119 protein-coding genes and 3 tRNA genes (1 of these 122 only partly in view) are annotated in these 109,089 nt (G+C 62.7%); 65 read left to right on the top strand and 57 right to left on the bottom strand.

The window, feature by feature from the left end:
• On the bottom strand, positions 1-51 hold the 5' portion of the coding sequence (gene flgA, locus HU218_RS05260; protein ID WP_174873887.1) for a flagellar basal body P-ring formation chaperone FlgA. 663 nt of this gene lie to the left of the window's left edge; 51 of the gene's 714 nt are visible here — the first part of the coding sequence; the start codon lies at positions 49-51; its stop codon lies off the left edge, out of view.
• Positions 52-151: 100 nt separating this feature from the next.
• Here flgA and flgB point away from each other — a divergent pair, with 100 nt between their 5' ends.
• The 13 genes from flgB (at position 152) to HU218_RS05195 (ending at position 10,533) form a co-directional block, all read left to right on the top strand.
• A complete protein-coding gene (gene flgB, locus HU218_RS05255) occupies positions 152-520 on the top strand; it encodes a flagellar basal body rod protein FlgB (protein WP_174873886.1) in 369 nt (122 codons plus the stop codon).
• Positions 521-535: 15 nt separating this feature from the next.
• The gene (gene flgC / locus HU218_RS05250; protein ID WP_174873885.1) at positions 536-961 is read left to right on the top strand and encodes a flagellar basal body rod protein FlgC; all 426 of its coding nucleotides are present in this window, start codon (positions 536-538) and stop codon (positions 959-961) included.
• Between the two features lie 2 nt (positions 962-963).
• Positions 964-1,626, top strand: coding sequence for a flagellar hook capping FlgD N-terminal domain-containing protein (locus HU218_RS05245; protein ID WP_174873884.1), 663 nt, complete (start codon positions 964-966; stop codon positions 1,624-1,626).
• Positions 1,627-1,646: 20 nt separating this feature from the next.
• Positions 1,647-2,837: a flagellar hook protein FlgE gene (locus HU218_RS05240; protein ID WP_174873883.1), complete on the top strand. Its 1,191-nt coding sequence runs from the start codon at positions 1,647-1,649 to the stop codon at positions 2,835-2,837.
• A gap of 14 nt (positions 2,838-2,851) precedes the next feature.
• Positions 2,852-3,577 carry a flagellar basal-body rod protein FlgF gene (gene flgF / locus HU218_RS05235; protein ID WP_174873882.1) on the top strand — a complete coding sequence of 242 codons (726 nt, stop codon included), beginning with the start codon at positions 2,852-2,854 and terminating at the stop codon, positions 3,575-3,577.
• Between the two features lie 9 nt (positions 3,578-3,586).
• Positions 3,587-4,375 carry a flagellar basal-body rod protein FlgG gene (gene flgG / locus HU218_RS05230; protein WP_174873881.1) on the top strand — a complete coding sequence of 263 codons (789 nt, stop codon included), beginning with the start codon at positions 3,587-3,589 and terminating at the stop codon, positions 4,373-4,375.
• Complete coding sequence (flgH, locus tag HU218_RS05225; protein ID WP_174873880.1) at positions 4,372-5,025, top strand: flagellar basal body L-ring protein FlgH; 654 nt, start codon at positions 4,372-4,374, stop codon at positions 5,023-5,025. The genes flgG and flgH overlap by 4 nt, the downstream gene beginning before the upstream one ends.
• A gap of 40 nt (positions 5,026-5,065) precedes the next feature.
• Positions 5,066-6,172 (top strand): flagellar basal body P-ring protein FlgI, encoded by a 1,107-nt coding sequence (locus HU218_RS05220; RefSeq protein WP_174873879.1) that lies wholly within the window; start codon positions 5,066-5,068, stop codon positions 6,170-6,172.
• Position 6,173: 1 nt separating this feature from the next.
• On the top strand, positions 6,174-6,539 hold the full coding sequence (locus HU218_RS05215; protein ID WP_174873878.1) for a rod-binding protein: 366 nt from the start codon (positions 6,174-6,176) through the stop codon (positions 6,537-6,539).
• A 74-nt stretch (positions 6,540-6,613) separates the two neighbouring features.
• A complete protein-coding gene (gene flgK / locus HU218_RS05210) occupies positions 6,614-7,990 on the top strand; it encodes a flagellar hook-associated protein FlgK (protein WP_174873877.1) in 1,377 nt (458 codons plus the stop codon).
• A gap of 12 nt (positions 7,991-8,002) precedes the next feature.
• The gene (locus HU218_RS05205) at positions 8,003-8,917 is read left to right on the top strand and encodes a flagellin N-terminal helical domain-containing protein (protein ID WP_174873876.1); all 915 of its coding nucleotides are present in this window, start codon (positions 8,003-8,005) and stop codon (positions 8,915-8,917) included.
• An 18-nt stretch (positions 8,918-8,935) separates the two neighbouring features.
• Entirely contained in the window at positions 8,936-9,961 is a 1,026-nt protein-coding gene (locus HU218_RS05200; protein ID WP_174873875.1) for a hypothetical protein, read from the top strand.
• Complete coding sequence (locus HU218_RS05195) at positions 9,961-10,533, top strand: hypothetical protein (RefSeq protein ID WP_174873874.1); 573 nt, start codon at positions 9,961-9,963, stop codon at positions 10,531-10,533. The genes HU218_RS05200 and HU218_RS05195 overlap by 1 nt, the downstream gene beginning before the upstream one ends.
• Here the strand turns inward: HU218_RS05195 and cysB are convergent, their stop codons facing one another.
• On the bottom strand, positions 10,534-11,472 hold the full coding sequence (cysB, locus tag HU218_RS05190; protein ID WP_174873873.1) for an HTH-type transcriptional regulator CysB: 939 nt from the start codon (positions 11,470-11,472) through the stop codon (positions 10,534-10,536).
• A 110-nt stretch (positions 11,473-11,582) separates the two neighbouring features.
• Here cysB and HU218_RS05185 point away from each other — a divergent pair, with 110 nt between their 5' ends.
• The 8 genes from HU218_RS05185 (at position 11,583) to ispH (ending at position 20,736) form a co-directional block, all read left to right on the top strand.
• The gene (locus HU218_RS05185) at positions 11,583-12,287 is read left to right on the top strand and encodes a phosphoadenylyl-sulfate reductase (protein ID WP_174873872.1); all 705 of its coding nucleotides are present in this window, start codon (positions 11,583-11,585) and stop codon (positions 12,285-12,287) included.
• Between the two features lie 59 nt (positions 12,288-12,346).
• The gene (locus HU218_RS05180; RefSeq protein WP_174873871.1) at positions 12,347-14,005 is read left to right on the top strand and encodes a nitrite/sulfite reductase; all 1,659 of its coding nucleotides are present in this window, start codon (positions 12,347-12,349) and stop codon (positions 14,003-14,005) included.
• On the top strand, positions 13,989-14,483 hold the full coding sequence (locus HU218_RS05175) for a DUF934 domain-containing protein (RefSeq protein ID WP_174873870.1): 495 nt from the start codon (positions 13,989-13,991) through the stop codon (positions 14,481-14,483). The genes HU218_RS05180 and HU218_RS05175 overlap by 17 nt, the downstream gene beginning before the upstream one ends.
• Before the next feature lie 242 nt (positions 14,484-14,725).
• Positions 14,726-15,388 (top strand): OmpA family protein, encoded by a 663-nt coding sequence (locus HU218_RS05170; RefSeq protein ID WP_174873869.1) that lies wholly within the window; start codon positions 14,726-14,728, stop codon positions 15,386-15,388.
• Between the two features lie 124 nt (positions 15,389-15,512).
• Positions 15,513-16,448 carry a bifunctional riboflavin kinase/FAD synthetase gene (locus tag HU218_RS05165; RefSeq protein WP_174873868.1) on the top strand — a complete coding sequence of 312 codons (936 nt, stop codon included), beginning with the start codon at positions 15,513-15,515 and terminating at the stop codon, positions 16,446-16,448.
• Positions 16,445-19,228, top strand: coding sequence for an isoleucine--tRNA ligase (gene ileS, locus HU218_RS05160; protein ID WP_174873867.1), 2,784 nt, complete (start codon positions 16,445-16,447; stop codon positions 19,226-19,228). The genes HU218_RS05165 and ileS overlap by 4 nt, the downstream gene beginning before the upstream one ends.
• Positions 19,221-19,733 (top strand): signal peptidase II, encoded by a 513-nt coding sequence (lspA, locus tag HU218_RS05155; protein ID WP_174873866.1) that lies wholly within the window; start codon positions 19,221-19,223, stop codon positions 19,731-19,733. Before ileS ends, lspA begins: the two co-directional genes overlap by 8 nt.
• 52 nt (positions 19,734-19,785) lie before the next feature.
• Positions 19,786-20,736, top strand: coding sequence for a 4-hydroxy-3-methylbut-2-enyl diphosphate reductase (gene ispH, locus HU218_RS05150; RefSeq protein ID WP_174873865.1), 951 nt, complete (start codon positions 19,786-19,788; stop codon positions 20,734-20,736).
• Between the two features lie 73 nt (positions 20,737-20,809).
• On the opposite strand, the gene HU218_RS05145 is transcribed toward ispH, so the two are convergent.
• The 15 genes from HU218_RS05145 to HU218_RS05075 form a co-directional block, all read right to left on the bottom strand.
• Entirely contained in the window at positions 20,810-21,703 is an 894-nt protein-coding gene (locus HU218_RS05145; RefSeq protein WP_174873864.1) for a DMT family transporter, read from the bottom strand.
• A complete protein-coding gene (locus HU218_RS05140) occupies positions 21,700-23,175 on the bottom strand; it encodes an NAD(P)H-hydrate dehydratase (protein ID WP_174873863.1) in 1,476 nt (491 codons plus the stop codon). The genes HU218_RS05145 and HU218_RS05140 overlap by 4 nt, the downstream gene beginning before the upstream one ends.
• Positions 23,172-23,786, bottom strand: coding sequence for a flavin prenyltransferase UbiX (locus tag HU218_RS05135; protein WP_174873862.1), 615 nt, complete (start codon positions 23,784-23,786; stop codon positions 23,172-23,174). Before HU218_RS05135 ends, HU218_RS05140 begins: the two co-directional genes overlap by 4 nt.
• The gene (locus HU218_RS05130; protein WP_174873861.1) at positions 23,776-24,309 is read right to left on the bottom strand and encodes a Gx transporter family protein; all 534 of its coding nucleotides are present in this window, start codon (positions 24,307-24,309) and stop codon (positions 23,776-23,778) included. The genes HU218_RS05135 and HU218_RS05130 overlap by 11 nt, the downstream gene beginning before the upstream one ends.
• Complete coding sequence (locus HU218_RS05125; RefSeq protein WP_174873860.1) at positions 24,290-24,667, bottom strand: NusG domain II-containing protein; 378 nt, start codon at positions 24,665-24,667, stop codon at positions 24,290-24,292. Before HU218_RS05125 ends, HU218_RS05130 begins: the two co-directional genes overlap by 20 nt.
• Positions 24,664-25,521, bottom strand: a complete 858-nt coding sequence (gene rapZ / locus HU218_RS05120) for an RNase adapter RapZ (RefSeq protein WP_174873859.1) — start codon at positions 25,519-25,521, stop codon at positions 24,664-24,666. Before rapZ ends, HU218_RS05125 begins: the two co-directional genes overlap by 4 nt.
• Complete coding sequence (hprK, locus tag HU218_RS05115; RefSeq protein ID WP_174873858.1) at positions 25,502-26,458, bottom strand: HPr(Ser) kinase/phosphatase; 957 nt, start codon at positions 26,456-26,458, stop codon at positions 25,502-25,504. Before hprK ends, rapZ begins: the two co-directional genes overlap by 20 nt.
• Entirely contained in the window at positions 26,451-26,906 is a 456-nt protein-coding gene (locus HU218_RS05110) for a PTS sugar transporter subunit IIA (RefSeq protein ID WP_174873857.1), read from the bottom strand. Before HU218_RS05110 ends, hprK begins: the two co-directional genes overlap by 8 nt.
• Positions 26,907-27,036: 130 nt before the next feature.
• Positions 27,037-27,366 (bottom strand): ribosome hibernation-promoting factor, HPF/YfiA family, encoded by a 330-nt coding sequence (gene hpf, locus HU218_RS05105; protein ID WP_174873856.1) that lies wholly within the window; start codon positions 27,364-27,366, stop codon positions 27,037-27,039.
• A gap of 61 nt (positions 27,367-27,427) precedes the next feature.
• Positions 27,428-28,849, bottom strand: coding sequence for an RNA polymerase factor sigma-54 (locus HU218_RS05100; RefSeq protein ID WP_174873855.1), 1,422 nt, complete (start codon positions 28,847-28,849; stop codon positions 27,428-27,430).
• A 6-nt stretch (positions 28,850-28,855) separates the two neighbouring features.
• Positions 28,856-29,584 (bottom strand): LPS export ABC transporter ATP-binding protein, encoded by a 729-nt coding sequence (lptB, locus tag HU218_RS05095; RefSeq protein ID WP_174873854.1) that lies wholly within the window; start codon positions 29,582-29,584, stop codon positions 28,856-28,858.
• Positions 29,581-30,081, bottom strand: a complete 501-nt coding sequence (gene lptA / locus HU218_RS05090) for a lipopolysaccharide transport periplasmic protein LptA (RefSeq protein WP_246210724.1) — start codon at positions 30,079-30,081, stop codon at positions 29,581-29,583. Before lptA ends, lptB begins: the two co-directional genes overlap by 4 nt.
• Before the next feature lie 4 nt (positions 30,082-30,085).
• Entirely contained in the window at positions 30,086-30,652 is a 567-nt protein-coding gene (lptC, locus tag HU218_RS05085; RefSeq protein ID WP_174873852.1) for an LPS export ABC transporter periplasmic protein LptC, read from the bottom strand.
• On the bottom strand, positions 30,649-31,173 hold the full coding sequence (locus HU218_RS05080) for a KdsC family phosphatase (protein WP_174873851.1): 525 nt from the start codon (positions 31,171-31,173) through the stop codon (positions 30,649-30,651). Before HU218_RS05080 ends, lptC begins: the two co-directional genes overlap by 4 nt.
• Positions 31,174-31,181: 8 nt before the next feature.
• Positions 31,182-32,156: a KpsF/GutQ family sugar-phosphate isomerase gene (locus HU218_RS05075; protein ID WP_425509245.1), complete on the bottom strand. Its 975-nt coding sequence runs from the start codon at positions 32,154-32,156 to the stop codon at positions 31,182-31,184.
• A 99-nt stretch (positions 32,157-32,255) separates the two neighbouring features.
• Between HU218_RS05075 and HU218_RS05070 the strand changes: the two genes are divergently transcribed.
• Positions 32,256-34,226: a monovalent cation:proton antiporter family protein gene (locus tag HU218_RS05070; protein ID WP_174873849.1), complete on the top strand. Its 1,971-nt coding sequence runs from the start codon at positions 32,256-32,258 to the stop codon at positions 34,224-34,226.
• Positions 34,227-34,293: 67 nt separating this feature from the next.
• Here the strand turns inward: HU218_RS05070 and HU218_RS05065 are convergent, their stop codons facing one another.
• Entirely contained in the window at positions 34,294-36,483 is a 2,190-nt protein-coding gene (locus tag HU218_RS05065; RefSeq protein WP_174873848.1) for an AsmA family protein, read from the bottom strand.
• Positions 36,484-36,610: 127 nt separating this feature from the next.
• Positions 36,611-36,684 (bottom strand) — tRNA-Gly (locus tag HU218_RS05060).
• A gap of 278 nt (positions 36,685-36,962) precedes the next feature.
• Here HU218_RS05060 and HU218_RS05055 point away from each other — a divergent pair.
• The 10 genes from HU218_RS05055 (at position 36,963) to HU218_RS05010 (ending at position 44,297) form a co-directional block, all read left to right on the top strand.
• Positions 36,963-37,958 carry an asparaginase gene (locus HU218_RS05055; protein ID WP_174873847.1) on the top strand — a complete coding sequence of 332 codons (996 nt, stop codon included), beginning with the start codon at positions 36,963-36,965 and terminating at the stop codon, positions 37,956-37,958.
• A gap of 273 nt (positions 37,959-38,231) precedes the next feature.
• Entirely contained in the window at positions 38,232-38,789 is a 558-nt protein-coding gene (locus HU218_RS05050; protein ID WP_174873846.1) for an AAA family ATPase, read from the top strand.
• Between the two features lie 222 nt (positions 38,790-39,011).
• Entirely contained in the window at positions 39,012-39,230 is a 219-nt protein-coding gene (locus HU218_RS05045; RefSeq protein WP_174873845.1) for an RNA-binding S4 domain-containing protein, read from the top strand.
• Positions 39,227-39,430: an oxidoreductase-like domain-containing protein gene (locus tag HU218_RS05040; RefSeq protein WP_246210723.1), complete on the top strand. Its 204-nt coding sequence runs from the start codon at positions 39,227-39,229 to the stop codon at positions 39,428-39,430. The genes HU218_RS05045 and HU218_RS05040 overlap by 4 nt, the downstream gene beginning before the upstream one ends.
• Position 39,431: 1 nt before the next feature.
• Positions 39,432-40,310: a 3',5'-nucleoside bisphosphate phosphatase gene (locus HU218_RS05035; RefSeq protein WP_174873844.1), complete on the top strand. Its 879-nt coding sequence runs from the start codon at positions 39,432-39,434 to the stop codon at positions 40,308-40,310.
• 3 nt (positions 40,311-40,313) lie between these two features.
• Entirely contained in the window at positions 40,314-40,934 is a 621-nt protein-coding gene (locus tag HU218_RS05030; RefSeq protein ID WP_174873843.1) for an L-threonylcarbamoyladenylate synthase, read from the top strand.
• Positions 40,935-40,956: 22 nt separating this feature from the next.
• Positions 40,957-41,586: a site-2 protease family protein gene (locus HU218_RS05025; RefSeq protein WP_246210722.1), complete on the top strand. Its 630-nt coding sequence runs from the start codon at positions 40,957-40,959 to the stop codon at positions 41,584-41,586.
• A 27-nt stretch (positions 41,587-41,613) separates the two neighbouring features.
• Positions 41,614-42,810, top strand: coding sequence for a tryptophan--tRNA ligase (locus HU218_RS05020; protein WP_174873841.1), 1,197 nt, complete (start codon positions 41,614-41,616; stop codon positions 42,808-42,810).
• A 140-nt stretch (positions 42,811-42,950) separates the two neighbouring features.
• Positions 42,951-43,412, top strand: coding sequence for a GNAT family N-acetyltransferase (locus HU218_RS05015; RefSeq protein ID WP_174873840.1), 462 nt, complete (start codon positions 42,951-42,953; stop codon positions 43,410-43,412).
• 66 nt (positions 43,413-43,478) lie between these two features.
• Positions 43,479-44,297: a segregation and condensation protein A gene (locus HU218_RS05010; RefSeq protein ID WP_174873839.1), complete on the top strand. Its 819-nt coding sequence runs from the start codon at positions 43,479-43,481 to the stop codon at positions 44,295-44,297.
• A gap of 102 nt (positions 44,298-44,399) precedes the next feature.
• Here HU218_RS05010 and HU218_RS05005 read toward each other — a convergent pair whose 3' ends face one another.
• Positions 44,400-44,945, bottom strand: coding sequence for a DUF805 domain-containing protein (locus tag HU218_RS05005; protein WP_217450715.1), 546 nt, complete (start codon positions 44,943-44,945; stop codon positions 44,400-44,402).
• Positions 44,946-45,183: 238 nt separating this feature from the next.
• Between HU218_RS05005 and HU218_RS05000 the strand changes: the two genes are divergently transcribed.
• From HU218_RS05000 to greB, 4 genes are all read left to right on the top strand, one after another.
• Positions 45,184-45,504, top strand: coding sequence for a YnfA family protein (locus HU218_RS05000; protein WP_174873838.1), 321 nt, complete (start codon positions 45,184-45,186; stop codon positions 45,502-45,504).
• Positions 45,505-45,608: 104 nt separating this feature from the next.
• Positions 45,609-46,211 (top strand): SMC-Scp complex subunit ScpB, encoded by a 603-nt coding sequence (gene scpB / locus HU218_RS04995; RefSeq protein ID WP_174873837.1) that lies wholly within the window; start codon positions 45,609-45,611, stop codon positions 46,209-46,211.
• Positions 46,212-46,279: 68 nt separating this feature from the next.
• Positions 46,280-47,527, top strand: coding sequence for a pseudouridine synthase (locus HU218_RS04990; RefSeq protein WP_174873836.1), 1,248 nt, complete (start codon positions 46,280-46,282; stop codon positions 47,525-47,527).
• Between the two features lie 59 nt (positions 47,528-47,586).
• Positions 47,587-48,144: a transcription elongation factor GreB gene (gene greB / locus HU218_RS04985; RefSeq protein ID WP_174873835.1), complete on the top strand. Its 558-nt coding sequence runs from the start codon at positions 47,587-47,589 to the stop codon at positions 48,142-48,144.
• A 55-nt stretch (positions 48,145-48,199) separates the two neighbouring features.
• On the opposite strand, the gene HU218_RS04980 is transcribed toward greB, so the two are convergent.
• A complete protein-coding gene (locus tag HU218_RS04980; RefSeq protein ID WP_217450714.1) occupies positions 48,200-48,643 on the bottom strand; it encodes a MarR family winged helix-turn-helix transcriptional regulator in 444 nt (147 codons plus the stop codon).
• Between the two features lie 78 nt (positions 48,644-48,721).
• Between HU218_RS04980 and HU218_RS04975 the strand changes: the two genes are divergently transcribed.
• Positions 48,722-49,873 (top strand): aminotransferase-like domain-containing protein, encoded by a 1,152-nt coding sequence (locus HU218_RS04975; RefSeq protein ID WP_174873834.1) that lies wholly within the window; start codon positions 48,722-48,724, stop codon positions 49,871-49,873.
• A 90-nt stretch (positions 49,874-49,963) separates the two neighbouring features.
• Here HU218_RS04975 and HU218_RS04970 read toward each other — a convergent pair whose 3' ends face one another.
• Genes HU218_RS04970 through minC form a run of 4 tightly spaced genes read right to left on the bottom strand, consistent with a single transcriptional unit; the run spans position 49,964 to position 52,740 of the window.
• On the bottom strand, positions 49,964-50,902 hold the full coding sequence (locus tag HU218_RS04970; RefSeq protein ID WP_174873833.1) for a LysR substrate-binding domain-containing protein: 939 nt from the start codon (positions 50,900-50,902) through the stop codon (positions 49,964-49,966).
• Between the two features lie 4 nt (positions 50,903-50,906).
• On the bottom strand, positions 50,907-51,164 hold the full coding sequence (gene minE, locus HU218_RS04965; protein ID WP_088966615.1) for a cell division topological specificity factor MinE: 258 nt from the start codon (positions 51,162-51,164) through the stop codon (positions 50,907-50,909).
• 3 nt (positions 51,165-51,167) lie between these two features.
• Positions 51,168-51,980 (bottom strand): septum site-determining protein MinD, encoded by an 813-nt coding sequence (minD, locus tag HU218_RS04960; protein ID WP_174873832.1) that lies wholly within the window; start codon positions 51,978-51,980, stop codon positions 51,168-51,170.
• A 28-nt stretch (positions 51,981-52,008) separates the two neighbouring features.
• Positions 52,009-52,740: a septum site-determining protein MinC gene (gene minC / locus HU218_RS04955; RefSeq protein WP_174873831.1), complete on the bottom strand. Its 732-nt coding sequence runs from the start codon at positions 52,738-52,740 to the stop codon at positions 52,009-52,011.
• Positions 52,741-53,107: 367 nt separating this feature from the next.
• Here minC and HU218_RS04950 point away from each other — a divergent pair, with 367 nt between their 5' ends.
• Positions 53,108-53,677 (top strand): phasin family protein, encoded by a 570-nt coding sequence (locus HU218_RS04950; protein ID WP_174873830.1) that lies wholly within the window; start codon positions 53,108-53,110, stop codon positions 53,675-53,677.
• A gap of 27 nt (positions 53,678-53,704) precedes the next feature.
• Here the strand turns inward: HU218_RS04950 and HU218_RS04945 are convergent, their stop codons facing one another.
• Positions 53,705-54,406 carry a hypothetical protein gene (locus tag HU218_RS04945; protein WP_174873829.1) on the bottom strand — a complete coding sequence of 234 codons (702 nt, stop codon included), beginning with the start codon at positions 54,404-54,406 and terminating at the stop codon, positions 53,705-53,707.
• A gap of 6 nt (positions 54,407-54,412) precedes the next feature.
• A complete protein-coding gene (locus HU218_RS04940) occupies positions 54,413-55,303 on the bottom strand; it encodes a LysR family transcriptional regulator (protein WP_217450713.1) in 891 nt (296 codons plus the stop codon).
• A 219-nt stretch (positions 55,304-55,522) separates the two neighbouring features.
• On the opposite strand from HU218_RS04940, the gene HU218_RS04935 reads away from it, so the two are divergent.
• Positions 55,523-56,071: a flavodoxin family protein gene (locus tag HU218_RS04935; RefSeq protein WP_174873828.1), complete on the top strand. Its 549-nt coding sequence runs from the start codon at positions 55,523-55,525 to the stop codon at positions 56,069-56,071.
• 58 nt (positions 56,072-56,129) lie between these two features.
• Here the strand turns inward: HU218_RS04935 and ppa are convergent, their stop codons facing one another.
• The gene (gene ppa / locus HU218_RS04930) at positions 56,130-56,660 is read right to left on the bottom strand and encodes an inorganic diphosphatase (protein ID WP_174873827.1); all 531 of its coding nucleotides are present in this window, start codon (positions 56,658-56,660) and stop codon (positions 56,130-56,132) included.
• A 108-nt stretch (positions 56,661-56,768) separates the two neighbouring features.
• Between ppa and coq7 the strand changes: the two genes are divergently transcribed.
• Positions 56,769-57,389, top strand: coding sequence for a 2-polyprenyl-3-methyl-6-methoxy-1,4-benzoquinone monooxygenase (gene coq7, locus HU218_RS04925; protein WP_174873934.1), 621 nt, complete (start codon positions 56,769-56,771; stop codon positions 57,387-57,389).
• Positions 57,390-57,475: 86 nt separating this feature from the next.
• On the opposite strand, the gene HU218_RS04920 is transcribed toward coq7, so the two are convergent.
• From HU218_RS04920 to HU218_RS04900, 5 genes are all read right to left on the bottom strand, one after another.
• A complete protein-coding gene (locus tag HU218_RS04920; RefSeq protein WP_174873826.1) occupies positions 57,476-58,885 on the bottom strand; it encodes a sodium:proton antiporter in 1,410 nt (469 codons plus the stop codon).
• Between the two features lie 238 nt (positions 58,886-59,123).
• Positions 59,124-60,557, bottom strand: a complete 1,434-nt coding sequence (gene cysN, locus HU218_RS04915; protein ID WP_174873825.1) for a sulfate adenylyltransferase subunit CysN — start codon at positions 60,555-60,557, stop codon at positions 59,124-59,126.
• A gap of 81 nt (positions 60,558-60,638) precedes the next feature.
• Positions 60,639-61,565: a sulfate adenylyltransferase subunit CysD gene (gene cysD / locus HU218_RS04910; protein WP_174873824.1), complete on the bottom strand. Its 927-nt coding sequence runs from the start codon at positions 61,563-61,565 to the stop codon at positions 60,639-60,641.
• A gap of 244 nt (positions 61,566-61,809) precedes the next feature.
• A tRNA-Glu gene (locus HU218_RS04905) sits at positions 61,810-61,885 on the bottom strand.
• Positions 61,886-61,888: 3 nt separating this feature from the next.
• Positions 61,889-61,965 (bottom strand) — tRNA-Arg (locus HU218_RS04900).
• A gap of 169 nt (positions 61,966-62,134) precedes the next feature.
• Between HU218_RS04900 and HU218_RS04895 the strand changes: the two genes are divergently transcribed.
• Positions 62,135-62,542, top strand: coding sequence for an NUDIX hydrolase (locus tag HU218_RS04895; protein ID WP_174873823.1), 408 nt, complete (start codon positions 62,135-62,137; stop codon positions 62,540-62,542).
• A 36-nt stretch (positions 62,543-62,578) separates the two neighbouring features.
• Here the strand turns inward: HU218_RS04895 and HU218_RS04890 are convergent, their stop codons facing one another.
• The 7 genes from HU218_RS04890 to aceB all read right to left on the bottom strand — a co-directional run bounded on the left by HU218_RS04890 (position 62,579) and on the right by aceB (position 69,244).
• Entirely contained in the window at positions 62,579-62,791 is a 213-nt protein-coding gene (locus tag HU218_RS04890) for a helix-turn-helix domain-containing protein (RefSeq protein WP_174873822.1), read from the bottom strand.
• A 122-nt stretch (positions 62,792-62,913) separates the two neighbouring features.
• On the bottom strand, positions 62,914-63,528 hold the full coding sequence (locus HU218_RS04885) for a glutathione S-transferase (RefSeq protein WP_174873821.1): 615 nt from the start codon (positions 63,526-63,528) through the stop codon (positions 62,914-62,916).
• A 96-nt stretch (positions 63,529-63,624) separates the two neighbouring features.
• Entirely contained in the window at positions 63,625-64,311 is a 687-nt protein-coding gene (locus HU218_RS04880) for an SIMPL domain-containing protein (RefSeq protein WP_174873820.1), read from the bottom strand.
• 357 nt (positions 64,312-64,668) lie between these two features.
• Positions 64,669-65,463, bottom strand: a complete 795-nt coding sequence (locus HU218_RS04875; RefSeq protein WP_174873819.1) for an ABC transporter ATP-binding protein — start codon at positions 65,461-65,463, stop codon at positions 64,669-64,671.
• Positions 65,463-66,362: an ABC transporter permease gene (locus tag HU218_RS04870; protein WP_174873818.1), complete on the bottom strand. Its 900-nt coding sequence runs from the start codon at positions 66,360-66,362 to the stop codon at positions 65,463-65,465. Before HU218_RS04870 ends, HU218_RS04875 begins: the two co-directional genes overlap by 1 nt.
• A 92-nt stretch (positions 66,363-66,454) precedes the next feature.
• The gene (locus tag HU218_RS04865) at positions 66,455-67,423 is read right to left on the bottom strand and encodes an ABC transporter substrate-binding protein (RefSeq protein WP_174873817.1); all 969 of its coding nucleotides are present in this window, start codon (positions 67,421-67,423) and stop codon (positions 66,455-66,457) included.
• A gap of 225 nt (positions 67,424-67,648) precedes the next feature.
• The gene (aceB, locus tag HU218_RS04860; protein ID WP_174873816.1) at positions 67,649-69,244 is read right to left on the bottom strand and encodes a malate synthase A; all 1,596 of its coding nucleotides are present in this window, start codon (positions 69,242-69,244) and stop codon (positions 67,649-67,651) included.
• 487 nt (positions 69,245-69,731) lie between these two features.
• Here aceB and bcaP point away from each other — a divergent pair, with 487 nt between their 5' ends.
• Positions 69,732-71,126, top strand: a complete 1,395-nt coding sequence (gene bcaP / locus HU218_RS04855; protein ID WP_174873815.1) for a branched-chain amino acid transporter BcaP — start codon at positions 69,732-69,734, stop codon at positions 71,124-71,126.
• Between the two features lie 112 nt (positions 71,127-71,238).
• On the opposite strand, the gene aceA is transcribed toward bcaP, so the two are convergent.
• The gene (gene aceA / locus HU218_RS04850; RefSeq protein WP_174873814.1) at positions 71,239-72,537 is read right to left on the bottom strand and encodes an isocitrate lyase; all 1,299 of its coding nucleotides are present in this window, start codon (positions 72,535-72,537) and stop codon (positions 71,239-71,241) included.
• A gap of 420 nt (positions 72,538-72,957) precedes the next feature.
• Between aceA and grpE the strand changes: the two genes are divergently transcribed.
• The 9 genes from grpE to HU218_RS04805 all read left to right on the top strand — a co-directional run bounded on the left by grpE (position 72,958) and on the right by HU218_RS04805 (position 80,928).
• On the top strand, positions 72,958-73,500 hold the full coding sequence (gene grpE / locus HU218_RS04845; RefSeq protein WP_174873813.1) for a nucleotide exchange factor GrpE: 543 nt from the start codon (positions 72,958-72,960) through the stop codon (positions 73,498-73,500).
• A 122-nt stretch (positions 73,501-73,622) separates the two neighbouring features.
• On the top strand, positions 73,623-75,533 hold the full coding sequence (gene dnaK, locus HU218_RS04840; protein WP_174873812.1) for a molecular chaperone DnaK: 1,911 nt from the start codon (positions 73,623-73,625) through the stop codon (positions 75,531-75,533).
• A gap of 97 nt (positions 75,534-75,630) precedes the next feature.
• Entirely contained in the window at positions 75,631-76,749 is a 1,119-nt protein-coding gene (dnaJ, locus tag HU218_RS04835; protein ID WP_174873811.1) for a molecular chaperone DnaJ, read from the top strand.
• Positions 76,750-77,008: 259 nt separating this feature from the next.
• Positions 77,009-78,499 (top strand): alanine/glycine:cation symporter family protein, encoded by a 1,491-nt coding sequence (locus HU218_RS04830; protein ID WP_174873810.1) that lies wholly within the window; start codon positions 77,009-77,011, stop codon positions 78,497-78,499.
• 73 nt (positions 78,500-78,572) lie between these two features.
• A complete protein-coding gene (locus HU218_RS04825; RefSeq protein WP_174873809.1) occupies positions 78,573-78,767 on the top strand; it encodes a hypothetical protein in 195 nt (64 codons plus the stop codon).
• Between the two features lie 130 nt (positions 78,768-78,897).
• Positions 78,898-79,896, top strand: a complete 999-nt coding sequence (hemB, locus tag HU218_RS04820; protein WP_174873808.1) for a porphobilinogen synthase — start codon at positions 78,898-78,900, stop codon at positions 79,894-79,896.
• 268 nt (positions 79,897-80,164) lie between these two features.
• Positions 80,165-80,401 carry a hypothetical protein gene (locus HU218_RS04815; RefSeq protein WP_174873807.1) on the top strand — a complete coding sequence of 79 codons (237 nt, stop codon included), beginning with the start codon at positions 80,165-80,167 and terminating at the stop codon, positions 80,399-80,401.
• Between the two features lie 73 nt (positions 80,402-80,474).
• The gene (locus HU218_RS04810; protein WP_174873806.1) at positions 80,475-80,696 is read left to right on the top strand and encodes an acid-shock protein; all 222 of its coding nucleotides are present in this window, start codon (positions 80,475-80,477) and stop codon (positions 80,694-80,696) included.
• A gap of 31 nt (positions 80,697-80,727) precedes the next feature.
• A complete protein-coding gene (locus tag HU218_RS04805; RefSeq protein ID WP_174873805.1) occupies positions 80,728-80,928 on the top strand; it encodes a hypothetical protein in 201 nt (66 codons plus the stop codon).
• Positions 80,929-81,005: 77 nt separating this feature from the next.
• Here HU218_RS04805 and HU218_RS04800 read toward each other — a convergent pair whose 3' ends face one another.
• Complete coding sequence (locus HU218_RS04800; RefSeq protein ID WP_174873804.1) at positions 81,006-81,188, bottom strand: hypothetical protein; 183 nt, start codon at positions 81,186-81,188, stop codon at positions 81,006-81,008.
• A 184-nt stretch (positions 81,189-81,372) separates the two neighbouring features.
• Between HU218_RS04800 and HU218_RS04795 the strand changes: the two genes are divergently transcribed.
• On the top strand, positions 81,373-82,572 hold the full coding sequence (locus tag HU218_RS04795) for a glycine C-acetyltransferase (RefSeq protein WP_174873803.1): 1,200 nt from the start codon (positions 81,373-81,375) through the stop codon (positions 82,570-82,572).
• A 25-nt stretch (positions 82,573-82,597) separates the two neighbouring features.
• The gene (gene tdh / locus HU218_RS04790; protein WP_174873802.1) at positions 82,598-83,623 is read left to right on the top strand and encodes an L-threonine 3-dehydrogenase; all 1,026 of its coding nucleotides are present in this window, start codon (positions 82,598-82,600) and stop codon (positions 83,621-83,623) included.
• A 68-nt stretch (positions 83,624-83,691) separates the two neighbouring features.
• Here tdh and HU218_RS04785 read toward each other — a convergent pair whose 3' ends face one another.
• On the bottom strand, positions 83,692-84,660 hold the full coding sequence (locus HU218_RS04785) for a diguanylate cyclase (protein WP_174873801.1): 969 nt from the start codon (positions 84,658-84,660) through the stop codon (positions 83,692-83,694).
• 221 nt (positions 84,661-84,881) lie between these two features.
• Between HU218_RS04785 and glyQ the strand changes: the two genes are divergently transcribed.
• The 9 genes from glyQ (at position 84,882) to mpl (ending at position 93,957) form a co-directional block, all read left to right on the top strand.
• Positions 84,882-85,772 (top strand): glycine--tRNA ligase subunit alpha, encoded by an 891-nt coding sequence (gene glyQ / locus HU218_RS04780; protein WP_174873800.1) that lies wholly within the window; start codon positions 84,882-84,884, stop codon positions 85,770-85,772.
• A 4-nt stretch (positions 85,773-85,776) separates the two neighbouring features.
• Positions 85,777-86,244, top strand: coding sequence for a surface-adhesin E family protein (locus HU218_RS04775; protein WP_174873799.1), 468 nt, complete (start codon positions 85,777-85,779; stop codon positions 86,242-86,244).
• A complete protein-coding gene (glyS, locus tag HU218_RS04770) occupies positions 86,241-88,313 on the top strand; it encodes a glycine--tRNA ligase subunit beta (protein WP_174873798.1) in 2,073 nt (690 codons plus the stop codon). Before HU218_RS04775 ends, glyS begins: the two co-directional genes overlap by 4 nt.
• A gap of 96 nt (positions 88,314-88,409) precedes the next feature.
• Positions 88,410-88,952, top strand: a complete 543-nt coding sequence (gmhB, locus tag HU218_RS04765) for a D-glycero-beta-D-manno-heptose 1,7-bisphosphate 7-phosphatase (RefSeq protein WP_174873797.1) — start codon at positions 88,410-88,412, stop codon at positions 88,950-88,952.
• A gap of 5 nt (positions 88,953-88,957) precedes the next feature.
• Complete coding sequence (locus HU218_RS04760; protein WP_174873796.1) at positions 88,958-89,728, top strand: lysophospholipid acyltransferase family protein; 771 nt, start codon at positions 88,958-88,960, stop codon at positions 89,726-89,728.
• Positions 89,688-90,401, top strand: coding sequence for a M48 family metallopeptidase (locus tag HU218_RS04755; RefSeq protein WP_174873795.1), 714 nt, complete (start codon positions 89,688-89,690; stop codon positions 90,399-90,401). The genes HU218_RS04760 and HU218_RS04755 overlap by 41 nt, the downstream gene beginning before the upstream one ends.
• A gap of 104 nt (positions 90,402-90,505) precedes the next feature.
• Complete coding sequence (gene gloA, locus HU218_RS04750; RefSeq protein WP_174873794.1) at positions 90,506-90,895, top strand: lactoylglutathione lyase; 390 nt, start codon at positions 90,506-90,508, stop codon at positions 90,893-90,895.
• A 207-nt stretch (positions 90,896-91,102) separates the two neighbouring features.
• Complete coding sequence (locus HU218_RS04745; protein ID WP_174873793.1) at positions 91,103-92,497, top strand: sodium:proton antiporter; 1,395 nt, start codon at positions 91,103-91,105, stop codon at positions 92,495-92,497.
• A 77-nt stretch (positions 92,498-92,574) separates the two neighbouring features.
• Positions 92,575-93,957 (top strand): UDP-N-acetylmuramate:L-alanyl-gamma-D-glutamyl-meso-diaminopimelate ligase, encoded by a 1,383-nt coding sequence (gene mpl, locus HU218_RS04740; RefSeq protein ID WP_217450718.1) that lies wholly within the window; start codon positions 92,575-92,577, stop codon positions 93,955-93,957.
• A 65-nt stretch (positions 93,958-94,022) separates the two neighbouring features.
• Here mpl and HU218_RS04735 read toward each other — a convergent pair whose 3' ends face one another.
• The 11 genes from HU218_RS04735 to HU218_RS04685 form a co-directional block, all read right to left on the bottom strand.
• Positions 94,023-95,882, bottom strand: a complete 1,860-nt coding sequence (locus HU218_RS04735; RefSeq protein ID WP_174873791.1) for a sensor domain-containing diguanylate cyclase — start codon at positions 95,880-95,882, stop codon at positions 94,023-94,025.
• Positions 95,879-96,382, bottom strand: a complete 504-nt coding sequence (locus tag HU218_RS04730; RefSeq protein WP_174873790.1) for a PilZ domain-containing protein — start codon at positions 96,380-96,382, stop codon at positions 95,879-95,881. The genes HU218_RS04735 and HU218_RS04730 overlap by 4 nt, the downstream gene beginning before the upstream one ends.
• A gap of 11 nt (positions 96,383-96,393) precedes the next feature.
• Entirely contained in the window at positions 96,394-97,242 is an 849-nt protein-coding gene (gene serB / locus HU218_RS04725) for a phosphoserine phosphatase SerB (RefSeq protein ID WP_174873789.1), read from the bottom strand.
• Positions 97,243-97,308: 66 nt separating this feature from the next.
• Complete coding sequence (locus tag HU218_RS04720; protein ID WP_174873788.1) at positions 97,309-97,755, bottom strand: DoxX family protein; 447 nt, start codon at positions 97,753-97,755, stop codon at positions 97,309-97,311.
• Positions 97,752-98,504 carry an HvfC/BufC N-terminal domain-containing protein gene (locus HU218_RS04715; protein WP_174873787.1) on the bottom strand — a complete coding sequence of 251 codons (753 nt, stop codon included), beginning with the start codon at positions 98,502-98,504 and terminating at the stop codon, positions 97,752-97,754. The genes HU218_RS04720 and HU218_RS04715 overlap by 4 nt, the downstream gene beginning before the upstream one ends.
• Positions 98,501-99,340, bottom strand: a complete 840-nt coding sequence (gene bufB / locus HU218_RS04710) for an MNIO family bufferin maturase (RefSeq protein WP_174873786.1) — start codon at positions 99,338-99,340, stop codon at positions 98,501-98,503. Before bufB ends, HU218_RS04715 begins: the two co-directional genes overlap by 4 nt.
• 58 nt (positions 99,341-99,398) lie before the next feature.
• The gene (locus HU218_RS04705; protein WP_174873785.1) at positions 99,399-99,653 is read right to left on the bottom strand and encodes a BufA1 family periplasmic bufferin-type metallophore; all 255 of its coding nucleotides are present in this window, start codon (positions 99,651-99,653) and stop codon (positions 99,399-99,401) included.
• 211 nt (positions 99,654-99,864) lie between these two features.
• Positions 99,865-100,494: a 7-carboxy-7-deazaguanine synthase gene (queE, locus tag HU218_RS04700; protein WP_174873784.1), complete on the bottom strand. Its 630-nt coding sequence runs from the start codon at positions 100,492-100,494 to the stop codon at positions 99,865-99,867.
• Between the two features lie 10 nt (positions 100,495-100,504).
• The gene (locus HU218_RS17165; protein WP_174873783.1) at positions 100,505-101,521 is read right to left on the bottom strand and encodes a 6-pyruvoyl trahydropterin synthase family protein; all 1,017 of its coding nucleotides are present in this window, start codon (positions 101,519-101,521) and stop codon (positions 100,505-100,507) included.
• Positions 101,522-101,523: 2 nt separating this feature from the next.
• A complete protein-coding gene (queC, locus tag HU218_RS04690) occupies positions 101,524-102,219 on the bottom strand; it encodes a 7-cyano-7-deazaguanine synthase QueC (protein ID WP_174873782.1) in 696 nt (231 codons plus the stop codon).
• A 128-nt stretch (positions 102,220-102,347) separates the two neighbouring features.
• Entirely contained in the window at positions 102,348-103,259 is a 912-nt protein-coding gene (locus HU218_RS04685; protein ID WP_174873781.1) for a diacylglycerol/lipid kinase family protein, read from the bottom strand.
• A gap of 138 nt (positions 103,260-103,397) precedes the next feature.
• Here HU218_RS04685 and HU218_RS04680 point away from each other — a divergent pair, with 138 nt between their 5' ends.
• The 3 genes from HU218_RS04680 to HU218_RS04670 all read left to right on the top strand — a co-directional run bounded on the left by HU218_RS04680 (position 103,398) and on the right by HU218_RS04670 (position 105,581).
• The gene (locus HU218_RS04680; protein WP_174873780.1) at positions 103,398-104,162 is read left to right on the top strand and encodes a DeoR/GlpR family DNA-binding transcription regulator; all 765 of its coding nucleotides are present in this window, start codon (positions 103,398-103,400) and stop codon (positions 104,160-104,162) included.
• 16 nt (positions 104,163-104,178) lie between these two features.
• On the top strand, positions 104,179-104,763 hold the full coding sequence (locus tag HU218_RS04675; RefSeq protein WP_174873779.1) for a uracil-DNA glycosylase family protein: 585 nt from the start codon (positions 104,179-104,181) through the stop codon (positions 104,761-104,763).
• A 65-nt stretch (positions 104,764-104,828) separates the two neighbouring features.
• Positions 104,829-105,581 (top strand): substrate-binding periplasmic protein, encoded by a 753-nt coding sequence (locus HU218_RS04670; RefSeq protein ID WP_174873778.1) that lies wholly within the window; start codon positions 104,829-104,831, stop codon positions 105,579-105,581.
• Here the strand turns inward: HU218_RS04670 and glpD are convergent.
• From glpD to HU218_RS04655, 3 genes are all read right to left on the bottom strand, one after another.
• The gene (glpD, locus tag HU218_RS04665) at positions 105,578-107,101 is read right to left on the bottom strand and encodes a glycerol-3-phosphate dehydrogenase (protein WP_174873777.1); all 1,524 of its coding nucleotides are present in this window, start codon (positions 107,099-107,101) and stop codon (positions 105,578-105,580) included. The two genes, HU218_RS04670 and glpD, sit on opposite strands and share 4 nt — an antisense overlap.
• A 185-nt stretch (positions 107,102-107,286) precedes the next feature.
• Positions 107,287-107,991, bottom strand: coding sequence for an MIP/aquaporin family protein (locus tag HU218_RS04660; protein ID WP_174873776.1), 705 nt, complete (start codon positions 107,989-107,991; stop codon positions 107,287-107,289).
• A 115-nt stretch (positions 107,992-108,106) separates the two neighbouring features.
• A complete protein-coding gene (locus HU218_RS04655; RefSeq protein ID WP_281357119.1) occupies positions 108,107-109,021 on the bottom strand; it encodes an FGGY family carbohydrate kinase in 915 nt (304 codons plus the stop codon).
• Positions 109,022-109,089: the final 68 nt, after the last annotated feature.

Genomic DNA, 109,089 nt, shown 5'->3' with positions numbered 1-109,089 from the left:
GGCAGGCAGCAGGACAAGTGCGGTACGCAGGCAGTAGGCGAGTACGGACATGGTGGCAGGTGCGGGTCTGGCCGGATAGGTAGACCGCAAATTATACGGCTCCGGCATCGGTCGGGGAGGCGAAACAGCAGTAGGCAGTGAGGAAACACAGATGGGGATTAACTTCGAGCAGGCGCTGGGGCTGCATGCCGACGCGCTGAAACTGCGCGCCGAGCGCAGCAAGGTGCTGGTATCGAACATTGCCAACGTCAGCACCCCGGGCTACCAGGCGCGCGACATGGATTTTCGCGCCAGCATGGAACAACTGGCCAGCGGCGACGAGGACGGCATGCTGGCGCTGAGCGACGGCCCGTCGCTGGGCTACCGCCGCCCGAACCAGCCCAGCCAGGACGGCAACACCGTCGAGCTGGGAGTGGAGCAGGCCGCGTTTTCGCAGAACACCACCGATTTCCAGACCAGCCTTGCGTTTCTGAACATGAAACTCAAGGGGCTGGCCAAGGCCATCAACGGCACGTCCTGAGCATAGAGAGCAAGCATGAGTTTCCGTGATATCGCCCAGATTGCCGGTTCCGCCATGACCGCGCAGAGCATCCGTCTCAACACCATTGCCAGCAATCTGGCCAACGCGCAGAGCGCGGCGGGCAGCGAGCAGGCCACCTACCACGCGCGCAAGCCGGTGTTTGCCAGCGTGTTTCTGCCGGGCCAGGACTTTGCCGACCGCGGTTCCGCCGCCAAGGTGCAGGTGCTGGACGTGGTGGAAACCACCACCCCGCTGCGCAAGGCCTACGAGCCGGACAATCCGCTGGCCAATGCCGAGGGCATGGTGTTTTACCCGAATGTGAATCCGGTGGAAGAAATGACCGACATGCTGTCGGCCAGCCGCGCGTTTGAAACCAATGTGGAAGTGCTGTCGCGCGTGAAGGGCATGCAGCAGGACCTGTTGAAACTGGGAGAAGGTTAAGCATGCAAACCACATTGAACGGCAGCAGCCTCGGCAGCAGCGCCAGTACCGGCGACGCCATTCTGGGCGCCACCGACAGCGGCCAGCTGTCGGACATGTTCACCAAGCTGCTGGTGGCACAAATCCAGAACCAGGATCCGCTGTCGCCGACCGACCCCAGCCAGTTCGTCAGCCAGCTGACGCAGCTGAGCCAGGTGGAGGCGCTGAGCAAGATGGCCAGCCAGACCGGCACCGGCAACGGCATGTTGCAGAACCTGCAGACGCTGGCGCTGGGCAACCAGGTTGGCAGCAATGTGCTGGTACACACCGGCAGCGTGGAGCTGGCCGACCGGCCGCTGCACGGCGTGGTCAACCTGGATTACGCCACCAGCAAGCTGACGCTGAACCTGACCGGCATGGACGGCGCGGTGCATAGCGTGGCGCTGGGGCCGCAGAGCGCCGGCGAAATCGGTTTCGACATCGACCCGGTGGCGCTGGGTCTGCCGGCCGGCAGCTATGCCATCGCCGCCAGCACCGACAGCGGCGCTGGCCTGGCGGTGGAAATCGCCGGCACGCTCAGCAGCATGCGCATCGACAGCAATGGCAACGCCATTCTCAATGTTTCCGGTGTCGGCAAGGTCGACGCCTCGGCAATCACCCAATTCAACGGTCGTCCGGCCGTCTAGGCTGGCTGAAAGGAATCAGCATGAGCTTCGATATCGCACTGTCCGGCATCAACGCCATCAAGGACCAGCTCGACACCATCACCAACAATATTGCCAACTCCGGCACCTACGGCTTCAAGTCCAGCCGCACCAACTTTACTTCGGTGTATGCCGGCAGCCAGGCCAACGGCGTGGCGGCAGGCTCGATCACCCAGTCGATCACCAATGGCGGCAATATCCAGTCCACCGGCCGTGCGCTGGACGTGGCCATCACCGGCCGCGGTTTCTTCGTGACCCGCGATCCGGCCAACAGCAGCGTGCAGTACACCCGCGTCGGCATTTTCAACGTCGACAAGGACGGCTACCTGATTGCCTCCGGCAACCAGCGCGTGCAGGGCTATGCCACCGTGGCCGGTAGCAGCGTGCAGGGCGCGCTGGGCGACCTGAAGGTGCCGGTGGGGCAGATTGCCGCCAAGCAGACTTCCGCCGTGCAGTACGTGGCCAACCTGTCTGCCGACTGGAGCACCCCGGCCACCGTGCCGTTCAACGCTGCCGACCCGACCTCGTTCAACAGCTCGATGGTGTCCACGGTATATGACTCGCTGGGTGCTCAGCACACCGTGACCCAGTACTTCGTCAAGACCGGCGCCAACCAGGTCACCGCCAACTACACCTGCGACGGTGCGCCGGTGGCGGCGACCACTACGCTGAACTTCGATACCGCCGGCCAGCTGGTGTCGCCGGCGGCGCCGGTAGCGCTGAACCTGGGGACCCCGGCCGGTGCCGCGGCACTGACCGTCGACTTCAACTACGCCGGCACCACGCTGTTTGCAGGCCAGAGCACCACTTCGGTGAACAGCAGCGACGGCTATGCTTCCGGCACCCTGACCGGCGTGTCGCTGGCCGAGGACGGCACCCTGCTGGCGCAGTACAGCAACGGCCAGAAACAGGGCGTGGGCATGCTGGCGCTGGCCGCCTTCCCGGACGAAGGCGCGCTGACCCAGGTCAGCGGTACCGCGTGGGAGGCCTCCAATGCCTCCGGCACCGCCTTGCTGTCGTCGCCGGGCACCGGCCTTACCGGCAAGCTGGCTACCGGCGCGCTGGAACAGTCCAACGTCAATGTGACCTCGGAACTGGTCGGCCTGATGACCGCGCAGCGCAACTACCAGGCCAACAGCAAGGTGATCTCGGCCGAGAACCAGATGGTGCAGTCGCTGATGCAGGCGATGTAAGCGGAGCCGCGTAAATGGATGCCTTGATTTACACCGCGATGAGCGCGGCCGACCGCGCGCTGCATGCCCAACAGGTACACGCCAACAACCTGGCCAACGTGGAAACCGCCGGTTTCCGCGCCGACATGGAACAGGCGCAGGCGCAGCAGGTGGCCGGCTACGGTTACGACTCCCGTCACCTGGCGCTGCTGCAGGCCAATACCGTCAACACTGCCAGCGGCACACTGGTACAGACCGGCCGCGACCTCGACGTGGCGGTCAGCGGCCAGGGCTACTTTGCCGTCGCTTACGGCGGCGGCGAGGCCTACACCCGCGCCGGCACCTTCGCAGTGGATGGCGACGGCGCGCTGACGCTCAACGGCCGCGCGGTAATGGGCGATGGCGGCCCCATCGTGCTGCCGCCGTACCAGAGCGTGAGCTTCGGCCAGGACGGCATGATCAGCATCGTGCCGGCCGCCGGTGGCGAGCCGCAGACGGTGGACCGGCTGAAGCTGGTGAATCCGCCGGCGGCCAGCATGCAGAAAAACGAGGCCGGCCTGCTGGTGTCGCGCAGCGGCCAACGTCTGGACGCCGACGACAGCGTGCAGGTGAAGGGCGGCTATCTGGAGCGCAGTAATGTGTCGGCAGTGGAAGAGATGCTGCAGACCATGAGCCTGAACCGCGATTTCGAAATGCAGATGCGCCTGTTCAAGGCCGCGGACGGGATGGCCGACAGCGGCAACCGTCTGATTCGTTCCTAAGGAGTCAACATGAATCCAGCAATGTGGATCAGCAAGACCGGCATTCAGGCGGAAGACGCCCGCCTGCAGGCCATCGCCAACAACCTGGCCAACGTCAACACCGTCGGCTTCAAGCGCGACCGCATGGTGTTCGAGGACCTGTTCTACCAGGTGGACCAGCAGCCGGGCGCGCAGAACGGCGCCAACAGCAGCTCGCCCTCCGGCACCCAGCTGGGCAACGGTACCCGCCTGGTGGGCACCCAGAAAATCTTTACCACCGGCAATCTGCAGACCACCAGCCAGCCGCTGGACGTGGCCATTGTCGGCAACGGCTTCCTGCAGGTGGAAATGGCCAACGGCGAGACCGGTTACACCCGCGCCGGCCAGTTGCAGATCAACGCCGAAGGCCGGCTGGTGAACGCGCAGGGTCTGCCGATCCAGCCGGACATCACCATCCCGACCAACGCCACCGCCATCACCATCGGCGAGGACGGTACCGTGTCGGTGCAGCAGCCGGGCAATGCCGCCCCGAGCGAGGTGGGCAAGCTGCAGCTGGCCAACTTCGTCAATCCGACCGGCCTGTTGGCGCTGGGTGACAACCTGTACCAGGAAACCGCCGCCAGCGGCGCCCCGACCGTGGGCGCGCCGGGCGAGGGCGCCATCGGCAAGCTCAAGCAGGGCGCGCTGGAAGGCTCCAACGTGCAGGTGGTGGAGGAAATGGTGGACATGATCGCCGCGCAGCGCGTGTACGAGATGAACACCAAGGTGCTGTCCGCCTCCGACAATATGCTGCAGTACCTGGCGCAAGCGGTACGATGACGCGCGCGCTGTTTGCCCTCGCCATGCCGCTGCTGCTGGCGGCCTGCAGCGGTCTGCTGCCGCCGGCGCCGGACGGCAGTTACGATCCGCCGCCGGCACAGTTGGCCGCCGCGCGCGGCCAGGCCGGCGGCCTGTTCGCACCGGCCGGCGGCTGGTCGCTGGTGGCCGACCAGCGCGCCTACCGCGTCGGCGACGTGCTGACGGTGCTGCTGCAGGAAACCACCCAGGCCAGCAAGTCGGCCGGCACTACGCTCGACAAGAACAGCTCCACCTCGGTACAGCCGGCGGTGGTGCTGGGCAGTGCCGTCAAGCTGGATGCCTCGCTGGACGCGCAGCGCAAGTTCGACGGCAAGGGCACCAGCACGCAGCAGAACACGCTGCAGGGCGCGGTGACGGTGATCGTGCAGCAGGTGCAGGCCAATGGCCTGCTGCTGGTGAAGGGCGAGAAAAGCCTGACGCTGAACCAGGGCGAGGAAGTCATCCGTCTGTCCGGTTATGTGCGCGCCGGCGATATCGACAGCAGCAACCAGGTGTCGTCGCTGCGGGTGGCCAATGCCCGCATCCAGTATTTCGGCAAGGGCGCGCTGGCGGATTCCGGCAACCCGGGCTGGCTGACGCGCTTCTTCAACAGTCCGTGGATGCCGTTCTGATGTTGCGGCCAACCTTGTCTAGTGAGTGTGTGAACGCGTGATGAACTCTCGATTCCTGAACGGCGGCTGCCTGCTGCTGGCCTGCCTGCTGCTGGCACCGCTGCTGGCGGCGCAGCCGCTGCGCAATCTGGTCAGCGTGGAAGGTATCCGCGACAACCAGCTGATCGGTTACGGTCTGGTGGTGGGGCTGGCCGGCAGCGGTGACGGCAGCCAGGCCAAGTATGTCGGCCAGTCGCTGACCAACCTGCTGCAGCAGTTCGGCCTGAAGCTGCCGCCGGGTACCTCGCCGACCGCCAAGAACACCGCGGCGGTGATGGTGAGCGCGACCTTCCCCTCCGGTTACAGCAAGGGCCAGACCATCGATGTCACGGTGTCGTCGCTGGGCGATGCCAAGAGCCTGCGCGGCGGCACGCTGCTGCTGACCCCGCTGCGCGGGGTGGATGGCGAGGTGTACGCGCTGGCGCAGGGCAATCTGGTGGTGCCGGCGCTTGCCGCGCAGGGCAACAGCGGCTCCAGCGTCACCGTCAACCTGCCGACTGCCGGGCGTATTCCGCGCGGTGCCAGCATCGAGCGCGAGATCGCCACCGATTTCGACAGCAAGCCGACGGTGAAGCTCAGCCTGAAGCGGCCTAACTTCCAGACCGCCACCAATATCGTCAACGCGGTAAACCGCCAGTTCGGCCGCATCGCCAGCGCGCGCGATGCCACCTCGGTAGAAGTAGTGGCGCCGCAGGACCCGACACAGCGGGTGGCGTTTGTCGCCCGCCTCAACGCGATGAATGTCGAGGTGGGGGCGGAGGTCGGCAAGGTGATCTTCAACACCCGTACCGGCACGGTGGTGGTGGGCGAGGGGGTGCGCGTGCATCCGGCAGCGGTATCGCACGGCGTGCTGAAGGTGGTGATCTCCGAGGGCTACAACGTCAGCCAGCCCAATGCGCTGGCCGGCGGTAATACCACGGTGACGCCGTCTTCCAGCATCAAGGTGGAGCAGGGCGTGGGCCACATGTTCAAGTGGCCGGACGGCGTCAGCCTGCAGACCATCATCGACACCGTCAACAGTACCGGCGCCACGCCGGATGACATCATGGCCATTCTGCAGGCGCTGGACGAAGCCGGTGCCATCGATGGCGAACTGGTGGTGATCTGATATGCAGCCAAACGATTTGCGGCAGCTTGCCGCCCTGCCGCTGACCCCGGCGGCAGATGCCGCGCAGCCGGCGATCGCGGCGGCAGCCGTGCCAAGCGGTGCCACTGCGCCGGCCGATGCCGCCGAACACAAGCGGGTACAGGACGCGGCGGTGAAGTTCGAAGGCATGTTCATCCGCCAGCTGTTGCAGCAGATGCGCAAGAGCAACGAGGCGTTCAGCGACGAGGACAGCATCTTCAATAACCGTCGCGAGCGCGACATGCTGGATTTCGCCGATGGCCAGGTGGCCGACAGCCTGGCGACGCAGCGCGCGTTCGGCATTGCCGACATGCTGGTGAAGCAGTTGTTGCCTGGCGGCAAGGGCTGAACGCGGCACGGATTTAAGTTGTCGGCCGCTTTGGTCGCACTGCAGACAGACGCCCCCTGAATGGTAATTACCGTATGAGCATGATCAATATCGCGCTGACCGGCGCCGTGGCCGCCCAGGCCGCGCTGAATGCCAGCAGCCAGAACATCGCCAACGTCATGACACCCGGCTATACCCGCCAGGGGGTGCTGCTGACGTCGGTGGCCCCGCGCGAGGCCGGGGTCGGCACTGCCGGCAGCGGGGTGCAGGTCAGCGCCTTGCTGCGCTTTTCCGACAGTTACAAGAGCCAGCAATTGTGGGCGGCCAACTCGCAGCTGGGCAGCTTCGACACCATGCAGCCGTATATGACCCAGCTGGAGCAGGTGATGGGCAGCAGCACCGCCAGCATCAACGTCGGGCTGGATGGCTTCTTCAAGGCGCTGAACGCCGCCAGCGTGGACCCGTCGTCCAGCCCGCTGCGGCAGCAGGTGCTGACTTCCGCCGGTGCGCTGGCGCAGAGCTTCAACACCCTGTCGCAGGTGCTGGTGAACCAGCGCGTCTCGGTGGCGGCCCAGCGCAGCAGCATGGTGACGCAGATCAACGCCTACAGTGCCGCCATCGCCAAGTACAACGATGAAATCAGCGCCGCGCAGGCCACCGGCACCAGTGCGTCCGGGCTGATCGACCAGCGCGACCAGAGTATCGACCAGCTGGCCAAGCTGGTCGGCATCCAGGTGGTGGACCAGCCGGACGGTTCGCGCAATGTGTCGCTGCTGAACGGCGCGCCGCTGGTGGCCGGTCATCTGGCCGGGGTGTTGGCCGCACAGAACACCGTCAGCGGCAACCAGGTGCTGACGCTGCAGTTCGCCAAGGAAAGCTTCACCCTGCCGGACAGCCAGCTGGGCGGCGCGATGGGCGGCTTGGGGCAGATGGAACAGCAGGTGCTGCTGCCGCTGCAGCAGTCGCTGTCGGACATGGCCTCCGGCCTTGCTACGGCGGTGAACGCGCAGTTGGCCGCGGGCTTTACTCCCGCAGGTACCAGCGGCGGGCCGCTGTTCAGCTTTACCCCGGGCAACAGTAGCCCGCTGAGCGTAGTGCCGGGGCTGCAGGCGCAGGATCTGGCGTTTTCCGCCGACGCGACGGCGCCCGGCGACAGCAGCAATCTGCTGCAGATCATCGCCATCCGCAGCCAGAGCATGGCGGTCGGCAATCTGGGCAGCGTGACCCTGGGCGATGCCTATACCCAGCTGATGGGCAATCTCGGCACGCAGAGCCAGCAGAACCAGACCGCGCTGACCACCTCGCAGACGGTGCGCACCCAGGCCGAGGAGAGCTGGAAATCCACCAGCGGCGTCAGCCAGGACGAAGAAGCCACCAACCTGGTGCAGTTCCAGCAGATGTACCAGGCCAATATGAAAGTCATCGCCGTGGCCAACCAGCTGTTTGACAGCACGCTGGCCATGATGGGTTAAGGAGAGCTTTGCATGCGTATCGCCAGCACACAGTACAGCGCCACCATGAACCAGGCCCTGCAGCTTGCCAACAGCCACATGGCCGACCTGATGCAGCAGATGGCCACCGGCCAGCGCATCCTGAAGCCGTCGGACGAACCGGTGACCAGCGTGCGCCTGTCGCGGCTGGAGCGCGAAGATGCCGCGCTGAGCCAGTACCGCGACAATATCGGTGCGCTGCGTACCCGGCTGACCAAGAACGAGTCGCTGATGGAGGGCATGAACAAGGACATGCAGCAGGTGCGCGACTTGCTGGTGTGGGCGGCGGATAACGGCGGCAACAGCAATGCCGACGTGGCGGCGATGGCCAGCTCGCTGAGCGCGCTGCGCGACAGCCTGTACTACAGCGTCAACAGCCGTGATGACGAAGGGCATTATCTGTTTTCCGGTACCGCCAGCGACAAGGCGACCGTCACTTTCAACGCCGCTGGCGCCGCCGGTAGCCGCTACGCCTTTGGCGGCAATACCAATCCGCAGCTGGTGATGGTGGGCAACGGCGTGACCCAGGCGGCCAACGTCAGCCTGGACGAGATGGCTACCCTGCTCAACCAGCTGGACAGCACCATTGCCATCCTGCAGGCACCGGGGCTGGACATCAGCGCGCCGGCGACCCAGAGCAGCATCCGCGGCAGTCTGGACATGGTGGACAGCACCATGAGCTCGGTGACCGCCAAGATCGCGCAGCAGGGCGGGGCGCAGAATACCCTGCAGTCGCTGGACGACAGCCACGCCAACGTCAGCCTGTCCAACCAGCAGGCCGCTTTGACGCTGGGACAGCTGGATTACGGCAAGGCGGCGGTGGAGCTGAACGGTTACACCATCGCGGTACAGGCCACACAGAAGGTGTATGGCCGTGTCAGCCAGCTGTCGCTGTTCGACGCGCTATAAGGCGGGAGACGCTGCCAGATGAAGCTACAGCCTGCATTTACCGATACCGCAAGTGCGCTGTCCGGCAGTGCTGGCATTACTGCCGCCAGCGAACAGCCGAAGGCACGCGAGCTGCGCAACAGCGTGCTGGCGGCGGCGGCAAAACCGCCGCGCTCGGCGCCGCTGGGTAACGAGCGGGCGCTCAACGCCCAGGTGACGGCGGCGCAGCAGGCACTGGGCTTTCTCGACCAGATGGCCAGCCGCTTGCAGGCATTGAAGCAGGAGGCTGGCGCACGGCTGGCCGGCAAACCGGGCGATCCGGCGGTGCTGGCGCAGCGGCTGGAGGCGTTTTCCGCTGCCTGGGCGCGGCGTAGCCGCGAGACGGGGGCCAGCCTGGATAGCAAGCTGGGGCTGGTGGCGCCAGGCGCGGCGCGGCGGGAGTTCCGTCTGCGCGGGCTGGATATGCAGGCGCTGCAGCAGGGCGGTGCGGAAACGCTGACCTTCTATCCGGCTGGCGTGGGCAAGCCGGCGCAGCAGGTATTGCTGGATGGCGGCATGGCGCCGGAGCAGATCGTGCAGCGCTTCAACAAGGGTTTGGCCGCTGCCGGTATCTCCGCCAGTCTGGGCGAGGATGGCGAGCTGTCGCTGAGTGTGGCGGAGGCCGACTGGCAGGGACTGGTGGACAATCTGCAGCTGAAGGGCGACGGTATCCGTTTTCCTGGCGGGCAGGCGCATCGGGTGCGGGCGGAAAGCCGCGGCGATGCGATCGAGCCGGCCAACTGGCATGGCAACGATATTGCCGGCTTGCGCCGTACCCTGCAGCAGGTGGTGCGTGCCATCGAGCAGGTGGAGCAGGCGCGTGAGCGGGTGAAACTGGCGCTGGAGCGGGCCAACCGCATGATTGAAGAGGCGCGGGCCAGCGGTGCTGCCGAGTGGGCGCAGTCGTTCAGTGGCGATTTCAACCAGTTGCTGCAGCAAGGTGGTGGCTATGCACTACTGAGCAGCGTTGCGCCGGCGCTGATCGGTATCAGCCGCTACCGGGTGGTTTCCCTGCTGGCGCTGTGATGCGGTTGCGACTGCCGATGCCGGCGATGGTGGCCGGATTGCTGCTGGTGTTGTCGTGCCTGGCGGGGTGCTCGTCGGCACCGGACGAGGATGCCGCCATCCGGCGCATCAGCCAGTACGAGGATATTGCCGGGGTGGCGCGAGCCGACAACTTCCGGCTGTCGCGGACGGAGGCGATCGGCGACAAGCGCTACCTGCTGTATTTTGCCTACGAGGTGCGCGCGGAGAGCGATTTCGAGGCGGCGGTGCTGAAACTGGCCAAGCTGATCGACGCAAGCCCGGAGCGTTATTACCCGCCGCAACTGCACGGCAAGCTGGATCAGTTGTTGCAGGGCACGGCGGCGGCGTTGCTGGCGCCGGCGCGGCTGCCGCAGGGTTTCAGCCAGTATCTGCAGGCTGACAGCCATTCTTCCTACCAGGACAAACTGGCGTCATTGCAGCTGGCGCTGTATGCCGCCCGCGCCTACGGTTTCCGGCCGGATACCGAACGCGGCGAGCTGCTGCAAGAGCGCAATATGCGGGTGCCGTTCTACCGCTCTGCCTCCCGCGGCTGGCTGCCGGTGTACCGCTAGTTATTCTTCCTCGTCACCGTGGTGCAGGGCGGTATCCACCGCCTTGCGGGTCAGGTGCGGGGCGAACAGTTCCACGAAGGTATAGGCGTAGCCGCGCAGGTAGGCATCCTTGCGGATGCCGATCTTGGTGGTGGACGGCTCGAACAGGTGGCCGGCATCCAGTGCGGCCAACCCTTGATCCTGCTCCGGCTCGAACGCCATGCTGGCGATGATGCCGATGCCCAGTCCCAGCCGGACGTAGGTCTTGATCACGTCGGTGTCGATGGCGGTGAGCACCACGTTGGGGCTGAGGCCGGCGTTGTGGAACGACTGGTTGATCTTGGAGCGGCCGGCAAAGGCGAAATCGTAAGTGATGATCGGGTAGGCGGCGATGTCGCTCAGCGTCAGCGGACGCTCCAGTGCCAGCAGCGGGTGTCCCGTGGGCGCTACCACGCTACGGTTCCACTCGTAGCAGGGCAGCATCGCCAGTTCCTTGTACAGAGAGATACCTTCGGTGGCGATGGCGAGGTCGGCCTCGCCGGACACTACCATGTCGCAGATCTGCGTCGGGCTGCCCTGCTTGATCGACAGCCGTACCTTGGGGTAGCGCTGCACGAAGGCGGCAATCACCGCCGGCAGCGCATAGCGGGCCTGGGTATGGGTGGTGGCGATGGTCAGCGCGCCTTCGGCCTCGCGCGAGAACTCCTCGCCCACGCGCTTGAGGTTCTGCGCTTCGCGCAGGATGCGCTCGGAGATGCGCAGTACCTCCTTGCCCGGCTCTGATACCGCGACCACGCGCTTGCCGTTGCGGATGAACACCTGGATGCCGAGTTCGTCTTCCAGCAGGCGGATCTGTTTGGAAATGCCGGGCTGCGAGGTATGCAGCTTTTCTGCTGCCTCGGACACGTTCAATCCCTGTTTGGCGACTTCGACCAGATAACGCAATTGCTGGAGTTTCATCGGCGTTCCTTTAAAACCGTTAGTAATTAAATACTAACACAATATTCTTTTCGGATTTAAAGGCATTGGCTACCATCGCACACTCTACAAGTATGCCCTGGAGGCACCCGATGAGCCTTGCCGACAAGCTAGCCCACACCGAAGCGTTGCTGAAAGACATCGCCGCCAAGCATGGCAAGGTGGCGCTGGCTAACAGCTTCGGTGCCGAAGACATGGTCCTGACGCACCTGATCGTTACCCTGCAGCTGCCTATCGGCATTTTCAGCCTGGATACCGGGCGCCTGCCAGTGGAAACCTATACCCTGATGCAACAGGTGGGCGAGCGCTATCCGGCGTATCCTATCCGCGTGTTTTACCCGGATGCCGCGGCACTGGAGGATTACGTCAACCAGCATGGCATCAATGCCTTCTATAACAGCGTCGAGCTGCGCAAGTCCTGTTGCCACATCCGCAAGATCGAGCCGCTCAAGCGCGCGCTGTCCGGGCTGGAAGGCTGGATTACCGGCCTGCGCCGCCAGCAGTCGCTGACCCGTGTCGATCTGCCGGAAGCCGAATTCGATGCCGACAACGGGCTGATGAAGTACAACCCGCTGCTGGACTGGACCGAGAAAGAGGTGTGGGACTACATCCGCGCCAATGATGTGCCGTACAACAGCCTGCACGACAAACATGTGCCGTCTATTGGCTGTGCGCCTTGTACCCGCCCCATTGCCGTGGGCGAGGACATTCGTGCCGGCCGCTGGTGGTGGGAAAATCCGGACAGCAAGGAGTGTGGCCTGCATGTGAAGGCCAGTCCGTTGAAACGCCCCCAGTAACCCGGAATAACCAAAGGTTGGCCGCATCCGGCGGCCTGGCTGCTAAAGAGAGTTTCTGCATGTACAAGTACGATGAAGTGGATCACCGGCTGGTGCGCGAGCGGGTTGCCCAGTTCCGCGACCAGACCCGGCGTTTCCTGGCCGGAGAACTGAGCGAAGACGAGTTCCGTCCGCTGCGCCTGATGAATGGCCTGTATGTCCAGCGCCATGCACCGATGCTGCGCGTGGCCATCCCTTACGGCCATCTGAACAGCACCCAGCTGCGCAAGCTGGCGCACATCGCCCGCACCTACGACAAGGACTACGCGCACTTCACCACCCGCCAGAACATGCAGTTCAACTGGCCGGCGCTGGAAAACGTGCCGGACATCCTGGCAGAGCTGGCCGAAGTGGAAATGCATGCCATCCAGACCTCCGGCAACTGCGTGCGCAACACCACCACCGATGCTTTTGCCGGCGTGGCGGCGGACGAGCTGCTCGACCCGCGCCCGTATTGTGAAATCATCCGCCAGTGGAGCACGCTGCATCCGGAATTCGCCTATCTGCCGCGCAAGTTCAAGATCGCTGTTTCCGGCAGCCTGGAGGACCGTGCCGCTACCTGGGTACACGACATCGGGCTGCACGTGGTGCGCAACGAGGAGGGCGAAGTCGGCTTCCGCGTAATTGTCGGTGGCGGTCTGGGCCGGACCCCGATGGTGGGCAAGGTGGTGCGCGAGTTCCTGCCGACCCGTCATCTGCTGACTTACCTTGATGCCGTGCTGCGTGTCTACAACCGTTTTGGCCGCCGCGACAACAAGTACAAGGCGCGTATCAAGATCCTGGTGCAGGCGATGACGGTAGAGGCGTTTGCCGCCAAGGTAGAGGACGAATGGCTGCATCTGAAGGATGGCCCGTCTACGCTCAGCGAGGCTGATGTGGCCTACTATGCCGCTTTCTTTACTGATCCGAGCTACGAAACCCTTGCGGCCAACTCTGCCGAGTTTGTCGCGCAGCAGGCCAGCGAGCCGGCATTTGCCCGCTGGCTGGAACGCAATACCCACGCCCACAAGCAGCCGGGCTACCGCTCGGTGGTGCTGTCACTGAAGAAGACCGGTGTGCCGCCGGGGGATATCACCGCGGCGCAGATGGAGGTCGCCGCCGATCTGGCCGACCGCTACAGCTTTGGCGAACTGCGCGTGGCGCACGAGCAGAACCTGATCCTGGCCGATGTGAAGGAAAGCGATCTGTACCAGGTGTGGCTGCAGGCGAAACAGCATGGTTTCGCTACTCCGAACATCGGCCTGCTGACCGACATCGTCTGCTGCCCTGGTGGTGACTTCTGTTCGCTGGCCAATGCCCGCTCTATTCCGGTGGCCGAGGCCATCCAGCGCAAGTTCGACGATCTGGACTATCTGTTCGATCTCGGCGATATCGACTGCAACTTCTCCGGCTGCATGAATGCCTGTGGTCATCACCATATCGGCAACATCGGCATCCTTGGGGTCGATAAGAACGGCGAGGAGTGGTACCAGATCACGCTGGGCGGCAGCCAGGGCAACCAATCCGCTATCGGCAAGGTGATCGGGCCGTCGTTTGCCCAGGCCGATGTACCGTTGGCATTTGAAAAAATCATGCAGCTTTACCTTGAGCAACGTCTCGCAGGTGAGCGTTTTATCGAAACTGTGCGCCGTATCGGGCTGGTTCCGTTCAAGGAGCGTGTGTATGCAAAACTTGATTAAGCACGGCGTAGTGGTTGCCGATGACAATTGGCGTCTGCTACGCGATGAAGAGGCGGAGTTTGCCGCTGATGAAAATGTGATTTTGCCGTTGTCGCGCTTTTTGCAGGTGCAGGGTGGGGAACATTGCGGCGCCTTGGCTGTCTTGCTGGCTCCGGATAGCGACCCGCTGGTGCTGCAGCCACATCTGGCCAGCCTGACGCTGATCGCCATCGACTTCCCTGCGTTTGCCGATGGTCGTGGCTACAGTATTGCCCGTCTGCTGCGCGAGCGGCTGGCGTTCAAGGGCGAGCTGCGTGCGGTTGGTGATGTGTTGCGCGACCAGCTATCGTATATGGCACAGGTAGGCTTTGATTCTTTTGCTATCCGCGAGGATCGCTCGGCAGCGGAAGCGCTGGAAGGACTGGCCGATTTCAGCGAGCAGTATCAGGGCACGGTACTCCAGCCGGTTCCGTTGCTAAAACGGCGTGTCCCTAATTAACGTGTTGCATAGTGGCAACGAATCCGGGTGGTGTTGTCAAAACAATATGCCAAAGTGTTGCTTTTTTCATGATTGTTTAAAAATGCGACATTGACATGTGGTTTGCCGGTTTTCTATAGTCACGCAAGATGCGTTAATCAGACATGAGAGTGATAACCGGATTTGGCCTGTTATCTATAAAATGCGCTTTTTTAGAGAGCAGGCTGTCCCTTCGTGATGCTTGCCAACTTTGAGGATCTAACATGAAAAAATCGATCAAACTGAGCGCCCTGCTTGCTTCCCTGCTGGTTTCCACCGCGGCCCTGGCGGCACCAAACCAAGGTTATTCTGTTGATGGTCAAATGACCAATGTCATCAAGAACGCCTACGGCGAATGCTGGCGCCTGCCGACCACCTATGACAAGGCCCGTGACGGTCTGGTCGAGTGTGGTGATCGCGAAGCTGCCAAGCCGGTTGTCGCTGCAGTAGCTCCGGCTCCGGTTGCTCCGGCTGCGCCGAAGTACGTGACCAAGAACGTAAGCCTGTCTGCCGAAGGCCTGTTCGAATTCAACAGCGCCAAGATTGTTGAAGGCAACCAGCAACTGAACGACCTGGTTAATAGCCTGAAGTCCGACTCCATGCTGAAGTCTGTAGCCATCACTGGCCACACCGACTACCTGGGTTCCGCCAAGTACAACCAGGCACTGTCCGAAAAGCGTGCTAACGCTGTTAAAGACTACTTCGTTGCTGCCGGCATTTCCGCTGACAAAGTATCCGCTGTTGGCGTGGGCGAGTCCGAAGCCAAGCTGACTGCAGAATGCACTGCCAAGAAGTTCAAAAAGCGTGCAGACCTGATCGCTTGCCTGGCTGGCGACCGTCGTTTTGACGTGACTGTTGAAACTGCTAAGGAAGAAATGGCGAAGTAATCGGCTAAATCGCTGATCTTCATTGTAAAAGCCCCGGGAAACCGGGGCTTTTTGTTTGGGGGTTTTGCTGGCGTTGTCAGGGATGGCTGGTTAAAATCGACCTTTACCTTGTTTTTGTCTAACCATGCGTGCGTTTCTGGGAAATCCCTGCCGTTTTGACCTGCCGCCCTGTGCCTTGACCATAGGCAATTTCGATGGCGTGCATCTGGGGCACCAACGCATGCTGGCCCGCTTGCGCGACGAGGCCAATGTCCGCGGTTTGCCGACGGCGTTGCTGACTTTCGAGCCGCATCCGCGCGAGTTCTTTGCCAAAGGACAACCGCCGGCGCGTCTGGCTATCCTGCGTGACAAGCTGCAGTTTCTGGCGCAGGGCGGGCTGGTCGATTACGTATTCATTTACCGATTCAATCACGCTTTTTCACGGATGGCGGCGGAAGACTTTGTGCAGCAGGTTTTGCTGCAGGAGCTGAAAACCAGCTATGTGCTGATCGGTGATGATTTCCAGTTCGGTGCCGACCGCAAAGGCAATTTCGGCTTGCTGCAAAACTGCCGTGACTTTGTTACCGAGGCAATGCCATCGGTACTGGTGGCCGGCGAGCGCGCCTCCAGCACACTGGTGCGCGAGAGGTTGGCCGCCGGCGATCTGGACAGTGCCGCACGTCTGCTGGGGCGGCCCTATCAGGTTTCCGGCAAGGTGATGCACGGCCAGAAACTGGGACGAACCATTGGCTTTCCTACCGCCAATGTCCACCTGCCGCACCGCTTCCCGCCGCTGGAAGGGGTGTTTGTGGTGCAGGCGGACACACCGGCAGGGCGCTTAGGCGGGGTAGCCAGCCTTGGCAAGAATCCGACCGTGACCGACAGCCAGCATTACAAGCTGGAAGTCCATCTCTTCGATTTTCAGGGCGATGTGTACGGCCAACGTTTGACCGTGCACTTCCTGCACAAGCTGCGCGACGAAGCGCGCTATGACGATTTGAACGAGCTGGTGGCGCAGATTGAACGTGACGCTGCCAGCGCCAGAACCTATTTGAACAGTTTGCAACGAGATCAGGCATGAGCATCGACTATCGCAAGACCGTAAACCTGCTGGACACTCCGTTTCCCATGCGCGGTGACCTGGCCAAACGTGAACCGGGCTGGCTGAAAAGCTGGCAGGAACAGCAGCGTTACCAGAAGCTGCGCCAGATTGCGGCCGGTCGTCCCAAGTTCATCCTGCATGACGGCCCACCGTATGCCAACGGCGATATCCATATCGGTCATGCCGTCAACAAGATACTGAAGGACATCATCGTCCGCTCCAAGACGCAATCCGGCTTCGACGCACCGTACGTACCAGGCTGGGACTGTCATGGCCTGCCGATCGAGCTGATGGTGGAAAAGCTGCATGGCAAGGATATTCCGGCCGCCAAGTTCCGCGAACTGTGCCGCGAATACGCCAGCGAACAAATCGCGCGCCAGAAGAAGGACTTCATCCGTCTGGGCGTGCTGGGTGACTGGGACAACCCGTACCTGACCATGGCGTTCAAGACCGAGGCCGACATTGTGCGCACCCTCGGCAAGGTTTATGAAAACGGCTACCTGATGAAGGGCGAGAAGCCGGTGCACTGGTGTATCGAGTGCGGTTCCGCGCTGGCCGAGGCCGAGGTGGAGTACGAGGACAAGACCTCGCCGGCGATCGATGTCGGCTTCCGCGTGCTGGAAGGTGACAAGTTGGCCGCCGCCTTTGGTCTGGCCGCACCGGTTGAAGATGCCTTTGCCGTGATCTGGACCACCACGCCGTGGACGCTGCCGGCCAACCAGGCGGTAGCGGTGAGCGCCAGCCTGACTTACCAGCTGATCGACACCCCCAAGGGCAAGCTGATTCTGGTGAAGGAACTGGCCGAGTCGGCGCTGAAGCGCTACGGTTTCGAAGGCGCGCAGGTGCTGGGCGAAACGGTAGGCGAAAAGCTGGACATGATCCGTCTGCAGCACCCGTTCTACAGCCGTGAAGTACCGGTCATCTGCGGCGATCACGTCACCACCGATGCCGGTACCGGTCTGGTGCACACCGCGCCGGCGCACGGTCTGGAAGACTTCCAGGTCGGCCAGCAGTACGGTCTGCCGGTAGAAAATCCGGTTGCCGACAATGGCCGCTACAAATCCACCACCGAGCTGTTTGCCGGCCTGTCGGTGTGGGAAGCCAACCCGAAAGTCATCGAGACCCTGATCGAAAAAGGCACGCTGATTCAGCAGGACAAACTGCTGCACAGCTACCCGCATTGCTGGCGCCACAAGACGCCGATCATCTTCCGTGCCACTGCACAGTGGTTCATCGGCATGGATCAGGCGGGCAACGACAGTCAGGTGCTGCGCGAGCGCGCCAAGCAGGCCGTCGACAGCACCGAGTTCTTCCCGGCCTGGGGCCGCGCCCGTCTGGAGGCGATGATCGGCAACCGTCCGGACTGGTGCGTGTCACGCCAGCGTAACTGGGGCGTGCCGATGACCTTCTTCGTGCACAAGGAAAGCGGCGAACTGCATCCGGATTCCGCCGCGCTGCTGGAACAGGTGGCACTGCGCATCGAGCAGCAGGGTATCGAAGCCTGGTTCAGCCTGGATGCCGCCGAGCTGCTGGGCGACGATGCGGCCAACTACCGCAAGCTCAGCGACACGCTGGACGTATGGTTCGACTCCGGTTCCACCCACTTCGCGGTGCTGAAGCAGCGCCCGGAACTGGCGTGGCCGGCCGACCTGTACCTGGAAGGCTCCGACCAGCACCGTGGCTGGTTCCAGTCGTCGCTGCTCACCGGTTGCGCCACCATCGGCCGCGCGCCGTACCAGCAGCTGCTGACCCACGGTTTCGTGGTGGACGGCAAGGGCATGAAGATGTCCAAGTCCAAGGGCAATGTGGTGGCACCGCAGAAAGTCAACGACACCCTGGGTGCCGATATCCTGCGCCTGTGGGTGGCTTCCACCGATTACTCCGGCGAGCTGGCGATTTCCGACGAGATCCTCAAGCGCGTGACCGAGAGCTACCGCCGCCTGCGCAACACCATCCGCTTCCTGCTGGCCAACCTGTCGGACTTCGACCCGATGGAAAACGCCGTGCCGTACGAGCGTCTGAGCGAGATCGACCGCTACGCGCTGATGATGGCCAAGGAAATGCAGGAGAAGGTGACTGGCGAGCTGTACCCGCGCTACGCCTTCCACCACGCCATGCAGGAGATCGTGAACTACTGCTCGGAAGACCTCGGCGCCTTCTACCTGGACGTGCTGAAAGACCGCCTGTACACCACCAAGGCCGACAGCCACGCGCGCCGCAGCGCGCAGACCGCGCTGTACCACATCACCCGCAGCCTGCTGCTGCTGCTGTCGCCGGTGCTGTGCTTCACCGCCGATGAGGCCTGGCAGGTGCTGCTGGGCAGCGAGGAAGAAACCCCGCTGTTCCACGTCTGGCACGAGTTCCCGAACCCGACGCTTGGCGCAGAAGAAGCGCTGGTGGCCAAGTGGCAGGAGATCCGTGCTTTCCGTGCCGAGGTGAACAAAGAGATCGAGGCGCTGCGCAGTGCCGAGAAACTGGGCTCCTCGCTGCAGGCGGAACTGGACATCACCGCCGATGGCGAGCTGTACCAGCACCTGTTGAGCCTGGGCGATGACCTCAAGTTCGTGCTGATCGTGTCGCGTGTCAGCGTGCAGGCCGGCGAGCAGACTAGCATTACCGTGACGCCGTCCGAGCATGCCAAGTGCGAACGTTGCTGGCACTACCGTGCCGACATCGGCAGCCATGCTGCTCATGCGACCGTCTGCGGCCGTTGCGCGGACAATATCGACGGTGCGGGCGAGGCGCGAGTCCATGCTTAACGCGTGCTCTGCGGCGGCCGGAGGCTCGGCCGCCAAGCGCAGCCTGCGCTGGTTTGCCATCGCGCTGCTGGTGATCGTGCTGGATCAGCTGACCAAGATCTACTTCAACGGCAGCTACCAGTTCGGCGAGCAGCGCGAGGTGATCCCCGGTGTGCTCAACTTCACCCTGCTTTACAACCCGGGTGCGGCGTTCAGCTTTCTGGCGGCTGCCGGTGGCTGGCAGAAGTATTTCTTCACCCTGCTGGCCTTCGGTGTTTCCGGCTGGCTGGGCTGGAATATCCTGCGTGGCCGCTTTGCTTGCCTGATGAATCTGGCGGCTTCGTTCATCATCGGCGGTGCGCTGGGTAATGTGATCGACCGCCTGATCCACGGTCACGTGATCGATTTCATCCAGGTGCACTGGCAGCAGAGCTGGTACTACCCGGCGTTCAACGTGGCCGACAGCTTTATCTGCGTCGGCGCGGCGCTGATGGTGCTCGACAGTTTCCGCAAACCACAGCCGTGACCATGTTGGCCGCACGCGTTGCGGCCAACCTTATTCTTGCAAGGACATTCCGATGACGAAAACCATCATGCTGGCCAACCCGCGCGGCTTCTGCGCCGGTGTCGACCGTGCCATCGCCATCGTCGAGCGCGCGCTGGAACTGTACGGCGCGCCGATCTACGTGCGTCACGAGGTGGTGCACAACCGTTTCGTGGTGGAAAACCTGCGCGCCAAGGGCGCGGTGTTCATCGAAGAGCTGAAAGACGTGCCGGCAGGCAGCACGCTGATCTATTCCGCCCATGGTGTGCCGTTGTCGGTGCGGCAGGAGGCAGAGGCGCTGGGGCTGACGGTATACGATGCCACCTGTCCGCTGGTCACCAAGGTGCATGTGGAAGTGAAGCGCATGCATCAGGCCGGGATGGAGATCATCATGATCGGCCACGCCGGCCATCCGGAGGTGGAAGGCACCATGGGCCAGGTAGGAGACCACATGTACCTGGTGGAAACCGTGGACGACGTGGCGAAGCTGCAGGTAGAGAATCCGCTGGCGCTGTCCTATGTCAGCCAGACCACGCTGTCGGTGGACGAGACCCGCGACATCATCGCCGCGCTGAAGGCGCGTTTCCCGGCGATCCACAGCCCGAAGAAAGACGACATCTGCTACGCCACGCAGAACCGCCAGGACGCGGTGAAAGTGCTGGCCGACGAGTGCGACATCGTGGTGGTGGTCGGTTCGCCCAACAGTTCCAACTCCAATCGCCTGCGTGAAGTGGCGGCGCTGCGCGGCGTGGATGCCTATATGGTGGACAATGCCAGCCTGCTCAAGGCGGAATGGTTTGCCGGCAAACAGCGGGTTGGGGTCACCGCCGGCGCCAGCGCGCCGGAAGTGCTGGTGCAGGCGGTGATCGAGCAGATCAAGGCCTACGGTGCCGACAGTGTCAGCGAGCTGGACGGCGTGGAAGAGAGTATTACTTTCGCGCTGCCGCCGGGGCTGCGGGAAGCGAAGGGCGGCAACGCCGCCTGAGTGTCAGCCTTTGTTTGCCGCTGCGGCCAACCTTGACGCGTCAGGGTTGGCCGTTTGCTTTTGTTGGCCGCGCTTATGCGGTAGCCGTCTGCGTTACCGGCAGCTTTTGCAATAGCAGGCCGCCCAGAATCAGCGCCAACCCGGTCAGGGTGCTGGGCAGGATCGGTTCGCCGAGGAACAGATTGATCAGGAACAGCGACAGCATCGGCGACAGGAAGATCAGGTTGGCGATGCGTGCGGTGCTTTGCGTCAGCTTCATTGCCGACAGCCACAGCACAAAGGTAAAGCCCATTTCCAGCATGCCGACATAGCCGGCACCGGCGATGCCCTGCCAGGCGACCGGTTGCAGTTCGCCATTCAGCGCGCACCACAGCAAAGTCAGCGGCAGCGACAACAGGAAGTTGAGGGTCAGGCCGATGACCGGTTCGCGCTCGTCACGGGTGTTGAACAGCCAGTAGCCGGCCCACAACAGGGTGGACAACAGGGCAAAGCCGACCCCCGGCAGATTGCTGAACTGCAGTGCAAACGGCGCGCCGCGGGTGGCGATAGTCAGCACCCCGCTGTAGCACACCACTGCGGCCAACATGTCCTGCGCGCGCAGCCGTTGCCCCAGCACCGGCACCGCCAGCAGGGTCATGGTCAGCGCCCAGGTGTAGTTGAGCGCCTGTGCCTCCTGTGCCGGCAGCAAGGCATAGGCCTGGAACAGGATCAGGTAGTAGGCGGAGGGATTGACCGCGCCCAGCAGTAGCGATCGCTTCCAGTGCTGGCGCAATGCCGGCAGCAGTTCGCCGAGTCGCTGCTGCCAGCCGAGAATGGCCAGTAGCGACAGCAGGGAAAACACACTGGCGTACAGCAGCAGCTGTGCCGGACTCAGGTGTTGCAGGCTGATCTTGAAAGCGGTGGCGACGGTGGACCAGGCCAGCACGGCGGACAGGCCAAACAGGTAGGCTTTATTCTGCGACGTCAAAACAATGGCACTCCGGCAAGGCTGACGCGGCGATTCAGTTCCCGCGTCATCAGGGGTAACAGGGTAGTGGCGGTCAGGCCGATCGGCCCGCCAGCCTGTTCGGCGTAATGCTCGCCGGCGCTGGCATGAATATCGGCGGCGAGATGGGCGGCATCCAGTGGCGGCAGGCCTTGCGCCAGCAGCGCCACAATGGCGCCGGCGAGAATGTCGCCCTGGCCGGCCACCGCCAGCGACGGACTGCCGCGGCGCAACAGGCGGTAAGGTTGGCCGTACTGTGCCAGCAAGGTGCCGCAGCCCTTGAGCAGCACCACGCAGCCAAAGCGGCGCGACAGCTCGCGTACCGCGGCGACGCGGTCGGCCTGGATGCTGGCGGTATCGCAATCCAGCAGGCGGGCAGCTTCGCTGGGATGCGGAGTCAGGATGGTGGCGGCTCGGCGGCCGAGCAGCTGTTGCTGTAGCGCGTGATCGACCGCCAGCAGGTTCAGGCCATCGGCATCCAGCAGCAGCGGTCCCGGGTGCGCCAGCGCGCGGCTCAGGGCGGCATGAGCCAGATCGCTCAACCCCAGACCGGGGCCAAGCACCAGCTGGTGATTATCCGGAATCTGCAGATTGGCTTGCCACGGGCGCAGCATCAATTCCGGGCACAGCGGGTCCAGCATCAGGCCGGTATCCAGCGGATGGACGAATACCTTGCCGGCGCCCATCGCCAGCGCGGCACGGCCGGCCAGCAGCGCGGCGCCGGTCATGGCCGGTGCGCCGCCGATGATGCTGAGCACACCGTGGCTGCCCTTGTGCGAATCCCGCTTGCGGCGCAGCGGTGCCGCATCCGGCAGGGCCAGCGTACCGGCATGGGGCGGCCACAGCGTGGTGGGGCAGGCGAGGTCGTCAATGATGACCTCGCCGCAATGATCCGGGCCGGCGGCGGTGTACAGGCCGGGCTTGGGACACAGGAAGCTGAGTGTGACATCGGCGTGCAGGGCGGTGCCTAGCGGCTGGCCTGTACCGGCATCCAGCCCGCTGGGCATGTCGATGGCCAGTTTGCGGCAGGGCAATGCGTCCAGCGCTTGTACCAGCTGCAACCATTCGTCCTGTAATGGCCGGCTGAGTCCGACGCCGAACAGGCCATCTAGCAGCAGCTCCGGTATCTCTCGTGGCAAATCGCTCCGTAGCTGGCCACCCAGTGCCTGCCACTCGGCTAGCGCGCTCTGTACCGCGGCATTGCCGGCCGCCGGCAGCAGCACTTCCACGACATAGCCGGCGCGATGCAGGCGACAGGCGGCAAACAGCGCATCGCCGCCATTGTTGCCGGGGCCCGCGGCCACCAGAATGCGGCTGGCCAGCGGGTAGTGACGGCGTACCCAATTGGCAATGCTGTCGGCGGCCCGTTGCATCAGCGGCAAGCCATCGGCCTCGGCGGCCAGCTCCAGCTGGCGCAGTCCGGCCAGGTCCAGCAGCTCGGTTTGCGGGTTCATGCGCGCTCCTCGCCCCAGCGGGGCAGCAGTTGCTGCGGTACGCGCAGCTGGTCCAGGATGCGGGCGACCACGAAGTCGACCATGTCCTGCACTGTTTGCGGATGGGTGTAGAAGCCGGGCGAGGGCGGCAGGATGCAGACGCCGAGCCGTGCCAGCTTCAGCATGTTTTCCAGATGGATGGCCGACAGCGGTGCCTCGCGCGGTACCAGCACCAGTTTGCGGCCTTCCTTGATCATCACGTCGGCCGCGCGTTCGATCAGGTTGTCGCTAGTGCCGTGGGCGACAGCGGCCAGGGTGCCCATCGAGCACGGGCAGATCACCATGGCATCGGCCGGATTGGAGCCGGAGGCTGGCGGCGCGAACCACTCTTCGCGGCCAAACACGCGCAGCTGGCCGTCCGCCGGCTGGTAGCGTGCGGCCAACCATTGCTGCAGTTCGGCCGGACGCGAGGGCAGGGTGAGGTTCATCTCCTGCTGTGCCACGACCTGCGCCGCCTGTGAATACAGTACCCACACCTGTACACCGGCAGCCAGCAGGCAGTCGATCAGGCGCAGGCCGTAGGGCAGACCGGAAGCGCCGGTCAGGGCGACGGTGACGGTATCAGGTTTCATCCTTGGCGGACTCCAGCAGTTTCAGGGTAAACAGCCCGTTGATCAGACCGGTGATGACGGCCGCAGTGAGCAGTGGCGGCAGCAGCAGCCATAGTCCCTGGTGCGGTATCAGCCAGCCGCGGGCCAAGAGCAATTGTCCGCCAAGATGGCCGCAGGCCGCCAGCAGGCTGTAGCTGACCACGCTGAAGCTGCGCCGCGGTAGCCATCGTGTGCCTGCCAGCAACAGCAGACTGCCGCAACCACCGCTCAGGCTTAGCCAGAAGCCGGGAGTGAACAGGCTGCCCAGCAGCAAGCCGGCGCCGATAATGCGCAGCAGACTCACCCACACCGCGGCGCGCCAACCCAGGCTGGCCAGCGCATACAGCGTCACGATATTGGCAAGCCCCGGCTTGATACCGGGCAGCGGGCTGGGAAGCGCGGCATCCAGCAGAGCCAGCACGATCCCGCAGGCGGCAAGTCTGGCCAGCTGGTGATCGTGACTGCTGGCGAGCAGTTCGCGAGTGTCAGAATGCCAGTGTGTCATCTTGGTCCTGGCCGCCAATACTGATGGCGGTGCGGTTGGGCAGGCATAGTGCGGTTTCGCCGGCGCGGCTCAGCCAGCCTTGCCGTACGCAGTACTGGCGCGGGCTGGGGTCACTGGCGATGCGGGCGCGGCCGGCATGGACTTCCACCACGGTGATGCCCAGCGGGCCATGCAGCTCGAAACGGTGATCCAGCCGTAGCGGCCAGCGGCTTACCACCTTGCCATCGGCGCTGAGGATCAGCTCGCCGGCATTGCCTTGTTGCCACCATAGCCAGTGAAAGCTGGCGCCACAAGTGAGCAGCAACAGGGAAAGCAGCAGCCAGTCGCCAGCCAGCAAGCGCGGCCAGCGCAGGGTCATTTATGGCCGTCGCCGCTGCGGCCATCCAGTTGGCGGTGGCGCAACAGCACCTGTTCGTCGGCAAAGCCTGCGGCCAACTGTTCGGCGAGATATACCGAGCGGTGCTGGCCGCCGGTACAGCCGATGGCAACGGTAACGTAGCTGCGGTTGTCCTGTTTGAAACGCGGCAGCCAGCGCTGCAGAAAGCCGGCGATATCCTGCTGCATCTGCGCTACTTCCGCTTCTGCGGCAAAGAAATCGCAAATCGGCTGGTCGCGGCCGGTCAGCGGGCGCAACTTTTCGTCGTAATAGGGGTTGGGCAGGCAGCGCACGTCGAAGACGAAGTCGGCATCCAGCGGAATGCCGTGCTTGAAGCCGAAGGACTCGAACACCAGTGTCAGCCGGCTGCTGTCGGCTTCGGCCATCAGCTTGACATAGCTGCGCAGCGCGTTGGCCGACAGGTTGCTGGTATCGATGCGGTGACCCAGGTCCACCACGTGTTCCAGCATCTCGCGCTCCAAGCGGATGCATTCTTCCACCGTCAGGCCATTGCCGGACAAGGGGTGGCGGCGGCGGGTTTCCGAGAAGCGTTTCACCAGCACATCGGCCGTGGCTTCCAGATAGATTAGCCGTACATCGGAGACAAAACTTTTCAGTTCGCTGATGGCCTTGGGCAATGCGGCCAACGTCGGGGCAGAGCGGGTGTCGACGCTGATGGCGATATGCTTGTAGCCGAACTCGCTGTACAGCTTGAGCGCGTCCATCAGCATGGTGGCTGGCAGGTTATCCACACAGTAGTAACCGAGGTCTTCCAGCACGCGCAGTGCCACCGACTTGCCGGAGCCGGACAGTCCGCTAATCAGGATCAGTTGCATGTTCCTGGTCCCGTAGCAGGTTGGTATGACGGTCGATAAACTCGCGGGTACTGTCGATGCCGCGCAGTTGCAGGATGTAGTTACGCACCGCCGCCTCTACCAGTACCGCCAGGTTGCGGCCGGCGGCCACCGGCAGGATCACCTTGCGTACGGTGACGCCGAGGATGTCCTGGGTTTCCGACTGGATGTTGAGGCGATCCAGTGCCTGCATCGCCTGGTCGTTGGCCTTGATCAGCTGGATGATCAGCTTCAGCACTTTCTTCGGGCGCACCGCGGTTTCGCCGAAGATGGTGCGGATATTCAAAATGCCGAGGCCGCGGACTTCCAGGAAGTCGCGCAGCAGCGGCGGGCAGCGGCCTTCCAGCGTTTCCGGGCCGATGCGGTACAGCTCGACTGCATCGTCGGCTACCAGACCATGGCCGCGCGAGATCAGTTCCAGCGCCAGTTCGCTCTTGCCCATCGCAGAATCGCCCATGATCAGCACGCCGATTTCCAGCACATCCAGAAACACGCCGTGCATGACGGTGGAAACGGCCAGTGCGCGTGCCAGGTAGATACGCAGCACGTCCATCAGGTAGGGGCTTTCCAGCGGCGTACTCATCAGCGGTACGCCGTGGCTCTGGCAGTAATCCTGCAGCAGCTTCGGTATGGCCTGGCCGTTGGCGACGATGACCACGGCCATGGTCTTGTGGAACAGCTGGTCCAGCGCGGTGCGTGCCGCCGCTTGCTCCAGTTTGTCCAGGTATTCTGCCTCGGCCAGACCCAGCACCTGCACCCGGTTGGGGTGGATGAAGTTCAGGTGGCCGACCAGTGCCTGCGTCGGCCGCTGCTCGTCATTGGAAATCAGGTTGTCGGAGCCGGATTTGCCGGCGATCCAGCTCAGATTGAGTTTGTGCTGATTGTCCTGGAACAGGCGGCGGACGCTGACATTAGGCATGGTTGTCTTCGCAAAGCAGGGCGTGCAGGGTGAGGTTATCGGCGCAACACATTTTTTCGCGCAGACTGCGGCTGGAGAACAACTGCGCCAGTTCCGACAGTACTTGCAGATGCAGATCGGTGGCTTGCTCCGGTACCAGCAGCACGAATAGCAGGTTGACCGGTTTGCCATCCGGAGCTTCAAACGGAATCGGGGTTTTCAGGCGTACGAAGAAGCCGGTTGCCTCCTTCAGGCCCTTGATGCGGCCATGTGGAATGGCGACGCCCTGGCCGAGGCCGGTGGATCCCAGCTTCTCGCGGGCAAACAGGCTGTCGAACACATCGCTGCGCGCAATGCCGTAGCTGTTTTCAACCAGTAGGCCGACCTGTTCGAACAGGCGCTTTTTGCTGGATATCTCCAGGTCCGCCAGTACGTGCGACTGGGGGAGAATCTTGCCGATCAAGCTCATGATGTCTTTAGGGGCGGAAAAACGTCGGCCATTCTACGCCGAGAATGCCGTTTTCCATAGCAACCATGTATCTGGCGGGATTAAAAACGGGAGCCTGTGGCTCCCGTTGTTCTGTGTGCTGGTGACTTGATTACAGCGCAGCGTCGGCGGCATCAGCCTGCGGTGCGATACTGCGGTGTTCCCCTTGTTTTTCCTTGAATTTCAGTACCTGACGGTCCAGTTTGTCCATCAGGGCATCAATGGCGGCGTACATGTCGGAATCGCTTGCCTCGACATGGATATCCTTGCCGGCCAGATGCACATTGACCTCCGCTTTTTGTACCAGTTTATCCACGGACAGCGTCACGGTTACGCCGATAACATTATCGACATGGCGGGTGATGCGTTCCAGTTTGCTCTCGATGAACTCGCGCAGGGCTGGGGTAACTTCGAGGTGAAGACCGGTAATTTTGAGGTTCATACCCTGACTCCTTCTGTTGACGATACGGTCGGGCTGGCCGTACCGGGTTTTCGTAGCACTCTTATAGTGCTTTGCGAAGGTTAACTGGCGGTATCTGCATAGCTTCACGATACTTGGCTACAGTGCGTCTGGCAACCTGTATGCCTTGTGCCGTGAGGCGGTCGGCGATGGCGCTGTCCGACAGCGGTTTCTTGCTGTCTTCTGCATCGATAATCTGGCGGATATGCGCTTTGATTGCCGTGGCGGAGCACTCCCCGCCACTATCAGTTTCCAGCGCATTGCCGAAGAAATACTTGAGCTCGAACAGGCCTCGGCTGCATAGCAGGTATTTCTGGGTGGTTACCCTGGAAATCGTTGATTCATGCAATCCCAGCTCATCCGCGATATCTCGCAGGATCAGGGAGCGCATTGCCACTTCGCCGTGTTCAAAGAACGCCTGTTGCCTGTCAACGATAGCTTCCGACACTTTCAGGATGGTGTCAAATCGCTGCTGGATGTTTTTTACCAGCCAGCGAGCCTCCTGTAATTGGCCGCTGAGGTTGTGACTGCTGTCGCGTTGTTGCAGCATACCGGCATAAAGCTGGTTGACCTGCAGTTTGGGCAGCACGCCACGGTTGAGTTGGGCTACCCAGCGCCCGCCACGGCGGACGACATGGATGTCTGGCACCACGTAATGGGTTTCGCCCTGATCGAAGCCGCTGGTTGGCCGCGGACGTAGTGTGGAGATCAACTGGTGCGCGGCCCGCAGTTCAGTCTCGCCGACGTTCAGCAGCTTTTTCAGCCGGACGAAGTCACGGTTGCCCAGCAGGGCCAGATGGTCGCGAACCAGGGTGATCGCCAATTCGCGGGATGGCGTGGCAACCGCTAGTGCGGCCAACTGCAGTTGCAGGAACTCGGCCAGATGATGGCTGCCAATGCCGACCGGTTCGAATTGCAACAACAGCTTGCGCAGGTATTCCAGCTCGTCGGTATCGACATCCAGTTCCAGCGGCAGGCTGGCGGCAAATTCGTCCAGCGGTGTGGTCAGATAACCGTCTTCATCCAGTTCGTCGATCAGCAGCGTCAGCAGCGCGCTATCGCGGCGACTCAACGGCATTTCGCCGATTTGTGCCGCCAGGTGTTCGCGCAGGGTAGGGCGGCATGGCGTGTTGAGGATGGGGTCGAACTCGTCATCGTCATCACGGCTGCCGCTTCCGCCGCCACTGCCCCAGTCGCCCAGTTCCATCTCCTCGTGCTCGCGTGGCGCTTCTTCCGCCGGGGTGCTATCGCTTGCTGTTTCGCTACTGGCAACGATTTCCGCCGGCTGTTCGCTGTCTACCTGGTTGTCGCCGTCGGCGCGTTCCAGTAGCGGGTTTTCCAGCAGGTAGCGCTCCAGCTCGGTAGACAGGTCGAGAGTAGACATTTGCAGCAGTTTGATAGATTGCTGCAATTGCGGGGTCAGGGTCAGTTGCTGGCTGACTTTAAGCTGCAGGGTCTGTTTCATGCCGCTTTACAGGTGGAAATGCTCGCCAAGGTAAACCTGCCGCACCTGTTCGTTGCTGACCAGTTCGGCGGGTAGGCCGGAAGCCAGCACCCGGCCCTCGGAGATGATGTAGGCGCGATCGCAGATACGCAGGGTTTCCCGCACATTGTGGTCGGTAATCAGTACGCCGATGCCGCGTTCCTTGAGAAAGGAGATGATCTTCTGGATGTCGATCACCGCAATCGGGTCCACGCCGGCAAACGGCTCATCCAGCAGGATGAAGCGCGGGCGCATGGCCAGCACGCGGGCGATTTCCACCCGGCGGCGTTCGCCGCCCGACAACGCCATGGCATTGCTGTCGCGCAGGTGGTCGATATTCAGGTCATCCAGCAGCAGCTGTAGTTCGTTCTCGAGCTGTTCGCCCTTGTAGCCGGCCACTTCCAGCACCGCCATGATGTTTTCTTCCACCGTCATCTTGCGGAAGATGGAGGCTTCCTGCGGCAGATAGCCCAGCCCCAGACGTGCCCGCTTGTGGATGGGCAGGTGGGTGATGATTTCGCCATTCAGGGTGATGTCGCCGGCATCGGCAGCGATCAGGCCGACCACCATGTAAAAACTGGTGGTTTTGCCGGCACCGTTAGGGCCGAGCAGGCCGATGACTTCGCCACTGGCGATGTCCATCGACACATCCTGTACCACGGTGCGTTTCTTGAAGGTCTTTTTCAGGTGCTGGATGGTCAGGCGGTTTTGCGTCATGGCTTGTCCTGCGGCTTGGGCTGGGTGATCACGGTGACGCGGCCCTTGTTGCCGTTGCTGCCGCTCGGACTGCTGCCCCTAACCTGGTAGATTTCGGTGACCGTGTTGTAGGTAATCTGCTCGCCGGGCACCAGGTCGTCGCCACGTTTCACGCGCGCCTTGCCGGTCAGTACTACCTGATTGGTCATGCTGGTGTAGTCGACACGGTTGGCCTGGCCTTCAATGTATTCGTTCTTGCCGTCCAGCTTCTGGCGGAACTGGGCCTGGTTGCCAAAGGCCTGCAGTACCTGGTTACCTTGCACATCGCGGGTGACGATGGTCTTGTCGGCACGCATGCTGAGCGTGCCCTGGGTGGCAACCACGTTGCCTTCCAGAATGTTGATTCCCTGTTTCTGGTCCAGCGAGCCGCGGTCGGCAGCCAGTTCGATGGGTTTGCTGCTGTCGGCCTTTTCGGCGTAAACGTTGGCCGCAGCACAGCACAGGACCAGTGCAAGCATCAGGCTATGGCGCATAATGCATCCTTACTTGGGACAGCAGTTTCAGCTGCCCGGCTTGGTGATTGTAGATAAAGCCTACCGCCTTGATCTGCGAGGAGCCGTAATCCATGACGACCGGCGCGTTATTGCTGGCAGTCTGGGTGCGGTTGTCCAAGCGCAGTGACGGTGTCTGCAGATGCATTGCCGCCTTGTCGGCCTGTGCTACGCGCAGCAGGTGTACTCGACCGAAAAATTCGGCGACATCCTGCTGCTTGTTATAGCGGCCATTGTCGGCAGTGATGTGGTAATCGGGCTGGCCCTGGTTGTATTGCTCCAGTTCCGGTTCGGTGAAGTACACCGTGCTGGCCTTGGGCAGTTTCCACATCTGGGTGGCGGTCAGTTGCTGCCACGGGCGGCCTTGCTCATCGAAGCGTTTGGCATTGATCTCTTCGATGGTGTATTCCGGTTTGTCCGGGTTGAGCGCATGCGGGGCCGGTTGTTGCCACTGGGTCAGAATGTTGAGCCAGGATGCGATCAACCCCATGCCTAACAACAGGCTCAGCGGGAACAGTTTGCCGGCGCGACTTTTCATGCCAGGTAGGCCGCCATCAGGCGCTCGTAATTACCTTGCGCCTGCAGGATCAGCTCGCACAATTCACGCACGGCGCCGTTGCCTCCCTGGCAGCCGGTGACGAAGTGGGCGTGCTGACGCACGAAGCTGGGCGCATCGGGCACCGCCACGGCAAAACCGACGCGGGACATCACCGGCAGGTCGACGACATCATCACCGATATAGGCACACTGCCCGGCCTGCAGACCGGTCTTGGCCAGTAGCTCGGCAAACACACCGCGCTTGTCATGGACACCTTCGTAGTAATGGTCGATGCCGAGGCCGCGGGCGCGGTGGGCGACACCGGGCGCGGCGCGACCGGTAATGATGGCCAGCTGTACGCCGGTGGACTGCAGCATTTTCAGGCCGTGACCATCCAGCGTATTGAAGGCTTTCAGCTCTTCGCCGCTGGCGGTAATGAAAATGCGGCCGTCAGTCAGCACGCCATCCACGTCCATGATCAGCAGTTTGACCTGTCTTGCCAGTTCGGTAATCGGTTGCATGCCGTGTCCTATACCACGCCTGCCTTGAGCAGGTCGTGCATGTTGAGTGCGCCAGCCAGGCGCCCCTGCTGGTCGACTACCAGCAGGCCGTTGATCTTGCGCTGTTCCATTTCCTTGACGGCTTCTACCGCCAGCAGGTTGGCCGCAATGGTACGCGGGTTGGCGGTCATTACGTCGTCGATGCGCAGGCCGCCCAGATCCAGCGTGCGGTCCAGCGTGCGGCGCAGGTCGCCATCGGTAAAGATGCCGAGCAGGCTGCCGGCGGCATCCACTACCGCTGTCATGCCCAAACCCTTGCGCGTCATTTCCAGCAGCGCGTCTTTCAGCGACGTGCCGCTGCGAACACTGGGCAGGGCGTCGCCGCTATGCATCAGGTCGCTGATGTGGACCAGCAGGCGTCGTCCCAGGCTGCCGCCCGGGTGCGACAGCGCAAAGTCTTCAGGCTTGAAATTGCGTGCATCCAGCAGGGTCACGGCCAGTGCATCGCCCAGCGCCAGCGCGGCAGTGGTACTGGTGGTGGGTGCCAGTCCCAGGGTGCAGGCTTCTTTTTCCACCGCGGCATCCAGATGCACGGTGGATTCACGCGCCAGTGTCGATTGTGGACGACCGGTCAGCGAGATGATGGGAATGCCCTTGCGTTTCACTGCCGGCAGCAGGGCGATGACCTCGGCACTTTCGCCGGAGTTCGACAGTGCCAGCATGATGTCGCGTTCGGTGATCATGCCCAGGTCGCCATGCGCGGCTTCTGCCGGGTGCATGAAGAACGACGGCGTGCCGGTGCTGGCCAGCGTGGCGGCAATCTTGTTGCCGATATGGCCGGACTTGCCGATGCCGGTCACCACCACGCGGCCCTGGCACTGCAGTACCAGTTCCACCGCAGCAAGAAACTCATCGCCCAGCCGGTTGGACAGGGCGATGATGGCGTCGGCTTCGGTGTGCAACACCTCGCGTGCCAGCGCAAGACGCTGTTGTTTGAGCGCAATATCCATAGATGGTAATTATATCAGTTTATAATCGGGCACTAATCCCGCAGGTGCAATTTTTGCTTGGGCGCGAAAAAGCGCCAGGAGTTTCCGGACACGATGCATTCCCTTTTCCCCGTTGTGATGGTGCTGCTGGTGGCGGTGTTGGCCGTGACCGCTTGCCGAAAATTCCGTGTCCCCGCGATGCTGGGCTACCTGGTGGTCGGCTTTCTGGCCGGCCCCGGCGTGATGCATCTGGTGCCGGAAGGCCCGGAAACCGAGTTCCTCGGCGAGATCGGCATCGTGTTCATGATGTTCTCCATTGGCCTGGAATTCTCGCTGGCCAAGCTCAAGGCCATGCGGCACCTGGTTTTCGGCCTTGGGCTGGCGCAGGTGCTGCTGACCATGTTGCTGGTGGGGGGCGTAATCGGCTTCATGAGTGGCAGTGCGCTGAGCGGTTTTGCCGTGGCGGCGGCGCTGGCCATGTCGTCCACCGCCATCGTCAGCAAACTGCTGTCCGAACGCCTCGAGCTGCCACAGCCGCACGGGCAGCTGGCGATGGGCGTGCTGTTGTTCCAGGACATCGCCGTGGTGCCGCTGCTGATTCTGTTGCCGGCTTTTGCGGCCAACTCTGACAGTCTGTGGCAGGACCTCGGACTGGCGCTGCTGAAAGTGGTGCTGGTGCTCAGCCTGCTGCTGGTGTTCGGGCAAAAATTGATGCGGCGCTGGTTCCATCTGGTGGCACGGCAGCGTTCCGGCGAGCTGTTCATGATCAACGTGCTGCTGGTGACGCTGGGCGTGGCGCTGATTACCCAGCTGGCCGGGCTGTCTCTGGCGCTGGGGGCGTTCGTCGCCGGCATGCTGATCTCGGAAACCGAGTACCGTTTCCAAGTGGAAGAGGATATCAAACCGTTCCGCGACATCCTGCTGGGCTTCTTCTTTATTACTGTCGGCATGCGGCTGGACCTGCATCTGCTGTTTGCCGAGTCCGGCAGCATCCTGCTGATGCTGTTGCTGCTGATTCCGCTGAAGCTGCTGGTGGTCTGGCTGCTGGCGCGCGTGTTCGGCCAGCGTAACAAGGATGCGCTCAAGGCCGCGCTGGCGCTGGCGCAGGGCGGAGAATTCGGCTTCGTGCTGCTGTCCTTGTCCGGCAATCTCAAGCTGTTGCCGCCAGTGATGGCACAGGCGGCCATCGCCGGCATCCTGCTGTCCATGCTGCTGGCGCCGTTCCTGATCCAGAACGCCGACAGGATCGTCAAGCGGCTGATCAAGCAGGACTGGACCATGCAGTCGCTGGATCTGCACCAGATCCTGGTGCAAAGCATGCTGAAGAACGAGCACGTCATCGTCTGCGGCTATGGCCGTAGCGGCCAGTACCTGGCGCGGCTGCTGGAAAGCGAGGATATCCCGTTCTTCGCGCTGGACCTGGACCCGGAGCGGGTGCGCGAAGCCGGCGAGGCCGGCGACTCGGTGGTGTTCGGCGATGCCGGCAAGCGCGAGGTTCTGATGGCGGCAGGAGTGATGCGTGCCAAGGCGGTGGTGATCACCTTTGCAGACACCCATGCTTCCGAGCGCATCATCGACGTGGTGCGGCAGCTGCGCCGCGATCTGCCGGTGATCGTGCGTACCATCGATGATTCCGACATGGCGCAACTGCGCGCCGCCGGTGCCGACGAAGTGGTGTCCGAGGTGATGGAAGGCAGTCTGATGCTGGCCTCGCACGCGCTGATGGTACTGGGAGTGCCGCTCAACCGCGTATTGCGCCGCATCCGTACCGTGCGCGAGCAGCGCTACGACCTGTTCAAGGGCTTCTTCCGTGGCGCCTCAGACGAGGTGGATGGCATCGAGGATGCGCAGCTGGAGCGCCTGCTGAGTGTGCAGCTGTTGCCGGGAGCCAGCGCCATCGGCATGCATATGGGTAATTTGCCGCTGGCCGAGCTGGGCGTGCAGATCAAGGCGCTGCGGCGCGGCAGCACCCGGTACACCGAGCTGACCCGGGACTTCGAGCTGGAAGAGGACGATGTGCTGGTGTTGCTGGGGCGGCCGGCGCCGCTGATGCAAGCCGAAAGCCTGCTGTTGCAGGGCGCCTGACACCAGCAGTAAAACAGAACGGCCAGTCTGCGCTGCAGGCTGGCCGTTTGGTTTTGTCAGCGATGTTTTATTTCTTGTGCTCGGGCTGTTTCGCTTGCGGCAGGATGGTGGTGATCTGTTTCTTCAGTTCCTGCTTCAGCGCCTGCTGTTTCTCGCCTTCGGTTTTCTTGCCCTTGACGATGGAGTTGAAGTCCAGCGCATACACCGGCTGGTTCAGCGGGCCGGTAATCTTTAGCGGGATGTTGACGCCATCAAGGCGGCTGAAGGCTTTCGGGTTGGCGCGCACGTTCAGCGTGTAATCGACGATGTTCTGCACCAGATCCACCTTGCCACCGCCGTTGACGTTGACCAGCGACGAGGCCAGCTGCAGATCCTGGCTGCGCGCGACGCCGTTTTGCAGATCGAAAGCGGCAGACAGCGCGGAGAAGGTGGTTTTCTGGTCCGGCTTGGCCGGCATGCTGCTGCTGTTCCAGTCTTTCAGCTCGCCCGGCAGGTCGCGTAGTGCCGACACCAGATCGATGCCGTTGAGAGCACCTTTTTCCAGCCGCACGGCAACCTTGCCGCTCAGGGTGTTGCGCAACGCCGCCAGCGAATTGCCGTGAGCGGTCAGCTGTACCCAGCCGTTGCCGGCACCTTCCACGCGGCCAACGTCGAACAGATCCTGCATCAGCGGACGAATCTGCATCCCCAGCAACTGCTGCGAGACCTCGAGCTTGGGTTCCTTGTCGCGCAGCAGGTGCAGCGAGCCTTTCAGTGCACCGTCGTAGATGGCGGCGCTGAGGTTATCCAGCGCCAGGCTTTCCGGCCGCGCGGTAACGTCGGCGCTGATGTCCTTGATGCGGAAGCGGCCCATCGACAGCTCGCCGATGGCCAGCTTGCCGCTCAGGTCAAGAAAGTCCATCCAGTCGAGGCGGAACGGCGTGCCGTTCTGGAACAGCGCTACCGCTTGCTGGGCCTGGTTTTCCGGCAGGTAGCGGTTCAGGTCCAGCTGGCCCAGCGACAGGGTGACTTCATGTCGCGGCGACAGGAAACCGTATTGGGTGGCGGTGGCGGACAGTGCCGCGCCATCGAGCTGGCCGGCAACCCGCAGGTTGAGGCGGCTCTCGTTCAGGTCGCCATCCAGTGCGCCGTCAAGTGTGGCCTGCAGTTGGCCGCGCGGCAGTGCCGGCGTTTTCAGCTGGGCGGAGAGGGTCAGCGGTTCCAGGCGCAACAGGTTATAGCCGGCCAGATTCAGTGGCGAGCGCAGTGTCATGCCCAGCGAATGCGAGCCCACTTGCCACGACAGCTGGCTTTGCAGCTGGCTGGCAAACGCGCCGTCGCGGGTCAGGCGCAGTTCGGCCAGCTGGCTGTTGAAGCGGTACTGGGTGCGCGCATAGTCCATCTGGCCATTGATGCTGGCGGCAGGCGTCGACAGCTCGGACAGGCTGGCATTGACCGCCGGCAGTAGCGCCTCGGCGTGGCTCTTGGGCAGCGAGCTGTCCAGCGTCAGCTTGATGTTTTCGCCGCTGGCCAGCAGGGTGCCGAAGTTGAGTTTGAGCTTGCCCTCGGCTTTCAGTCGCACCTCGCCCAGTTTGTCGGTGCTGCTGATGGCCAGTGCGCTCAGGTGCTCGATATTGACCTGGTCATCCTGGCGGGTGAACGGTGCCTGCATGGCCAGGCTTACCACCTGGTTGCCTGCCAGCAGCCTGCCGCCGAACGACAGCCGGGCATCGCTGCGCAGGCCTTCTACATCCAGACTGCCTTCTTCCAGCTTGCTGTTGCGGCCGTTGACACGATCTTCCAGCAGGATGGTGCTGCCGCGCAGGGCCATGGTGTCCAGGTCCAGTTTGAAGCGGCTGGGGTGGCGGCGGCGCAGCAGGTCGGCAAAATTGAGCGTGCCATCGCTGGCGCGCACCACCCGGACGGTGCTGTCGCGCAACGCCAGGTGGGTGATTTCCAGATCGCCGAACAGCAGCGGCAGCCAGGCCAGGCGGGCTTCTACCTCGCCGACGCGGGCAAACTCGTCACGGCGGCCCGGTTCGCTGATGCTGACATCGCCCAGCGCCAGGCCCGGGGACGGAAACAGCATCGGCGATAGCGAGCCATTGATGGTGATGGTGCGGTGGGTGTCGGCCAGCGAGCGTTGCAGGTTGATGCGCACGCTCTGGCTGTCAAAGCGCAGAAAGAACAGCGTCAGCGCCATGACCAGCAGGCTGCCCAGCAGCAGCAGGGTATAGACCGACACTTTCAGCCACAGGCGGCCGGAATTCCATTTCATTGTGCAGTGCCCGTTCCGGTTTAGTCCGCATGGCGTCTGCTCCGCGCACACGTAACCGGCAATAGCAACGGGAGGCAGCGCGGCAGCGTGCTGTTTTATGCGGCGGAATAGACGTGAAAGGCGGGGGTGGAGCGGGTGAAGGGAATCGAACCCTCGTCGTAAGCTTGGGAAGCTTCTGCTCTACCATTGAGCTACACCCGCGTCAGGTGAAGCGCGAGTATACGCATGCAGGGTGGCTTGCGCAACGTGGCGGGCCGCCGTTGCCGCTACGGATCGGCGGGTCAAATATTGTATATTGCCGGCAATGGCTGAACGCCGCTGTTGGCCATCCTGGCGACAAGTTGGCCGCAAGCGCGCCATGGCGGCGGCCGCCCCGCCTGTTATTACCCACGCACGGCAGCAATGCCGTTTGTCACCCGCACCACGAAACGGTAGCTGGCTGCCGTTTCGTGGCGTCTGTGGCTTTATCTGGAGCACGCATGAGCAAACTGCTGATTCTGTATACCGGTGGCACCATCGGTATGGACTACACCCCGCATGGACTGGCACCGGTTGCCGGCTATCTGCCGCGCCAGCTGGAACGGCTGGCGCGCCAAGGCGTCAGCTGGGATGTGGTGGAATATCCGCAACTGATCGATTCTTCCGCCATCACCATCGCCCACTGGCGCCAGCTGGTGGCGGATATTGCCGATGCCTACCAGCGCTACGACGGTTTCGTGGGGATCCACGGCACCGACACCATGGCCTACACCGCCAGCGTGCTGGCGTTCGCGCTGCACAATCTGCAGAAGCCGGTGATCGTCACCGGTTCGCAGCTGCCGCTGGTGCATCCGCGCAGTGATGGCTGGAACAACGTCGGCGTGGCCATCGAAGCGGCCTGCCAGTCCGATCTGCACGAAGTGGCGATTGCCTTCGACAACGTGCTGCTGCGCGGTTGCCGCGCGCGCAAGGTCGATGCCACCAGCTTTGCCGGCTTCGACAGCCCGAATGCGCCGCCGCTGGCGCGGTTCGGTATTGCCGCGCACTGGCAGCGCAGCCTGTGGCGGCAGAACCGCGGTGAATTCCGCGCCGTGCTGCCGCAAGAACAGGACATCCGCAGCGGCTTTTTGCTGCCTGGCGGCATGGCGGCGGCGTTCGGTCGCTGGTTGGCCGCAGACACGCCACATGGCGCGCTGCTGTTTTCCTACGGCAACGGCAACACGCCGGAAGAGCCGGCGCTGCTGGAGGGCATTCGTGCCGCCAGTGCTGCCGGCTGTGTGGTGGTGAACCTGACGCAGTGCCCGCGCGGCGCGGTGGAAGTGGGCGCCTATGCCGCCAGCCAGCCACTGGCGCAGGCCGGCGCGGTCAGTGCCGGCGACATGACGCCGGAAGCGGCGCAGGCCAAGTTGTTGTTGTTGCTGTCGCAAGGCTTGTCCGCGGCCGAAATCCGCGCCGCCTTCGGCCGCGATCAGGCCGGGGAAATCACGCTTGATTGATTAAAAAATGGGCTGGCCTGGTTTTGTCCTGTCGCGTCAGCCACTTGCCGCGCTTATCCACAAGCCGCTCACAATGCTATGCAAAACGATGCGGGATAATCTGTCGGCGGCTGACTAAAAAATAAGCATCCGTGACGGCGGCCTTTGGCATCAGCGACTTAGCACGGTTTTCCACAACGCGCCCACATCCTTGCACCCACAGGATGTGGGCGTTTTGCATTCCGTTGTGGACAAGCGCCGTGGTGCTGGCTGTGCGCGCTATAATGGCGGGCTATGTCAGCATTACGCATTGCCATTGTCGGCCCGGAATCCTGCGGTAAAAGCACCTTGGCCGCCGATCTGGCCGCCGCGTTGCAGCAGCATGGTATCGCCGCTGCGGTGGTGCCGGAGTATGCCCGCGACTATTACGCCAGCCGGGAATACCGCCCGACGCCGGCCGACGTGCTGGCGATTGCCCGTGGCCAGTTGGCCGCCGAGGCGGCGCAGGCCGCGCAGGTTGAGGTGTTGTTGTGCGATACCACGGTACTGACCTGCCGCATCTGGGCCGAGGTGGCATTCGGGGCGGCGGAAACGGCGCTGCTGGCGCTGGACCGGCCGCAGGATTACGCGCTGACCCTGCTGACGGCGGCGGATATTCCCTGGCAGTACGACCCGTTGCGCAGCCACCCCGAGCAGCGCGACTGGCTGTTCGGCCTGTATCGCGCAGCACTGGATGCTGCCGCTGTGGATTACTGTGTGGTGACCGGCAGCCGGCAGCAAAGGTTGGCCGCGGTGTGGCCGGCGCTGCGCGGATTATTACCGCAGTTGCCTGTTTTTTGTGCAACAGGCTGATTGTGCTGTTGTCTCAATGACTTGGATAGTTTGTCCACAGCTGGCTCACAAGGCTGTCCAGCCCAGATGTGGAAACTGAAAAGTGACTGCCTGTTTTTTAGTCAGTCGCAAAAAACGATGATGAATCAGCGGCTTGTGCGTCTTGTCCACAAGCGGCTCACAAGGCTGTCAAACGACAATGTGAAAAACGTTGGCCGCAGCCGGAAATATATGTGAATAACCATGCTTAAAGAAAATTACGCGCTGCAAGGCGACTACATTCCGCTGTGCGATCTGCTGAAAACCTGCGGTGTCTGCGATACCGGCGGCCAGGCCAAGCACTTCATTGCCGAGGGCAATGTGCTGGTGGATGGCCAGCAGGAACTGCGCAAGACCAACAAGATCCGCGTCGGTCAGGTGGTGAGCGGCGACGGTTTCGAAATCACCGTGGTGGCAGCGTGAGCGAGCCGCTGCTGGTCGGCGACGACGACTTCGACCCGATGCCGGAGGCACCGGAGGCGCCGACTGACGACATGTGTTGCGGCAGCGGCTGCGATCCGTGCGTGTGGGACACCTATAACGCGGCAGTGCAGGACTACCGGCGCAAGCTGGCGGACTGGCAACTGCGCGAAGCGGCGCGTAACGCGCGGCAGGAAGGCTGACATGGCCACCGTCGATCTGCATTTCCATTCCACCGCGTCCGATGGCGGCCTGCCGCCGGAAGAGGTGATCCGCCGCGCTGCCGAGCGCGGCGCCACGCTACTGGCACTGACCGATCACGACTGCACCGCCGGCATCGCCAGCGCGGCAGCCACCGCAGCAGCCTGCGGGGTACCGTTTCTGGCCGGGGTCGAGGTGTCGGTCACCTGGAATGACACCCACACCGTCCACATCGTCGGCCTCGGCATCGACCCGGACGACCCGACGTTGGCCGCAGGCCTGAAGTCGATCCGCGACGGCCGCATCGAGCGCGCGCGGCTGATGTCGGCGGCGCTGGAAAAAGCCGGCATCCACGGCGCCTTCGACGGCGCCATGCCGCTGGCGGCCAACCCGGAGATGATCAGCCGCACCCACTTTGCCCGTTTCCTGGTGCAAAGCGGGGTGGTGAAAGATGTGAAGGGGGTGTTCCGCAAGTATCTGGCCAAGGGCAAGCCGGGCTATGTGCCGCACCGCTGGGCCAGCCTGCAGGATGCGGTGGCGTGGATTCGCGCTGCCGGCGGCATGGCGGTCATCGCCCATCCCGGCCGCTACGATATGGGCCGCACGCTGATCGAGCGGCTGGTCACCGACTTCAAGGCCGCCGGTGGCGAAGGCATCGAAGTCGCCAGCGGCAGCCACAGCCTGGACGACATGCTCAAGTTCGCGCTGGTGGCGCAAAAATACGAGCTGTATGCCAGCGCCGGCAGTGATTTCCACGCCCCGGGCGAGGGTGGCCGCGATGTCGGCTACACCGAAAACCTGCCGCCGATTTGCAAACCGATCTGGGCACCGTTGGCCGCACGTATTCTGCCGCCGACCGCCGCCCCGGCCAGTGGAGCCTGAAGCATGGCCCAGTTCTTTGTGATTCACCCGGACAACCCGCAAGCGCGGCTGATCCGCGAGGCGGCCAAGATCATCCGTGATGGCGGCGTGGTGGTGTATCCCACCGACTCCTGCTACGCGCTGGGTTGCCATCTGGGCGACAAGAAGGCGATGGAGCGGCTGCTAGCCATCCGCCAGATCGATCTCAAGCACCATCTGACGCTGGTGTGCGCCGATCTGTCATCGCTGGCGACTTACGCCCGGGTAGACAATGCCCAGTTCCGGCAGCTCAAGGCCGCCACCCCCGGCAGCTTCACCTTCATTCTGGAAGCCAGCCGCGAGGTGCCCAAGCGCACGCTGCACCCCAAGCGCGCCACCATCGGCCTGCGCGTGCCGGAAAACCCGGTGGCGCTGGCGCTGCTGGCCGAGCTTGGCGAGCCGATCCTGTCCTGCACCCTGCTGCTGCCGGGTGACGAGGAAGCGCTGACCGACCCGTACGAAATCCGCGAGCGGCTGGAACAACAGGTGGATCTGGTGATCGATGGAGGATGGTGCGGCACCGAGCCCACCACCGTGATAGACATGACCGACGGCGTGGAACTGCTACGTCGCGGCAAGGGCGATCCGGCCATTCTTGGCCTGTAAAAAGGAAACTGCTTTGGACGAGATGAACATTATCCAGAAGATTTCGGTGTACGCACTGCCGGTACTGTTTGCCATCACCCTGCACGAAGCCGCACACGGCTACGTCGCCAAGCTGTGCGGCGACGATACCGCCGAGCGCCTGGGCCGCGTGTCGCTGAACCCGCTGCGTCACATCGATCCGGTCGGCACCATCCTGTTGCCGCTGATGAGCCTGGTGCTGGGTGGTTTCCTGTTCGGCTGGGCCAAGCCGGTGCCGGTACGCTTCGGCAACCTGCGCAAACCGCGCAGCGGCATGCGGCTGGTAGCGGCCGCCGGCCCGGCGGCCAACCTGCTGATGGCCATCGTCTGGGTGCTGCTGCTCAAGCTCGCCATCGTGATGGACAACAGCTACAGCCAGCCGCTGGCGCTGATGAGCCAGGCCGGCATCGGCATCAACGTGGTGCTGATGGTGCTCAACCTGATGCCGATCCTGCCGCTGGATGGCGGCCGCATCGTGGAAAGCCTGCTGCCGCCGCGTCAGGCCTACAGCTTTTCCAAACTGGAACCCTACGGCATGTGGATCCTGCTGGCGCTGGTGTTTACCGGCATGCTGTCGCCGATCCTGCGGCCGTTTACCAATTTCGTTTTCAATCTGCTCGGGCAGCTGCTCTGAGACCACCCCAACACCGGAACCTCATCCATGTTTGCCAACCGTATCCTCTCCGGCATGCGCCCCACCGGCAGCCTGCACCTTGGCCATTACCACGGCGTGATCAAGAACTGGGTCGAGCTGCAGCACAGCCATGAATGCTTCTTCATGGTGGCCGACTGGCACGCGCTGACCACCAACTTCGACGATGTCTCCATCATCGGCAAATCCATCAACGAGATGGTGATCGACTGGCTGGCTTCCGGCGTCGATCCGGAAAATTCCACCATCTTCGTGCAGTCCAAGGTGCCACAGCACGCCGAGCTGCACCTGGCGCTGTCGATGGTGACTCCGCTGGGCTGGCTGGAACGCGTGCCCACCTATAAAGACCAGATGGACAAGCTCAGCCACAAGGATCTGACCACCTATGGCTTCCTCGGCTACCCGCTACTGCAGGCCGCCGACATCCTGATCTACAAGGCCGGTCTGGTGCCGGTGGGCGAGGATCAGGTACCGCACATCGAGCTGACCCGCGAAGTGGCACGCCGCTTCAACCACATGTTCGGCCGCGAGCCGAACTTCGAAGAGCTGGCCAAGGCAGCAGTGAAGAAAATCGGCAAGGCCGGCAAGCAGTTCGACCAGCTGCGCACCGCCTACCTGCAAAGCGGCGATGCCGAGGCACTGGAACAGGCGCGCGAAATCCTGGCCAGCAGCCAGAACCTGGGCGCCGCCGACCGCGAACGGTTGATGGGCTGGCTGGAAAACAAGGGCAAGACCATCCTGCCGGAGTGCGAGGCCAAGCTGACCGCCGCCTCCAAGATGCCGGGCCTCGACGGCCAGAAGATGTCCAAGTCCTACGGCAACACCATCACCATGCGCGAGGCGCCGGAGGCGGTGTCCAAGAAAATCCGTGGCATGCCGACCGACCCGGCGCGCGTGCGCCGCACCGACGCCGGCAATCCGGAAAAATGCCCGGTTTGGCAGCTGCACGAGGTGTACAGCGACGGCGAAACCAAACAGTGGGTGAAGGCCGGCTGTACCAGCGCCGGTATCGGCTGTCTGGACTGCAAACAGCCGGTGATCGACGCCGTAGTACGCGAACAGCAGCCGATGTTCGAACGCGCCGAGAAATACCTGACCAACCCCAAGCTGGTGCAGGACATTCTGGCCGACGGCAATGCCCGCGCCGAGAAAGTCGCCCGCGCCACCATGGACGACGTGCGCGCCGCCATCGGCCTGGGGTATTAAGTTAAGTCTCTGGTAAGGTGGGGAATTATAGGGTTGGCAACGTGTTGAACTCTGCCTGTGCCTTTGTCCTTTACGAGGCCAGCATTCCCATCAAGGTTGGCCGCATGTCATGCGGCCAACCTTTTATTACCAGGTGAGTCATGATGACAACTGCTGAGATACGGCAAGCCCTTGAAGCTGATGCCGCCATTATTGCTGACTTGATTTACTCAACTTCGTTGGCGTGTTGCTTTACACCAGAACAACCATGCCCAGAGTGGTATAGAGAAAGCGTGCAGCCCGATAAGGTAGGTAGCCTTCTCAAATCGGAACATTTGAACTGGTTGGTGGCTACCCAAGGACAAGAGCTTGTTGGTGTTCTTGCTATTGGCGATAAGAACCATGTGAAATATTTTTTCACTCATCCTTCTTATCAAAACCAAGGTATTGGCAAACAACTTTGGCAGTTTGCCCTGCGCAACGGTGCGCTTGCCTACCCGCTCACGGTTCGCTCATCACTGTTCGCCGTGCCAGTGTACGAACGTCTAGGCTTCATCGCATCTGAGTCGCCAAAAATATTTAATGGCATGCACTATCAAACCATGGTGGCTGATCGTGGTTAAGCCACCATTCCCATGGTTTTCCATCAGTTCACGTTTTTTATTGTTTGTTGAGTTCACACGCTGTCAATGACCGATCCCGACTTCCAGCTCACCCCGCCCGAACTGCCTGCCGGCGTGCCGATTGCGCATGTGTTCGGCCAGCCGGTGCTGGAAGTGCCGCAAGACCTGTTCATCCCGCCGGATGCGCTGCAGGTGATTCTGGAAAGCTTCGAAGGCCCGCTCGACCTGCTGCTGTACCTGATCCGCAAGCAGAACCTGGACGTGCTCAACATCCCGATGGCCGAGGTCACCGCCCAATACATGGGCTACGTCGACGCCATGCGCGGCGGCCGGCTGGAGCTGGCGGCGGAATACCTGCTGATGGCGGCGCTGCTGATCGAAATCAAATCGCGGCTGTTGCTGCCGCGCCCGCCGGTGGAAGGCGACGACGACCCGGACGATCCGCGTGCCGAGCTGGTGCGCCGCTTGCTGGAATACGAGCAGATGAAGCTGGCGGCGCTGGAGCTGGACCAGCTGCCGCAGGCCGACCGCGACTTTGCTTGGCTGGCGGTGCTGGTGGAGCAATCCGCCGAGCAGCGGCTGCCGGAAGTCAGCCCGCTGGACCTGCGCCAGGCCTGGCTGGCGATCCTGTCGCGTGCCAAGCACAATCGCCACCACAAGGTGGAAAAGGACGAACTGTCGGTGCGCGAGCAGATGAGCTGGATCGTGCGCTATCTCGACGGCCGCGACTACGTGGCCTTCGAGGAGCTGTTCGATATCCACAAAGGTGTGGCGCACCTGGTGGTGAACTTCATTGCCGTGCTGGAGCTGGTGAAGGAGGGCATGATCAAGGTGAGCCAGGACGAACCGTACCAGCCGATTTATGTGCGGTTAGCGTTGGTGTAGTGGATGAATATCTAAGAGTTGAGGCGAAGGCTGCACCGCCGATTGGCGGGGCAGCCACCATCTGAAGAGTTGGGCAACGTTTCAGTGGTTAGCGCGTAGGCTCTATACCGGATTGCCATATTCGTTTGACTGCTCGTCGCCCTTGCTCGAGAGCCAAATGATGAGCGGGATGATACCGATAATTGTGAAGGCAATTAGCTGCCACCAACCGCTACGGTTAGTGTCATGTAGCCGTCTAGTTGCCGCCGCAAGAACAGGTAGAAAGAATGCAAGATTGATGATGCCCGAGACGATTTCAGATGAGTCGATAATCAACGAGCCCCAACTGAGTAGTACTGTAAACAGATAAAACCACCAATATTCTGGCCGCGATGCCCTGCCCTTGAAATCAACATATTTTGCTAAGCAGGTAGATATCGATTTCCCGAACGTCATTTGCTCGCCACGCCCAGGTGCTGCCGTGGTGCTAAAATCAGATGTCTTTAGTGCTGCGATGCTGGTTCCGCAGCTACCGCAGAAATTCACTTGAGCTGCATTTTCCTTGCCGCATTTTGGACAAAACATATCTTCTCCCTTTCTTCTTTGAAAAAAGCCAAGTAATGCAGGGACACTAAAATAAGATGTCCAGCAATAATCAGCGCCTAGCATGATGCATTTACCATTAAATGATAATGGCAAATGACAATGGGGCAAAATAACTTTGGTTGTCTGTTTGCTCGGTATCAAAACATGCGACAACCTTTTGCTTCTGAGTCGTTAATACCTTTCATCAGCCGCCGCATAATTCGAATGCTGGCGATGTTTGCAGGCAGGCAAGGTTGGCCAGTCGGGCGCGGCGACTAGCAGCCGGGGCCTCGCAAAACACGCACCACCGAAAGGAATCTCCATGCACACCCTCGGCCTGTTCGTACTGACGGCGCTGGCCGAAATTCTCGGCTGCTACTTGCCGTGGTTGTGGCTGAAAAAGGGTGCTTCACCGTGGTTGTTGCTGCCGGCGGCGGCCAGTCTCGCGCTGTTTGCCTGGCTGCTGACGCTGCATCCGGATGCCTCCGGCCGCATCTACGCAGCGTATGGCGGGGTGTATGTGTCGGTGGCGCTGCTGTGGTTGTGGCTGGTGGATGGCGTGCGGCCAACCTGGTGGGATGTCGCCGGGGTCGGGCTGTGTCTGGCCGGTATGGCGGTGATCATGCTGGCGCCGCGTAGCTGAGCGTAGGCAGTCCGTCTGCGGTGCGGCTGCAAAGCCGCACTGGCCGGCAAAAAATCGTGTAAAATCCGCGCCTTCCGTTCTGTTATGCCCGCTTCGGGGCTGTCATGTCGACCATTACCGACCTCGCTTATCTCAAGATCGTGCTGGAAACCGCGCTGCTGACCGCGCAGGAGCCGCTGACCGTGCATCAGCTGAAGAAGCTGTTCACCGAGGACGTGAAGGCCGCGCTGATCAATGACATCCTCGACGAAGTGCAACAGGCGTGGAAGGGCAGGGGCATCGAGCTGGTCAAGCTCGCCTCCGGCTGGCGCTTTCGGGCGCGCGCCGAGTTCACCCCCTACCTGAACCGGCTGACGCCGGAAAAACCGCCGCGTTACTCGCGGGCAGTGATGGAAACGCTGGCCATCATTGCCTATAAACAGCCGGTAACGCGCGGCGACATCGAAGCCATTCGTGGTGTGTCGGTGTCCACCAGTGTGATGCAGACCCTGCTGGAGCGGGGCTGGATCGAAGTCATCGGGCACAAGGATGTGCCCGGACGTCCCGGTCTGTATGCGACCACGCACAAGTTTCTGGATGACCTCGGCTTTGCCACCCTGCGCGATCTGCCGCCTCTGGCGGAGTTGTCGACGCTGGTGATTGCCGAGGCCCCGGCGGCAAGGGACGAAGAAGAGCCCCTCGTGGATGAGGCGCCCCGGGTGGATTGAGCGGCATACCGTAACGGTTACGCCGCGCAGGCATGCGCCACCCCCTACATCAGGAAGAAGCAAGCATTATGTCTAAAGGACAACGCAACAATTCGCGCCAGCCGCTGGCGCGTGTCCGTGGCCAGGAATCCGGCCAGTCCCGTAATCCGCATCCGCCGCGTGGCCCGCGTGGCCTCAGTTCGCTGAACGCGCCGGCAACGCCGCGCGCCAAGCCGGCGGCCAACGTTGGTCGCAGTGCTCCCCACGCCGATAGCCGCGGTCCAGCCGCCCCGGCGCCCAAGCGTCGCAGTGCCGATGGCGCCACCGCCCCGGCGCCGGTGCAGCACGAACGCCGCTTCGGCAACAAGAATGCCGCCATGCCGGCACCGGCAGGCGAGCAGCCGGCCGGCGAATTCGGCAAGGCCCGCCGCGAACATACCGGCGGCAAGGTGCAGCGCGCCAAGAAGCTGGCTCTGCGCGCACCGAACCAGAAGGTGGTTGACCGCTCGCAGCGTCTGCGCGAAACCCGCGTCGATATGGACGACATCGAGCCGGTACGCCTGCAGAAGGCGCTGGCTGCGTCCGGCGTCGGCTCCCGTCGCGAGATGGAAGAGTGGATCGAAGCCGGTTTTGTCACCGTCAACGGCAAGAAAGCCAGCCTGGGTGACAAGGTCGGCCCGCGCGATCGCGTGATGGTGAAGGGCGACAACATCAAACTGAAATGGGCGGACCGTCTGCCGCGCGTGATCATGTATCACAAGCAGGAAGGCGAGATCGTTACCCGTGACGACCCGGAACGTCGTGTCACCGTGTTCGACCGTCTGCCGCAGGCCAAATCCAGCCGCTGGGTGGCCATCGGCCGTCTGGACGTGAACACTTCCGGGCTGCTGCTGATCACCACCAGCGGCGAGCTGGCCAACCGCATGATGCACCCGAGCTTCGAGTTCGACCGCGAGTACTCGGTGCGGGTGCTGGGCGAGCTGACCCGCGAGCAGATGAGCGAGATGACCCGTGGCGTGGAGCTGGAAGACGGCCCGGCGGTGTTCCAGCGCGTCAGCGAAAAGGGCGGTGCCGAAGACGGCGCCAACCGCTGGTACAACGTGGTGATCCGCGAAGGCCGCAACCGCGAAGTGCGCCGCATGTTCGAACACTTCGGTCTCACCGTCAGCCGCCTGATCCGCGTGCGTTTCGGCAATATCGGCCTGCCACCGCGCCTGAAGCGTGGCCAGTACTACGAGCTGAACGAGTCGGAAGTGGCTGCAGTGATGAAGTGGGCCGGTCTGACCGCTACCGGGCAGGAAGCCCCGGCCCGCGGCGGCAAGCGCGCCCCCCGCTAAGCGTTAACCCCGACGCCTCCGGCTTGTGCCGGAGGCGTTGTTTTTGATGGATGAGCAGCATGAGCAAAGCGTTTACCCGTGAACAGGACGACGATCAGGATGACGATCTGCCTGCCGAGCAGCGCCTGCCCGCGTCAAGCAAGAATTACATCACCCCCGGCGGCTGGCATCGCCTGCGCCAGGAGCTGAACCAGCTGGTGAAGGAAGAGCGCCCGCACATGACGCAGGTGGTGAACTGGGCGGCCAGCAATGGCGACCGCTCGGAGAATGGCGACTATCTGTATGGCAAACGCCGCTTGCGCGAGATAGACCGGCGCATCCGCTTTCTGACCAAGCGGCTGGAAGCGGCCGAGGTGGTGGACCCGGAGCTGCGCGAAGCCACCGACCAGGTGTTTTTCTCCGCCACGGTGCTGATCCTGCGCGGCGATGGCAGCGAGCAGTTGCTGTCCATCGTCGGCGTGGACGAGATCGACCTCGCCAAGGGGCATATCAGCTGGATTTCGCCGATCGCGCGCACGCTGATCAAGTCGCGCGAAGGCGACGTGGTGTATTTCCGCGGGCCGCAAGGCGAGGAGGAGATCGAGATTCTGGAGGTGCGCTACACGCGGATCGAGTAGCGCGGCAGAAGTTGTGTATTGCATGCGGCCAACCTGCGGGTTGGCCGCAGTCGTTTCACGGCGCGATGGCGTGCTTGGCCATGGCCTGGTTTACCGCCAGCCAGCCGCGGGTGGCGTCCTCGCCGGCTTCGGCGAAGGCCTGCATCAGCAGCTTGGCCTGTTCGCGGTGCAGCGCTTCTTCCAGCTTGCGGCCTTCTTCGGTCAGCCGCAGCTCTTTCACCCGTTTGTCGTGGGCGGCGGTGCCGGCGACGATCAGGTCCATTTCCATCAGCTGGCGCAGCGGGATATTGATCGCCTGCTTGGTGACATCCAGACAGCCGAGCAGATCCTTGACCGACAGCCCCGGGTACAGCGCCACGAAGAACAGAATGCGGTGATGCACCCGTGCCAGGCCGCGCTTGGCAAGCATTTCGTCCGGCTTGTCGGTGAAGGCGAGATAGGCGTGAAAGAAGGCTTTCATCGCATCGCGCAGCAAGGTGTTGGGCAGTGGTGATTGCATGTTGACGTGTGCGTCAATAGACGTTAGATTGGTCAAACAATTTGACTTAAAGCATACCTGTCAGCCAAGGAGAGTACCATGTTTTCCGAACGCGTCGAACGTCTGTCCGGCTCCCTGATTCGCGAGATTCTCGCCGCCGCGCAGCGTCCGGAAGTGATTTCCTTTGCCGGTGGCCTGCCGGCCGCCGATTGCCTGCCGAAGCTGGATTTTGCCGGCGTGCCGGCCAACCTGGCGCAATACGGCACCAGCGAAGGCGAGCCGGAATTCCGCGCCGCCGTGGTGGAGGAACTGGCGCGTATCGGTTTGCACGTGGATGCCTCGCAAGTGCTGGTGCTGTCCGGTTCGCAACAGGCGCTGGACCTAGCCGCCAAGCTGTTCATCGATCCGGGTACACCGGTGATCACCGAAGGCCCGACCTACCTGGCCGCGCTGCAGGTATTCAAGCTGTTCGGTGCCGACATCACTACCGTGCAGCAGCAGAGCAATGGCCAGCTGTCCGCTGCCTCGCTGCAGCAGGCCATCGCTGACAGCAAGGCCAAGCTGGCGTACCTGATCCCGACCTTCCAGAACCCGTCCGGTGCCTGCTATAGCGAGCAGACCCGCCAGGAACTGGCGGCAGTGATCGAAGCCGCCAAGCTGCCGGTGATCGAGGATGATCCGTACCGTGCGTTGTCCTACGACGGCGAGGCACCGAAGCCGCTGGTGACCCATCTGAAAGACGCACCGTGGATCTACTGCGGTTCGTTCTCCAAGACCCTGGCCCCGGGGCTGCGCATCGGTTACCTGGTGGCGTCCAGGGACCTGATGCCGTACCTGGTGAAGCTGAAACAGGCCGCCGACCTGCACACCAACCGCCTGGGTCAGTGGTTCAACACCCAGTGGCTGCAAAGCGGCGATTACCTCGGCCATCTGAAACAGCTGCAGCAGAGCTACAAGGTTGGCCGCGACGCGATGCAGGCGGCGCTGGAAAAACACTTCGGTGATATCGCCGACTGGCTGGTTCCGCAAGGCGGCCTGTTCTTCTGGCTGACACTGAAGCAGCCGCGCGATACCCGTCCGCTGTTGAAGGTGGCGCTGGAACAGCACAATGTGGCCTTCATGCCGGGCGAGGCGTTCTACGCCAATCCGGAGCAGGGCATCGGCCACCTGCGCCTGAACTTCAGCCATGCCTCGCCGGAACGCATCGAGCAGGGCATCGAACGCCTTGCCAGCGTGATCCGCGCTGCCTGATGCTGCAGGTTGGCCGCAGGGATGCGGCCAACGTTGTGACAAGTAAAAAGCCACCTTGCGGTGGCTTTTTTGTTGCTGCCGTTTGGCCGTTCAGGCCAGAGCGGTTTCGTCTTCCAGCATGGTGACGTTTTCCAGGCCGGAGCGGAATACCGCCTGCTGCAGGGTCTGAATCGCCTTCTTGCGGAAGAACTGGCGACGCGTTACCAGCAGCACGCGGCGTTGCGGTACCGGTTCGGCAAACGGAATCAGCGATAGCAGGTTTTCGTCACCCGGCGCTACCGAGGTCTGCGGCAGCACGGTAATGCCCATGCCACTGGCCACCATGTGGCGGATGGTGTTCAGCGAGCTGCCCTGTACCATCGATGCCAGGCTGCCGGACTGGTGCTGGCGGCTGGCAACCTCGCTGCAGGCCTGCAGTACCTGGTCCCGGAAGCAGTTGCCCTGTGCCAGCAACAGCACGCTCTCGTCGCGCAGTTCGTCCGGACGTACCGAGCTGCGTTTTTCCCACGGATGGCCCTTGGGCGTCGCGACCACGAACTTTTCGTCGTACAGCGGATAGGCCTCGATGCCGGCCTCCTCGAACGGGTCGGCCACGATGATGGCGTCCACTTCGCCGCGCTTGAGCATCTCTGCCAGCCGCGCGGTGTAGTTTTCTTCCAGAATCAGCGGCATGTCCGGCGCCAGGATGCGCAGCGCCGGAATCAGCTTGGGCAGCAGGTAGGGGCTGATGGTGAAGATCACCCCCAGCTTCAGCGGACCGGCCAGTTCGTTCTGGTGCTCGCCGGCCAGGCGTTTCACCATCTCGGCTTCTTCCAGCACGCGTTGCGACTGCTCGATGATGCGCTCGCCGATTTCGGTCACCGCGACTTCCTGGCCGCCGCGCTCGAACAGGGTGACGCCCAGTTCGTCTTCCAGCTTCTTGATGGCGATGGACAAGGTGGGCTGACTGACAAAACAGCTCTGGGCTGCCCGACCGAAGTGGCGCTCGCGCGCCACGGCCACGATGTAACGCAGTTCGGTAAGGGTCATGGTGTCAGCGCTGGTGCTCCGGCAGCACGATGTTGACTTCCAGCACTTCGAAGTCGTCCTGGCGCTCGACCTGTACCTTGATGTCGTCCAGGTTGACGGCCACGTACTTGGAGATCACTTCCATCAGTTCGCGCTGCAGCGCCGGCAGGTAGTCCGGTGCGCTACGGCCGTTGCGTTCGTGCGCCAGGATGATCTGCAGGCGTTCGCGGGCGATGGATGCGGTTTTCTGGCGTTTGCCGAACAGCATATCGATCAGGGACATGGCTTAGCCTCCGAACAGGCGCTTGAGGAAGCCGACTTTCTCGGCATCCAGGAAACGCATCGGGCGGGTTTCGCCCAGGAAGCGGGCCACCACGTCGGTGTAGGCCTCGGCGGCATCGGTACCCTTCTGGTGGATGGCCGGGGTACCGGAGTTGGAGGCCTGCAGGATGGCCTGCGATTCCGGGATCACGCCGATCAGGTTCACGCGCAGGATTTCCTTCACGTCTTCCACCGACAGCATCTCGCCCTTGTCTACGCGGGAAGGGGAGTAGCGGGTCAGCAGCAGGTGTTCCTTCACCGGCTCGCGGCCTTCGATGGCACGGCGGGACTTGGAGGCCAGAATGCCGAGGATACGGTCGGAGTCACGCACCGAGGACACTTCCGGATTGGTGACCACGATGGCTTCGTCGGCAAACAGCAGTGCCAGCAGTGCGCCTTTTTCGATACCGGCCGGCGAATCGCAGACGATGTACTCGAAGCCCATTTCGCCCAGCTCCTTCAGTACTTTCTCCACGCCTTCCTCGGTCAGCGAATCCTTGTCGCGGGTTTGCGAGGCCGGGATCACGAACAGGTTATCGCAGTGCTTGTCCTTGATCAGGGTCTGGTTGAGGGTAGCCTCGCCGTTGATCACGTTGATCAGGTCGTATACCACGCGGCGTTCACAGCCCATGATCAGGTCCAGGTTGCGCAGGCCGACGTCAAAGTCGATCACCACGGTCTTGTGGCCACGCAGGGCAAGGCCGGAGGAGAAGCTGGCGCTGGTGGTGGTCTTGCCTACGCCACCCTTGCCGGAGGTCACAACGATGATTTTTGCCACGATGGGGATTCCTTAACTTTGCGAGTTCTCATGCACCGAGCGCGTTCATGACGAGGCGCTCGTTCTCAAGGTAAATCTGTGCCGGCTTGCCCTGGATGCTGTCGGGCAAGGCCTGTTCGATGGTGCGGTACACGCCGGCGATGGATACCAGTTCGGCTTCCATGCTCTGCACGAAGATGCGCGCCTGGGTATTGCCACGGGCACCGGCGAGGGCGCGACCGCGCAGCGGGGCGTACACGTGGATGCTGCCGTCGGCGATGATCTCGGCGCCGACATTGACCATGGCCAGTACCACCAGATCGCCCCCCTTGGCGTAGATCTGCTGGCCGGCGCGCACCGGGCGGTCGATCACCATGGTGCTGGCCGGTTGCGGCGCGGCGGAAGCGGTTTCCACCTCTGGCGCCGCGGCAGCGGCTTCGACCGGCTGCTCGCTCTGGCGCGGAGTATGGCCAGGGCGGACATAGGCCAGCCCGTGTTGACGCGCCAGTGCGGCGACAGCGTGGTCACGGTGACGCAGGGCAATGATGGTAATGCCTTTGGCCAGGAACAGCTGGCGGATACGGGCCAGGTCCAGGCTCGCCGGCTGGTCGATGGCGTCCAGGTCCAGCAGGAAGGCTTCGCTCTGGCTTGCATCCACCTTGTCGCCGAAGCGGGCTTCCAGCGCGGCGGCCAGTGCAGTGCAGTCACCGCTGCGCAGCAGGATGGCCAGCAGGTCGAGGCTGGCGGATTTGATATCAAAAAGGTTGGCCGCTTGGCTCATTGTCTGGTTTCACTAACAGATAGATTTAATTTATGACGGCGAGTGTATAGCGTTGGGCTAAGCGTTTCAACGCGCAGGGCCGGCTTTTCGGCAGTCCGGGTGGACAGGGTGGCAGTGTGGCGCTCTGGTCATTGCCGTAGTCATCGCATGGCAGCATTGTGCCGCTTGTCATTCTGCTGTCATCTGCGGTCGGCAGACTGGCGAAAGCTGTTGTAAAAATAGTTACTTAGCCATGCGGTTGTGCGAATCTACTTGACATTGTTGCGGTGCAATATATGATTCGGGTTGTTGCAGCGCAACATCTGGTCGACACAAGTTACTAACGGTTTTGCTGCTGAGTAGTTATTCACTGAAAAGGATTATCTCCATGTTTACCAACGCACAAGAATTCTCCGCTTTCGGTCAGGCCCAGTTCGACAAAGCCGTTCGCCTGTCCTCCATCATGCTGGCCAGCGCCGAGCGCCTGACCAACCTGCAACTGGAAATCGCCCGCAAGGTCATGGCTGAAAATGCCGAGACCGTTAAGCAGCTGACCGGTATCAAGGATCCGAAGTCCTTCGCCGAATTCCAGGCTGGCCTGGTACAGCCGAACCTCGACAAGACCCTGGCGACTGCCCGCGAAGTGTACGACGCTACCGTTGCCGCCCAGACCGAACTGACTTCTTTCGTTGAAGAGCAGGTTGCCGAAACCAACAAGCAGGTGCTGGAAGCACTGGACCGTCTGGCCAAGCATGCGCCGGCCGGTTCCGAGTCCGCCGTGCAAGTGCTGAAGAATCTGGTGTCCTCCGGTAGCGCCGCTTTCGAAAGCGCTTCCAAGACTGCCAAGAAAGTCGGCTCCGATTTCGCCGAAGCCAGCGTAGAAGCCGCCGAGACTTCTGCCAAGGCTGCCGGTGCTGCGGTAAGCCGCGCCCGCAAGACTGCTACCCCGGCCGCCTGATTCGCCGGGTAGTATCGAAAAAGCCCGCTACGGCGGGCTTTTTGTATTTTGCGCTGCCGGAGCGGCAGTTGGCATGGCCAGCGTGGTTTCCAGCAACTGGCTGGCCTGTTCGCCCAGACTGTCCAGCAGCAGCAGCAGGCGCGCCAGATTGCGCGCGAAATGTTGCTGCTGTGGCGCCGGCTGGCGAAAGTCGTCGAGCACCTGCCATTGCTCGGCGGCAGTCGCCGGCGCCTCGCCTTGCCGTTGCAGATAGTCGCGGCTCAGTGCGGCCAACTGTTGCAGCAGTTCCTTTTGCTGCAACAGCAAACTGGGCCAGTCAGGCGCTTGGCGGCTGATATTGGCCGTCTGCAGTAATAGTGGGCCGGTCAGGTAAAACAGCGCATCGAATACCCGACGGCAAAAGCTGGCCGCACCCAGTGGTCCGCAGTACAACCAGCAGCCGGCTTGCGGCGCCAGCGCATTTAACAGCGGCATCGCCTGCTGCAGCGCCTGGTGATGACCGGCAACCAGTAGCGCAAAGCTGCCGCTGGGCTGCGCTGGCAGCCAGGGGCTGTTGAGTTCGAGAGCGATGTTGGCCGCAGGTGTTACAGCCAGCGGCAGACAGCCGCAGTAGAGCAATAGTTGCTGCCATTGCAGGCAGTGTTCATCTGCGGCAACGCTGCTGGTGGGAAGGCCGCTGCTGGCCAGTCGTTGCTGTATGGCCAGGCGGTACGCAGGGTCTGCGGGCATGTCGGATCAGTTCAGATGCCAGTCAAATGTCTGTAAGCGTTTGATGAACCAGCCAAGAGCCTGCCCGGGCTGGCTTTCCTTCCAGGCATAGTGCAGGGAAACCGGCGAGCGTTTTTCTTCCAGTTCTTTCACGATCAACCGGCCGCTGGCCAAGTCTTCATGGATGCGGCAGGTAGGCAGAAACCCTACGCCAAGTCCGGCTCTTTGCACAGCAATTTTATCTTCCACGCTGGCCACGGTCAGCCGCGGCTGTCCTTCCTGAATGGAAATGCTGCGCGGCGGCAGGTTGCGCGAGGTATCGGCCGCCACTGCTACCCGGTAGCGGCGGATCACGTGCTGCGGAATCGGATCTTCCATCGCTGCCAGCGGATGATGGGGGGCCACGCAGAACACGAACTGCACTTTGCCCATCGGCTTGCTGTGGAACACGCCGCCCTGGCTGTTTTCGGTGGCGCCAATGACCAGATCGGCACGGTTGTCCACCAGCGCATCCCAGGTGCCGCCAAATACTTCACGGCTCAGGCGCAGCTCGGTATCGGCCTCCAGGGCATCGAATTCACCCACCAGCCGCAATACGTCATCGAATTGCAGCAGGTCCGACATGGCGATGCGCAATTGGCCTTCCCAGCCGGTGGCGTGGGTCTTGACCCGGCTTTCCACCATGGCTGCCGAATCCAGCAACGCACGTCCTTCCTTTAGCAGCAGTTCTCCGGCGGAGGTAAGCCGTGCCTTGTGCCCGCTGCGGTCGAACAGCTGGACATTCAGGTCTTGCTCCAGTTTCTGCACGCTGTAGGTAATGGCGGAAGGGACGCGGTATAGCTCCTCGGCGGCGGCGGCAAAGCTGCCGCGGCGGTCGATGGCATCCAGCACCATCAGCGAGTCTAGAGTCAGTTTCATCGTCAGATTTTCTGAAAATAAAAATCAAAATGTTCTGCTGTTTTAGCTTGTGCAGGCTTTTTATACTGCGCGGAAGCTTGATTGATCAAGAAAAAAAGCTTAAGCAGCGGCACGGATTAGTAAAGGCTCGATCCAGTTTTTTTGAATCAATTTCGCAGTCGGCTGGATGGTAGACCATCAAACTATGCCTGCGTTCTACATTTATATAAGGAAATGACAATGAGTACCAAGCTTGCCGTGGTGTATCACAGTGGTTATGGCCATACCGCCAAACTGGCCGAGGAAGTTGCCGCCGGTGCGCGCGAATTTGCCGAAGTGGCGGTGTTTGCCGCCGACGACGCGACGCAACGCCTGGACGAGCTGGCCGCATTCGATGCCATCATTTTCGGCGCTCCTACCTACATGGGCAGCGTTTCTGCCGGCTTCAAGGCCTTCATGGATGCCAGCTCCAAGGTGTGGTACACCCAGGGCTGGAAAGACAAGATCGCAGCCGGCTTTACCGTGTCCAACAGCCCCAGCGGCGACAAGCTCAATACCCTGCAGCAGCTGTCGGTGTTTGCCGCGCAGCACAGCATGATCTGGGTCGGCACCGGCCTGTTGCCGGGTGGCGTGACCGGTACCCAGATCAACCGTTACGGCAGTTCGCTGGGCCTGATGGCGCGTACCGACAACGCACCGGCCGAGGTCACGCCGGATGCTGCCGATCTGGAATCTGCCCGCCTGTTCGGCGCCCGCATCGCGCAGACGGCTGGCCGCTTCGCCAAGTAAGTTGGCCGCAGGCAACAAAAAAGCCGGGAATCCCCGGCTTTTTTTGCGGCCAACCTGATCAGGCTTGCTTGGCGCGTTCGATACCTTCTACCAGTTCGCGGGTCGCGTCTTCCACGGTGCCCCAGCCCTGGATCTTCACCCACTTGCCCTTTTCCAGATCCTTGTAGTGCTCGAAGAAGTGCACCATCTGGTCACGCAGCAGTTGCGGCAGGTCTTCCAGCTTCTGGATGTCCTTGTACATCGGGCACAGCTTTTCTACCGGTACAGCGACCAGCTTGGCATCCACGCCACCGTCGTCTTCCATCTTGATCATGCCCAGTGCGCGCACGCGGATTACCACGCTCGGCGGCAGCGGGAACGGGGTGACCACCAGCACGTCTACCGGATCGCCGTCACCAGCCAGGGTCTGCGGTACGAAACCGTAGTTGGCCGGGTACATCATGGAAGTGCCCATGAAGCGGTCAACCATCAGCGCGCCGCTTTCCTTGTCGAATTCGTACTTGATCGGAGCGGCGTTGGCGGAGATTTCGATCACGACGTTGAAGTCGTTCGGCATGTCTTTGCCCGGGCCGATGAGGTCGATGTTCATGCTTGTTGTCCTTTTGCGCTGAGATTTGGAACAAATAACCGCGGGATTATACCAGCAGCCGGCGCAGGGTATAATTGCCTGTATTGATGACCTCCATCACCTTGCATGATGCTAGATAACCTGATTACCGAATTCGATCGTGGCTTGCGCACCCTGTTTGCGCCGGCACACAGTGCCCGTCCCCATCCGGACCATGCCGTGGAGGAAGCCGAGCTTACCCAGGCTGAAAAACAGCATGCGCTGGGACTGATGCGCGTCAATCACTGCGGCGAAGTATGTGCCCAGGCGCTGTATCAGGGTCAGGCGCTGACGGCGCGCGATCCGGCGGCGCGCGAGGCGCTGCGCCATGCCGCGTTCGAGGAGGTGGAACACCTGGCCTGGACCGAGCAGCGCATCCGTGAACTGGGCGGCCGTCCCAGCCTGTTCAACCCGCTGTGGTACACCGGCTCGCTGGCGATCGGCGTGGCGGCCGGCATGCTGGGCGACAAGTGGAACCTGGGCTTCCTGGAAGAAACCGAGCATCAGGTTGGCGCCCATCTGGACAGCCATCTGCAGGAACTGCCGCAGCAGGATGCCCGCAGCCGTGCCATCGTCAGCCAGATGCGCGATGACGAGCTGAAGCATGCCGAGATGGCCAGCGAGCTGGGCGCGGCCAAGTTGCCGGCGCCGTTGCGCGGCATGATGAAGCTCAGTGCCAAGCTGATGACCAGCGCCAGCTATCGCGCCTGAGTAGCGATCGATGCCCATGAAAAAAGCCGCCATCACTGGCGGCTTTTTTCATGGCTGCGGCCAACCCCGGGTTGGCCGCAAATAGCTCAGAAGAACAGGAAGGTGAGCAGCACAAAGGTCGGGATCAGGCAGCACAGCGCCCAGCCGATGTAGCCGAAGAAGGTCGGCATGGCGACGCCGCGTTCTTCGGCGATGGCTTTTACCATGAAGTTCGGCGCATTGCCAATATAGCTGTTGGCGCCCATGAAGACCGCACCGGCAGAAACCGCCAGCAGGGTGGTCGCGCCGTGGCCCATCAGCTGTTGTGCATCGCCGCCGGCCAGGTTGAAGAACACCAGGTAGGTCGGGGCATTGTCGAGGAAGCTGGATAGCGCGCCGGTCAGCCAGAAATAGGCGGCATTCACCGGGCTACCATCCGGCTGGCTCACCATGCCGACCAGACCGGCAAAGGCGCCTTGCGGGCCGGATTTCAGCATCGCCAGCACCGGAATCATGGTGATGAAGATGGCGGCAAACAGCTTGGCCACTTCCAGCATCGGCCCCCAGTTGAAAGCGTTGGCCTGGCGGCAGTTGCCCGGCGTCAGCTTCAGCGACAGGCCGGCGATGGCCAGCAGCAGGATGTCGCGCACCACGTTCTGCAGCTCGATGTCCAGACCGGCAAGCTGCCAGCTGATGTGCGGGTTCCAGGTGCCGGACAGCAATACCGCGCCGACAATCGCCAGCAGCAGCAGCAGATTGACCTTGCCGAGCAGGGTAACGCGCGAGTCCGGCGTCGGGTCCGGCAGCGGCGGCAGGTCTTCTTCCTTGTGGTAGAAGTAGCGATCCAGCAGGTAGAAGGCCAGCAGCAGGATGGCACTGGCGGTCAGCATCGGCGCCAGCAGGTGCTGCATGGTCCAGCCAAAGCCGACGCCTTTCAGGAAGCCCAGAAACAGTGGCGGGTCGCCCAGCGGTGTCAGCGAGCCGCCGATATTGGCAACCAGAAAGATAAAGAACACAAAGACATGGGTGCGGTAGCGGCGGTTGTCATTGGCGCGCAGCAGCGGACGGATCAGCAGCATGGAGGCGCCGGTGGTACCGGTAAAGCTGGCCAGCAACGTGCCGATAGCCAGAAAGCTGGTGTTGAGCAGCGGCGAGCCGTGCAGGTTGCCGCGCAGGTAGATGCCGCCGGCCACGCTGAACAGCGCGATCAGCAGGATGATGAACGGTACGTACTCCAGCAGCAGCGTGTGGGCCATTTCGTGCAGCGTCAGAGCAATGCCGTGGCTGGCGGCAAACGGCAGCGCAAATGCCAGCGCCCAGCCGGCGGCAATCTTGCCGAAGTGATGGTGCCAGATGTTGGCCGCAAACAGCGGCAGCAGCGCAATGGAAAGCAGCATGCCGGCAAAGGGCACGGCCCACAGCGCGGACAGCTCGGCGCCATTGACGCCGGCATGGGCCAGCATCGGCAGGCTGGCCAGCACGGCGCAGAGCGCGCGTGGCAAACGGATTTTAGACATGGGGAGTCCTGTGCAGCGGGCGTATGCTGGCGCTCCGGGAACGCTGCTTTGCCCTTTGTGTTGTGCTCTGTCGTTAACCCGGAAGGGCGGCAGTTTACCAGTAAGCGTTATGGCAGGGGAAAGCGACAGAGAAAGGGCGCGGGTGGCTCCAAGAGCTGATTCTGCGCAGATAGGCGGAAAGGTGAATAAAAAAAGCGGAAACCATACGGAATCCGCTTTTTTGCTGCCAAGCTATTGATCAGCCAAGCAATTTGCTGATGTCGCGTGCATCCCAGTGCGGGAAGTATTTGCGTACCAGGGCATTCAGCTCGACTTCAAACGCTTTGAAGCGGGCAAGCTCATCGTGTTCGCTCGGGCCTTCGTTATGGGCGGCACTGCGGATCATGCCGGCACCGGCGGTGGCGTTGGACAGACGGTCGATCACGATCAGGCTGCCGGTGGCGCGGCTGTCACGGTAGGCATCGAATACCACCGGAGAGTTGAAGGCGATGCGGACCAGGCCGATTTCGTTCAGCTGCAGGGTTTCCGCCTCGAAGGCATCCAGCGTATTCACGTCCACGCGATGCACGATGCGCTCCACGCGGCCGGTGACACTCTTGCCGGACAGCTTGAACAGGTATTCCTTGCCGACGGCCAGCGGTGCGGCATCCATCCACACCAGGTGCGCTTCCACGCCCTGGCTGACTTCCGGCTGCTGCTCGTCGGCGCGTACCAGGGTATCGCCGCGCGAGATGTCGATTTCGTCGGTCAGCGTCAGGGTGATGGCCTGGCCGGTATGGGCGCTTGCCAGCTCGCCTTCGTACACCACGATGGCTTTGACGGTGCTTTCCTTGCCGGAGGGCAGCGCACGCACGCGGTCGCCGGGACGGATTTCGCCGGCGGCGACAGTGCCGCAGAAGCCGCGGAAGTCCAGGTTCGGGCGGTTGACGTACTGCACCGGCAGGCGGAACGCCGGCAGCTTCACGTCGTGGTCGATCTCCACGCTTTCCAGGATGTCCATCAGCGTTTGGCCGTCGTACCACGGTGCGCTGTCGCTGCGGTTAACCACGTTGTCACCGCGCAGTGCGGAGATCGGCACGAAGCGGATATCCGGGATGTCCAGGTTGGCCGCAAACTCGGTGTAGTCGGCACGGATGCGGTCGAACACGGCCTGGTCGAAGTCCACCAGGTCCATCTTGTTGATGGCGACGATGACGTGCTTGATGCCCAGCAGGCTGACAATGTAGCTGTGGCGGCGAGTCTGGGTCTGCACGCCGTAGCGGGCGTCGATCAGGATAACCGCCAGGTTGCAGGTGGAGGCGCCGGTGGCCATGTTGCGGGTGTATTGCTCGTGGCCCGGGCAGTCGGCAATGATGAACTTGCGACGGTCGGTGCTGAAGTAGCGGTAGGCCACGTCGATGGTGATGCCCTGTTCGCGCTCGGCCTGCAGGCCATCCACCAGCAGCGCCAGATCGATTTCCTGGTCAGTGGTGTTGTATTTCTTGGAGTCGCGCTGGATGGCGGCCAGCTGGTCCTCGAAGATCAGCTTGGAGTCATGCAGCAGGCGGCCGATCAGCGTGGATTTGCCGTCGTCGACGTTGCCGCAGGTGATGAAGCGCAGCAGGTCCTTGTTTTCGTGCTGCTTCAGGTAGGACAGGATGTCGCTGGAAATCAGGTCGGATTGGTGTGCCATGAGCTAGTGCCTTGCATCTACAAGGTTGGCCGCAGGCGGCCAACCTCTGGAGTTCGGTATGCGTGGTAAGGAAACGGCGGCTTAGAAATAGCCTTCCATTTTCTTCTTCTCCATCGAGCCGGACGAGTCGTGATCGATCACGCGGCCTTGGCGTTCGGAGGTCTTGGTCAGCAGCATTTCCTGGATGATTTCCGGCAGCGTGGTGGCATTGGACTCCACGGCACCGGTCAGCGGGTAGCAGCCCAGGGTGCGGAAACGCACGCGCTTGGTCTCGATCTTGGCTTTCTCTTCTTCCGACAGATACTGCAGGATGCGCTCGTCGTCGATCATGATCAGCGTGCCGTCACGTTCGATCACCGGGCGCTCGCCGGCAAAGTACAGTGGCACGATCTCGATGTTTTCCAGGAAGATGTATTGCCAGATATCCAGCTCGGTCCAGTTGGACAGCGGGAACACGCGGATGCTCTCGCCCTTGTTGATGCGCGAGTTGTAGATGTTCCACAGCTCCGGACGCTGGTTTTTCGGGTCCCAGCGGTGGTTCTTGTCGCGGAACGAGTACACGCGCTCTTTGGCGCGGGACTTTTCCTCGTCACGGCGCGCGCCGCCAAAGGCCGCGTCGAACTTGTACTTGTTCAAGGCCTGTTTCAGGCCTTCTGTTTTCATCACATCGGTGTGCTTGGCGCTGCCGGCAGTGAACGGGTTGATGTTGGCATCCACGCCTTCCTGGTTCACATGCACGATCAGGTCCCAGCCATGCTCACGGGCCTGCTTGTCGCGCAGCGCGATCATGTCCTTGAACTTCCAGGTGGTATCCACGTGCATCAGCGGGAACGGTGGCTTGCCCGGCGCAAAGGCTTTCTGTGCCAGATGCAGCATCACGGCGGAATCCTTGCCGATGGAGTACAGCATCACCGGATTCTCGAATTCGGCAGCGACTTCGCGAATGATGTGGATGGACTCGGCTTCCAGTTGCTTGAGGTGGGTCAGCCTCTCCTGACTGATTTTCATCGTGGCACTCGTTTCTTGAACAGTTGACTTCGACAGTAGGGCCGCAGCGGCCACCAGATTGTCCGGCAGTGGCAATTTACCGGAGAGCGCGGTGCTAGCAAAAGACTGAATATATATATCGATATGCGATGAAAGAGCGCAGCAAAACAAATTGCCGGGAATAAGACTGTGGCGAGGCGGGAAATGTCTGGCGGGTAGGCGGAAAACAAAAAAGCCACCTTACGGTGGCTTTATTGTCGAATCCTGGCGTCCCCACGGGGATTCGAACCCCGGTTATCGCCGTGAAAGGGCGGTGTCCTAGGCCTCTAGACGATGGGGACAGCTGGCGCACCCGGAGCGATTCGAACGCCCGACCCTTTGGTTCGTAGCCAAATACTCTATCCAACTGAGCTACGGGTGCGCTGTTTCTCGTTTGTCGTTGACTTGCGAGAGACGCGAACTATACGGATGCGGCCCGATCCCGTCAATAGTTTTTGTGAAAAAATTGCCATGCGGGCACTGGAATATTGCCAAGTTGCCGGAATACGACATTATCCTCGATGCCACCACAACAGAGCGAGGCAGGTGTCATGGCATTTAACGATTTGTTCCGCATGAGCTGTCATGCCGTGATTACCGACGAACACGGTCAGGTGTTGCTACTGCAGGCCAGTTATGGCGACGGCCGTTGGGGGCTGCCCGGTGGCGCGCTGGAGCCGGGAGAAACCATTCATCAGGCGTTGCTGCGGGAGTGTCGCGAAGAGCTGGGGCTGGAGGTAACGATCGACTACCTGTCCGGCGTGTATTACCACGCAAGCTACCAGTCGCAGGTATGCATTTTCCGTTGTCGATTACCGGCTGGCAGTGTCTTGTGCTTGAGTGATGAGCATCTGGCGTGGCGCTACTGCGCGTTAGCGGAGTTGTCAGCCATGCAAGGGCAGCGGGTCGGGGATTGTCTGAGTTTCGACGGCACCGTGAAGAGTGCCGTATTTGATTAGAGCGGCTACCCCGGGGCGGGGTGCCGCTCGTCATGACTACAGGGGAAGGAAAGGGGACAGGGCATTGATTTCGTTGAGCGCCCGCCGGAAACGGGCGTGTGCCCGCGATACGGTGGACTGACTGATATCCAGCTGCTTGGAAGCGGCATAGCCGGTCATGCCGTCGATTTCCATCAGCCACACGGCTTCGCGCGATTTTTTCTTCAGGCCGATCAGGTTGGCTACGTGATTGAAGTGTTCGAGTCTCATGATGTGTGCTCCCGCGTATGGTTGCTTGTGGCTAACCTGAATTCAGCATAGACGGGTGCAGAAAAAATGCACGTAAAAAATGCCGCTTCATTGAAACGGCATTTTTATGGGTTTGCACGCGTTCAGGCCGCTGGTGGCACGGTTTCGGCAAAAGTTGGCCGCGCGGCCAGCCGCTCTTCCAGGGCCGCCAGATTCGGATACGGGCTGCGCCAGTCCAGCTGCGGAAAGCGGAAGTCGAGGAAACCCAGTGCGCAACCGGTCGCAATATCGGCCAGGCTGTAGGCTTCGCCATTGCACCACTGGCGCTCGCCCAGCATGCTGGATAGTGCTTGCAGTCCTCGATCCACCTTGCCTTGCTGGCGATCTATCCACTCCTGGCTTTGCTTGTCGGCGGGGCGCCGCTTTTCTACCACGATGCAGGCAGCCGCATCGCAGATGCCATCCGCCAGCGCTTCCCAGCGACGGGTCTCGATCAGCATGCGCTTGCTGTCCTGCGGTAGCAGGCGGGATACCGGCGAGCTGTTTTCCAGGTATTCGACAATCACGCGCGAGTCATACAGCGTGCTGCCATCATCCATGATCAGGACCGGTACTTTACCCAGCGGGTTGAAGTCGGCAACGGTGGATGTGGTTTCCCACGGGATGTCCACCTGCAGCGGGCAGTCGATTTTCTTTTCCGCCAGGACGATGCGAACTTTCCGGGCATAGGGGCTGGTGAGCGATGCGATCAGTTTCATTGTGTGGGGAAGGCGAGTTGACTATGGGGGCTGCATCTAATTTAGCGTATCGGCAGGCGGATCAAAAGCCTGCCGTGTACGTCATTTTGTGGCGTTTCAGTGCAGTTCGATTCTGCCGCTTACATTGAGGCGGACCTGGCTGTTGCCGGCTTGCCAGTCGGGTGTGCTGACTTCTGGCGCGGCGCTGTCGGCCATCATGGCTTTGGCGCGCAGCATGGGCACCGGGGGCGGTGCCTGTACGCTGCCAATGTTTAGCTCGACGACTTGTTGGCCGGGCTGCCCCAGCGCTTTGCCGGCAGCGGCGGCTTGCGCCTGCAGCGCCGCAATTGCTTCGGGAATCAGGCTGGCTTCGACCTGGCGGCGGGTGCTGTCGGCTACGCCGAATTGCACGTTTTCCAGCAGCATGAATTTTTGCAGTCGTGCCACCAGCTCCGCGGTGGCGGTGAAGTCGCGACTTTTCAGGTGGATGCTGGCGCGGCCTTGCCAGCCCTGGATCTTGCCGTCGCGGTTGTAGTCCGGCCAGCTGTTGTAGTTGCCGGTGCTCACTTCAACCTGGCGGAATCCGCCGGATTCGCTCTTCGCGCGCGCTAGCGCCTTGTTCAGGCGCTCGGCCAGCAGGGCGGGTTGCGCCTGGCGCTCCTGTACATACAGGTTGGCGGTCACTTCATCGTTAGGCAGCTCGCGTTCGGCGCTGGCGCTGAGATTGAGCATTGTGCCGGCCTGTGCGGCGGGGATGTAAAGCAGCGAGGTCAGCAGCAGGCTGCCAAGAACGATAGTACGCATGGGGACTCCCGGTTATGGTGGTTGCTGTCTGACTGCGGGTGGCGGTTCCGGGTTCATTTTGCCCGGCGGCAGGCGGCAGACGGCAACGGCGGCGCGCAGCTGACATCATACCTGATTATGCTTTTGTTATTGTGCGGTGCAGAAATTTGTTGCCGGCGCCGGACGTCGCTGTGGCGTTATAGCTGATGGCAGGTGAGGTGGCGTGCCGGCGGCCGGTTATTGCGGGCCATTGCAAAACAGAGACACGGCAGTTGTGTCTAGCTGCAAGCGTTTGCTGCCAAGGTGTAAGCCAGAGGTTGGCCGCAAGAAAAATGGCCGCATTGCGCGGCCATTCTTTATATAGCAGCTGCCGGGGCATCAGCCCAGCAGCAGCGCATCATCGTCGATGGCCTCGCCGCGGGTCTTTTCGAACATCGCCAGCAGGTCGCTTACCTGCATGCGGCCGCGTTCCTCGCCGGCGACATCTAGTACCACGCGGCCCTGGTGCAGCATCACGGTGCGGTGGCCGTGGTCCAGCGCCTGGCGCATGGAGTGGGTGACCATCAGCGCGGTGAGCTGGTTCTCGTGCACGATGCGATCGGTCAGTTCCAGCACGAAGGCGGCAGTTTTCGGGTCCAGTGCCGCGGTGTGTTCGTCCAGCAGCAGGATGCGTGATGGTTGCAGGCTGGCCATCAGCAGGCTGACTGCCTGACGTTGGCCGCCGGAGAGCAAACCCATGCGATCCGGCAGGCGGTTTTCCAGCCCCAGTTTCAGCGTCGCCAGTTTGTCGCGGAACAGCTCGCGCAGCTGGCGGTTCAGCGAGGCGCCAAAGCCGCGCTGCTTGCCGCGGTAGTAAGCCAGCGCCATGTTTTCCTCGATGCTGAGGTTCTCGCAGGTGCCGGCCATCGGGTCCTGGAACACGCGGGCCACCATGCCGGCGCGCTGCCAGCCCGGGGTGCGGGTAACGTCCTTGCCATCGATTGCCAGGCTACCGCTATCGACAATCACATCGCCGGCCAGCGCGTTAAGGAAGGTCGATTTGCCGGCGCCATTGCTGCCGATCACGGTGACGAACTGGCCGCTGTCGATTTGCAGCGACAGGCCGCGCAGTACCGGATTCTCGATCGGCGTGCCCGGATTGAAAGTCTTGAACAGATTGTCGGCGCGCAGCATCAGTTTTTCCCTCCGGCCTTGCGGGCAAATTTGGCTTTCAGTTTTGGCAGTACCAGCGCAAAACCCACCAGCAGCGCGGTGATCAGGTTCAGGTCCTGCGCCTGAAGACCGATGAAGTCGGCGTTCAGCGCCACGGCAATTAGCAGGCGGTACAGCAGCGCACCCAGCACGGTGGCCAGCGTGATCACCCACAGCTTGCGCGACGGCAGCAGCGTTTCGCCGATGATCACCGCGGCCAACCCTACCACGATGGTGCCTACGCCCATCGATACGTCGGCGCCGCCCTGGGTTTGCACATACAGTGCGCCGGCCAGTGCGATCAGCGCGTTGGACAGCGCCATGCCGGCCAGTACCATGCGCTCGGTGGCGATACCTTGCGCGCGCGCCATGCGGGCATTGGCCCCGGTAGCGCGCATCGCCAGGCCGGTCTGCGACGCAAAGAACACATCCAGCGCCAGCTTGGCGATGACGATCACCACCGCCAGTACCGCCGGCTGTACCTGCCAGCCGATGTCGAAATTGTCGCCGATCAGCGGGCTGAAGACGGTGGGGCTGCCGATCAGCGGCATGTTCGGCGCGCCCATGATGCGCAGGTTGATCGAGTACAGCGCGATCATCACCAGAATGGAGGCCAGCAGCTGCAGGATGTTCAGCCGCACGTTGAGCCAGGCAGTGGTGAGGCCAGCGGCGGCACCGGCCAGGGTGGCGACGCCGCAGGCCAGCCACGGGTCATGGCCACCGGCGATCAGGGTGGCGGCGACGGCACCGCCCAGCGGGAAGCTGCCGTCGGCGGTCAGGTCGGGAAAATCGAGAATGCGGAAGGAAATCAGCACGCCAAGCGCGACCAGCGCAAAGATCAGGCCGATTTCCAGCGCACCCATCAGGGCAATCAGGGTCATGGTATTACTCGCTGCAAATGACAGCGCGCAGCTCGTGGCTGCGCGGTGGAAAACAGGTTGGCCGCAGAGTATGCGGCCAACCATGCCAGGAATTACTTCACGGTTTCCTTGGCTTCTTTCAGCAGGGCAGGGCTGAGGGTGACGCCCTGCTTCTGGGCTGCCGCCGGGTTCAGCGACAGCGACAGTTTGTCGGCCAGCTGCGGTGCAATGCTGCCGGCTTTCTCGCCTTTCAGGATGCGCACCACCAGCTTGCCGGTCTGGCGGCCGATGTCATAGTAGTTCTGGCCGAGGGCGGCAATAGCGCCACGCTTCACCGAATCGGTATCGGCGGCGATCAGCGGCAGCTTGGCCAGCTGGGCGACGGCCACCAGCGATTCATAGGTGGACACCACATTGTTGTCGGTGGTGGTGTAGATGGCATCAACCTTGCCGATCAGGCTCTTGGCTGCCGGCGCAACGTCCACGGTGCGCGGTGCCGGGGCTTCCACCAGGCTCATGCCACGCTTGGCCAGCTCGGCTTTCAGCTCTTTGGCCACCACTACCGAGTTCACTTCACCCGGGCTGTACACCAGGCCGATGCGCTTGGCGCCCGGCTTCACCTTGCCGATCAGGTCGATTTGCGGCGCCAGCGCCAGCATGTCGGATACGCCGGTGACATTGGTCTTGCTGGCGCTCCAGCCGGCAACCAGCTTGGCGGCGACCGGATCGGTCACGGCGGTAAATACCACCGGAATGGAGCGGGTGGCCGCTACCACAGCCTGCGCGCTCGGGGTGGCGATGGCCACGATCACGTCCGGCGCATCGCCGATGAACTTGCGGGCGATCTGCGCGGCGGTGGCCGGGTTGCCCTGTGCGCTCTGGTACTGGTACTTGATCTGCTTGCCCGGCTCGAAACCGGCGGCTTTCAGCTCGTCCTCGATACCCTTGCGCGCGGCATCCAGCGCAGGGTGGTCAACGATGGCGGTAACGGCGACCGATTTTTGTTCGGCGGCATGGGCAAACGGGGACAGGCTGGCGATCAGGGTAAGAGCCAGCAGGGTGCGGCGGTTGACGGCGTGCATGGAGAGCCTTTTGGATGTTGCAGTGCGATGGCGCGCAATGATATTCCAAAGTTGGCACTGTTTCAGATTGTGCAAAGCAATAATATTTCAAATATTGTATTCATTTAGTGCGATCTGCTGCATTGTGGTGCGGGCAAAGGAAAACCCGCCAGTAGCACGGGCTCTGGCGGGTGGATGCTGGCGAATTATGTAGTTGCTGCGGTACAGCCGGGTCGGGCCGCCGGTTCAATCCAGATATTCGTAGCCGGGCAGGGTGAAGAATTCGATGAATTCCTCGCTGGTAATCAGCAGGTCGAACAGCTGTGCGGCATCTTCGAAATGCCGGCTCCAGCGGCTGCCGTACTCGGCCTGCAAGCGGTTGATCTCGTCGGTGGCCAGATCGCGCAGCAGTGACAGGCTGACCTTGCGGCCATCGTCCAGCAGTCCTTTCGGGCTGTGCAACCATTGCCACAACTGGGCGCGGGCAATCTCGGCGGTGGCAGCATCCTCCATCTGGTTATGGATCGGCACGCAGCCGTTGCCGCTCAGCCAGGCGCCAAGGTACTGCAGACCGACACTGATGTTGTTGCGCAAGCCGGCCTCGGTGATCGGCGTTTCCGGCTGGAAGTTCAGCAGGTCGGCGGCGGTAATCACCACGTGTTCGCGCTGGCGCTGCAGCTGGTTGGGGGCGTCGCCCAGTACGCTACGGAAAGCTTCGAATGCCAGCGGTACCAGGGCCGGGTGTGCCACCCAGCTGCCGTCGTAGCCATCGCGCGCTTCGCGCTCCTTGTCGGCGCGGATCGCCGCCAGTGCCCGCTCGTTGGCCGCAACATCGTGCTTGATCGGCGTTAAGGCCGACATGCCGCCGATGGCGGGTGCGCCGCGCCGGTGGCAGGTCTTGAGCAGTAGCAGCGCATAGGAGCGCATGAACGGTACCGTCATACCGATCTGCTCGCGGTCGGCCAGGCAGAAATGCCGCACCTGGCGGAAGCTCTTGATGCAGCTGAAGATGTAATCCCAGCGGCCGGCATTCAACCCGGCACTGTGCTCGCGCAGCTCGTACAGGATTTCATCCATTTCGAATGCGGCCAACAGGTGCTCGATCAGTACCGTGGCGCGGACACTGCCTGCCGGCAATGCCAGTTCCTGCTGCGCGGCGAGGAAAATATCGTTCCACAGCCGTGCTTCCAGATGGTTTTCCAGCTTGGGCAGATAGTAGTAGATGCCGCGTCCCTGGCTGTGTAGCAGGGCGGCGTTATGGAAGAAGCTGAGACCGAAGTCGAACAGGGCGGCAGATACCGGCTGGCCATCAATGCGCAGGTGCTTTTCGGTCAGATGCCAGCCACGCGGACGCAACATCAACGTTGCCGGTGTGGCGCCCAGCTGATAGTGACGGCCTTCCGGGCTGTGATAGCTGATGCTGCCCCGCCAGGCATCGCACATGTTCTGGTGGCCATGAATGATGTTGGACCAGCCGGGACTCATGGCGTCTTCGAAATCCGCCATGAAGCAGCTGGCACCGGAGTTGAGCGCATTGATCATCATCTTGCGCTCGGCCGGACCGGTGATTTCCACGCGGCGATCCAGCAGCGCCGCGGGCAGCGGGGCAATCTGCCACTCACTCTGGCGCAGGGCCGCGCTTTCCGGCAGGAAGTCCGGCAGCTTGCCGGCATCCAGCTCGGCCTGGCGCTGCTGGCGCAGCGCCAGCAGTTCCCGTCGTCGCGGTTCAAACTCGCGGTGCAGCCTGGCGATGAAGGCCAGTGCATCGTTACCGAGCAATGCCTGGTGCGCCGATTTAACCGGCGCGAGGATTTCTACTCCCTGCGGCAATTGCAGTGCCATTGTCTCTCCTTGGTTGTCTGGCCGGCCGTTGCCGTCCGCGGTGCGCTCTGGCGCACTCTTACTGACACCTAGTTTAGCGTTAGCCCGGTGCGGGAAAAATAGGTGCAGGCCCATAACATTTTTTACTTTTTTGTGGGTAGTACTGGTGTCGGCAGCATTCACGGTGCTTTGGGCGGCCAGGGTTTTCTGCCTGGCTGGCTACAAATTCGGTGCATGTAGCACATTTGCAGTGATCTGCCGTGATTTGGCATATCGTGGCGCGAGATAGCGCTTAGACGGGGTGTGGCTGGTATATCCGCTCCAAATTACTGCGTATTGGAGTATGGATACAAAATACCAAAGCTGACTCCGGCTTGAACCTGTTGTTGCAATGCGGCATATTCGCGCCCCTGCGCGATAGTCCACAACGCTATCGTCGCCACATCACAACAGACTGGCACCCGGCTCCGACAGGGCTGGTGTCGCTGGCGACAACGGGACAAGATAAATGGGTTTGCTACGCAAAAAGGATGTGCGCCAGATGATGGCCGCCCCGCAGGGGGCTGCCGTACTGCGCAAGGAGCTGTCCGCCTTTGACCTCACCATGCTGGGTATCGGCGCCATCATCGGTACCGGTATTTTCGTACTCACCGGTACCGGCGCCACCGTGGCCGGTCCGGGACTGGTGCTGTCGTTCATCATCGGCGCCATTGCCTGCGGCTTTGCCGCGCTGTGCTATGCCGAGTTCGCTTCCATGCTGCCGGTCTCCGGCTCTACCTATACCTATGCCTACGCCACGCTGGGCGAGATCATTGCCTGGATCATCGGCTGGGACCTGATGCTGGAGTACCTGCTGGCTTCATCCGCGGTATCGGTAGGCTGGTCCGGTTACTTCCAGAGCCTGCTATCGGGCTTCGGTATCCATCTGCCGGATGCGCTGACTGCCGCCGCCGGTGCGCGGCCCGGCGTGGAGACACTCTTCAACCTGCCGGCCTTCGTGATTGCGATGCTGATTACCGCCTTGCTGGCGTTCGGCATCAAGGAATCGAAGAAGGTGAACAACTTCGTGGTGCTGATCAAGGTTGCCGTGGTGCTGCTGTTTATCGCCATTGCGGTATGGCATGTGAAGCCGGCTAACTGGAATCCGGCACTGCCTTACGGCATGAGCGGGGTGTTCCAGGGTGCGGCCATCGTGTTCTTCAGTTTCCTCGGCTTTGATGCGGTGACTTGTGCGGCAGAAGAGGTGAAGAACCCGGAGAAGGACATTCCGAAAGGGGTGATCTGGTCGCTGGCGATCTGCTCGCTGCTGTACGTGATCGTGTCTGCCATCATGACCGGTATCGTGCCGTTCATGCAGTTCAAGGGCATCGACCATCCGGTGTCGCTGGCGCTGCAAGTGGCCAAGCTGGACTGGTTTGCCGGTTTCGTCGATCTGGGCGCCATCCTCGGCATGCTGACCGTGATTCTGGTGATGACCTATGGCCAGACCCGCATCCTGTTTGCCATGTCGCGTGACGGCCTGCTGCCCAAGGTGTTCTCAGAGGTGCATCCCAAGTACGGCACCCCGTACAAGGCAACCTGGCTGATTGGTAGCATCATCGCGCTGATCGCCGGTTTCGTGCCGCTGGGCACTCTGGCCGAGCTGGTGAACATCGGCACTCTGGCCGCGTTCAGCCTGATTGCCGCCGCCATCATTGTGCTGCGCAAGCGCGAGCCGGACCTGCCGCGCAAATTCCATTGCCCGGGTGTGCCGTACGTGCCGGCGCTGGCCATCGTGTTCTGCGTGTTCCTGATGACGCAGCTGTCCAGCCTGACCTGGCTGTGCTTCATCATCTGGCTGGTAATCGGCCTGCTGGTGTACTTCGGCTATTCGCGCCAGCGCTCACACCTGCACAAGGCGTAATCGCTGCGGCCAACGTTGGCCGCCAGCCAAAAGACAAAACCCCCGTCTGACGACGGGGGTTTTGCTTTGGACGCAGACGGCGGGGTCGAGTCGCCGTTTGAGGTCGAAAGGCTTAGTGGAACTGCTCTTCTTCGGTGGAACCGGTCAGCGCGGTCACCGAGGACTTGCCACCCTGGATCACGGTGGTGATGTCATCGAAGTAACCGGTACCCACTTCCTGCTGGTGCGACACGAAGGTGTAGCCACGATCGCGGGCCGCGAATTCCGGCTCCTGAACCTTCTCGACGTAGGCGGACATGCCGCGAGCCACGTAGTCTTGTGCCAGATCGAACATGTTGTACCACATGTTGTGGATGCCAGCCAGGGTGATGAACTGGTACTTGTAGCCCATGGCGCCCAGTTCGCGCTGGAACTTGGCGATGGTGGCATCGTCCAGGTTCTTCTTCCAGTTGAAGGACGGCGAGCAGTTGTAGGCCAGCAGTTTGCCCGGATGCTTGGCATGGACTGCCTCGGCGAACTTGCGGGCGAACTCCAGATCCGGGGTGCCGGTTTCGCACCATACCAGGTCGGCGTACTCGGCGTAGGCTACGGCGCGGCTGATGGCCTGCTCCAGACCTTTCTTGGTCTTGTAGAAGCCTTCGGCAGTGCGCTCGCCGGTCAGGAACGGACGATCACGCTCGTCGCAGTCGCTGGTCAGCAGGTCGGCAGCTTCGGCGTCGGTACGGGCAATCACCAGGGTCGGCACGCCGTAGACGTCGGCAGCCATACGGGCTGCGATCAGTTTCTGTACCGCTTCCTGGGTCGGAACCAGTACCTTGCCGCCCATGTGGCCGCACTTCTTCACCGAAGCCAGCTGGTCTTCGAAGTGCACGCCACCGGCGCCGGCGCGGATCATCGCCTTCATCAGTTCGTAGGCGTTCAGTACGCCGCCGAAACCGGCTTCGGCGTCGGCCACGATCGGTGCGTAGTAGTCGATGTAGCCGGCGTCGCCGCGCTCGATACCCTTGGAATGCTGGATTTCGTCGGCACGGGTAAAGGCGTTGTTGATGCGCTCAACCACTTTCGGTACCGAGTCAACCGGGTACAGCGACTGGTCCGGGTACATGGCGGAGTATTCGTTGTTGTCGGCGGCAACCTGCCAGCCGGACAGATAGATGGCCTTGATGCCGGCCTTTACCTGCTGCATGGCCTGGCCGCCGGTCAGGGCGCCCAGACAGTTGATGTAGGGTTCGTTGTTCACCAGTTGCCACAGCTTGTTGGCGGCATTGCGGGCCAGCGTGTGTTCAACCTGTACGGAGCCGCGCAGGCGCTCCACGTCGGCGGCGGTATAGCCACGCTTGATACCTTTCCAGCGTGGATTTTCGTCCCAGTCTTTCTGGATGGCGGCGATGCGTTGTTCACGAGTCGTCATGGTGATGAACCCTTCACTTGATAGTTGCGTTTTGCCGCCTAAGCGGCGCTCCCAGTTCTCTTGTTGCCTGCCGGTCTTGCCGGCGTTTTTTGCGTGAGCACCAGCCTGTTTTGGTAGCTGGTTTTACTGCCGGAAACCGCCCCGGATAAGGGGGCTGGCGGGCCGTGCAGTAGCGCTGTTGTGAAATCATTTAATCATAAAAAAAATGCGTTGTGTGCACTGCAGCACAAAAAAAATCCTTTGTTTTCAAATGCTAACAAGCGTGCGCAGAAACGAATAAATTTGAATGGTAATTTTTGTGCAATGCGAAAAAAAAGGTAAACAAACGCGCCGGATCCGGCTTTCTGGCGAGGGCTTGAAATGCCAGTTAAAGGCCTTATATAGCGAGGGTGTTTATGACTTCACCCAAATGGATGCGCCATGCAGGAAAACCAGAATTCCCAAGCAGAAGAAGTGCTTACGCAAACTGATGCCGCCGCCGCAGAAGCCGCAGCCGCACTGGAGCAGACGCCGGAGCAGCGCATTGCCGCGCTGGAAGCCGAAGTGGCGGAATGGAAAGACCAGTGTTTGCGCGCCAAGGCCGAAACCGAAAACATGCGCCGTCGCGCCGCTGAAGATGTGGTCAACGCACAGAAATTTGCTATCCAGAAGTTCGCCTCCGAACTGCTGGCAGTGAAGGACAGCCTGGAAATGGCGGTTCTGGATCAATCCGGCCAGTTCGAAAACCTCAAATTCGGCGTCGATCTGACGCTGAAGCAGCTGGTGGCCGCTTTCGAGAAAGGCCAGATCAGCGAGATCAACCCGGTCGGCGAGAAGCTGGATCCGCATAAACACCAGGCAATCAGCCAGGAAGAATCGGAAGCCGAGGCGAATACCGTGCTGCGCGTGATGCAAAAAGGTTACCTGATTACCGACCGTATCCTGCGTCCGGCGATGGTGGTGGTGTCCAAGCCGAAAGCCTGAAGGCCGGCGTGGTGCAAATCCCTCTTGAAATTGTGGCGATAGCCAATATCTGACAACTCAACCGGCAGCTGCGGCCAACATCGCGGTGCCTGAATCCAGTTAAAAGCATAGGAAGATTGAACATGGGCAAAATCATCGGTATTGACCTGGGTACTACCAACTCCTGCGTGGCAGTCGTTGAAGGCGGCAGCCCGAAAGTAATCGAAAACGCCGAAGGCGCACGCACCACCCCGTCTATCATCGCCTACATGGAAGATGGCGAGATTCTGGTTGGCGCCCCGGCCAAGCGCCAGGCAGTCACCAACCCGAAAAATACCCTGTACGCAGTGAAGCGCCTGATCGGCCGCCGCTTCGAAGACAAGGAAGTGCAGAAAGACATCGACCTGATGCCTTTCCAGATCAAGAAAGCCTCCAACGGCGATGCCTGGGTACAGGTGCGCGACAAGGAAATGGCGCCGCCGCAGATCTCCGCCGAAGTGCTGCGCAAGATGAAGAAGGCTGCCGAGGACTATCTGGGCGAAGAAGTGACCGAAGCCGTGATTACCGTACCGGCCTACTTCAACGACAGCCAGCGTCAGGCCACCAAGGATGCTGGCCGTATCGCCGGTCTGGACGTGAAGCGCATCATCAACGAACCGACTGCTGCCGCCCTGGCTTTTGGCCTGGCCAAGCAGGAAGGCGACCGCAAGATTGCCGTGTATGACCTCGGCGGCGGTACCTTCGACGTGTCCATCATTGAAATTGCCGACGTAGACGGCGAGCACCAGTTCGAAGTGCTGTCCACCAACGGTGACACCTTCCTCGGTGGCGAAGACTTCGACCAGCGTCTGATCGACTTCATCGTGACCGAGTTCAAGAAAGAGCAGGGCGTTGATCTGAAGAACGACGTAATGGCACTGCAGCGTCTGAAGGAAGCCGCGGAAAAAGCCAAGATCGAACTGTCTTCCGCCACCCAGACCGAAGTGAACCTGCCGTACATCACCATGGATGCCACCGGCCCGAAACACCTGGCGATGAAGATTACCCGCGCCAAGTTCGAAAGCCTGGTCGACGACCTGGTACAGCGCTCCATCGAGCCGTGCAAAGTGGCCCTGAAAGACGCCGGTGTATCGCTGGCCGACATCACCGACGTGATCCTGGTGGGTGGTCAGACCCGTATGCCGAAAGTACAGGACGCCGTGAAGGCCTTCTTCGGCAAGGAACCGCGCCGTGACGTGAACCCGGACGAAGCCGTGGCCGTGGGCGCCGCGATCCAGGGTTCGGTACTGTCCGGTGATCGCAAGGACGTGCTGCTGCTGGACGTTACCCCGTTGTCGCTGGGTATCGAAACCCTGGGCGGCGTGATGACCAAGCTGATCCAGAAGAACACCACCATCCCGACCAAGGCATCGCAGACTTTCTCCACTGCCGATGACAACCAGACCGCGGTAACCATCCACGTGCTGCAGGGTGAGCGTGAAAAGGCTGCGGCCAACAAGTCGCTGGGCCAGTTCAATCTGGGGGACATCCCGCCGGCACCGCGTGGCGTACCGCAGATCGAGGTCGAGTTCAACATCGACGCCAACGGTATCCTGCACGTGTCCGCCAAGGACAAGGCTTCCGGCAAGCAGGCCAACATCACCATCCAGGCTTCTTCCGGTCTGTCCGAAGCGGAAATCCAGCAGATGGTGCGTGACGCCGAGCTGAACGCCGAAGAAGACAAGAAGCTGCACGAGCTGGTGCAGGCCCGCAACCAGGGTGAAGGCCTGATTCACAGCGTGAAGAAATCGCTGGGCGAGTTCGGCGACAAGATTTCCGCCGACGAGAAAGCTGCGATCGAAACCGCGCTGAAAGAAGCCGAAGAAGTGATCAAGGGCGACGACAAGGAAGCCATCGATGCCAAGGTTCAGGCGCTGATGACTGCCTCGCATAAGCTGGCCGAGCACATGTACGCCGACAAGGGCGAGGAAGGTGCTGCTGCAGCCCAGCCGTCCGACGACAAAAAAGACGACGGTAACGTAGTCGACGCCGAATTCGAAGAAGTGAAGAAGTAAGCTTCCTCAATCGCGTCAAGGCACAGGCCCTCCGGGGCGCTGTGCCTTTTCCTTGATAGGCGGCCAACCTCTGGGGTTGGCACAACGGTGATACAGCATGGCGAAAAAGGATTTCTACGAGGTACTCGGTGTCAACCGCGATGCCTCGGAAGACGACATCAAGAAGGCTTATCGCAAGCTGGCGATGAAGTACCACCCGGACCGCAATACGGACAGCAAGGAAGCCGAAGACAAGTTCAAGGAGGTGAAAGAAGCCTACGAGATCCTGTCCGACAGCCAGAAGCGCGCAGCCTATGACCAGTACGGTCATGCCGGTGTCGACCCGCAGGCCGGCATGGGCGGCGGCGGTGCCGGCTTCGGCGGTTTCGATTTCGGCGATATTTTCAGCGACATCTTTGGTGGTGGTCAGCGTGGTGGCGGCCGCTCCAATGTGTATCGCGGTTCCGACCTGCGCTACAACATGGAAATCACGCTGGAAGAAGCCGCGCGTGGCTGCGAGAAGCAGATCCGCATTCCGTCGCATGAAAACTGCGACGCGTGCCACGGCACTGGCGCCAAGCCGGGCACCCAGCCCAAGACCTGCCGCACCTGCGGCGGTCACGGCCAGGGGCGCATGAGCCAGGGCTTCTTCTCCATCCAGCAGACCTGCCCGACCTGCCACGGTAGCGGCAAGGAAATTACCGATCCGTGCCACAAGTGCCACGGTGCTGGCCAAGTGAAAACCCACAAGACGCTGAACGTGAAGATTCCAGCCGGCGTGGACGAGGGCGATCGCATCCGTCTGGCGGGCGAGGGCGAACCGGGCCAGAACGGCGGCCCGGCGGGTGACCTGTTCGTGGTTACCCACGTCAAGAAACACAGCGTGTTCGAACGCGACGGCAAGGATCTGCATTGCGAGATGCCGATCAGCTTTGCTACCGCTGCACTGGGGGGCGAGGTGGAAATCCCGACCCTGGACGGCATGGTGAAAGTGAAAATCGCGGCGGAAACCCAGTCCGGCCGTGTTTACCGCGTGCGTGGCAAGGGCGTGAAGTCGGTGCGTGGCAGCGACTATGGCGACCTGATGTGCCATGTGGTGGTGGAAACCCCGGTGGCGCTGACCGAGCGGCAGAAAGAGTTGCTGCGCGAGTTCGAGGCCATCAGCCAGGGTGATGTAGCGACCCACAGCCCGCGCACCAAGTCGTTCATGGACAAGCTGAAGGACTTCTTCGGCTAAGCCTGTCGCCGGTTTGTTGTATTTTCATCGCGCCGTTCTGCGTTGCAGGCGGCGCGATTTTCATTGTCAAAGCAATGTTATGCGCCGATGCGGCGATTGTCTGACAAATAATGGCTAATGTATCCAGCCATCTATGCCTGCTCTTCATGTTTCAGTATGGTGGCGGCTTCGCAGCGGACAACAAGATTCGCGCGAAAGGCTTCTTGACAGGAAGCCCCCCGTTTCGGGACGACACAACACTGATCAGTAAGGAGCAAACATGCAGGAACTGGTTGATTTTCTGAATGGCTGGATCTGGAGCAAGGGCCTGATTTTCCTTTGCCTGGGTGTGGGCCTGTTCTTCTCGCTGCGCACCCGTTTTGCGCAGGTACGCCACTTTGGCGAAATGATTCGTCTGATGTTCGACGGCAAGTCCAGCGATAGCGGCGTGTCGTCTTTCCAGGCGCTGGCCATGACCCTGGCCGGTCGCGTCGGTACCGGTAACATCGCCGGTGTCGCTACTGCCATTACTTTCGGCGGCCCGGGCGCCTTGTTCTGGATGTGGATGGTTGCCTTCCTTGGTGCCAGCTCTGCCTTCGTCGAGTCTACCCTCGGCCAGATCTACAAGGAAAAGATCAACGGTGAATTCCGTGGCGGCCCGGCCTTCTACATTGAGAAGGGCCTTGGCATGAAGCCATTCGCGATCGTGTTTGCTATCGCGACCGTGTTTGCCTGCGGCGTGCTGCTGCCGGGCACCCAGTCCAACTCCATCGGTGCCGGCCTGCAGAATGCATTGGGCATCGACCCGAACGTGACTGCTGCCATTCTGGCGCTGATGCTGGGCTTCATCATCTTCGGTGGCGTGAAGCGTATCGCTTCCTTTGCCGAGATCGTGGTGCCGTTCATGGCGCTGGCCTACATCATCGTGGCCTGCGTGATCGTGGCGCTGAACATCCATCAGCTGCCTGGCATTCTGGCGTTGATCTTCAAGAGCGCCTTCGGTCTGGATTCCGCCTTTGGTGCCATCCTGGGTCTGGCGATCCAGTGGGGCGTGAAGCGTGGCGTGTACTCCAACGAAGCAGGTCAGGGTACCGGCCCGCACGCATCGTCCGCCGCTGCGGTATCGCATCCGGCCAAGCAGGGTCTGGTACAGGCGTTCTCGGTGTACATCGACACCCTGTTCGTCTGCTCCGCTACCGCCTTCATGCTGCTGATCACCGGCCAGTACAACGTACAGGGTCCGGATGGCCATGCCATGCATACCGGTATCGCCGGTGTCGCTGCTGGTCCGGGCTATGTGCAGACCGCGATGGAAAACATCATGCCGGGCTTCGGTTCCATCTTCGTGGCCGTGGCATTGTTCTTCTTTGCCTTCACCACCATCATCGCCTACTACTACATCGCCGAAACCAACATCGCCTACCTGAGCCGCAAGGTCAACCGTCCATGGCTGACGCTGGTGCTGAAGTTCGCGATCATGGCGACCGTGGTATACGGCACCGTGAAGACTGCCGATCTGGCCTGGGGTATGGGTGACATCGGTGTCGGCATGATGGCATGGATGAACATCGCTGCGATCCTGCTGCTGCAGAAGCCGGCCTTTATCGCCCTGCGCGACTACGAAGCCCAGAAGGCGAAAGGTCTGGATCCGGTATTCCACCCAGAAAAACTGGGTATCAAGGGCGCCGACTACTGGACCGGCCACCAGTCGGAAGACAACCTGGACGAAGAACGCAAGCACGGCGGCCAGCCGGTGTACGACAAGGTGTGATAGCCTTGCCGCAATCTGCGTAACCAATTTGACGCCGGGATTTCCCGGCGTTTTTTCATTGTTGGGCTAAGCCATGGATTTGCTGCATTCCACCTGGTTCTGGGTTCTGGCGATTGTCGGTCCCATCGTTTCCGTCATCGGCACCCTGGCGAAGTTGTCGAAAAAGCAGGGGCCGATCAAGCTGCCCCCCGGGGTGATTCCCGGAACCTATGCCACCGACAAGCAGGACGACGAGGACAAGGCAGACGGGGCGGCGAAAAAACCGTAGCGTTACGTGCCGGTATGGCGGCCAACCTTTGCGCCGCAGCAAATTGCCGTGAACCAATGCTGGGCGCATTGTCATAGCTTTGCTATCTTGCTTGCCGAATTCCTTACCGACTTTGCCGAAAGAGCTGCCGATGTTCACCAATCGCTATTTCCCCGCTACCCGCATGCGCCGTATGCGCCGTGACGAGTTTTCCCGCCGCCTGATGCGCGAGAACGTGCTGACCACCAATGACCTGATCTATCCGGTGTTCGTGCTGGAAGGCGAGGGTCGCGAGCAACCGGTGGCCTCGATGCCGGGCGTGGTGCGCCAGAGTCTGGACAAGCTGCTGTATACCGCGGAAGAAGCGTTGCAGCTGGGCATCCCGATGCTGTCCCTCTTTCCGGTGATCGAGACCGGTAAGGACAACTCAGGCGAAGAGGCCTTCAATCCGGACGGTCTGGTGCCGACCGTGGTGCGCGAGCTGAAAGCCCGCTTCCCGGAGCTGGGGATCATGACCGATCTGGCGCTGGACCCGTACACCGTGCATGGTCAGGATGGCATCCTGGACGATAGCGGTTACGTGCTGAACGACGAAACCACCGAGATCCTGGTACAGCAGGGCCTGTGCCATGCTGCTGCCGGCGTCGATGTACTCGGCCCGTCCGACATGATGGATGGCCGCATCGGTGCCATCCGCAGCGCACTGGAAGACGAAGGCTATATCCACACCAAGATTCTGGCCTATAGCGCCAAGTACGCCTCGGCGTTCTACGGTCCGTTCCGCGATGCGGTCGGCTCTGCGGCCAACCTCGGCAAAGCCGATAAGTACACCTACCAGATGGATCCGGCCAACCTCGACGAGGCGCTGTACGAAGTAGCGATGGATCTGGAAGAGGGCGCCGACATGGTGATGATCAAGCCGGGCATGCCGTATCTGGACGTGATCCGCCGCGTGAAGGATCACTTCAAGGTGCCGACCTACGCCTACCAGGTGTCCGGCGAATACGCGATGCTGAAGGCCGCATTCCAGAACGGCTGGCTGGATGAAGAAAAGTGCATGCTGGAAAGCCTGCTGGCGTTCAAGCGTGCCGGTGCCGACGGGATCCTCACTTATTTCGCCATGGATGTCGCGCGTCTGCTCAAGCGCTGAGCGCTGCTCCGGCAATACAAGCGGCCAACCCTGTAGCGGGGTTGGCCGCTTGTTTTTGGGGCGCTTATTACGTGCGGTTACCCATGCGGCCTGATGATGGCCCTATCCTGCCCGCCACGTAACGCCAGGTAACGAAAGCACGTTGCGGCCAACATGCGGAAACAGCTGGCTTACATACCTGTTGTCGCGGGCGGCATAGGATGTGTTCAAGGGCAAGTCGCATGGGTGACACCCGGACTTCACATCTCATATCACAGGAGTGAGCATCATGAAAAAACTGACCGCACTGACCGTCGCTGCCGTACTGGGTCTGACTTCCATGGCAGGTTTTGCTGCCGATGCCGCTAAGCCGGCCGATGCCGCCGCCAAGCCGGCTGTGGTACAGAAGGCCCCGGCCAAGCAAGCCATGCACAAGAAAGTGATGCATAAGAAGGCTGTGCACAAGAAACATGCCGTCAAGCATCACAAAGCAGCAATGAAAAAAGCCGCATCCGCTGCCAAGTAAAGCGGACTGATCTTGCCGCCGGGCCAAGACACGACGCCCGGCCAGCTGAAACACATTCTCTGGAGTGACCACCATGAAAAAACTGACCGCACTAACCGTTGCCGCTGTTCTGGGCCTGACTTCCATGGCCGGTTTTGCTGCCGATGCCACCAAGCCGGCCGACGCTGCCGCCAAGCCGGTAGTGGTACAAAAGGCTCCGGCCAAAAAAGCCATGCACAAGAAAGTGTCGCACAAGAAGCATGCTGCCAAGCACCACAAGGTAATGGCGAAAAAAGCAGCTTCTGCTGCCAAGTAAGCGTTAGTCGATGAACAGGCTTGGTGCTGCCGTGCTGGCGACGCTGTGCGGGCTGATTGCGGCGGCCAGTTTCGCCGAAGAGCCGCCTGCGGTGAATATCGTGGTGGCGAATACCGTCAACCGCTCGCCGCTAGTCAAGCCTGTGCATCACAAGCAAGCGCACAAGCACATCGTGCATGCGCACAAGGTGTTCCGGCAGCTACCGCCGCCAACCGGATCCGACGCGAAGTAAGCCAAACCCCCGCCATGCGGGGGTTTTTGTTTTCATGCGGCAAGACCGCTTGCGATCGGTGTGGCCTCCGATGTTGCTTATCCGCGTGGCGTTTTGCGGGCGAAGGTCTGGCAGTCGTGCCCGGTGCTGTCGCGCACGTCCTGCAGCGGCTGGCGCTTGCTTTTGAAGTTCATCGCGCGGCAGCCATAGGGGAAGCGCGCATCGTGGGTGATGTAATAGTGGCGACAAAAGCGGCAACTGACGGTGGCAGCAGGTTTCACGGTTAAAACGGAGACTCCGGTTGGGTACAGACAGGCAGCGGCTATGCTGTAAGACAACGGTAACACCGGCGGGCGCAAAATCGTTGGCTACTGTATCTGAACATGCCTATTTTGCCGGCCTACAATGGTGGCAGTATAGCCGTGCCTGCCGTTATCCGGTGGCGCCACTTTCAAGGAAACCAGGATGAACCATACCTACCTTGCCCACCTGCAAGCCACGCTGGCACAGATCCGTGCCGAAGGTTACGAGAAGCCGGAGCGGGTGATTGCCTCGCCGCAGCGCGCGGACATCGATCTGGCCGGCGGCCAGCATGTATTGAACTTCTGCGCCAACAACTACCTTGGTCTCGCCGATGACCAGCGCCTGATCGATGCCGCCAAGCAGGGCATGGACGATTACGGTTACGGTTGCGCCTCGGTGCGCTTCATCTGCGGTACCCAGCAGGTACACAAGGATCTGGAAGCTGCCATTTCCGGCTTTCTCGGTACCGACGACACCATCCTGTATTCCAGCTGCTTCGATGCCAACGGTGGCGTTTTCGAAACCCTGCTGGGCGAGGAAGACGCGGTCATCTCCGACGAGCTGAATCACGCCTCGATTATCGATGGTGTGCGGCTGTGCAAGGCCAAGCGCTTCCGTTACAAGAACAACGATATGGCCGATCTGGAGTCCCAGCTGCAGGCCGCCGAGGCTGCCGGCGCGCGCTTCAAGCTGATCGTGACCGACGGTGTGTTCTCCATGGACGGCATCATTGCCGACCTGAAGTCGATCTGTGATCTGGCCGATCGCTACAGTGCGCTGGTGATGGTGGATGATTCGCACGCAGTCGGCTTCATCGGCGAAACTGGTGCCGGTACCCCGGAGTTGTGCGGCGTAAGCGAGCGGGTGGATATCTACACCGGCACGCTGGGCAAGGCGCTGGGTGGTGCCTCCGGTGGTTACGTTTCCGGACGCCAGCCGGCGATCGATCTGTTGCGCCAGCGCTCGCGCCCGTATCTGTTCTCCAACACCCTGGCACCGGCCATTGCCGCGGCCAGCCTGAAAGTCCTGGAGATTCTCAAGGGTGCAGAGGGCGCCGAATTGCGCGCCAGACTGAAGCGCAATGCCGAGGCGTTCCGCAAGGGCATGAGTGCCGCCGGCTTTACCCTGGTGCCGGGCCAGCATCCGATCATTCCGGTGATGCTGGGCGATGCCCGTCTGGCGGGCGAAATGGCGGCCGCGCTGCTGGCCGAGGGGGTATACGTGATCGGTTTCTCCTACCCGGTAGTGCCCAAGGGCAAGGCGCGCATCCGTACCCAGATGTCCGCCGGCCACACGCCGGAGCAGGTAGAACATGCTGTTGCCGCCTTCATCAAGGTTGGCCGCGAACTGGGCGTGATTTAAGCAGGCAATCAGGAGAACGCGAAGAATGAAAGCACTTGCCAAACTGCAGGCGGCCCCCGGGCTGTCGATGACCGATGTCGCGATGCCGGAAGTCGGCCACAACGACCTGCTGATCAAGATTCACAAGACCGCCATCTGCGGCACCGATATCCATATCTGGAACTGGGATGAATGGGCGCAGAAAACCATTCCGGTACCGATGCACGTCGGCCACGAATACGTCGGCGTGGTCGCCGGCATGGGCTCGGAAGTGCAGGGTTTCAAAATCGGCCAGCGCGTATCCGGCGAAGGCCACATCACCTGCGGTTATTGCCGCAACTGTCGCGCCGGCCGTCGCCACCTGTGCCGCAACACCACCGGTGTCGGCGTCAACCGCGAAGGCTCGTTTGCCGAGTACCTGGTGATCCCGGCGTTCAACGCCTTCCCGATCCCGGACGATATCTCTGACGATCTGGCGGCCATTTTCGACCCGTTCGGCAATGCGGTGCATACCGCACTGTCGTTCAATCTGGTGGGCGAGGATGTACTGATTACCGGTGCCGGCCCGATCGGCATCATGGCGGTGGCGATTGCCAAGCATGTCGGCGCACGGCATGTGGTGATTACCGACGTCAACGATTACCGGCTGGAACTGGCGCGCAAGATGGGCGCCACCCGCGCGGTAAACGTGGCCACGGAAAACCTGCACACGGTGATGCAGGAACTGCACATGACCGAAGGCTTCGATGTGGGGCTGGAAATGTCCGGTAACCAGCAGGCGTTCCGCCAGATGCTGGATGTGATGAACCACGGCGGCAAGGTGGCGTTGCTGGGTATTCCGCCGGCCAATACCGCCATCGACTGGAACCAGGTGATCTTCAAGGGCCTGGAAATCAAGGGTATCTATGGCCGCGAGATGTTCGAGACCTGGTACAAGATGGTGGCACTGATCCAGTCTGGCCTCGACATCAACCCGATCATCACCCACCACTTCAAGGTGGACGATTTCGAAGCCGGCTTTGCCGCTATGCTGTCCGGCCAGAGCGGCAAGGTGATTCTGGACTGGCGATAAGCCGATACGGCGGCCAACGTTGGCCGCAAGCAAAAAGCCCGCGTTTGCGGGCTTTTTTCATGCTGGATTTACAGGCCGGGAAAATCCAGCGGCAGGTCCGGGCTGAACAGCGTGCTGCTGTTGAAGCTGCTGTGCAGGCCGTCGCCCACCACGCAATTGCGGCCGCTGCGTTTGGCGTGATACAGCCGCTGGTCCGCTTTCTGCAGCAGCTGGGCCGCCTGCTGTTGCGGCAGCGGCAGGCAGCCGGCGATGCCGACGCTGATGGTGACGAAACCGGACGCGTTTGAGTCCGGGTGCGGTATTGCCAGCCGTTCGACATTGCGGCGCAGGGTATCCATCAGCAGCCAGGCGCCATCGGCCGGTGTGGCCGGTAATATCACCACGAACTCCTCGCCGCCGTAACGGGCGGCAAAGTCGGTACTGCGCAGCAGACTGCCGGAAATGGTACGCGCCACCTGGCGCAGCACGCTGTCGCCACGGGCATGGCCGCACAGGTCGTTGTACTGTTTGAAGCAATCGACATCGATGATGGCCACCGACAGCTCGCAGCCGCTGCGTACCGCATGATCCCATTCGGCGAGAAACACCTTGTCCAGCTGGCGGCGGTTGGGCAGCTCGGTAAGGCCGTCGATGTTGGCCAGCGTTTCCAGCATGCGGCGCTGGCGTTGCAGCTTCAGGTGGGTAGCGACGCGCGCCTTGACGATGATGGGGTTGAGCGGTTTGGTGATGTAGTCGACGGCGCCGAATTCCAGGCCGCGGGCTTCGTCCTCGGCGGTATTGAGCGCGGTGACGAAGATGACCGGGATGTGCTTGGTGCGGGCATCGGCCTGCAGCCGCTGCAGTACCGCGTAGCCATCCATGCCCGGCAAGATCACGTCCAGCAATACCAGGTCGGGTTGCTGCTCCAGCGCCAGCTGCAATGCGGCGCTACCGCTGGCGGCGGTGAGGACGCGATAATCCGGCTGCAGCAATCCTTGCAGCAGGTGCAGATTGATCTCGACGTCATCGACGACAAGGATGGTCTGGGTCGTGTTCATCGGTGCCCGGCATCTCCAGAAGCGCAGTACTTTAGCATGCTGCAATTCAACAAGGTATTTTTATGACATTTGTATTTGCGTAAATGTTGCTGGCTGTATCTTAAATGCCAGTGCCGCAGGGTGCTGGTGCCGCGCAGCTGCGGCCAACTGCAAACGGTTTTCCCGGTGTTGCGTAAACGGTTAGAATCCTTCCTTGTTTCTCAATCTACTCCGTTTGCCACATGCTCACTTTTCAGGAAATCATCCTTACCCTGCAGCACTACTGGAACCGTCAGGGCTGCGCCTTGCTCCAGCCGTACGATACCGAAGTGGGCGCAGGCACCTCGCATACCGCAACCTTCCTGCGTGCCCTCGGCCCGGAACCGTGGAATGCGGCCTACGTGCAGCCTAGCCGCCGCCCGAAAGACGGCCGCTATGGCGAGAACCCGAACCGCCTGTTCCAGCATCACCAGTTCCAGGTGGTGCTGAAGCCGTCGCCATCCAATATCCAGGAACTGTACCTTGGCTCGCTGCAGGAGCTGGGCATCGACCCGACCGTGCACGACATCCGCTTCGTGGAAGATGACTGGGAAAACCCGACGCTGGGCGCCTGGGGTCTGGGCTGGGAAGTGTGGCTCAACGGCATGGAAGTGACGCAGTTCACCTATTTCCAGCAGGTTGGCGGCCTGGATTGCAAGCCGGTGCTGGGCGAGATCACCTACGGCCTGGAACGTCTGGCGATGTACCTGCAGGACATCGAGAACGTGTACCAGCTGGTATGGACCTACCTGCCGGACGGTACGCCGGTGACTTATGGCGACGTGTTCTTCCAGAACGAATTCGAGCAGTCCAAGTTTGCCTTCGAGGAAAGCAATGTCGAGCTGCTGTTCAAGCAGTTCACCGACTACGAAGCCGAAGCCAAGCGCCTGCTGGAAGCCGGCCTGCCGTTGCCGGGTTACGAGATGATTCTCAAGGCCGGCCACAGCTTCAACCTGCTGGATGCCCGCGGCGCCATCTCGGTGACCGAGCGCGCCGCCTACATCGGCCGCATCCGCAACCTGGCGCGTGGCGTGGCGCAAGCCTACTACGAAGCGCGGGAAGCGCTGGGCTTCCCGATGTGCAAGAAAGCCTGATTGCATGAAGACGTGGGCAATCATCTTCGTCATCCTGGCCGCGCTGGCCGGGATGAGCTGGTATTGGCAGAGCTGGGACAGCAATCCGGTTCAGCAAGGCAAGTTCGAGGTGTACCAGTCCGGTGACGCCCTGGAGCTGTCGCTGGATCTGGATGCCATCGCCAATGTCAACGAAGGTTTTGTCCGTTTCGTCAACCAGGAGCGTTTTGCCGACAAGAAACAGGAGCCGGCGCTGGGCATCAGCTACCAGGTGCGCCGCCTCGAAGGCCGCGCCGACTGCCAGAACCGGCAGTATGCCTTTGTGAATACCTCCTACTGGACGGCCAACGGCAAGCATGTCTACACCCAGATGTTCCAGTTGCAGCGTTTCAACTGGACCTTTATCCCGGTGGAAACCGGTTCCATTGCCGACACCATGCTGCAGATCGTCTGCCGCCTGGCACCTGACGCTCCTCGCCTGAAAATTGAATGATCATGACCCAAACCGCGACCCTGCTGATTGAACTGCTGACCGAAGAACTGCCGCCGAAGGCGCTGGAAAAACTGGCAGCCAGCTTTGCCGATACCATTACCGACGAACTGAAGAAACTGCAGTTCGTGGCCGCCGACGTTGCGGCCAACGTTTACGCCAGCCCGCGCCGCATGGCGGTGCAGATTCCGGCCGTGGCCGCGATCCAGCCGGACCAGCACATTGTGCGCCGTGGCCCGGCGGTGTCCGCCGGCATGAAAGACGGCCAGCCGTCGCCGGCACTGGCCGGCTTCGCCCGCTCCTGCGGCGTGGACGTGAGCCAGCTGACCACCGTGCATGACGGCAAGCAGGACGTATTTGCCTACGAATCCACCAAGGCCGGCGAAAACCTGACTGCGGTGCTGTCCGGCATCGTGGCGGCCGCGCTGAAAAAGCTGCCGGCACCGAAGCTGATGCGCTGGGGCGATCTGGATGTGCAGTTCGTGCGTCCGGTACATGGCCTGGTGATGCTGCACGGCGACGCGCTGATCGACGGCGAAGTACTTGGGCTGAAGAGCCGCAACTTCACCCGTGGCCACCGTTTCCTGTCCGCCGGCGACGTGACCATCGCCAATGCCGATGCCTATGCCCGTACGCTGGCAGAAGAAGGCAAAGTGATTGCCAGCTTTACCGCCCGCCGCGAGCTGATCGGCCACAAGCTGGCCGAAGCGGCTGCCAAGCTCGGCGCCACCATCGCTGCGCCGGATGCGCTGTTTGACGAAGTCACCGCGCTGGTGGAATGGCCGGTAGTACTGGAGGCAGGCTTCGAAGCCGAGTTCCTCAACGTACCGCAGGAATGCCTGATCCTGACCATGCAGCAGAACCAGAAGTATTTCCCGCTGCTGGATGCACAGGGCAAGCTGATCAACCGCTTCCTGCTGGTGTCCAACCTGCAGGCAGCAGACCCGCGCTACATCATCGGCGGCAACGAGCGCGTGCTGCGCGCACGTCTGTCCGATGCCAAGTTCTTCTACGAGCAGGACCAGAAGCACCGCCTCGACAGCCGTCTGCCGCGGCTGGAACACGTGGTGTACCACAACAAGATCGGCAACCAGCTGGAGCGCATCACCCGCCTGTCCAGCATTGCCGCCGCCATTGCCGGCAAGCTCGGCGCCGACAGCTCGCTGGCCGGTCGCGCTGCTTATCTGGCCAAGGCTGATCTGGTGTCCGACATGGTCGGCGAGTTCCCGGAGCTGCAGGGCATCATGGGCCGCTACTACGCGCGCCTGGACGGCGAGGACGACGTCGTCGCCGATGCCATCGAAGGTCACTACCATCCGCGCTTTGCCGGTGACAGCCTGCCGCAAGGCCCGATTGCCACCGCCGTGGCACTGGCCGACAAGCTGGAAACCATCGTCGGTATCTGGGGTATCGGTTTGATCCCGACCGGCGACAAGGACCCGTTTGCGTTGCGTCGTGCCGCACTCGGCGTGCTGCGCATGGTGCTGGAAGCGCCGCTGGACCTGAAGGCGCTGCTGAGCGATACCGCCGCCGCGTTCCCGGCCGGCCTGCTGTCCGCCAGCGTGGTGGACGAGGTGCATGCCTTCTGCCTGGAACGCCTGAAAAACTATCTGGCCGCCGACTACAAGTCCGACGAGATCGATGCCGTGCTGGCACAAGCGCCGAGCATCATCAACGAAGTGCCGGCAGTGCTGGCCGCGGTTGCCCAGTTCAAGGCGCTGCCGGAGGCGGCAACGTTGGCCGCGGCCAACAAGCGGGTGAAGAACATCCTGAAAAAGGCCGAAGGCGACATCGCCGCCGTCAACCCGGCACTGTTCGCCGAGGATGCCGAGCGCGCGCTGTTCGACGCGGTGGAAGCGCTGGCGCCGGCGGTGGACGCCAAGTTTGCGGCTCATGACTTCGCCGGTGCGCTGACCCAGCTGGCCTCGCTGCGTGCGCCGGTGGATGCCTTTTTCGATGGCGTGATGGTGATGGCGGACGATCTGGCGGTGCGCGGCAACCGCATCGCACTGCTGGCAAGGTTGGCCGCACTGTTCAACCGCGTGGCGGATATTTCGCTGCTGGCCGAGTAAGAAGCCGCTTTGCCACGAAACCCGTGTGCCACCCTGGCAGGATGCCTGCTGGAGTGAGGCGCGGGCTTCGTGGCAATAATTTGGTTAAAGGGAACCATGAAACTCGTCATCCTCGACCGTGACGGCGTGATCAACGAAGATCGCGACGATTTCGTCAAGAACACCATGGAGTGGCAACCGCTGCCGCGCAGCTGCGACGCCATTGCCAACCTCACCCAGGCCGGCTGGCATGTGGTGGTGGCCACCAACCAGTCCGGCATCGGCCGCGGCCTGTTCGACATGCATTCGCTCAACAGCATGCACGAGAAGATGCACCGGCTGGTCAACCAGGCTGGCGGCCGAATCGACGCGGTGGTGTTCTGTCCGCATGTGGCCGACGACAACTGCCGTTGCCGCAAGCCGGAACCGGGCATGGTGGAAGAGATCATGGAGCGCTTCAATGTCCGCGGCGAAGGCCTGCCGTTGATCGGTGACAGCCTGCGCGACCTGCAGGCGGTGGCCGCGGTAGGCGGCCAACCTATCCTGGTGCGCAGCGGCAAGGGTCTGCGCACGCTGGAGAAGGGCGGTCTGCCGGAAGGCACCCTGGTGTTCGACGACCTGTTCGATGCCGCCGACTACCTGATCAATCTCGAAGACTGAACCGCATGCTGCTCGTCCGTAACCTGCTGTACTGGCTGCTGGTCGCTGTGTCCACGCCGATCTTTTTCATCCTGCTGTTGCTGGCGGCGCCGCTGCCGCGCCGTACCCGCCACGTGTTCGGCGAAAGCTGGGCCAAGCTGCTGACCTGGGCGCTGTGGCACCTGGTCGGTCTGCGCTATCGCGTGATCGGCGCGGAAAACATCATCGCCGAGCCGGCCATCATCTGTGCCAAGCACCAGTCCGGCTGGGAGACGCTGGCGCTGCAGAAAATTTTCCCGTCGCAGATTTTCGTCGCCAAGCAAGAGTTGCTGTGGATTCCGTTCTTCGGTTGGGGGCTGGCGATCATGAACCCGATCACCATCAACCGCTCCGATCGCAGCCGCGCCAATAACCGCATGCTGGAGCAGGGGCTGAACCGCAAGAAGCACGGCTTCTGGATCAGCGTGTTTCCGGAAGGCACCCGCGTGCGTCCGGGCCTGCGTGGCAAGTACAAGCTGGGTGCAGCGCGCATGGCGCGCCAGCTGGACATGCCGCTGGTGCCGGTGGCGCACAATGCCGGCGAATTCTGGCCGCGCAATGCCTTTCTCAAGCATCCGGGCGAGATCACCGTGGTGATCGGCCCGGCGATCCGGCCGCAGGATTACCCCGGTCCCGAAGCCATGACCCGCGCCGCGGAAGAGTGGATCGAAGCGCGCCAGCGCGAGATCGGTGGCGTCGGCCCGTTTGCCCATCCCGATGAACGCAAGGCACGGCACGCTCACTCTCGCGCTGCCTGACGGCGCGGTAACGGTACGCCTGACGCGACGCCAGCGGCATAGCGTCGGCATCCGCGTCCAGCGCGGCGAGGTGGAAATCATCGCGCCGCCCGGCGTCAGCCACGCTTATTTGCAGGAAGTGCTGGCGAAGAAGCGCGACTGGATCGCCGGCCATCTGGCGCGTCACCGTGAGGCCGCGCAGCAACAGCAGGCCAGCCCCGACCTGGTGCTGTTCGCCGGCGAAAACCTGCAACTGCATTGCCATGCCGCCCAGCGCATCAGCGCGCGGGTGGAGGGCAGTGCACTGCATCTGGCCGGTCCGCAACTGGAGCTGCCGGCACGGCGCCAGGCGGCGCTGGTGTCCTGGCTACAGCGCGAGGCCAAACGCCGTTTCGCCGAGCGGCTGCAAATCTGGTTGCCGCGCGCCGCCAAACCGTTAAGCGGCTGGGCGCTGTCCGGCGCCCGCAGCCGCTGGGGCAGCTGTTCCGGTCGCGGCGTGGTGCGGCTGAACTGGCGGCTGGTGCAGGCGCCACCGGCGATTCTCGATTACGTGATCGCGCACGAACTGGCACACCTGCTGCACATGAATCACTCCAAGGCCTTCTGGGCCGAGGTGGAGCGCTTGTACCCGGGCTGGCAGGCTGCGCGACAGTGGTTAAAGCAGCACGGTGACAATCTGTTCCGCCACGGCTGAACACTGTGTTTGCCGCCTGTAGCCTTGCCTGGCAAGCATTTGCCCGCATCTGTCCGATCTGAAAACCTGCCGCCGCGTGCGGCCAACCTTTTGCGGAGATTTCCATGCGCCTGCTGCATACCATGATTCGCGTCGGCAACCTTGAGCGTTCGCTGGCGTTCTACACCGAAGTACTGGGCATGACCCTGCTGCGCAAGCACGACTATCCGGACGGCCGCTTCACGCTGGCCTTTGTCGGTTATGGCGACGAGGACAGCAACAGCGTGATCGAGCTGACCCACAACTGGGATACCGACAGCTACGAGCTGGGCAATGCCTTCGGCCACCTGGCCGTCGAGGTGGACGATGCCTACGCCGCCTGTGATGCGGTGCGCGCCAAGGGCGGCAAGGTGGTACGCGAGGCCGGCCCGATGAAGCATGGCACCACGGTGATTGCCTTCGTCGAGGACCCGGACGGCTACAAGATCGAGTTCATCCAGCACGGCACGCGCTAAGCCGTTTCCGGCTGCATCCCGACAGGCCCCGGCAATGCCGGGGCTTTTTGCTGGTCGCTACATTTTGTTACCTGACGGGAATTTTCTGCCACAGTCGTTATCGGACAAGCACACATCGCCGCCGTGTATGCCAACGTGCACTATGTCATCATCGGGCGGCATGGCTGCGGCGACGGCCTGCCGTTGCCGCCATCACCGGGAGAATCCATGACACGACTGTCAAGCTGTATTGCCTTGCTGCTGCTGCCGTCACTGGCGCAGGCCGCCTCGCTGGATGGCACCAGCCTCAGCCTGGCCTGGGGCCTGCCGTTTGCCGGCATCCTGCTGTCCATTGCCTTGTTTCCGATCTTTGCTCCCGGCTTCTGGCACCATCACTTCGGCAAGATCACCGCGCTGTGGACCGCGCTGTTCCTGCTGCCGTTCGCCGTCAGCTTTGGTGCCGGCACCATGGCGGCGCTGGTGGTGCATGCCTTGCTGGCCGAGTTCATTCCGTTCGTTGTGCTGCTGTTCGCGCTGTATACCGTGTCCGGCGGCATTCTGGTGTGGGGCAGCCTGCACGGCTCGCCGGCGCTGAATACCGGCCTGCTGGCACTGGGGACCTTGCTGGCCTCCATCATGGGGACCACCGGCGCCGCCATGCTGCTGATCCGGCCGCTGATCAAGGCCAACGACAACCGGCCGCACAATGTGCATGTGCTGGTGTTCTTCATCTTCCTGGTCGCCAACATCGGCGGCGGGCTGACGCCGCTGGGCGATCCGCCGTTGTTCCTCGGTTTCCTGAACGGGGTGGACTTCTTCTGGACGCTGCAGCGCATGGCGTTGCCGGTAGCGCTGCTGGTGGCGGTACTGCTGGCGGGGTTCTATGCGCTGGACAGCTATTTCTACCGCAAGGAGGGCGTGCTGCCGCATGACCGTACGCCGGATGCGGCGGTGAAGCTGTACGGCTTGCGCAATGTGCCGCTGCTGCTGGCCATCATCGCCGCGGTGCTGTTGTCCGGTTTCTGGCAGCCGGGTATCCGTTTCGACATCATGGGCACGCCGCTGGCGCTGCAGAACCTGCTGCGCGACTTGCTGCTGCTGGCGATTGCCGCGATCTCGCTGTGGATCACGCCGCGCCAGGTGCGCGCCGGTAACGAATTCAACTGGGCGCCGATGCTGGAAGTCGGCAAGCTGTTTGCCGGCATCTTCATCACCATTGCGCCGGTCATCGCCATCCTGCAGGCCGGTCAGCATGGCCAGCTGGCGCCGCTGGTGCAGCTGGTGACCGGCAGCGATGGCGCGCCGCGCAATGGCATGTACTTCTGGATGACCGGCCTGTTGTCGGCATTCCTCGATAATGCGCCGACCTATCTGGTGTTCTTCAACCTGGCCTCCGGCGACGCGGTGCAGCTGATGGGCGCGCAGGCGCAGACGTTGCTGGCGGTGTCGATGGGGGCGGTGTTCATGGGGGCATTGAGCTATATCGGCAACGCGCCCAACTTCATGGTGAAAGCCATTGCCGAGCAACGCGGCATCGTCATGCCCGGCTTTTTCGGCTACCTGCTGTGGTCGGGCTGCATCCTGCTGCCGCTGTTCCTGCTGCTGGGCTGGCTGCTGTTCTAACGATGGGGTTGGCCGCATGCGGCCAACCTTGCTGCTTTGCGGTATCCTTGCCGCTTTCCCGATTTCTGCGCGCTAGCATCATGCATATCCACATTCTCGGTATCTGCGGCACCTTCATGGGGGGCATCGCCGCCATCGCCAAAGCCGCTGGCCACAAGGTCACCGGTTGCGACGCCAACGTTTACCCGCCGATGAGCACCCAGCTGGAAGCTATGGGCATCGAGCTGCTGCAGGGCTTTGGTGCCGAGCAGGCCGACATCGGCGCCGACGTGTTCGTGATCGGCAACGTGGTGACCCGCGGCAAGCCGCTGATGGAAGAGATCATGAATCGCGGCCTGCCGTACATCTCCGGCCCGCAGTGGCTGGCCGAGAACGTGCTGCACGACAAATGGGTGCTGGCGGTGGCCGGTACCCACGGCAAGACCACCACCACCTCGATGCTGGCGTGGATCCTGCAGGATGCCGGCCTGGAGCCGGGCTTCCTGATCGGCGGCATCCCGGAAAACTTCGGCATCTCCGCGCGGCTGCCGGGCACCCCGCGCCAGGATGCGGCCAGTACCAGCCCGTTCTTCGTGATCGAGGCCGACGAGTACGACACCGCCTTCTTCGACAAGCGCAGCAAGTTCGTGCATTACCACCCGCGCACCGCGGTGTTGAACAACCTGGAATTCGACCACGCCGACATCTTTGCCGATCTGGCGGCCATCGAAACCCAGTTCCACCATCTGGTGCGCACCGTGCCCGGCAACGGCCTGGTGGTCAGCAACGGCCGCGAGCAGAGCCTGGCTCGGGTGCTGCAGCGTGGTTGCTGGACGCCGGTGGAGCAGTTCGGCAGCGATGCCGGCTGGCAGGCCGGTGTCGCCGCAGCCGACGGCAGCTTCGACGTGCTGTTGAACGGCGAGACACTGGGCCGCGTGCAGTGGGAGGTGCCGGGCGAGCACAACCGGCTGAATGCGGTGGCGGCGATTGCCGCCGCGCGCCATGTCGGCGTCACGCCGGCGGTGGCCATCGACGCGCTGTCGCGCTTCAAGAGCGTGAAGCGGCGCATGGAAGTGAAGGGCAGCGTGCGCGGCGTGACCGTGTACGACGACTTCGCCCATCACCCGACCGCCATTACCACCACCATCGCCGGCCTGCGCCACAAGGTTGGCCGCGGCCAACGTATCCTGGCGGTACTGGAGCCGCGCTCCAACACCATGAAGCTGGGCACCATGAAGGCGGCGCTGCCGGCATCGCTGGCCGATGGCGACGTGGTGTTCTGCTACGGTGCGGCCAACCTCGGCTGGAGCGTGGCAGAAGCGCTGGCACCGTTGGGTGCCAAGGCACAGTGCTTCGACGATATCGACGCGCTGGTGGCCGCCATCATCGCCGAGGCGCGCGATGGCGACCAGGTACTGGTGATGAGTAACGGCGGCTTCGGCGGTATCCACGGCAAGCTGTTGGCCGCGCTGGCGCAATAAGCGCCGCAGCGCAACGACAAGGCCCGGCATCGCCGGGCCTTGTGCTTTGGGGCGGTTACCGGTTGTTAGCTGGTGCCGCGCGCGCTTTCCACCCGGTTGCGGCCGCTGCGCTTGGCGCGGTACATGGCGTGGTCGGCTTCCTTCAGCAGGCCGGATAGCAGGTCGCCGCTCAACTGGCGCTCGGCCACGCCGGCGGAGAAGGTCACCAGCAGCAGATGCTCGTCCACCTGCAACGGTTGTGCGGCCAACTGATCGCGCAGCTGATCCAGCAAGGCATGCGCTTCCAGCTGGGTGAAGCCGGGCAGGGCGATGGCAAATTCTTCGCCGCCGAGACGGCCGAACAGCGCCACCTCCGGCAGCAGCTCGGTAATGCGGCTGGCGCTCTGGCGCAGCACGCTGTCGCCGACCGCGTGGCCGTAGTGGTCGTTGATGGACTTGAAACGGTCGACATCCAGTACCGCCACCGCGAACGGCTGCTGCTCGCGCCGCGCCTGCTCCAGCGCCTTGCCGGCATTGCTGAGGAAGTGGCGGCGGTTGGCGATGCCGGTCAGATCGTCGCGGGTGGCACGCTGGTACAGCTCGTGCTGGGTGGATTGCAGCTGCGCAAGGGTGCGCTCGGTGGTCTGTTTTTCCTGCTCCAGCCGCTGCGCGTGTAGCAGCCGCTCGGTGATGTCGACAAAGCTCAGCACGATGGCGCGCCGCTCGCGGAACAGCAGCGGCCGCATCGATAGCACCGTCCACAGCCGCTCGCCGTTGCGGGTGACCAGTTCCACCTCGCGTTCGCTGACCAGTTGCTGCTCTTTCAGCTGCGTCTGCAGCAGGGTGTACTGTGCCGGGTCGGCGAACAGTTGCTCCGGCAGCTGGCGGAACAGCGCCTGGCGGTTGAAGCCCAGCATGCGTAGTGCGGCCTCGTTGGCGGTGAGCAGGGTCTGCTGCTCGGCATCCAGCATCAGCACCCCCACCTGCACGGTGTCGATCAGCGTCTGCTGGTCGCGCTGCTCGTCCACCAGCACTTGCAGCCGCTCGCGCAGGCTGTTGTTGGTCAGCGTCAGCAGGTAGGTGGCCTGGGTGACTTCGCGGTTATGGCGCATGGCGCGGCCAAGCTTGCGGTTGACGCGCACGATCAGCAGCAACAGCAGCAGGCTGAGCAGCGCGGCGCCGGTGACCAGGAACAGTGCAAACAGCATGAACGGGCGCAGGTCGTCGCGCGGGTTGAATTGCACCGCCAACTGCAACGGAACCGTGCTCAGCGTGCTGCTGCTGCTGTGGGTGCGCAGCAGGCTGCTGCCGTTGTCGTTACTGTCGTGTCTGGCCGCCAGCTGGTTACCCTGGGCATCCAGCAGCGCGAAGTGCGGGCGCGGTAGCAGCAGTTCCGGGTCCAGCAGCGCGGTCAGGGAGACAAAGCCGGTAATCACGCGCTCGCAGGGCTGGCTGTCGTCCTCGCATACCGCCATGCTGACTTGCAGCCGGTCCGGCGTATCCGCGGTACTGGCAGGCAGCAGCAGCATCTTGCCGTGTACCGGGTGCTGCGCCAGCAGCTGCTGCATATTGTCGCGGGCGCGTACCGGCAGGGCTTGCTGCGGGCCCTGCAACTGGCTGAGCTGCTCGTGTTCCAGCAGCCACAGTTGGCCGTTTTCCAGCGGGTACAGGCTGGCGGCCTGTTGTGCCAGTCCGGGGGAAACCTGGCCGAACAGCTGCATCTCGCGCTGCAGCGCCTCCAGCCGGGCATCCACCGCGCGGCTGGCCTGCTGCAGCCAGGCTTGCTGGCGCAGCTCGACGCGCTGGCTCAGGTTGCCGGCGCGGTCATACAGGATCTCGGCCACCAGCCACCACAGCAGGAGCAGAAACAGTGCGGCGACGATGCTGTCCATCCAGCGCAGGCGGGACTCGTGGCGATCCAGTGGCGAGTTCGGGGTGTTGGTCATCGGCGTTTGCCTACCTGCTGGCGATGGCCGCGGAACACCCAGCGCTCCCAGTTCTGCTGCACCGCTTCGGGCAGGGCGCCGCGCCAGTCGGCGCGCAGCAGCCAGCCGCTAGCCTGCTGTTCGCAGTGGCGGATGGTCACCGGCAGGTGCAGGGTGAGAGCGGAATCCAGTCCGGTCTGCAGGCTAAGCAGCCACTGGCTGGCTTCCGCCAGCGGGCGGTCCTGCTGCCAGGCAATGCTGTCCAGCCCGATGCGGCACAGGCACGGCTGGCCGGCCAGCGGCGCGCGGGCACGCAATGCCAGCTCCAGCGACAGATCGAGCTTGGCTTCCAGCCGCTGCAGCTGGACGGAGCCTTCCCCGCTGTCGGACGGCGCCGCCAGGATGGCCAGCGCCAGCCGGGTTTCCAGCAGCGCGCGGGCGGTTTCCAGCGTATCGGCCTGGCGGATAGCCAGTGGCAGCTGGGCGTCGAAGCTGGCGGTATCGAGCTGGGGCAGGTTCACGGGTTGGCCGCTTACAGGAACAGGTTGCGAATGGCGTCCAGGCCGCTGACATTGATGCGGTAGGCAGCCTGGGCACGCACCACCGGCTTGGCGTGGGCGGCCACACCGACACCGGCTTCGGCCAGCATCGCGAGATCGTTGGCGCCGTCGCCGACGGCAATTACCTGTTCCGGGCGCAGGCCCAGTTCCTCGCGCTTGGCGATCAGCAGCCGGCGCTTGGCTTCGCCGTCGACGATGTCGCCCAGCACGCGGCCGGTAAGCTTGCCGTCCACGATTTCCAGCTGGTTGGCATAGGTATAGTCAAGACCCAGCTCGGTTTTCAGGCGTTCGGTAAAGTAGGTGAAGCCGCCGGACACCAGCATGAACTTCACGCCGTGCTCGCGGCAGGCGGTGAGCAGGGTTTGCGCGCCCGGCATCAGCTGCAGGCGTTGTTCGTACACCTGCGCCAGCGCGGTCTCCGGCAGGCCGGCCAGCAGCGCCACCCGCTCGCGCAGCGACTGGCTGAAATCCAGCTCGCCGCGCATCGAGCGCTCGGTGATGGCCGCCACCTGCGGCTTCAGCCCCTGCATGTCGGCGATCTCGTCGATGCACTCGATGGTGATCAGCGTGGAGTCCATGTCGGACACCAGCAGGCCGAAATCGGCGAAGCGGCGCTCGCCAGCGACAAAGTTGGCATCCACGCCCAGCGCCTCGGCGCGCTCCAGTACCACTTCGCGCCGGGCCGGATTGCAGCCGGTCACGCGGGCAACGCCGTGCTGTATGGCCGGTACGTTGGCCGCGCCGGCCAGAATGGCCAGTTCGGTAACGCGGGTGACATCGAGACGGGGGGCTTGCAGGACGAGAGTGTGGCTGGCGCTCATGGACAATCAATTGGGTTGGAAAGATTGGCGTCGATTATGCCACGCGTTGCGCAGCGCCGGCGTTCCTCATCCAAACCGTTGTTTGACTAGCTGATCCAGTGCCAGTCGCCCCGGGCCGGTCGCCAGCAGCAGCGCCAGCATCAGCCCCCACACCAGGTGGAATTCCAGCGCCGTGCCGGCCAGCACGTGCCAGTAGCTGATGACCGCCATCAGGTTGAGCACAGTCAGCCCCAGCGCGGCAAAGCGGCCGCACAGCCCGGCGAGCAGCAAGGGCGGCAGCAGCAGCTCGCCGCCGCTGCCCAGCACCGCCGCCAGTTCCGGTGGCAACAGCGGCACGTGGTATTCCTCGCGGAACAGCAACAGGGTGGTGTCCCAGTCCGCCAGCTTGGTCAGCCCGGACTTGAAGAACACATTGGCCAGATACAGCCGCATGGCCAGCAGCGCCAGCGGCTGCAGGTAGCGCTCCAGTTGGGCACCGGCACGTTGGCCGCAATGCAGCAAGGTGGTGATCATGATGCTTCCTCCACGGTAGCAAGGGCGCCGCAGCGCAGTAACAGCAGCAGCGTGGCCTGCAGGTCGAAGCCGCTATCCAGCGCCAGCGCCGCGGTAGTGGCCTGCTCCAGCGTGCTGCCCTGATACAGCGCGTGGCAGAATGCCGCCGCCGCATACTCCAGCACGGTCAGCTGCATGTCGCCGACGCTGTCGCGGTACAGCAGCAGCGGTTGTGGCTGCTGCATGTCGACCGGCTGACGTGCACTGTCCGGCTGGTGCCAGGCATGGATGGCGGCCAGCGGCCAGTTCGACGCCAGCACGCAGGCCGCCGGCTGGAAGCCGAAGCGCAAGCGTCCCCAGCTGGCCGGATCGATGGCCGCCAGGTTGGCCGCAGCCAGCGGCGCGGCGTCCGCCGCGTAATAACCGCGATGCAGCGCCCACTCCAGCCGCGCCACATCCGGCAGGTAGGGCAGCCCGGCACAGGGCGCAAAGCCGGCGATGAAACCGGCCAGTTCGCCGCCATAGCGATGCAGGTTGCCGCTGCGCGACGGCGTGACGCGCACGAACTCGCGCGCCAGCGCGGTGAAAAACTCCTCGCCCAGCAGCTGGCGGCAAATCGGGTACAGCTGCGCCAGCCATTCCATCAGCCCAACGCGGTAGTTGTTGCGGTACACCGCCAGCCCGGCGGCAGGGAAGTCCGGGTCCGGCTGCCACTGCGGATCGCGGATGGCGTCCAGCAGCGCCTGCTGCCATTGGCCGGCGGCGGTCATGGCCGCAGCTCCTGCAGCATGGCTTCGGCGCTGGCGGCTTCGGCTTGCAGCGTATCCAGCGGCGGGATGTCGCTATCCCATTCGATCAGGGTTGGCCGCGGCCCGAAGCGCGCCAGTACCTGGCGGTACAGCGCCCACACTGCCGGGTACACCGGCTGGCTGTGGGTATCCACCAGCAGCGTGCTGCCGTCGTCGAACTGGCGCGTGCTGTAGCCGGCAAGGTGGATTTCGCCGATGGCGTCTGCCGGCAGCGCGGCGAGGAAGGCCGCCACATCCACGCTCAGATTCTGTTGATTGACGTACAGGTTGTTCACATCCAGCAGGATGCCGCAGCCGGTGCGCGCCACCAGCTCGGCCAGGAACTCGGCCTCGCTCATGTCGTTGTGCGGGTAGTGCAGGTAGGCGGACAGGTTTTCCAGCAGCAGCGGGCGGCCGATGGCGTCCTGGATTTCGGCCACGTTGGCCGCAACCTGCAGCAGCGTGGCCTGGGTATAGGGAAGCGGCAGCAAGTCGTTGGCAAAGTGGCCACCGGCATCGTGGTTGCCGGCCAGATGCTCGGACACCGCCGCCACCGGTACTGCATCCAGCAGACGGCGCAACGCCGCCAGATGGCTGCGCTGCGGCCGTGCCGCCGAGCCCGGCCCCAGTCCGACGCCATGCAGCGAGAGCGGGTAGTGTGCGGCCAGGGTCTGCAGCATCGCCAGCGGCTGGCCGCCATCGAAGAAGTTCTCGCTGTGCAGTTCGATCCAGCCCAGCGGCGGGGTGTGTTGCAGTACCTGGCGGTAGTGCGGATGGCGCAGGCCGATGCCGGCGCAGGCGGGGAGGGAAGTCAGCATGACAACAGTCCGGCAGAGAGGGCCGGTGGCCGGCTGGCCACCGGTACGGCAGGCAGGATTACTTCTTCATCGGTTCCAGCATGCCGCCCATCTGGCTGCAGCTGCCCTTGGCGACATATTTCCAGTCCATCGGGTCTTTATCGACCTTGGACTGGCCGGCGCAGCTGTGGCCGGCGGCGGCGCAGTCGTTCTTGCCGGCCATGGCCACGCCATAGCATTTCTCTTTTTCGGCGGCCATGGCCGGCGCGGCAACGGTCATGGCAACGACGGCGGTGAGGGCGGAAGCGATCAGGGTTTGGCTGGTGAAGGACATGATGAATCTCCGGTAAGGGTTGGGTTGGCAAACGCGCAATGTTTCGCGTTCGGGGCTTTAGTCGCCGCTGCTGGCCGGAGATTACAGCACGGCACAAAATTTTTTTTGCAGCGCTGCCAAGGCACGGCGGCTGCGGCCAACGTTACCGCCGGCTGGGCGGCAAACGACAAGGCCGCCCTGCGGGCGGCCTTGCGTCTGGCGGGTAAATACCTCAGCGGATGTTAACCACCTTGTGCGTCTGCACCGACAGCCGCCACGCCGGATGCGCCATGCACCAGGCAATCGCCTCGCGGGTGTTCTGCCGTTGCAGCGGGCTGTCCATCGGCTGCAGATAGAGGTGCTCGAATTGCAGATCGGATGGCAACTCGGACGGCAGCAGCGTGGGCTGCGGGAACACCAGCTTCAGCTCGTTGCCGCTGCGCTGTACCCAGTCGGCACCGGCCTTGGGGCTGACGCAGATCCAGTCGATGCCGGCCGGGGCCGGCAGGCTGCCGTTGGTTTCCACCGCCACTTCGAAACCGACGGCGTGCATGGCGTCCACCAGCGCGCTATCCAGCTGCAGCAGCGGCTCGCCGCCGGTGAACACCACATAGGGTTGGCCGCCGTCGCCCTGCCATTCGGCGGCGATGCGCGCGGCCAGCTCGGCGGCAGTGGGGAACTTGCCGCCATCGTCGCCGGTGCCGACAAAATCGGTATCGCAGAACTGGCAGATCGCCTTGCTGCGGTCTTCCTCGCGGCCGGACCACAGGTTGCAGCCGGAGAAGCGGCAGAACACCGCCGCGCGGCCGGCCTGGCGGCCTTCGCCCTGCAGGGTGTAGAAAATCTCTTTCACGGTATACATGGCGCGCTCCTTACTGGCCGAACAGCAGCGGCCAGCGCATGTCGCCATGCCAGCTCAGCGACACGCCGTGCTGCGGCGTGCTCATCAGGTCGATGCGCGCCAGCTCCGGCACCCGGCTCTTGAGCTGGCCGTGAACCCACTCGGCCACGCTGGCGTTGTCGCTGCCCTGGATGTCCGGCAGCTTGTCCAGCGGGTTGTGGTCCAGCTGGCGGTAGATCGGCTTGAAGCGTTCTTTCACGTCGCCGAAGTCCAGCACCCAGCCCATTACCGTATCCAGCTTGCCTTGCAGCATCAGGCGGATCAGGTAGCTGTGGCCGGTGTACAGCCCTTCGTCGTTGAAAGGCACCGCGCTTTCGAAGTGCTGTTCCTTCCAGATGCGGAAGTTCTCGCCGTCGAACTGGCTGCCGGCGGTGTGCGTCTCGCGCACTTCCACCCAGGCCAGGCCGGCCAGCGCCGGTTGCAGCTGCTGGTACAGCCAGGCCGCCATCACCTCGCTGGTGGGGTTTTCCAGCCCGGGAATGTCGTTGAGGTAGCGGTGGTTCAGCCGCGCGAACAGCGGCGGCCAGGCCTTGAGCAGGATGTCGTTCACGCTGGCCTTGTCGGCCGCGGCGACGATGCGCACGCCAAAGCCGTGGCCGTGCAGGCGGCCGCACTTGTGGCCCGGCGGCACGTGCGGAAGCTGGTGTGCGGCCTCGAAGCGGGTGTCCAGGTAGACATAGCTGTGGCCATCCTCAGCCAGCAGCACGCCGCGATCCGGCGCGCTGGCCAGGTGCAGGTCCACCGGCAGGCTGCACTGCGCCGCCAGATGCTGCGCCAGCGACAGGTCGCAGCAGTTGCCCAGCTTGTGGTTCAGGTGGCTGTAGTTCAGCGCGGCGGCGGCGTGTTGCAGCTCGGTGGCCAGCGTCAGCTGGCCCGGCACCGCGTTGGCGCGCGCCAGCACGCGGAAGCTGTGGCCGTGCTCGCCGATGCCCGGCAGATTGCGTGCGGCTTCGAAGCCGGCGGCGGCCAGCTGGTTATGACTATTCATGCTCAGGCTCCCCGGGTACGCACGAGCAGCGGGTCGGCCACGCCGGCTTCGGCAAAGCCCTTGGCGCGCAGCTCGCACGAGGCGCAGTGGCCGCACGGCGGCACTTCACCGTTGTAGCAGGTATGGCTCCAGGCCATCGCCTCCATGGCGCCGACCTCTTGCGCCAGCTGCACGGTTTCGGCCTTGCTCATGAACATCAGCGGCGTGTGCAGGGTGACGCGGCTGTCCATGCCCAGCCGCAGAGCCAGTTCCAGCGCTTTCAGCGTGTTTTCGCGGCAGTCGGGGTAGCCGGAGTAGTCGGTCTGCGCCACGCCGGTGACCACGTGCTCGATGCCGCGGGTGTAGGCAAAGGCGGCGGCAAAGCTGAGGAACACCAGGTTGCGCCCCGGCACGAAGGTGTTGGGCAGCGCGCTGTCGTCATCGGCGCGGGCGCCGCTTTCCGGGGTGATGCTGTCGTCGGTCAGCGCATTGCCGCCGATGGCGGCGAAGGTGTCGATCGGCAGTACGGTCTGGCGCACGCCGGCCAGCTCGGCCACCTTGCGCGCTGCGTCCAGCTCGATGCGGTGGCGCTGGCCGTAATCGAAAGTCACGGCCTCGACGTTGGCCGCGCCGAATTCGCGCAGCGCCCAGTACAGGCAGGTAGTGGAGTCCTGGCCGCCGGAGAGGACGACCAGGGCTTTACGGGTGTTGTTTGGCATGATTCCGTCGAATAACAGTCGAGTGGAAAGGGTTGGCGCTCGGGATCGGTCTCACCCGGCGCGGCGAACCGGACATTTTAGCGCACTATCGCCTTGAGTTGACTGGCTTTTTTCATGGCGGCGCGTGTCTACCAGCCGGCCAGGCAGTTCAGCGCCGCCGGTTCGATGTCGAAACGCACCGGGGTGGCGCCGTACAGCTCGCCATCCAGCTCCAGCGGACAGTGGGCGGCGTCGCCGTTCACCGTCAGCTGCTTGCCGCGCAGATAACGGATGCGCGCATCGACCAGCCGCCGCGCGCGGCGCAGTTGCGGCAGCAGGCGCAGGAAATCCAGGCTGCCGGCATTGGCGATCAGCACCACGTCCAGCAGGCCGTCGTCGCAACGCGCCTCGGGCGCAATGCCGAGGCCGCTGCCGAAGTAGCGGCCGTTGGCCGCGGATACGCAGGTGAATTCGCCGTCGATCTGCTCGCCATCCAGCGTCAGCTGCATCGGCTGCGGCTGCCAGGCCAGCAGCGCGCGGCTGACCGCGCTGTAGAACGCCACGCTGGCCGGCAGGCGCGGGCTCATGCGCTTCACCCGTCGTACGATGTCGCTGCTGATGCCGATGGAACCGATGTTGTTGCACCAGCGCACGCTGCCGTCGGCCAGCGTGACGCGGATCAGGTCCAGCGCGCGGATGCGGCCGGTGGCGATCAGCGCCACCAGGTGCGGCAGGCTGTCGCCGGTGGCCAGGCTGCGGGCGAAGTCGTTGCCGGTGCCGGTGGGCAGCACTCCCAGCACCACGTTGCGGCGCAAGGCCGGCGGTGCGCTCATCAGGCCGTTGACCACCTCGTGTACGGTGCCGTCGCCGCCAACGGCGATCACCCAGCGCGCACCGCTCAGCGCCGCCTCGCGCGCGAAGCGGGTGGCGCTGTCGGCCGAGCTGGTCAGCAGGATGTCGATGTCGAAACTGGCGCGCAGCGGCGCCAGCTGGGTTTCGGCCAGCCCCTGCGGGTTGTGGCGGCCGTGGACGATGAACACGATGCGGGGGAGCGGAGTCATGGCGGGCAAGCGCAAAGAAGATGGTTCATTATCGGCCGGATGACGGCGGCGGCAATACTGTCCGCACGGCGCGCGCTTGCGGCCAACCTTGTCGCCTCGGTTACAATGCCCGGTCATCATCTTTTGCCGTGCCGCAGCATGCTGATCCTCAATCAACGCCAGAAAGACCTGTTGGCCTGGGTAAACCGCGAGGGCTATGTGTCGGTGGACCGGCTGGCCGCGCAGTTCCAGGTCACCACCCAGACCATTCGCCGCGACATCACCCTGCTGGCGGAAAACCAGCTGCTGCAGCGCTATCACGGCGGCGCCAGCGTGCTGTCCAGCGTGGAAAACGTCGCCTACGACGCCCGCCAGGTGCTGATGGCGGAGGAAAAGCGCCGTATCGCCCGCGCGGTGGCGGCAGAGATTCCGGACAACGCCTCGCTGTTCATCAACCTCGGCACCACCACCGAGGAAGTGGCCAGGGCGCTGAGCCAGCATCGCGGCCTGCGGGTGATCACCAACAACTTCCACATCGCCAACCTGATGTGCGACTTTCCGGATTGCGAAGTGCTGGTCGCCGGCGGCAGCCTGCGCAAGCGCGACCGCGGCCTGACCGGCGAGGCCACGGTGCAGTTCATCCGCCAGTTCAAGGTCGACTACGGCATCATCGGCATCTCCAGCATCGAGCACGACGGCACGCTGCGCGACTACGATTACCGCGAGGTGCTGACCAGCCAGGCCATCCTGCAGCAATCGCGCCAGGTATGGCTGGTGGCGGACCACTCCAAGTTCGACCGGCCGGCGATGGTAGAGCTGGGGCATCTGTCGCAGGTGGATGCGCTGTTTACCGACCGCGCCGTCAGCAGCGAGCTGCAAGAGGTGCTGGCCAAGGCCAACACCCGGCTGGTGGTGGCGGATTGAACGCGGCTGCCGCGTGATGGACGACTGCCAGCGCCTGTTGACCACGGTACGCGGCTGCCGGCTGTGTGCGGCCAACCTTCCCTTGGGGCCACGGCCCTTGCTGCAACTGGCGTCGGGGGCGGGCATCCTGATCGCCGGCCAGGCGCCGGGGCGCAAGGCGCATGAAAGCGGCGTGCCGTTCGACGATGCCAGTGGCGAGCGGCTGCGACAGTGGCTGGGTGTGGATCGCACCTGTTTCTACGATGCAGAACGCATCGCCATTCTGCCGATGGGGCTGTGTTATCCCGGCAGCGGCAAGTCTGGCGACCTGCCGCCCCGCCCCGAGTGCGCACCGGTCTGGCGCAGCGCACTGCTGGCGCAATTACCGCAACTACATTTGACGCTGGTGTTGGGGCAGTACGCGCTGGGCTGGCATCTGCCGCGCTACCGCACGCTGACCGCCGCAGTTGCGGACTGGCAGGCGACCTTGCCCGCCGGCGTGTTGGCACTGCCGCATCCTAGCCCGCGCAACCAGCGCTGGCTGGCACAGCACCCATGGTTTGCCGCCGAGCCGCTGCCGGTGTTGCAGGCACGAGTGGCCCGCCTGTGTTCCGTACCATGATGAATGGTTTTGGCGTATCGTGGTTAGCTGACTACCATGACTTATGCCAACCAAGGGGCTTCCCCATGCTGTTACGTTCAGGCTGGCTAGTGTTGCTGGCTGCACCAGTACTGGCGACGCCTAGCGGCTATCGCTTTGTCACCGAGGAATTTCCGCCCTACACCTACGCCACCTCGCAAGCTGCCGGGCCGATGGTGGACGTGTTGAATGCACTCTGCGACCGGCTGGCGCTTTCTTGCCGCATCGATGTGCTGCCGTGGCGGCGGGCGCTGCAATTGGCGGAAGAAGGGCGGGCAGATGGCATCTTTACCGTGGTGGATATGCCGGCGCGGCGACAGTACTTTTATATCAGCCCGCCGGTAATCCGCGCCCGCTACGTTTTTGCCGAGCGGGCGGATACGCTGTCGCCGTGGCACTCGCTGGCGGATATTGCTGGCCGGACCATTGGCGTGTATGGCCCGTCGGCCAGCGAGCAGGCGCTGGCGGAGCTGGGGGCGGGCATGCGCTACCTGCTCAGCGAGGAAACCGACAATCTGGTGGCGCTGCGTAAGCTGGCGGGCGGCCGTTACGGAACTGACGGCCTGGTGCTGGTGAATGAAGGCGTGGCGCAATGGCTGATCCGTTATCAGGGCATTGAAGGGTTGCGTTTGCTGCCGGCGGTACGCGATCTGCAGTATTCCTTCGGCCTATCACGGCTGCGCTTTAATGCTGCTGACGCCGCACGTTTTGCGGCAGCGCTGCAGCAGATGTGCCGCCGCGGCGAGATGGCGCGGCTGGTGCGACGCTACGACCTGCAGCCGGCCGGCTGCCAGCCCTAACTGGCACGCAGCAGAGTCTTGCTGTCGGCGTTGCGGCTGGTGTGGTATGCGGCCAGCCAGGCCTCCACCACCGCGTCGGCGCCGGCCGGCAGGTGCAGGCGCAGCTTGCTGCGCCGCCACAGGATGTCTTCCGCCGTCGTTGCCCATTCCTTGTCGACCAGATAGCGCAGCTCGGCCTCGTACAGGCCGGGCTGGATTTCCGCGCCCAGCGCCGCCAGCGAGTCGGCGCTGCCCAGCAGCGCATACACGCTGCTGCCATAGGCGCGCGCCAGCCGTGCGGCCAACGTGGCCGGCAGCCACGGTTTGTCGCGCTGCAGCGCGGCGAGGAAGGCATCGAAATCGCCGGCCGGCAGATCGCCGCCGGGCAAGTGGCTGCCGGCGGTCCAGCTCGGCCGGGTGTTGCCCAGCAGCGGCGCCAGCTGGTCCACTACCTGCTCGGCCAGTTTGCGGTAGGTGGTGATCTTGCCGCCGAACACCGACAGCAGCGGCGCGCCGTCGCGGTCCAGCTCCAGCGCATAGTCGCGGGTGACGCCGCTGGCATCGCCGTGCTCGTCGTCCAGCAGCGGGCGCACGCCGGAGTAGCTGGCGACCACGTCGGCCGGGGTGATCTGGCGCTCGAAGTAGCGGTTGCTCATCGCGCACAGGTAGGCAACCTCATCGCCGTCGATCGCCACCTGGTTGGCATCGCCGTGGAAGTCGACATCGGTGGTGCCGATCAGGGTGAAGTCCTGCTCGTAGGGGATGGCGAAGATGATGCGCTTGTCCGGGTTCTGGAAGATGTAGGCAAACGGGTGCTCGAACAGCTTGTTCACGATGATGTGGCTGCCCTTCACCAGGCGGATGGCCTTGCGTGCCGGCGCGTGGATCACCCCGCCCAACAGCTGCTGTACCCACGGCCCGGCGGCATTCACCAGCGCGCGGGCGCGCACCTCACGTTGGCCGCAACCGTTCTGCAGCGTGCAGATCCAGTCATCGCCACTGCGGCGCGCGGCCACGCAGGCGGTGCGGGTGAAGATGCTGGCGCCGCGTTCGGCGGCATCCATGGCATTGAGTACCACCAGCCGTGCATCGTTGACCCAGCCGTCGGAGTAGACAAAGCCCTGGTGGTAGCGGCTTTTCAGCGCGGCGCCGGCCGGATGGCGGTCGAAGCGCACGCGCTGGCTGCCGGCCAGGCGCTTGCGGCGCGCCAGGTGGTCGTACAGGAACAGGCCGCAGCGGATCAGCCACGCCGGGCGCTGCTCGGCGTCGTGCGGCATCACGAAGCGCAGCGGCCACATGATGTGCGGCGCGGCGTCCAGCAGCACCTCGCGCTCCTGCAGCGCTTTTCGCACCAGACCGAACTCGTGGTACTCCAGATAGCGCAGGCCGCCGTGGATCAGCTTGGTGCTGGCGGACGAGGTGTGTGCGGCCAGGTCGTCCTTTTCGCACAGCAATACTTTCAGGCCGCGGCCGGCGGCGTCGCGGGCAATGCCGGCGCCGTTGATGCCGCCACCGATCACGAGCAGATCATAACTATCCACGAAGAGTCCTTTGCTGTCGGGCCGGCGGGTGCCGCCGTCGATAATCTGATGATAGAAGATAAGCAAAAACCAACCGTAAAACAACAAAAAACGAATATTAATGTTCGATTAATGTTGTGTTGCGGCAAAAAAACAGGGCGCACCAGGCGCCCCGCAAGGGAGAAAAAGCGGCGGTAAAAACGGCTTCAGGCGATGCCGTGGGCTACCGCGGCCAGCGAACCGCCGAGCAGCGAACCGAACACCGGCACCCAGGCATAGCGCCAGTCGCTGTCGCGCTTGCCGCGGATCGGCAGCAGCGCGTGCATGATGCGCGGCGCCAGATCGCGCGCCGGGCTCATGGCGTAGCCGGTGGTGCCGCCCAGCGACACGCCGATGCCCAGTACCAGCAGCGCTACCGGCAAGGCGTCCATCGCCCCCAGCGATACCTTGGGTGCCACCATACTGAGGATGGCGTACACCAGCACGAAGGTAGCCAGCACCTCGGACAGCAGGTTGGCCGGCAGGCTGCGGATCGCCGGGCCGGTGCAGAAGGTGGCCAGCTTGCTGTCGGCGCAGTCGGTGCTGTCGAAATGGTCGCGGTAGATCAGCCACACCAGCAGTGCGCCGGTCATGCCGCCGGCCATCTGCGCGGCGATGTAACCGGGCACGTCGCCCCAGGCGAACTTGCCGGCCACCGCCAGCGCCACGCTCACAGCCGGGTTGAGGTGGGCGCCGCTGATGGCGGCGACGCTGAACACGCCGACGAACACCGCCATCGCCCAGCCGAAGGCCACCACGATCAAGCCGCTGTTGTGGCCCTTGGTGCCTTTCAGCAGCACGTTGGCCACCACGCCGTTACCCAGCAGCACCAGCAAGGCGGTACCGATGAACTCTCCAAACAATGCATGCATATCTGTCTCCTGGCGCCCGCGCGGGTGTGCGGCCAACGTTGGCCGCAGGCAAAAGCCCGCCCTGCGCCGGCCGTGCGGACACGGCGGCGGGCGCGTTGATCGGGGGATGTCGGGATCAGGCCTGGTCGTTGGCCCAGCCGATGGCGGCACGGGTGGCGCGCTGCCAGCCGGCGACGTAGCGGTCGACCACCTCTTGCGGCAGCGCCGGCTCGAAGCGGGTATCGAGCTGCCACTGTCCCTGGATGTCGTCGGTGCTCTGCCAGTAGCCGACGGCGAGGCCGGCGAGGTAGGCGGCGCCCAGCGCGGTGGTCTCGGTGATCTTCGGCCGTGCCACCCGGGTGCGCAGGATGTCGCTCTGGAACTGCATCAGCACATTGTTGACGCAGGCGCCGCCGTCGACGCGCAGCTCGGCGATGGTGATGCCGGCATCGGCCTGCATCGCGCCCAGCACGTCCATGGTCTGGAAGGCGATGCTGTCCAGCGCGGCGCGGGCGATGTGCGCGGCGCCGGTGCCCTGCGTCATGCCGACCAGCGTACCGCGGGCATGGGCGTTCCAGTGCGGCGCGCCGAGGCCGGCAAAGGCCGGTACCAGGTACACGCCGTCGCTATCGGTCACCTGTGCGGCCAACGGGCCGACATCGCCGGATTGCTTGATGATGCCGAGGCCGTCGCGCAGCCATTTCACCACCGAGCCGCCGATGAAAATGCTGCCCTCCAGCGCGTACTGCACCTTGCCACCGACCTGCCAGGCAATGGTGGTCAGCAGCTGGTTGTGCGAGGCGATCGGCGTGTCACCGGTGTTCATCATCATGAAGCAGCCGGTGCCGTAGGTGTTCTTCACCATACCAGGCAGGGTGCACTGCTGGCCGAACAACGCTGCCTGCTGGTCGCCGGCCACGCCGGCGATCGGCACCGACACGCCCAGATGGGCAACGTGGGTGTGGCCGTAGATTTCGCTGGAGCTTTTCACTGCCGGCAGCATGCTGGCGGGAATGCCGAAGATGTCCAGCAGCGAGGCATCCCACTGCAGGGTATGGACTGGCTCTTATACACCTCTCCGAGCCCCCCAGACGGGCTCCCATATCGTATGCCGTCTTT

Origin of the sequence: Vogesella oryzae (assembly GCF_902829295.1) — a bacterium.
GTDB classification, from domain to species: domain Bacteria; phylum Pseudomonadota; class Gammaproteobacteria; order Burkholderiales; family Chromobacteriaceae; genus Vogesella; species Vogesella oryzae.
This window is presented reverse-complemented; position numbering and strand designations above follow the sequence as displayed.

What these genes read in the sequence shown, in the direction of transcription:
- HU218_RS04825 (WP_174873809.1), top strand. Translation starts at nt 78,573, where the DNA reads ATGGATTTGCTGCATTCCACCTGGTTCTGGGTTCTGGCGATTGTCGGT.
- HU218_RS05185 (WP_174873872.1), top strand. Translation starts at nt 11,583, where the DNA reads ATGAGCCTTGCCGACAAGCTAGCCCACACCGAAGCGTTGCTGAAAGAC.
- HU218_RS05205 (WP_174873876.1), top strand. Translation starts at nt 8,003, where the DNA reads ATGCGTATCGCCAGCACACAGTACAGCGCCACCATGAACCAGGCCCTG.
- hpf (WP_174873856.1), bottom strand. Translation starts at nt 27,366, where the DNA reads ATGAACCTCAAAATTACCGGTCTTCACCTCGAAGTTACCCCAGCCCTG.
- flgG (WP_174873881.1), top strand. Translation starts at nt 3,587, where the DNA reads ATGAATCCAGCAATGTGGATCAGCAAGACCGGCATTCAGGCGGAAGAC.
- HU218_RS05065 (WP_174873848.1), bottom strand. Translation starts at nt 36,483, where the DNA reads ATGAAATGGAATTCCGGCCGCCTGTGGCTGAAAGTGTCGGTCTATACC.
- HU218_RS05215 (WP_174873878.1), top strand. Translation starts at nt 6,174, where the DNA reads ATGCAGCCAAACGATTTGCGGCAGCTTGCCGCCCTGCCGCTGACCCCG.
- HU218_RS04935 (WP_174873828.1), top strand. Translation starts at nt 55,523, where the DNA reads ATGAGTACCAAGCTTGCCGTGGTGTATCACAGTGGTTATGGCCATACC.
- flgH (WP_174873880.1), top strand. Translation starts at nt 4,372, where the DNA reads ATGACGCGCGCGCTGTTTGCCCTCGCCATGCCGCTGCTGCTGGCGGCC.
- coq7 (WP_174873934.1), top strand. Translation starts at nt 56,769, where the DNA reads ATGCTAGATAACCTGATTACCGAATTCGATCGTGGCTTGCGCACCCTG.
- aceA (WP_174873814.1), bottom strand. Translation starts at nt 72,537, where the DNA reads ATGACGACTCGTGAACAACGCATCGCCGCCATCCAGAAAGACTGGGAC.
- queE (WP_174873784.1), bottom strand. Translation starts at nt 100,494, where the DNA reads ATGTATACCGTGAAAGAGATTTTCTACACCCTGCAGGGCGAAGGCCGC.
- HU218_RS05170 (WP_174873869.1), top strand. Translation starts at nt 14,726, where the DNA reads ATGAAAAAATCGATCAAACTGAGCGCCCTGCTTGCTTCCCTGCTGGTT.
- hprK (WP_174873858.1), bottom strand. Translation starts at nt 26,458, where the DNA reads ATGCCTAATGTCAGCGTCCGCCGCCTGTTCCAGGACAATCAGCACAAA.
- HU218_RS04675 (WP_174873779.1), top strand. Translation starts at nt 104,179, where the DNA reads ATGGACGACTGCCAGCGCCTGTTGACCACGGTACGCGGCTGCCGGCTG.
- HU218_RS05220 (WP_174873879.1), top strand. Translation starts at nt 5,066, where the DNA reads ATGAACTCTCGATTCCTGAACGGCGGCTGCCTGCTGCTGGCCTGCCTG.
- HU218_RS05110 (WP_174873857.1), bottom strand. Translation starts at nt 26,906, where the DNA reads ATGAGCTTGATCGGCAAGATTCTCCCCCAGTCGCACGTACTGGCGGAC.
- HU218_RS04680 (WP_174873780.1), top strand. Translation starts at nt 103,398, where the DNA reads ATGCTGATCCTCAATCAACGCCAGAAAGACCTGTTGGCCTGGGTAAAC.
- aceB (WP_174873816.1), bottom strand. Translation starts at nt 69,244, where the DNA reads ATGGCACTGCAATTGCCGCAGGGAGTAGAAATCCTCGCGCCGGTTAAA.
- HU218_RS04755 (WP_174873795.1), top strand. Translation starts at nt 89,688, where the DNA reads ATGAACGCAAGGCACGGCACGCTCACTCTCGCGCTGCCTGACGGCGCG.
- bufB (WP_174873786.1), bottom strand. Translation starts at nt 99,340, where the DNA reads ATGCTGACTTCCCTCCCCGCCTGCGCCGGCATCGGCCTGCGCCATCCG.
- HU218_RS05140 (WP_174873863.1), bottom strand. Translation starts at nt 23,175, where the DNA reads ATGAACCCGCAAACCGAGCTGCTGGACCTGGCCGGACTGCGCCAGCTG.
- HU218_RS05195 (WP_174873874.1), top strand. Translation starts at nt 9,961, where the DNA reads ATGCGGTTGCGACTGCCGATGCCGGCGATGGTGGCCGGATTGCTGCTG.
- HU218_RS04660 (WP_174873776.1), bottom strand. Translation starts at nt 107,991, where the DNA reads ATGCATGCATTGTTTGGAGAGTTCATCGGTACCGCCTTGCTGGTGCTG.
- HU218_RS05175 (WP_174873870.1), top strand. Translation starts at nt 13,989, where the DNA reads ATGCAAAACTTGATTAAGCACGGCGTAGTGGTTGCCGATGACAATTGG.
- HU218_RS04795 (WP_174873803.1), top strand. Translation starts at nt 81,373, where the DNA reads ATGAACCATACCTACCTTGCCCACCTGCAAGCCACGCTGGCACAGATC.
- HU218_RS04815 (WP_174873807.1), top strand. Translation starts at nt 80,165, where the DNA reads ATGAAAAAACTGACCGCACTGACCGTCGCTGCCGTACTGGGTCTGACT.
- ispH (WP_174873865.1), top strand. Translation starts at nt 19,786, where the DNA reads ATGACGAAAACCATCATGCTGGCCAACCCGCGCGGCTTCTGCGCCGGT.
- HU218_RS05180 (WP_174873871.1), top strand. Translation starts at nt 12,347, where the DNA reads ATGTACAAGTACGATGAAGTGGATCACCGGCTGGTGCGCGAGCGGGTT.
- HU218_RS04720 (WP_174873788.1), bottom strand. Translation starts at nt 97,755, where the DNA reads ATGATCACCACCTTGCTGCATTGCGGCCAACGTGCCGGTGCCCAACTG.
- HU218_RS05030 (WP_174873843.1), top strand. Translation starts at nt 40,314, where the DNA reads ATGGCCCAGTTCTTTGTGATTCACCCGGACAACCCGCAAGCGCGGCTG.
- HU218_RS04970 (WP_174873833.1), bottom strand. Translation starts at nt 50,902, where the DNA reads ATGACCCTTACCGAACTGCGTTACATCGTGGCCGTGGCGCGCGAGCGC.
- HU218_RS05070 (WP_174873849.1), top strand. Translation starts at nt 32,256, where the DNA reads ATGCATTCCCTTTTCCCCGTTGTGATGGTGCTGCTGGTGGCGGTGTTG.
- gloA (WP_174873794.1), top strand. Translation starts at nt 90,506, where the DNA reads ATGCGCCTGCTGCATACCATGATTCGCGTCGGCAACCTTGAGCGTTCG.
- HU218_RS04990 (WP_174873836.1), top strand. Translation starts at nt 46,280, where the DNA reads ATGTCTAAAGGACAACGCAACAATTCGCGCCAGCCGCTGGCGCGTGTC.
- HU218_RS05045 (WP_174873845.1), top strand. Translation starts at nt 39,012, where the DNA reads ATGCTTAAAGAAAATTACGCGCTGCAAGGCGACTACATTCCGCTGTGC.
- lptC (WP_174873852.1), bottom strand. Translation starts at nt 30,652, where the DNA reads ATGAAAAGTCGCGCCGGCAAACTGTTCCCGCTGAGCCTGTTGTTAGGC.
- HU218_RS04760 (WP_174873796.1), top strand. Translation starts at nt 88,958, where the DNA reads ATGCTGCTCGTCCGTAACCTGCTGTACTGGCTGCTGGTCGCTGTGTCC.
- rapZ (WP_174873859.1), bottom strand. Translation starts at nt 25,521, where the DNA reads ATGCAACTGATCCTGATTAGCGGACTGTCCGGCTCCGGCAAGTCGGTG.
- HU218_RS05055 (WP_174873847.1), top strand. Translation starts at nt 36,963, where the DNA reads ATGAGCAAACTGCTGATTCTGTATACCGGTGGCACCATCGGTATGGAC.
- hemB (WP_174873808.1), top strand. Translation starts at nt 78,898, where the DNA reads ATGTTCACCAATCGCTATTTCCCCGCTACCCGCATGCGCCGTATGCGC.
- HU218_RS05050 (WP_174873846.1), top strand. Translation starts at nt 38,232, where the DNA reads ATGTCAGCATTACGCATTGCCATTGTCGGCCCGGAATCCTGCGGTAAA.
- HU218_RS04875 (WP_174873819.1), bottom strand. Translation starts at nt 65,463, where the DNA reads ATGCTGCGCGCCGACAATCTGTTCAAGACTTTCAATCCGGGCACGCCG.
- HU218_RS05000 (WP_174873838.1), top strand. Translation starts at nt 45,184, where the DNA reads ATGCACACCCTCGGCCTGTTCGTACTGACGGCGCTGGCCGAAATTCTC.
- flgC (WP_174873885.1), top strand. Translation starts at nt 536, where the DNA reads ATGAGTTTCCGTGATATCGCCCAGATTGCCGGTTCCGCCATGACCGCG.
- lspA (WP_174873866.1), top strand. Translation starts at nt 19,221, where the DNA reads ATGCTTAACGCGTGCTCTGCGGCGGCCGGAGGCTCGGCCGCCAAGCGC.
- HU218_RS05165 (WP_174873868.1), top strand. Translation starts at nt 15,513, where the DNA reads ATGCGTGCGTTTCTGGGAAATCCCTGCCGTTTTGACCTGCCGCCCTGT.
- HU218_RS04775 (WP_174873799.1), top strand. Translation starts at nt 85,777, where the DNA reads ATGAAGACGTGGGCAATCATCTTCGTCATCCTGGCCGCGCTGGCCGGG.
- HU218_RS05135 (WP_174873862.1), bottom strand. Translation starts at nt 23,786, where the DNA reads ATGAAACCTGATACCGTCACCGTCGCCCTGACCGGCGCTTCCGGTCTG.
- dnaJ (WP_174873811.1), top strand. Translation starts at nt 75,631, where the DNA reads ATGGCGAAAAAGGATTTCTACGAGGTACTCGGTGTCAACCGCGATGCC.
- HU218_RS04885 (WP_174873821.1), bottom strand. Translation starts at nt 63,528, where the DNA reads ATGAAACTGATCGCATCGCTCACCAGCCCCTATGCCCGGAAAGTTCGC.
- HU218_RS05025 (WP_246210722.1), top strand. Translation starts at nt 40,957, where the DNA reads ATGAACATTATCCAGAAGATTTCGGTGTACGCACTGCCGGTACTGTTT.
- HU218_RS04865 (WP_174873817.1), bottom strand. Translation starts at nt 67,423, where the DNA reads ATGCACGCCGTCAACCGCCGCACCCTGCTGGCTCTTACCCTGATCGCC.
- grpE (WP_174873813.1), top strand. Translation starts at nt 72,958, where the DNA reads ATGCAGGAAAACCAGAATTCCCAAGCAGAAGAAGTGCTTACGCAAACT.
- HU218_RS04920 (WP_174873826.1), bottom strand. Translation starts at nt 58,885, where the DNA reads ATGTCTAAAATCCGTTTGCCACGCGCGCTCTGCGCCGTGCTGGCCAGC.
- HU218_RS05240 (WP_174873883.1), top strand. Translation starts at nt 1,647, where the DNA reads ATGAGCTTCGATATCGCACTGTCCGGCATCAACGCCATCAAGGACCAG.
- HU218_RS05015 (WP_174873840.1), top strand. Translation starts at nt 42,951, where the DNA reads ATGATGACAACTGCTGAGATACGGCAAGCCCTTGAAGCTGATGCCGCC.
- HU218_RS05200 (WP_174873875.1), top strand. Translation starts at nt 8,936, where the DNA reads ATGAAGCTACAGCCTGCATTTACCGATACCGCAAGTGCGCTGTCCGGC.
- HU218_RS05020 (WP_174873841.1), top strand. Translation starts at nt 41,614, where the DNA reads ATGTTTGCCAACCGTATCCTCTCCGGCATGCGCCCCACCGGCAGCCTG.
- ileS (WP_174873867.1), top strand. Translation starts at nt 16,445, where the DNA reads ATGAGCATCGACTATCGCAAGACCGTAAACCTGCTGGACACTCCGTTT.
- HU218_RS05245 (WP_174873884.1), top strand. Translation starts at nt 964, where the DNA reads ATGCAAACCACATTGAACGGCAGCAGCCTCGGCAGCAGCGCCAGTACC.
- greB (WP_174873835.1), top strand. Translation starts at nt 47,587, where the DNA reads ATGAGCAAAGCGTTTACCCGTGAACAGGACGACGATCAGGATGACGAT.
- queC (WP_174873782.1), bottom strand. Translation starts at nt 102,219, where the DNA reads ATGCCAAACAACACCCGTAAAGCCCTGGTCGTCCTCTCCGGCGGCCAG.
- gmhB (WP_174873797.1), top strand. Translation starts at nt 88,410, where the DNA reads ATGAAACTCGTCATCCTCGACCGTGACGGCGTGATCAACGAAGATCGC.
- HU218_RS05100 (WP_174873855.1), bottom strand. Translation starts at nt 28,849, where the DNA reads ATGAAACAGACCCTGCAGCTTAAAGTCAGCCAGCAACTGACCCTGACC.
- HU218_RS05080 (WP_174873851.1), bottom strand. Translation starts at nt 31,173, where the DNA reads ATGCAACCGATTACCGAACTGGCAAGACAGGTCAAACTGCTGATCATG.
- HU218_RS05010 (WP_174873839.1), top strand. Translation starts at nt 43,479, where the DNA reads ATGACCGATCCCGACTTCCAGCTCACCCCGCCCGAACTGCCTGCCGGC.
- HU218_RS04945 (WP_174873829.1), bottom strand. Translation starts at nt 54,406, where the DNA reads ATGCCCGCAGACCCTGCGTACCGCCTGGCCATACAGCAACGACTGGCC.
- glyS (WP_174873798.1), top strand. Translation starts at nt 86,241, where the DNA reads ATGATCATGACCCAAACCGCGACCCTGCTGATTGAACTGCTGACCGAA.
- HU218_RS04810 (WP_174873806.1), top strand. Translation starts at nt 80,475, where the DNA reads ATGAAAAAACTGACCGCACTAACCGTTGCCGCTGTTCTGGGCCTGACT.
- HU218_RS04980 (WP_217450714.1), bottom strand. Translation starts at nt 48,643, where the DNA reads ATGCAATCACCACTGCCCAACACCTTGCTGCGCGATGCGATGAAAGCC.
- HU218_RS05005 (WP_217450715.1), bottom strand. Translation starts at nt 44,945, where the DNA reads ATGCTAGGCGCTGATTATTGCTGGACATCTTATTTTAGTGTCCCTGCA.
- HU218_RS04715 (WP_174873787.1), bottom strand. Translation starts at nt 98,504, where the DNA reads ATGACCGCCGCCGGCCAATGGCAGCAGGCGCTGCTGGACGCCATCCGC.
- HU218_RS04785 (WP_174873801.1), bottom strand. Translation starts at nt 84,660, where the DNA reads ATGAACACGACCCAGACCATCCTTGTCGTCGATGACGTCGAGATCAAT.
- cysB (WP_174873873.1), bottom strand. Translation starts at nt 11,472, where the DNA reads ATGAAACTCCAGCAATTGCGTTATCTGGTCGAAGTCGCCAAACAGGGA.
- flgK (WP_174873877.1), top strand. Translation starts at nt 6,614, where the DNA reads ATGAGCATGATCAATATCGCGCTGACCGGCGCCGTGGCCGCCCAGGCC.
- HU218_RS05125 (WP_174873860.1), bottom strand. Translation starts at nt 24,667, where the DNA reads ATGACCCTGCGCTGGCCGCGCTTGCTGGCTGGCGACTGGCTGCTGCTT.
- HU218_RS05130 (WP_174873861.1), bottom strand. Translation starts at nt 24,309, where the DNA reads ATGACACACTGGCATTCTGACACTCGCGAACTGCTCGCCAGCAGTCAC.
- HU218_RS04895 (WP_174873823.1), top strand. Translation starts at nt 62,135, where the DNA reads ATGGCATTTAACGATTTGTTCCGCATGAGCTGTCATGCCGTGATTACC.
- HU218_RS04745 (WP_174873793.1), top strand. Translation starts at nt 91,103, where the DNA reads ATGACACGACTGTCAAGCTGTATTGCCTTGCTGCTGCTGCCGTCACTG.
- glyQ (WP_174873800.1), top strand. Translation starts at nt 84,882, where the DNA reads ATGCTCACTTTTCAGGAAATCATCCTTACCCTGCAGCACTACTGGAAC.
- HU218_RS05035 (WP_174873844.1), top strand. Translation starts at nt 39,432, where the DNA reads ATGGCCACCGTCGATCTGCATTTCCATTCCACCGCGTCCGATGGCGGC.
- HU218_RS04940 (WP_217450713.1), bottom strand. Translation starts at nt 55,303, where the DNA reads ATGAAACTGACTCTAGACTCGCTGATGGTGCTGGATGCCATCGACCGC.
- serB (WP_174873789.1), bottom strand. Translation starts at nt 97,242, where the DNA reads ATGAGCGCCAGCCACACTCTCGTCCTGCAAGCCCCCCGTCTCGATGTC.
- HU218_RS04880 (WP_174873820.1), bottom strand. Translation starts at nt 64,311, where the DNA reads ATGCGTACTATCGTTCTTGGCAGCCTGCTGCTGACCTCGCTGCTTTAC.
- dnaK (WP_174873812.1), top strand. Translation starts at nt 73,623, where the DNA reads ATGGGCAAAATCATCGGTATTGACCTGGGTACTACCAACTCCTGCGTG.
- lptB (WP_174873854.1), bottom strand. Translation starts at nt 29,584, where the DNA reads ATGACGCAAAACCGCCTGACCATCCAGCACCTGAAAAAGACCTTCAAG.
- bcaP (WP_174873815.1), top strand. Translation starts at nt 69,732, where the DNA reads ATGGGTTTGCTACGCAAAAAGGATGTGCGCCAGATGATGGCCGCCCCG.
- HU218_RS04950 (WP_174873830.1), top strand. Translation starts at nt 53,108, where the DNA reads ATGTTTACCAACGCACAAGAATTCTCCGCTTTCGGTCAGGCCCAGTTC.
- minE (WP_088966615.1), bottom strand. Translation starts at nt 51,164, where the DNA reads ATGTCCCTGATCGATATGCTGTTCGGCAAACGCCAGAAAACCGCATCC.
- cysD (WP_174873824.1), bottom strand. Translation starts at nt 61,565, where the DNA reads ATGAAAATCAGTCAGGAGAGGCTGACCCACCTCAAGCAACTGGAAGCC.
- flgB (WP_174873886.1), top strand. Translation starts at nt 152, where the DNA reads ATGGGGATTAACTTCGAGCAGGCGCTGGGGCTGCATGCCGACGCGCTG.
- HU218_RS04830 (WP_174873810.1), top strand. Translation starts at nt 77,009, where the DNA reads ATGCAGGAACTGGTTGATTTTCTGAATGGCTGGATCTGGAGCAAGGGC.
- HU218_RS17165 (WP_174873783.1), bottom strand. Translation starts at nt 101,521, where the DNA reads ATGAATAGTCATAACCAGCTGGCCGCCGCCGGCTTCGAAGCCGCACGC.
- HU218_RS04870 (WP_174873818.1), bottom strand. Translation starts at nt 66,362, where the DNA reads ATGACCCTGATTGCCCTGATGGGTGCGCTGGAAATCGGCCTGATCTTT.
- tdh (WP_174873802.1), top strand. Translation starts at nt 82,598, where the DNA reads ATGAAAGCACTTGCCAAACTGCAGGCGGCCCCCGGGCTGTCGATGACC.
- HU218_RS04975 (WP_174873834.1), top strand. Translation starts at nt 48,722, where the DNA reads ATGTTTTCCGAACGCGTCGAACGTCTGTCCGGCTCCCTGATTCGCGAG.
- ppa (WP_174873827.1), bottom strand. Translation starts at nt 56,660, where the DNA reads ATGAACATCGACCTCATCGGCCCGGGCAAAGACATGCCGAACGACTTC.
- minC (WP_174873831.1), bottom strand. Translation starts at nt 52,740, where the DNA reads ATGAGCCAAGCGGCCAACCTTTTTGATATCAAATCCGCCAGCCTCGAC.
- scpB (WP_174873837.1), top strand. Translation starts at nt 45,609, where the DNA reads ATGTCGACCATTACCGACCTCGCTTATCTCAAGATCGTGCTGGAAACC.
- HU218_RS04705 (WP_174873785.1), bottom strand. Translation starts at nt 99,653, where the DNA reads ATGTCCTTCACCAGCCAAACCCTGATCGCTTCCGCCCTCACCGCCGTC.
- flgF (WP_174873882.1), top strand. Translation starts at nt 2,852, where the DNA reads ATGGATGCCTTGATTTACACCGCGATGAGCGCGGCCGACCGCGCGCTG.
- HU218_RS04670 (WP_174873778.1), top strand. Translation starts at nt 104,829, where the DNA reads ATGCTGTTACGTTCAGGCTGGCTAGTGTTGCTGGCTGCACCAGTACTG.
- HU218_RS04685 (WP_174873781.1), bottom strand. Translation starts at nt 103,259, where the DNA reads ATGACTCCGCTCCCCCGCATCGTGTTCATCGTCCACGGCCGCCACAAC.
- lptA (WP_246210724.1), bottom strand. Translation starts at nt 30,081, where the DNA reads ATGCTTGCACTGGTCCTGTGCTGTGCTGCGGCCAACGTTTACGCCGAA.
- HU218_RS04890 (WP_174873822.1), bottom strand. Translation starts at nt 62,791, where the DNA reads ATGAGACTCGAACACTTCAATCACGTAGCCAACCTGATCGGCCTGAAG.
- cysN (WP_174873825.1), bottom strand. Translation starts at nt 60,557, where the DNA reads ATGGCACACCAATCCGACCTGATTTCCAGCGACATCCTGTCCTACCTG.
- HU218_RS04735 (WP_174873791.1), bottom strand. Translation starts at nt 95,882, where the DNA reads ATGACCAACACCCCGAACTCGCCACTGGATCGCCACGAGTCCCGCCTG.